The sequence below is a fragment of the Hyphomicrobiales bacterium genome (assembly GCA_016710435.1).
Classification (GTDB): Bacteria; Pseudomonadota; Alphaproteobacteria; order Rhizobiales; family Aestuariivirgaceae; genus Aestuariivirga.
This window is the reverse complement of the sequence record JADJVV010000001.1, coordinates 2,936,124-3,050,012: the sequence shown is the minus strand read 5'-3', so window position 1 is coordinate 3,050,012 and position 113,889 is coordinate 2,936,124. Positions and strand designations below refer to the sequence as shown.

The 113,889-nt window shown below is 62.6% G+C and carries 107 protein-coding genes, 3 tRNA genes and 2 pseudogenes (1 of these 112 cut by a window edge); 57 read left to right on the top strand and 55 right to left on the bottom strand.

Annotation, left to right across the window (positions count from 1 at the left end; translation table 11 throughout):
• Positions 1-363, top strand: the 3' portion of a protein-coding gene (gene xth, locus IPM06_14850) for an exodeoxyribonuclease III (protein MBK8771700.1). The gene continues 417 nt to the left of window position 1, outside the view; only the last 363 of its 780 coding nucleotides appear in the window; the start codon falls outside the window, past its left edge; it ends in the stop codon at positions 361-363.
• 55 nt (positions 364-418) lie between these two features.
• Here the strand turns inward: xth and IPM06_14845 are convergent, their stop codons facing one another.
• Positions 419-763, bottom strand: a complete 345-nt coding sequence (locus tag IPM06_14845) for a phasin family protein (GenBank protein ID MBK8771699.1) — start codon at positions 761-763, stop codon at positions 419-421.
• Positions 764-1,063: 300 nt separating this feature from the next.
• On the opposite strand from IPM06_14845, the gene IPM06_14840 reads away from it, so the two are divergent.
• Entirely contained in the window at positions 1,064-2,479 is a 1,416-nt protein-coding gene (locus tag IPM06_14840) for an SPOR domain-containing protein (protein MBK8771698.1), read from the top strand.
• On the opposite strand, the gene IPM06_14835 is transcribed toward IPM06_14840, so the two are convergent.
• The 3 genes from IPM06_14835 to IPM06_14825 form a co-directional block, all read right to left on the bottom strand.
• Positions 2,480-3,178, bottom strand: a complete 699-nt coding sequence (locus tag IPM06_14835) for a DnaJ domain-containing protein (GenBank protein ID MBK8771697.1) — start codon at positions 3,176-3,178, stop codon at positions 2,480-2,482.
• Between the two features lie 20 nt (positions 3,179-3,198).
• Positions 3,199-3,900 carry a VWA domain-containing protein gene (locus IPM06_14830; GenBank protein MBK8771696.1) on the bottom strand — a complete coding sequence of 234 codons (702 nt, stop codon included), beginning with the start codon at positions 3,898-3,900 and terminating at the stop codon, positions 3,199-3,201.
• An 87-nt stretch (positions 3,901-3,987) separates the two neighbouring features.
• A complete protein-coding gene (locus IPM06_14825) occupies positions 3,988-4,794 on the bottom strand; it encodes a DUF1849 family protein (protein ID MBK8771695.1) in 807 nt (268 codons plus the stop codon).
• A gap of 39 nt (positions 4,795-4,833) precedes the next feature.
• Here IPM06_14825 and IPM06_14820 point away from each other — a divergent pair, with 39 nt between their 5' ends.
• Genes IPM06_14820 through IPM06_14805 form a run of 4 tightly spaced genes read left to right on the top strand, consistent with a single transcriptional unit; the run spans position 4,834 to position 8,185 of the window.
• On the top strand, positions 4,834-5,808 hold the full coding sequence (locus tag IPM06_14820; GenBank protein ID MBK8771694.1) for a D-glycerate dehydrogenase: 975 nt from the start codon (positions 4,834-4,836) through the stop codon (positions 5,806-5,808).
• A gap of 9 nt (positions 5,809-5,817) precedes the next feature.
• Positions 5,818-6,282, top strand: coding sequence for a RidA family protein (locus IPM06_14815; protein ID MBK8771693.1), 465 nt, complete (start codon positions 5,818-5,820; stop codon positions 6,280-6,282).
• Entirely contained in the window at positions 6,279-7,040 is a 762-nt protein-coding gene (locus IPM06_14810) for a glycerophosphodiester phosphodiesterase (GenBank protein ID MBK8771692.1), read from the top strand. Before IPM06_14815 ends, IPM06_14810 begins: the two co-directional genes overlap by 4 nt.
• Complete coding sequence (locus IPM06_14805) at positions 7,040-8,185, top strand: N-acetyltransferase (GenBank protein MBK8771691.1); 1,146 nt, start codon at positions 7,040-7,042, stop codon at positions 8,183-8,185. The genes IPM06_14810 and IPM06_14805 overlap by 1 nt, the downstream gene beginning before the upstream one ends.
• A 30-nt stretch (positions 8,186-8,215) precedes the next feature.
• On the opposite strand, the gene metZ is transcribed toward IPM06_14805, so the two are convergent.
• Together metZ and IPM06_14795 are read right to left on the bottom strand one after the other, a co-directional pair.
• Complete coding sequence (gene metZ, locus IPM06_14800; GenBank protein MBK8771690.1) at positions 8,216-9,415, bottom strand: O-succinylhomoserine sulfhydrylase; 1,200 nt, start codon at positions 9,413-9,415, stop codon at positions 8,216-8,218.
• A 10-nt stretch (positions 9,416-9,425) separates the two neighbouring features.
• Entirely contained in the window at positions 9,426-9,827 is a 402-nt protein-coding gene (locus IPM06_14795) for a rhodanese-like domain-containing protein (GenBank protein ID MBK8771689.1), read from the bottom strand.
• A 169-nt stretch (positions 9,828-9,996) separates the two neighbouring features.
• On the opposite strand from IPM06_14795, the gene IPM06_14790 reads away from it, so the two are divergent.
• Positions 9,997-12,465 carry a GcvT family protein gene (locus IPM06_14790; protein ID MBK8771688.1) on the top strand — a complete coding sequence of 823 codons (2,469 nt, stop codon included), beginning with the start codon at positions 9,997-9,999 and terminating at the stop codon, positions 12,463-12,465.
• A gap of 261 nt (positions 12,466-12,726) precedes the next feature.
• A complete protein-coding gene (locus IPM06_14785; protein ID MBK8771687.1) occupies positions 12,727-13,383 on the top strand; it encodes a peroxiredoxin in 657 nt (218 codons plus the stop codon).
• Positions 13,384-13,452: 69 nt separating this feature from the next.
• Here the strand turns inward: IPM06_14785 and gatA are convergent, their stop codons facing one another.
• The 3 genes and pseudogenes from gatA to IPM06_14770 all read right to left on the bottom strand — a co-directional run bounded on the left by gatA (position 13,453) and on the right by IPM06_14770 (position 16,488).
• Positions 13,453-14,919 (bottom strand): Asp-tRNA(Asn)/Glu-tRNA(Gln) amidotransferase subunit GatA, encoded by a 1,467-nt coding sequence (gatA, locus tag IPM06_14780; protein ID MBK8771686.1) that lies wholly within the window; start codon positions 14,917-14,919, stop codon positions 13,453-13,455.
• Between the two features lie 2 nt (positions 14,920-14,921).
• Entirely contained in the window at positions 14,922-15,209 is a 288-nt protein-coding gene (gene gatC, locus IPM06_14775; GenBank protein ID MBK8771685.1) for an Asp-tRNA(Asn)/Glu-tRNA(Gln) amidotransferase subunit GatC, read from the bottom strand.
• A gap of 571 nt (positions 15,210-15,780) precedes the next feature.
• Positions 15,781-16,488, bottom strand: a pseudogene (locus IPM06_14770) (GNAT family N-acetyltransferase).
• On the opposite strand from IPM06_14770, the gene ruvX reads away from it, so the two are divergent.
• The 5 genes from ruvX to dprA are packed head-to-tail and all read left to right on the top strand — an operon-like array spanning position 16,487 to position 21,043.
• Positions 16,487-16,978 carry a Holliday junction resolvase RuvX gene (ruvX, locus tag IPM06_14765; GenBank protein MBK8771684.1) on the top strand — a complete coding sequence of 164 codons (492 nt, stop codon included), beginning with the start codon at positions 16,487-16,489 and terminating at the stop codon, positions 16,976-16,978. The pseudogene IPM06_14770 and the gene ruvX overlap by 2 nt on opposite strands.
• Positions 16,979-17,030: 52 nt before the next feature.
• Positions 17,031-17,993, top strand: coding sequence for an aspartate carbamoyltransferase catalytic subunit (locus IPM06_14760; GenBank protein MBK8771683.1), 963 nt, complete (start codon positions 17,031-17,033; stop codon positions 17,991-17,993).
• Positions 17,990-19,300: a dihydroorotase gene (gene pyrC, locus IPM06_14755; protein MBK8771682.1), complete on the top strand. Its 1,311-nt coding sequence runs from the start codon at positions 17,990-17,992 to the stop codon at positions 19,298-19,300. Before IPM06_14760 ends, pyrC begins: the two co-directional genes overlap by 4 nt.
• 24 nt (positions 19,301-19,324) lie before the next feature.
• Positions 19,325-19,930, top strand: coding sequence for a glycerol-3-phosphate 1-O-acyltransferase PlsY (gene plsY / locus IPM06_14750; protein MBK8771681.1), 606 nt, complete (start codon positions 19,325-19,327; stop codon positions 19,928-19,930).
• A gap of 9 nt (positions 19,931-19,939) precedes the next feature.
• The gene (gene dprA, locus IPM06_14745; protein ID MBK8771680.1) at positions 19,940-21,043 is read left to right on the top strand and encodes a DNA-protecting protein DprA; all 1,104 of its coding nucleotides are present in this window, start codon (positions 19,940-19,942) and stop codon (positions 21,041-21,043) included.
• On the opposite strand, the gene IPM06_14740 is transcribed toward dprA, so the two are convergent.
• Together IPM06_14740 and IPM06_14735 are read right to left on the bottom strand one after the other, a co-directional pair.
• Positions 21,044-21,718: a glutathione S-transferase family protein gene (locus tag IPM06_14740; protein MBK8771679.1), complete on the bottom strand. Its 675-nt coding sequence runs from the start codon at positions 21,716-21,718 to the stop codon at positions 21,044-21,046.
• 15 nt (positions 21,719-21,733) lie between these two features.
• Positions 21,734-22,930, bottom strand: a complete 1,197-nt coding sequence (locus IPM06_14735; GenBank protein MBK8771678.1) for an MFS transporter — start codon at positions 22,928-22,930, stop codon at positions 21,734-21,736.
• A gap of 181 nt (positions 22,931-23,111) precedes the next feature.
• Between IPM06_14735 and topA the strand changes: the two genes are divergently transcribed.
• From topA to rpmG, 4 genes are all read left to right on the top strand, one after another.
• On the top strand, positions 23,112-25,766 hold the full coding sequence (gene topA / locus IPM06_14730; GenBank protein ID MBK8771677.1) for a type I DNA topoisomerase: 2,655 nt from the start codon (positions 23,112-23,114) through the stop codon (positions 25,764-25,766).
• Positions 25,763-28,042, top strand: coding sequence for a ribonuclease R (gene rnr, locus IPM06_14725; protein ID MBK8771676.1), 2,280 nt, complete (start codon positions 25,763-25,765; stop codon positions 28,040-28,042). The genes topA and rnr overlap by 4 nt, the downstream gene beginning before the upstream one ends.
• Positions 28,043-28,103: 61 nt before the next feature.
• The gene (locus IPM06_14720; protein ID MBK8771675.1) at positions 28,104-28,550 is read left to right on the top strand and encodes a DUF983 domain-containing protein; all 447 of its coding nucleotides are present in this window, start codon (positions 28,104-28,106) and stop codon (positions 28,548-28,550) included.
• A gap of 54 nt (positions 28,551-28,604) precedes the next feature.
• Complete coding sequence (gene rpmG, locus IPM06_14715) at positions 28,605-28,772, top strand: 50S ribosomal protein L33 (GenBank protein ID MBK8771674.1); 168 nt, start codon at positions 28,605-28,607, stop codon at positions 28,770-28,772.
• Positions 28,773-29,170: 398 nt separating this feature from the next.
• On the opposite strand, the gene hslU is transcribed toward rpmG, so the two are convergent.
• From hslU to hslV, 3 genes are read right to left on the bottom strand one after another with little or no spacing between them, the layout of a single operon-like run.
• Positions 29,171-30,475 carry an ATP-dependent protease ATPase subunit HslU gene (hslU, locus tag IPM06_14710; protein ID MBK8771673.1) on the bottom strand — a complete coding sequence of 435 codons (1,305 nt, stop codon included), beginning with the start codon at positions 30,473-30,475 and terminating at the stop codon, positions 29,171-29,173.
• A gap of 14 nt (positions 30,476-30,489) precedes the next feature.
• Entirely contained in the window at positions 30,490-31,533 is a 1,044-nt protein-coding gene (locus tag IPM06_14705; protein MBK8771672.1) for a hypothetical protein, read from the bottom strand.
• Between the two features lie 11 nt (positions 31,534-31,544).
• A complete protein-coding gene (gene hslV, locus IPM06_14700; GenBank protein MBK8771671.1) occupies positions 31,545-32,096 on the bottom strand; it encodes an ATP-dependent protease subunit HslV in 552 nt (183 codons plus the stop codon).
• 181 nt (positions 32,097-32,277) lie between these two features.
• Between hslV and IPM06_14695 the strand changes: the two genes are divergently transcribed.
• A complete protein-coding gene (locus IPM06_14695) occupies positions 32,278-32,565 on the top strand; it encodes a hypothetical protein (GenBank protein ID MBK8771670.1) in 288 nt (95 codons plus the stop codon).
• A gap of 60 nt (positions 32,566-32,625) precedes the next feature.
• Here IPM06_14695 and betA read toward each other — a convergent pair whose 3' ends face one another.
• Positions 32,626-34,281 carry a choline dehydrogenase gene (betA, locus tag IPM06_14690; GenBank protein ID MBK8771669.1) on the bottom strand — a complete coding sequence of 552 codons (1,656 nt, stop codon included), beginning with the start codon at positions 34,279-34,281 and terminating at the stop codon, positions 32,626-32,628.
• Positions 34,281-35,147 carry a MurR/RpiR family transcriptional regulator gene (locus IPM06_14685; GenBank protein MBK8771668.1) on the bottom strand — a complete coding sequence of 289 codons (867 nt, stop codon included), beginning with the start codon at positions 35,145-35,147 and terminating at the stop codon, positions 34,281-34,283. Before IPM06_14685 ends, betA begins: the two co-directional genes overlap by 1 nt.
• Before the next feature lie 69 nt (positions 35,148-35,216).
• Between IPM06_14685 and IPM06_14680 the strand changes: the two genes are divergently transcribed.
• From IPM06_14680 to IPM06_14660, 5 genes are read left to right on the top strand one after another with little or no spacing between them, the layout of a single operon-like run.
• Positions 35,217-35,990, top strand: coding sequence for an N-formylglutamate amidohydrolase (locus IPM06_14680; GenBank protein ID MBK8771667.1), 774 nt, complete (start codon positions 35,217-35,219; stop codon positions 35,988-35,990).
• A gap of 24 nt (positions 35,991-36,014) precedes the next feature.
• Entirely contained in the window at positions 36,015-37,391 is a 1,377-nt protein-coding gene (locus IPM06_14675; protein ID MBK8771666.1) for a glutamine synthetase, read from the top strand.
• Positions 37,392-37,393: 2 nt separating this feature from the next.
• Positions 37,394-38,785 carry an aldehyde dehydrogenase family protein gene (locus tag IPM06_14670; GenBank protein ID MBK8771665.1) on the top strand — a complete coding sequence of 464 codons (1,392 nt, stop codon included), beginning with the start codon at positions 37,394-37,396 and terminating at the stop codon, positions 38,783-38,785.
• Complete coding sequence (locus tag IPM06_14665; protein ID MBK8771664.1) at positions 38,782-39,939, top strand: iron-containing alcohol dehydrogenase; 1,158 nt, start codon at positions 38,782-38,784, stop codon at positions 39,937-39,939. The genes IPM06_14670 and IPM06_14665 overlap by 4 nt, the downstream gene beginning before the upstream one ends.
• Before the next feature lie 29 nt (positions 39,940-39,968).
• Positions 39,969-40,997 (top strand): proline racemase family protein, encoded by a 1,029-nt coding sequence (locus IPM06_14660; GenBank protein ID MBK8771663.1) that lies wholly within the window; start codon positions 39,969-39,971, stop codon positions 40,995-40,997.
• Between the two features lie 46 nt (positions 40,998-41,043).
• Here the strand turns inward: IPM06_14660 and IPM06_14655 are convergent, their stop codons facing one another.
• Positions 41,044-42,087: a low specificity L-threonine aldolase gene (locus tag IPM06_14655; GenBank protein MBK8771662.1), complete on the bottom strand. Its 1,044-nt coding sequence runs from the start codon at positions 42,085-42,087 to the stop codon at positions 41,044-41,046.
• 132 nt (positions 42,088-42,219) lie between these two features.
• On the opposite strand from IPM06_14655, the gene IPM06_14650 reads away from it, so the two are divergent.
• Positions 42,220-43,557, top strand: coding sequence for a sorbosone dehydrogenase family protein (locus IPM06_14650; GenBank protein MBK8771661.1), 1,338 nt, complete (start codon positions 42,220-42,222; stop codon positions 43,555-43,557).
• 29 nt (positions 43,558-43,586) lie between these two features.
• The gene (locus IPM06_14645) at positions 43,587-44,000 is read left to right on the top strand and encodes a CHRD domain-containing protein (GenBank protein ID MBK8771660.1); all 414 of its coding nucleotides are present in this window, start codon (positions 43,587-43,589) and stop codon (positions 43,998-44,000) included.
• 20 nt (positions 44,001-44,020) lie between these two features.
• On the opposite strand, the gene IPM06_14640 is transcribed toward IPM06_14645, so the two are convergent.
• Together IPM06_14640 and IPM06_14635 are read right to left on the bottom strand one after the other, a co-directional pair.
• Positions 44,021-44,920 carry a DMT family transporter gene (locus IPM06_14640; protein MBK8771659.1) on the bottom strand — a complete coding sequence of 300 codons (900 nt, stop codon included), beginning with the start codon at positions 44,918-44,920 and terminating at the stop codon, positions 44,021-44,023.
• 65 nt (positions 44,921-44,985) lie between these two features.
• Positions 44,986-45,870 (bottom strand): MBL fold metallo-hydrolase, encoded by an 885-nt coding sequence (locus tag IPM06_14635; GenBank protein ID MBK8771658.1) that lies wholly within the window; start codon positions 45,868-45,870, stop codon positions 44,986-44,988.
• 162 nt (positions 45,871-46,032) lie between these two features.
• On the opposite strand from IPM06_14635, the gene IPM06_14630 reads away from it, so the two are divergent.
• Positions 46,033-46,344 carry a hypothetical protein gene (locus IPM06_14630; GenBank protein ID MBK8771657.1) on the top strand — a complete coding sequence of 104 codons (312 nt, stop codon included), beginning with the start codon at positions 46,033-46,035 and terminating at the stop codon, positions 46,342-46,344.
• A 70-nt stretch (positions 46,345-46,414) separates the two neighbouring features.
• Here IPM06_14630 and IPM06_14625 read toward each other — a convergent pair whose 3' ends face one another.
• Complete coding sequence (locus tag IPM06_14625; GenBank protein MBK8771656.1) at positions 46,415-46,612, bottom strand: hypothetical protein; 198 nt, start codon at positions 46,610-46,612, stop codon at positions 46,415-46,417.
• A 195-nt stretch (positions 46,613-46,807) separates the two neighbouring features.
• Here IPM06_14625 and gltB point away from each other — a divergent pair, with 195 nt between their 5' ends.
• The 3 genes from gltB to IPM06_14610 are packed head-to-tail and all read left to right on the top strand — an operon-like array spanning position 46,808 to position 53,822.
• On the top strand, positions 46,808-51,484 hold the full coding sequence (gene gltB / locus IPM06_14620; GenBank protein ID MBK8771655.1) for a glutamate synthase large subunit: 4,677 nt from the start codon (positions 46,808-46,810) through the stop codon (positions 51,482-51,484).
• 2 nt (positions 51,485-51,486) lie between these two features.
• Positions 51,487-52,905: a glutamate synthase subunit beta gene (locus tag IPM06_14615; protein MBK8771654.1), complete on the top strand. Its 1,419-nt coding sequence runs from the start codon at positions 51,487-51,489 to the stop codon at positions 52,903-52,905.
• Positions 52,906-52,910: 5 nt separating this feature from the next.
• Positions 52,911-53,822 carry a DMT family transporter gene (locus tag IPM06_14610; protein MBK8771653.1) on the top strand — a complete coding sequence of 304 codons (912 nt, stop codon included), beginning with the start codon at positions 52,911-52,913 and terminating at the stop codon, positions 53,820-53,822.
• Between the two features lie 21 nt (positions 53,823-53,843).
• Here the strand turns inward: IPM06_14610 and IPM06_14605 are convergent, their stop codons facing one another.
• Positions 53,844-54,122, bottom strand: coding sequence for a hypothetical protein (locus tag IPM06_14605; protein ID MBK8771652.1), 279 nt, complete (start codon positions 54,120-54,122; stop codon positions 53,844-53,846).
• Positions 54,123-54,268: 146 nt separating this feature from the next.
• On the opposite strand from IPM06_14605, the gene IPM06_14600 reads away from it, so the two are divergent.
• Positions 54,269-55,651 (top strand): cation diffusion facilitator family transporter, encoded by a 1,383-nt coding sequence (locus tag IPM06_14600; GenBank protein ID MBK8771651.1) that lies wholly within the window; start codon positions 54,269-54,271, stop codon positions 55,649-55,651.
• 3 nt (positions 55,652-55,654) lie between these two features.
• On the opposite strand, the gene kdsA is transcribed toward IPM06_14600, so the two are convergent.
• The 7 genes from kdsA to IPM06_14565 form a co-directional block, all read right to left on the bottom strand.
• Entirely contained in the window at positions 55,655-56,482 is an 828-nt protein-coding gene (kdsA, locus tag IPM06_14595; protein MBK8771650.1) for a 3-deoxy-8-phosphooctulonate synthase, read from the bottom strand.
• Positions 56,479-56,934 (bottom strand): PaaI family thioesterase, encoded by a 456-nt coding sequence (locus IPM06_14590; protein ID MBK8771649.1) that lies wholly within the window; start codon positions 56,932-56,934, stop codon positions 56,479-56,481. Before IPM06_14590 ends, kdsA begins: the two co-directional genes overlap by 4 nt.
• Entirely contained in the window at positions 56,931-59,294 is a 2,364-nt protein-coding gene (locus IPM06_14585) for a mechanosensitive ion channel (protein ID MBK8771648.1), read from the bottom strand. The genes IPM06_14590 and IPM06_14585 overlap by 4 nt, the downstream gene beginning before the upstream one ends.
• A gap of 5 nt (positions 59,295-59,299) precedes the next feature.
• The gene (locus IPM06_14580) at positions 59,300-60,928 is read right to left on the bottom strand and encodes a CTP synthase (GenBank protein MBK8771647.1); all 1,629 of its coding nucleotides are present in this window, start codon (positions 60,926-60,928) and stop codon (positions 59,300-59,302) included.
• Between the two features lie 111 nt (positions 60,929-61,039).
• Positions 61,040-61,423, bottom strand: a complete 384-nt coding sequence (gene secG, locus IPM06_14575) for a preprotein translocase subunit SecG (protein MBK8771646.1) — start codon at positions 61,421-61,423, stop codon at positions 61,040-61,042.
• A gap of 79 nt (positions 61,424-61,502) precedes the next feature.
• On the bottom strand, positions 61,503-61,973 hold the full coding sequence (locus IPM06_14570; protein ID MBK8771645.1) for an L-2-amino-thiazoline-4-carboxylic acid hydrolase: 471 nt from the start codon (positions 61,971-61,973) through the stop codon (positions 61,503-61,505).
• Positions 61,974-61,985: 12 nt separating this feature from the next.
• Positions 61,986-62,744 (bottom strand): triose-phosphate isomerase, encoded by a 759-nt coding sequence (locus tag IPM06_14565; GenBank protein MBK8771644.1) that lies wholly within the window; start codon positions 62,742-62,744, stop codon positions 61,986-61,988.
• Positions 62,745-62,888: 144 nt separating this feature from the next.
• Here IPM06_14565 and IPM06_14560 point away from each other — a divergent pair, with 144 nt between their 5' ends.
• The 11 genes and pseudogenes from IPM06_14560 to hspQ all read left to right on the top strand — a co-directional run bounded on the left by IPM06_14560 (position 62,889) and on the right by hspQ (position 73,747).
• Positions 62,889-64,808, top strand: coding sequence for a SurA N-terminal domain-containing protein (locus tag IPM06_14560; protein ID MBK8771643.1), 1,920 nt, complete (start codon positions 62,889-62,891; stop codon positions 64,806-64,808).
• A 19-nt stretch (positions 64,809-64,827) separates the two neighbouring features.
• Positions 64,828-66,345 carry an anthranilate synthase component I gene (locus IPM06_14555; GenBank protein MBK8771642.1) on the top strand — a complete coding sequence of 506 codons (1,518 nt, stop codon included), beginning with the start codon at positions 64,828-64,830 and terminating at the stop codon, positions 66,343-66,345.
• Entirely contained in the window at positions 66,342-66,932 is a 591-nt protein-coding gene (locus tag IPM06_14550; GenBank protein ID MBK8771641.1) for an aminodeoxychorismate/anthranilate synthase component II, read from the top strand. The genes IPM06_14555 and IPM06_14550 overlap by 4 nt, the downstream gene beginning before the upstream one ends.
• On the top strand, positions 66,929-67,942 hold the full coding sequence (trpD, locus tag IPM06_14545; protein ID MBK8771640.1) for an anthranilate phosphoribosyltransferase: 1,014 nt from the start codon (positions 66,929-66,931) through the stop codon (positions 67,940-67,942). Before IPM06_14550 ends, trpD begins: the two co-directional genes overlap by 4 nt.
• Positions 67,942-68,742: an indole-3-glycerol phosphate synthase TrpC gene (gene trpC, locus IPM06_14540; GenBank protein ID MBK8771639.1), complete on the top strand. Its 801-nt coding sequence runs from the start codon at positions 67,942-67,944 to the stop codon at positions 68,740-68,742. The genes trpD and trpC overlap by 1 nt, the downstream gene beginning before the upstream one ends.
• The gene (gene moaC, locus IPM06_14535; GenBank protein MBK8771638.1) at positions 68,742-69,212 is read left to right on the top strand and encodes a cyclic pyranopterin monophosphate synthase MoaC; all 471 of its coding nucleotides are present in this window, start codon (positions 68,742-68,744) and stop codon (positions 69,210-69,212) included. Before trpC ends, moaC begins: the two co-directional genes overlap by 1 nt.
• 3 nt (positions 69,213-69,215) lie before the next feature.
• Positions 69,216-70,417: pseudogene (locus IPM06_14530) on the top strand (molybdopterin molybdotransferase MoeA).
• Between the two features lie 120 nt (positions 70,418-70,537).
• On the top strand, positions 70,538-71,257 hold the full coding sequence (lexA, locus tag IPM06_14525; GenBank protein ID MBK8771637.1) for a transcriptional repressor LexA: 720 nt from the start codon (positions 70,538-70,540) through the stop codon (positions 71,255-71,257).
• Positions 71,258-71,530: 273 nt separating this feature from the next.
• Complete coding sequence (locus IPM06_14520; GenBank protein ID MBK8771636.1) at positions 71,531-72,139, top strand: glutathione S-transferase family protein; 609 nt, start codon at positions 71,531-71,533, stop codon at positions 72,137-72,139.
• An 8-nt stretch (positions 72,140-72,147) separates the two neighbouring features.
• Positions 72,148-73,332 carry an FAD-dependent monooxygenase gene (locus IPM06_14515; protein MBK8771635.1) on the top strand — a complete coding sequence of 395 codons (1,185 nt, stop codon included), beginning with the start codon at positions 72,148-72,150 and terminating at the stop codon, positions 73,330-73,332.
• A 79-nt stretch (positions 73,333-73,411) separates the two neighbouring features.
• Positions 73,412-73,747, top strand: coding sequence for a heat shock protein HspQ (gene hspQ / locus IPM06_14510; protein ID MBK8771634.1), 336 nt, complete (start codon positions 73,412-73,414; stop codon positions 73,745-73,747).
• Between the two features lie 3 nt (positions 73,748-73,750).
• On the opposite strand, the gene IPM06_14505 is transcribed toward hspQ, so the two are convergent.
• From IPM06_14505 to yajC, 5 genes are read right to left on the bottom strand one after another with little or no spacing between them, the layout of a single operon-like run.
• Positions 73,751-74,512 carry a squalene/phytoene synthase family protein gene (locus IPM06_14505; GenBank protein MBK8771633.1) on the bottom strand — a complete coding sequence of 254 codons (762 nt, stop codon included), beginning with the start codon at positions 74,510-74,512 and terminating at the stop codon, positions 73,751-73,753.
• The gene (locus IPM06_14500; protein ID MBK8771632.1) at positions 74,505-74,906 is read right to left on the bottom strand and encodes a hypothetical protein; all 402 of its coding nucleotides are present in this window, start codon (positions 74,904-74,906) and stop codon (positions 74,505-74,507) included. Before IPM06_14500 ends, IPM06_14505 begins: the two co-directional genes overlap by 8 nt.
• Positions 74,903-75,841 (bottom strand): protein translocase subunit SecF, encoded by a 939-nt coding sequence (gene secF / locus IPM06_14495; GenBank protein MBK8771631.1) that lies wholly within the window; start codon positions 75,839-75,841, stop codon positions 74,903-74,905. The genes IPM06_14500 and secF overlap by 4 nt, the downstream gene beginning before the upstream one ends.
• 16 nt (positions 75,842-75,857) lie before the next feature.
• Positions 75,858-77,528 (bottom strand): protein translocase subunit SecD, encoded by a 1,671-nt coding sequence (gene secD, locus IPM06_14490; protein MBK8771630.1) that lies wholly within the window; start codon positions 77,526-77,528, stop codon positions 75,858-75,860.
• Between the two features lie 9 nt (positions 77,529-77,537).
• A complete protein-coding gene (gene yajC, locus IPM06_14485) occupies positions 77,538-77,864 on the bottom strand; it encodes a preprotein translocase subunit YajC (GenBank protein MBK8771629.1) in 327 nt (108 codons plus the stop codon).
• Between the two features lie 125 nt (positions 77,865-77,989).
• Here yajC and IPM06_14480 point away from each other — a divergent pair, with 125 nt between their 5' ends.
• Entirely contained in the window at positions 77,990-78,844 is an 855-nt protein-coding gene (locus IPM06_14480) for an ATP-binding protein (protein ID MBK8771628.1), read from the top strand.
• Between the two features lie 80 nt (positions 78,845-78,924).
• Here the strand turns inward: IPM06_14480 and IPM06_14475 are convergent, their stop codons facing one another.
• From IPM06_14475 to IPM06_14450, 6 genes are all read right to left on the bottom strand, one after another.
• Positions 78,925-80,418, bottom strand: coding sequence for a peptidoglycan DD-metalloendopeptidase family protein (locus tag IPM06_14475; GenBank protein MBK8771627.1), 1,494 nt, complete (start codon positions 80,416-80,418; stop codon positions 78,925-78,927).
• 93 nt (positions 80,419-80,511) lie between these two features.
• Entirely contained in the window at positions 80,512-81,045 is a 534-nt protein-coding gene (locus IPM06_14470; GenBank protein MBK8771626.1) for a L,D-transpeptidase, read from the bottom strand.
• Between the two features lie 146 nt (positions 81,046-81,191).
• Positions 81,192-81,683, bottom strand: a complete 492-nt coding sequence (folK, locus tag IPM06_14465; GenBank protein ID MBK8771625.1) for a 2-amino-4-hydroxy-6-hydroxymethyldihydropteridine diphosphokinase — start codon at positions 81,681-81,683, stop codon at positions 81,192-81,194.
• A complete protein-coding gene (locus IPM06_14460; GenBank protein MBK8771624.1) occupies positions 81,680-82,165 on the bottom strand; it encodes a redoxin family protein in 486 nt (161 codons plus the stop codon). The genes folK and IPM06_14460 overlap by 4 nt, the downstream gene beginning before the upstream one ends.
• A 10-nt stretch (positions 82,166-82,175) precedes the next feature.
• A complete protein-coding gene (gene smpB, locus IPM06_14455) occupies positions 82,176-82,673 on the bottom strand; it encodes an SsrA-binding protein SmpB (GenBank protein ID MBK8771623.1) in 498 nt (165 codons plus the stop codon).
• 1 nt (position 82,674) lies between these two features.
• Positions 82,675-83,517, bottom strand: coding sequence for a 4-hydroxy-tetrahydrodipicolinate synthase (locus IPM06_14450; GenBank protein MBK8771622.1), 843 nt, complete (start codon positions 83,515-83,517; stop codon positions 82,675-82,677).
• A gap of 253 nt (positions 83,518-83,770) precedes the next feature.
• On the opposite strand from IPM06_14450, the gene IPM06_14445 reads away from it, so the two are divergent.
• Both IPM06_14445 and IPM06_14440 read left to right on the top strand, forming a co-directional pair.
• Entirely contained in the window at positions 83,771-85,861 is a 2,091-nt protein-coding gene (locus IPM06_14445) for a lytic transglycosylase domain-containing protein (GenBank protein ID MBK8771621.1), read from the top strand.
• Positions 85,861-86,736 (top strand): alpha/beta hydrolase, encoded by an 876-nt coding sequence (locus IPM06_14440; protein ID MBK8771620.1) that lies wholly within the window; start codon positions 85,861-85,863, stop codon positions 86,734-86,736. Before IPM06_14445 ends, IPM06_14440 begins: the two co-directional genes overlap by 1 nt.
• 35 nt (positions 86,737-86,771) lie before the next feature.
• Here the strand turns inward: IPM06_14440 and IPM06_14435 are convergent, their stop codons facing one another.
• Entirely contained in the window at positions 86,772-87,461 is a 690-nt protein-coding gene (locus IPM06_14435) for a proton-conducting membrane transporter (protein MBK8771619.1), read from the bottom strand.
• A gap of 158 nt (positions 87,462-87,619) precedes the next feature.
• Complete coding sequence (locus IPM06_14430; protein ID MBK8771618.1) at positions 87,620-89,878, bottom strand: OmpA family protein; 2,259 nt, start codon at positions 89,876-89,878, stop codon at positions 87,620-87,622.
• Between the two features lie 411 nt (positions 89,879-90,289).
• Here IPM06_14430 and IPM06_14425 point away from each other — a divergent pair, with 411 nt between their 5' ends.
• The 4 genes from IPM06_14425 to IPM06_14410 all read left to right on the top strand — a co-directional run bounded on the left by IPM06_14425 (position 90,290) and on the right by IPM06_14410 (position 96,213).
• Positions 90,290-91,597 (top strand): hypothetical protein, encoded by a 1,308-nt coding sequence (locus IPM06_14425; GenBank protein ID MBK8771617.1) that lies wholly within the window; start codon positions 90,290-90,292, stop codon positions 91,595-91,597.
• A gap of 723 nt (positions 91,598-92,320) precedes the next feature.
• Complete coding sequence (locus IPM06_14420) at positions 92,321-93,508, top strand: hypothetical protein (protein MBK8771616.1); 1,188 nt, start codon at positions 92,321-92,323, stop codon at positions 93,506-93,508.
• Between the two features lie 233 nt (positions 93,509-93,741).
• Positions 93,742-95,334, top strand: a complete 1,593-nt coding sequence (locus tag IPM06_14415) for a sulfotransferase (GenBank protein MBK8771615.1) — start codon at positions 93,742-93,744, stop codon at positions 95,332-95,334.
• A 15-nt stretch (positions 95,335-95,349) separates the two neighbouring features.
• The gene (locus IPM06_14410) at positions 95,350-96,213 is read left to right on the top strand and encodes a trypsin-like peptidase domain-containing protein (GenBank protein ID MBK8771614.1); all 864 of its coding nucleotides are present in this window, start codon (positions 95,350-95,352) and stop codon (positions 96,211-96,213) included.
• Positions 96,214-96,216: 3 nt separating this feature from the next.
• On the opposite strand, the gene IPM06_14405 is transcribed toward IPM06_14410, so the two are convergent.
• From IPM06_14405 to IPM06_14395, 3 genes are all read right to left on the bottom strand, one after another.
• Positions 96,217-97,797, bottom strand: a complete 1,581-nt coding sequence (locus IPM06_14405; GenBank protein MBK8771613.1) for a sulfotransferase — start codon at positions 97,795-97,797, stop codon at positions 96,217-96,219.
• A 69-nt stretch (positions 97,798-97,866) separates the two neighbouring features.
• Entirely contained in the window at positions 97,867-98,838 is a 972-nt protein-coding gene (locus IPM06_14400) for a quinone oxidoreductase (GenBank protein MBK8771612.1), read from the bottom strand.
• Positions 98,835-99,611, bottom strand: a complete 777-nt coding sequence (locus IPM06_14395; protein MBK8771611.1) for a hypothetical protein — start codon at positions 99,609-99,611, stop codon at positions 98,835-98,837. Before IPM06_14395 ends, IPM06_14400 begins: the two co-directional genes overlap by 4 nt.
• 51 nt (positions 99,612-99,662) lie before the next feature.
• On the opposite strand from IPM06_14395, the gene IPM06_14390 reads away from it, so the two are divergent.
• From IPM06_14390 to IPM06_14380, 3 genes are all read left to right on the top strand, one after another.
• Positions 99,663-100,835, top strand: a complete 1,173-nt coding sequence (locus tag IPM06_14390) for an aminotransferase (GenBank protein MBK8771610.1) — start codon at positions 99,663-99,665, stop codon at positions 100,833-100,835.
• A 126-nt stretch (positions 100,836-100,961) separates the two neighbouring features.
• The gene (locus tag IPM06_14385) at positions 100,962-101,186 is read left to right on the top strand and encodes a hypothetical protein (GenBank protein MBK8771609.1); all 225 of its coding nucleotides are present in this window, start codon (positions 100,962-100,964) and stop codon (positions 101,184-101,186) included.
• 154 nt (positions 101,187-101,340) lie between these two features.
• Positions 101,341-101,625 (top strand): hypothetical protein, encoded by a 285-nt coding sequence (locus IPM06_14380; GenBank protein ID MBK8771608.1) that lies wholly within the window; start codon positions 101,341-101,343, stop codon positions 101,623-101,625.
• Between the two features lie 4 nt (positions 101,626-101,629).
• Here the strand turns inward: IPM06_14380 and IPM06_14375 are convergent.
• Positions 101,630-101,721: transfer RNA gene (locus tag IPM06_14375), tRNA-Ser, on the bottom strand.
• A gap of 205 nt (positions 101,722-101,926) precedes the next feature.
• Here IPM06_14375 and IPM06_14370 point away from each other — a divergent pair.
• Both IPM06_14370 and IPM06_14365 read left to right on the top strand, forming a co-directional pair.
• Positions 101,927-102,952 carry a Fe(3+) ABC transporter substrate-binding protein gene (locus IPM06_14370; protein MBK8771607.1) on the top strand — a complete coding sequence of 342 codons (1,026 nt, stop codon included), beginning with the start codon at positions 101,927-101,929 and terminating at the stop codon, positions 102,950-102,952.
• Positions 102,953-103,040: 88 nt separating this feature from the next.
• Complete coding sequence (locus IPM06_14365; protein MBK8771606.1) at positions 103,041-103,328, top strand: hypothetical protein; 288 nt, start codon at positions 103,041-103,043, stop codon at positions 103,326-103,328.
• A 63-nt stretch (positions 103,329-103,391) separates the two neighbouring features.
• On the opposite strand, the gene IPM06_14360 is transcribed toward IPM06_14365, so the two are convergent.
• From IPM06_14360 to IPM06_14340, 5 genes are all read right to left on the bottom strand, one after another.
• Positions 103,392-103,658: a sel1 repeat family protein gene (locus IPM06_14360; protein MBK8771605.1), complete on the bottom strand. Its 267-nt coding sequence runs from the start codon at positions 103,656-103,658 to the stop codon at positions 103,392-103,394.
• A gap of 265 nt (positions 103,659-103,923) precedes the next feature.
• A complete protein-coding gene (locus tag IPM06_14355) occupies positions 103,924-104,958 on the bottom strand; it encodes an endonuclease/exonuclease/phosphatase family protein (GenBank protein MBK8771604.1) in 1,035 nt (344 codons plus the stop codon).
• A gap of 39 nt (positions 104,959-104,997) precedes the next feature.
• Positions 104,998-105,744, bottom strand: a complete 747-nt coding sequence (locus IPM06_14350) for a glutathione S-transferase family protein (protein ID MBK8771603.1) — start codon at positions 105,742-105,744, stop codon at positions 104,998-105,000.
• A 128-nt stretch (positions 105,745-105,872) separates the two neighbouring features.
• Positions 105,873-107,351: an Asp-tRNA(Asn)/Glu-tRNA(Gln) amidotransferase subunit GatB gene (gene gatB / locus IPM06_14345; protein ID MBK8771602.1), complete on the bottom strand. Its 1,479-nt coding sequence runs from the start codon at positions 107,349-107,351 to the stop codon at positions 105,873-105,875.
• A gap of 81 nt (positions 107,352-107,432) precedes the next feature.
• Positions 107,433-107,675 (bottom strand): hypothetical protein, encoded by a 243-nt coding sequence (locus IPM06_14340; GenBank protein MBK8771601.1) that lies wholly within the window; start codon positions 107,673-107,675, stop codon positions 107,433-107,435.
• A gap of 57 nt (positions 107,676-107,732) precedes the next feature.
• Between IPM06_14340 and metC the strand changes: the two genes are divergently transcribed.
• The 4 genes from metC to IPM06_14320 all read left to right on the top strand — a co-directional run bounded on the left by metC (position 107,733) and on the right by IPM06_14320 (position 111,986).
• Entirely contained in the window at positions 107,733-108,908 is a 1,176-nt protein-coding gene (metC, locus tag IPM06_14335; GenBank protein ID MBK8771600.1) for a cystathionine beta-lyase, read from the top strand.
• A gap of 151 nt (positions 108,909-109,059) precedes the next feature.
• Entirely contained in the window at positions 109,060-110,547 is a 1,488-nt protein-coding gene (locus IPM06_14330) for a trimethylamine methyltransferase family protein (GenBank protein ID MBK8771599.1), read from the top strand.
• Between the two features lie 64 nt (positions 110,548-110,611).
• Positions 110,612-111,124, top strand: coding sequence for a CreA family protein (locus tag IPM06_14325; protein ID MBK8771598.1), 513 nt, complete (start codon positions 110,612-110,614; stop codon positions 111,122-111,124).
• A gap of 211 nt (positions 111,125-111,335) precedes the next feature.
• Positions 111,336-111,986: an OmpW family protein gene (locus tag IPM06_14320; GenBank protein ID MBK8771597.1), complete on the top strand. Its 651-nt coding sequence runs from the start codon at positions 111,336-111,338 to the stop codon at positions 111,984-111,986.
• Positions 111,987-112,114: 128 nt separating this feature from the next.
• On the opposite strand, the gene IPM06_14315 is transcribed toward IPM06_14320, so the two are convergent.
• From IPM06_14315 to IPM06_14295, 5 genes are all read right to left on the bottom strand, one after another.
• A tRNA-Arg gene (locus IPM06_14315) sits at positions 112,115-112,192 on the bottom strand.
• A 21-nt stretch (positions 112,193-112,213) separates the two neighbouring features.
• On the bottom strand, positions 112,214-112,519 hold the full coding sequence (locus tag IPM06_14310; protein ID MBK8771596.1) for an ETC complex I subunit: 306 nt from the start codon (positions 112,517-112,519) through the stop codon (positions 112,214-112,216).
• Positions 112,520-112,564: 45 nt separating this feature from the next.
• Positions 112,565-112,641 (bottom strand) — tRNA-Pro (locus IPM06_14305).
• 58 nt (positions 112,642-112,699) lie between these two features.
• A complete protein-coding gene (locus IPM06_14300) occupies positions 112,700-113,194 on the bottom strand; it encodes a DUF192 domain-containing protein (GenBank protein ID MBK8771595.1) in 495 nt (164 codons plus the stop codon).
• Positions 113,195-113,245: 51 nt separating this feature from the next.
• Positions 113,246-113,827: a CspA family cold shock protein gene (locus IPM06_14295; protein ID MBK8771594.1), complete on the bottom strand. Its 582-nt coding sequence runs from the start codon at positions 113,825-113,827 to the stop codon at positions 113,246-113,248.
• Between the last annotated feature and the right edge of the window lie 62 nt (positions 113,828-113,889).

Sequence of the window (113,889 nt, the reverse complement as noted above, 5' to 3'; positions counted from 1 at the left end):
AACGAGGAACCGCTTGTGCTGGCGGGTGACTACAACGTCATCCCCGATGCCGCCGACGCCCGCTTCCCGCAGAACTGGACGCATGATGCCCTGTTCCTGCCCAAGACGCGCGCCGCTTTTGCGGAGTTGAAGTCCATCGGCCTGACGGAAGCTTATCGCTCCCTCCACCCGCTGAAAACGGATGCCTACAGCTTCTGGGATTATCAAGGCGGGTCATGGCAGAAGAACAATGGCATCCGCATTGATCACCACCTGCTCTCTCCGCAGGCTGCAGATCATCTGGTGGCGGCGGACATTCATTCGCGGGTGCGGGGCTGGGAACGGCCTTCCGACCATGTGCCCGTGGTCATCACCCTGAAATGAAAAAACCCGCCGGCTACTGACGGCGGGTTTTTACTCAATCACCGAAGTGATGTGATTACTTGGCAGCGGTCTTGACGCCGAAGGCGGCGAAAGACGACTCGTAAGGCTTGTAGGCTTCCTTGGCGGCGGCAGAGTACATCTCGCCGAGCTTGTTGGCCTGGGCGACGAAGGACTCATAGGCTTCCTTGGCGAAACCCTGCTGCACTTCGAGAACGCGCTCGAACGAGCGGGCAGCGGTAGCCTTCTCGAAAGCGCCCTGGCCCATTTCCACGGACTTGCGCGAATAGTCGGCAACTTCCTGGGCGATCGCCTGGAAGCCCTTGGTCATGGCGGTGCTGGAGGCAACCATGGCTTCAAAACCTTCCTTGCCGAACACCTGCATGTCTTCAAACGACTTCATTTTGTTGATCTCCTGAGGTACCTGGATGGCAACCTGTTGTGATCGCTATATGTGCACTGCAACATGATTGTCAAGCTGGAATTTTGCATTGCAACATGGCCGACCGTCAATTAAACGCGGGGCCACGAACCGGAGGCTGCTTCGGAGTTTACCCAATGGTAATAGCGTATCCGTAAAATTTTAATCTTTCGCTGCTGCCACCGGGGGCTGGCGGCTCCGCTCCGGCGGATCCCGAAACGGTTTTGGACAGGTGTAGATTTGCGTTTGACGTTGCCCAGCAGGCTCACAGCCCTCTTCTTGATGTTCGCCCTCAGCTTCCTTGCCGTCCTTCCCGGAACGGCCGAGGCGCGTGGCAAGTTTGCCGCCCTGACTGTGGACGCGCGTAACGGAAAGATAATTTTCGACCAGGATTCCAATGGCTTGCGCCATCCTGCTTCGCTCACGAAAATGATGACGCTTTATCTCGTGTTCGAGGACCTGAAGAACAAGCGCATCACCATGTCGACGCCGTTGCGCGTCTCGGCGCGGGCAGCCGGAATGGCGCCCTCGAAGATGGGACTCAAGCCCGGATCGACCATCACGGTACAGCAGGCGATCTTCGCCCTCATCATCAAGTCAGCCAATGACGTGGCTGCCACGGTTGCCGAAAACCTCGGTGGCAGCGAATCCGCCTTTGCGGCCCGTATGACCAAGACGGCGCGGCGAATCGGCATGAGCCGGACCACCTACGTGAACGCCTCGGGCCTGCCCAATCCGCGGCAGATCACCTCGGCGCGCGACCAGGCAACACTGGGCCTTCGCCTCATGCGCGACTTCCCGCAGTACTATCCCTATTTCCGGTCCACCCAGTTCGTGTTCAAGGGGCGGGTGATCAAGACCCACAACCGGCTGGTGACGCGCTATCCCGGCACGGATGGCATCAAGACCGGCTACATCAACGCGTCCGGCTTCAACCTCGTTTCGTCGGTGCGCCGGGGCAACAAGCGTCTCGTGGGCGTGGTGCTGGGCGGCCGTACCGCCGGTAGCCGTGACACCTACATGATGGGCATGCTGACGCGCGCCTTCCCCAAGGCCGTGGACGGCAAGATGGTCGCGGCGAAAGCGGGAAGTGCAGCGGGCATCGCCGACCCGCTGAAGGCCCTCAAGGGCAAGGATGTCGAACAGGCCGAGGCGCAGGATGAACAACAGCAGCCCGATACCGCTGCTCTCGCCGCCGCTGCTGACAGTGCTTCGGCTGACGCAGGCGATACCGATGAGGATGCCGCCGAAGGCCAAAACCAGGGCGGCCCCAAGGTGATTGAAGCCGAACTTGCAGGCTCGATGGACGGCAGCGATGACGCGCCCGCCGCTGAGCAACCCTCGCAAGTTGCCTCTGTCCAACCTCCCGCGCAGAAGGCCCTTCCCTTCCAGGTGAAGAAGCCCGCGACACAGGCTGATGTGGACGCCATAGCGGTGGGCACTCTGCCTGCCGTCTGGGCGGTTGAGATCGGCGACTTCAAGACCCGCAAGAGCGCTTCCGATGTGGTGGCGAAGCTGAAGGCCAAGGACGGGGCACGCCTTGCCGGCAAGGACCCGAAAACGATCGCCGTGCAACGCAATGGCAAGACGCTCTATCGCCTGCTGGTCACGGGCTATGATGAAATGTCGGCCAAGAAATCCTGCGCGCAGGTCGCGCGCCTCGGCAAGGACTGCGCCGTGCTTTCGCCGAACGGCTGATCAGGTTCCCAGCAGCACATCCTTCGCGGCGTTGATCTTTGCCGCGAGATAATCCGTTCCGCCCTTGTCCGGGTGGAATTCTTTCATCAATCGGCGGTGCGCGGCACGCACCTCGTCGGCGCTGGCGCCGGACTTCAGGCCAAGCACGGCGTAGGCTTCGTCCTTGCTCATGCGGCCCGCGGCGGACGGCGCCGCCCCTGCTCCGCCACCCCAGGCCTGACGCCATTCGGGACGGTTGCGGTCCAGCCATGCTTCCAGGAGCGCGCGGCTCTGGTCACCGCTGCCGCCGCAGAGGCCGTGGAAGTTCATGAGTTCGGTATCGGTGAGGCGTGAGAGCCGCTTGCCCTTGCTGGGGCCCGCCAGCACGTCGCCATCCATGCTGCCAGAGTCGTGATCTAGCTCCATGGAAAGATAAGCGGTGGCCACGCGGCTTTTCTGCCCAGCCGACTTCTGGCCGCCCCACGGAAAGCCGTTGGGAAAGACCGCCGTCTTGCCGACGAGGCCCAGGCCGAAGAGGAAGACTCCGATGGCGAGGTTCATCTGCCCGCGCAGGGCCAGCAACCCGGCGAAGGCCATGATGCCGCTGCCCGCAAGTTTCTGCACGAAGCCGCGCGCAGCCTGCGGCGGCATGCGGGCCGACTTGCGGATGAGCCATAGTCCGCCCACGACAATGATGAGGGCGATCAGGAATTGCGGCATCTTCTGAGTTTCCGTCCCGGCTACTTCAGCTGCTTCAGCAGCGCCTGGCTTGCATTGCTGGATTTGGCGCGGGTTTCAAGCGCCTTGCGGCCACCCGCTGCATAGGCCGCCACGGCACCCAGCAATTCAGCGAGCACGCCGGGGCTCGCCGCATCCAGCTTCAAATACGCGCCGTGGGTCAGGCGGGCCACTTCGCGGAAGGCGCGCTCCGCCGTGGCGTCGTTCCCTTCCTGGAACATGAAAAGGCGCGTGCCGAGAAGGCCCACTTCGCCCGCCGTCTGGCAGATGGCGTCGACGTTCTCCTCAAAGGCATCGCCGACAAAAACGACGGCGCTGACGCCGCTGCGGGCTGATTCCGCCTTCACGTGGGTGAGCACCCGGGCAAGCTGCGTGTTGCCGCCGCGGCACTCCACCGCCGTCATCAGCCGGGAGAGCGCATCGGGGTCGGCCACCCATTTCGATGCCTTGCATTCATTGAAGCCGCGGAAATAGACAAGCTGAACCTGCAACTGGCCAACTTTCTTCGTCTCCGAAAACATCCGGGACTGGATCGTCAGTGCGGCATCCCAGGTGGGCTGACGGCTCATGGTGGCGTCCATGGCGAAGATGAGGCGGCCCTCGCCACTGGCGTCCGCGACCGCCATGGTTTTCACCCTGTCGAGAAAGGCCGACACATCGCCACCGTCGGATGGCGCGGCGGCATTCTTGCGGATCTGGTTCATCGTCACCCCTCACCCGGCACTGGAACCGGTCGCGCGTAGAGATAGGAAGCGGCGGCGCAATTTAAAGGCGTTTCTTGCAGCGCGCCGCTAAGGGCACGTGCTGTCCTTGAGCAGTTCAAGTTTGGTCAGCTTGCCGTCAAGGACATAGGTGCCGTAGTCGAGGACGAGATCCGTGGTGATGCCGTTTTCGAGCATCAGGAAACTGGCCTGATAGACGGGCTGCGCATCGGATTTCGCTTCATCCAGGTAGTAGCTCACCGACATGGGCCAGACCGGGGCCTTTGACATTTCGCCGCCTATCTTTTCGGGAATGCCGCTTTCCGGGCGCTTGCTGCCGATGAAGCTGATGACGCGCAAGGGCTTCTCTTCTTCCGATCCCTCATACACCAGCGAGACATCGCGGCTCTCGCCCTTGCTTGCGGCCTCGATCAGCTTCTCCTGGAAGCGGGTGGGAAAGATGGCTGCGCCCGGGATGGTGAATTGCCTCGGCTTGCCGGTGGTGATCTCGCCCTGTCCCGGAAGCGTCTCGGTGTCTTTCGTGACCTTGATGCGGCTCTCGCTGCTCAGCTTGGAATCGATGAATTGCTTCTGCGTCAGGTTGAATTCGAGCCCGTCGCCCGATTCCCATGTGGTGAGCTGCGTATCACTCACCTGCGGGCCGCCCTCGGTGAAAACGATGCGGTTGGCGACGCGATAGCTTACGGCATAGCCCTCGCAGGTGGAACCCGTGATCTCGTAGGCCAGCTTGCCGCTGACAGTGGTGATGTTGTTGCCGGCTTCGATACTTTTCGCGGTCAGGTCGTAATACGCGCGGTGGGCCTGGAGAGCCGCGGCATCAACAGGGAGGGAAAACAGCACCGCGAAACTGGCACTGGAAAAAGCGAGGCGATTCATGGTCAAAGACTTCATCCGATCAATTGAGACAATGATAGCATGGACCGTGGCGAAAAGAGGCCAAAAATACTCGTCACCCGCAAGCTGCCCGATGCGGCGGAGGATGCATTTTCGCGGCGCTTCGACTGCCGCCTCAACCCCACCGATACGGCGCTTTCGGGGGCCGATATCTGCGCGCTCGCCGATGGCGCCTCCGGCATTGCCCTGACCTCCATGGACAAGTTCGACGCGGACCTGATCTACCGCCTGCCGCTGTCGGTGAAGATCATCTCCACGGTTTCGGCTGGTTATGAGCACATCGACCTGCGGGCCGCCGCCACGCGTGGCCTCGTGGTCACGAACACGCCGGGTGTACTGACGGATGCCACCGCCGACATCGCGCTCTTGCTCATGCTGGGAGCAGCGCGGGGTGCGTCGTGGGGTGAAGGCATGGTGCGCAACAACCGCTGGCCGGGTGCCTCCATGGTGGCGCCGCTGGGTCACGACATGTCGGGACAGCGGCTGGGTATCCTGGGCATGGGGCGGATCGGTCAGGCCGTGGCGCACCGGGCGCGGGCCTTCGGCATGACGATCCACTATCACAACCGGAAGCCCGTGGCCGAGGGCGAGGCACAGGGCGCGACCTATCACGCCGACCTCGCTGCGATGCTGCCGCACTGCGATTTCCTGTCCATCAACTGTGCCCTCACCGCCGATACGCGGAACCTGATCAATGCGCAGACGCTGGCGCTGCTGCCCAAAGGTGCCATCGTGGTCAACACGGCGCGCGGCGGAATCGTGGACGACAATGCGTTGATCGATGCCCTGTCGCGCGGACATATCGCGGCTGCGGGGCTTGATGTCTTTGCCAACGAGCCCAACATCGATCCGCGTTACCGTATCCTTCAGAACGTGTTCCTGCTGCCGCATCTTGGCAGCGCCACGCTGCGCACGCGCACGAACATGGCGCTGAAGGCGCTGGAAAACCTCACCGCCTTCGCTGAAGGCAAAACCCCACCCGACAAACTGACCTGAGTGACACACATGGCCTCTCCTGAACGCCGCCTCAAAGACCTCGGCATCACGCTCCCGAAACCCGCCAAGCCGGTGGCGAGTTACGAAGGCTTTGTGAGGAGCGGAAACCTCATCTTCGTCTCGGGCCAGGTGCCATTCGTGGATGGCAAGATCGCTGTTGCGGGAAAGCTGGGTGCGGAGGTTTCGCTCGAAGATGGCCAGAAGGCCGCGCGCATCTGTGCCATCAACATTCTCGCGCAACTCAGCGAGGCCACGGGCCACGACCTCACCAAGGTGGCGCGCGTGGTGAAACTTGTGGGCTTCATCAATGCGACGCCGGATTTCGTCGATGTTCCAAAGGTGATGAACGGTGCATCCGACCTGTTTGCCGAGGTGTTCGGCGACCGGGGCAAGCATGCACGCTCCACGGTTGGCGTTGCCGTGCTACCGCTCAACTGCGCAGTTGAAGTGGAAGCCATCGTCGAGATCGAATGATGCGTTTCACCCCGCAGATGCGAGACCTTTCCTGGCTGGTGGCACGGCCCATCGCGCACCGGGGACTGCATGATGTGAAGGCTGGTATTCTCGAGAATACCGAAGACGCCTTTGCCGCCGCGATAGCGGGTGACTATGCCATCGAGTGTGACCTGCAACTGACCCGGGATGGCGAGGCTGTGGTGTTCCACGACGAAACCTTGCAGCGCGTGATGGAAGCTCAGGGACTGGTCAAGGAATACACGGTCAAGGAACTGAAATCATTCAGTTATCGTATCTCCAAAAACCGCTTGCAGACACTTGGAGAAATGCTGGATCAGGTCGATGGCAAGGTGCCGCTGGTGATCGAGTTGAAGTCCCACTGGGATGGCGATGAGGCCCTGGCGAAGCGGGCGTTGCAGGTGCTCGAACGCTACGATGGCCCCTATTGCATCATGTCGTTCGATCCCGATGCCGTGGCGGCTGTCGCGGCCTACTCGCCGCAGACGGTGCGCGGAATCACGGCGGACCGCACGGTTGATTCCTACTACAGCGGCCTCTCGGTGGACCGGCGGCTGGAGATGCGGACGTTCTCGCACCTCAACCGTACGCGCCCCCATTTCGTTTCGTTCTATTTCCGCGATTTGCCGTTTGCGCCGGTGCAGCGCATCCGGGCCGCGGGACACCCCATCATCACGTGGACGATCCGTTCGGAAGAGCAGGCAAGGATGGCGCGGCGCTATTCCGACCAGATCACCTTCGAGGGCTATAGCGCCTGATGGCCCCCCGCCTGAGGGTGGTGGAGACGATTGCGGACATTGCCGCCGCGGATTGGGATGGGATTGCGGCGCAAGGCGGTGCGGACCGCAATCCCACGGTATCGCACGCCTTCCTTCTGGCGATGGAACAATCCGGCTGCGTCGGCGGAAAATCGGGATGGCTGCCACGGCATCTGGTGCTGGAGGACGAAGGCAGGATCGTGGGTGCGGTGCCCGCCTATCTCAAATCGCATTCCATGGGCGAGTATGTCTTTGATCATGGTTTTGCAGATGCCTTCCAGCGTGCGGGCGGGCGCTACTATCCGAAGCTCCAGGTCTCGGTACCGTTCACGCCGGTGCCCGGTCCCCGCCTCCTCGCGGCCACACCGGAGCTGCGCGTGGCTCTGGCCGAGGGATTGAAACAGGAAGCGCGTGAGTTGGGCGCATCCTCTGTGCACATCACCTTCCAGCCGGAAAAGGATTGGCGTTTGCTGGCGGGGCATGGGTTCCTGCAGCGCGAGGACCTGCAATTCCACTGGAACAACGCCGAATATGGCAATTTCGCGGATTTCCTCGCCACGCTGGCCTCATCGAAACGCAAGAACATCCGCAAGGAGCGGGAGGCCGTGTTGGCGCGTGGTATCACCTTCGCGCATGTGACCGGCGATGACCTGACGGTCCGGCACTGGGACGCCTTCTTCCGCTTCTACATGGACACGGGTTCCCGCAAATGGGGACGGCCCTATCTCAACCGGGACTTCTTCGCGCGCATTCATGACACGATGCGGAACGACATCCTGCTGGTGCTGGCGATGCGGGACGGGCGGATCATCGCCGGGGCCCTGAACCTCATCGGTTCCGAACGGCTCTATGGCCGCAATTGGGGATGCAGCGAGGATCATCCCTTCCTGCATTTCGAGACCTGCTACTATCAGGCCATCGACTTCGCCATTGCACGTGGCCTGAAGGTGGTGGAGGCGGGCGCGCAGGGCGAGCACAAGCTGGCGCGGGGCTATCTGCCGGTGAAGACGTTCAGTTCACACCACTTCGCCCATGCGGGATTGTCGCGCGCCGTGGCCGATTATCTCGAAAGTGAACGGGCCGCTGTCGATGAGAACCAGCAGGTGCTGTCCGAACATTCGCCGTTCCGGGTGGAACGGGAGTGAGGTGCGAGCGGCGGGGCCCCTCGCATGGCATCACGAGGCGATGGCCTGCGTCACGTCGTCGAGAATATCCTTCACGTCCTCAAGGCCAACCGACAGGCGCAGCATTCCGTCGGTGATGCCCATCATGGCACGGGCTTCCTCACCGATGTTGCGGTGCGTGGTGGAGGCCGGATGCGTCATCAACGACTTGGCGTCGCCGAGGTTGTTCGAAATATCCACGAGGCGGAGATTGCGCAGAACGTCGAAGGCCTTCTTCTTGCCGCCCGTCACCTCGAACGTCACCATGGTGCCGCCCTTGGTCATCTGCTTCTTTGCGAGCGCATATTGCGGATGGCTGTCGAGGTGCGGATAGATCACGCGGCTGACGCCCTTGATGGCCGAGAGATGCTCGGCCACCGCATGGGCGCTTTCGCTCTGGGCTTCGACGCGGAGCTTCAGTGTTTCCATGCCCTTGAGCAGCACCCAGGCATTGAATGGCGAGAGCGACGGCCCGGTATGGCGGAGGAAGGGCTTCAGCAATTCTTCCTTGAAGGCCTTGGTGGAGACGATGGCGCCACCGAGCACACGGCCCTGCCCGTCCATGTGCTTGGTACCGGAATAGACGATCACATCAGCGCCCATCTCCAGCGGCTTCTGCAGCACGGGGGTGGCGAAAATATTGTCGACGACGAAGCAGGCGCCGGCGTCCTTGGCGATCTTGCCCACTGCGGCGATGTCGATGATTTCTAGTGTCGGATTGGAGGGCGTTTCCAGGAACACGGCCTTGGTGGCAGGCGTCATGGCCTTGGCCCAGGCGGCCATGTCATTGCCGTCCACCAGCGTGTGGCTGATGCCGAAACGCGGCAGGATGTTGGTGATGATCTGGTAACAGGACCCGAAGAGCGCCTTGGAGGCGACGATGTGATCCCCCGCCTTCAACTGGCAGGCGAGTGCACCGTAGACCGCAGCCATGCCAGAGGCGACGCCGTAACAGGCCTCCGCCCCTTCCAGCAGCGCCAGGCGCTCCTCGAACATGGTGACGGTGGGGTTGCCGTAGCGGCCGTAGACGTAACCGTCGTCCTTGTTGGCAAAGCGGTTCTCCGCCGTCTCGGGCGCGTCGTAGACGAAGCCGGAGTTCAGGTAGAGCGCTTCCGCCGTCTCGCCATAGTGCGACCGGTCGAGGCCACCGCGGACGAGTTTCGTGGCATCGCCCCAGTGGGGTGCGTTCTTGGTGCGTGTCTTCTTGGTCATTGCTCTGTGATCAGCTTTGCACCCAGGGCAACCCGTGTGACTTCCAGCCATTGGTCTTGCCACGCTGGCCTTTTGCATCCTTGTCGCCTTCGAACCCTTCGGCGACGTTCCAGACATTGGTGAAGCCCGCCTTGCTCAACGCAGAGGCGGCCGAGGCCGAACGCGCGCCGGAACGGCAAAGGCAGAGAATTTCCGCATCCTGCGGCAGCTTCATGCCTTCGACTTCCTCCACGAAACGGGCGTTGATTTCCATCTGGGGGTAAACCTGCCACGACAGACGGACCAGCCGGTCCACCTGGGGGACGCCGACAAAGGTCCATTCCGGTTGCGTGCGGACGTCGATCAGCACGGCATTGGCATTCTTCTTGAGCCGTTCTTGGGCCTCGGCTGGGGTGATATCGCCCTTGTACATCAGTGCACCATCAGTATTGCTTTGCGAGGCCTCTTAACCCGTTTGCACCGCCTGACGCAAATGCCGTGGGACGGATTGGTGAGAATTTTCGGAAAGGCCGCGCGGCGTTCTGGCTCTTGGTGCGGCTGCATCCTCTGGTATTGTCCCGATTGTCTCCAGAGGATTTCCCATGACCACTGCCAAATTGCCTGCCCGCGCCGACGTCGTCATCATCGGTGGCGGCATCGTCGGATGTTCCATTGCCTATCACCTCACCAAGATCGGCATCACCAATGTGGTGGTCCTCGAGAGGAAGCAACTGACCTCCGGCACGACTTGGCATGCGGCAGGTCTGGTCACCCAGTTGCGGTCCACGCGCAACCTTACCGAATTGGCCAAGTATACGACCAAGCTCTTTGAAGGACTCGAGCAAGAGACGGGCCAGGCCATCGGCTTCAAGCAGAACGGCTCCATTTCCCTGGCACTGACCGACGGCCGATTGGAAGAAATCCTCCGTGGTGCCTCCATGGCCCGGAACTTCGGACTGGAGCTTGACGTCCTGTCCCCCGGCGAGGTGAGAGAACGTATCCCGGCCTACAACATGGAGAGCGTCAAGGGAGCCGTGTTCCTGCCGAGGGATGGACAGTTGAACCCGATCGACGTGACGCAGGCGTTGGCATCCGGGGCACGCACCCACGGCGCCAAATTCTTTGAAAACGTAAAGGTCACCCGTATCCTCACAGACAAAGGCAGTGCCAAAGGCGTTGAAACCACCAGTGGTACGATCCACGCCGACAAAGTCGTCATGGCAACCGGCATGTGGAGCCGCGAATTGGGCCGCAGCGTCGGCGTCAACATTCCCCTGCACGCCTGTGAACATTTCTATATCGTTTCGGAACCCATCGAAAAATTGCCACGCAACATGCCCGTGGTTCGCATCGTGGACGAATGCACCTACTACAAGGAAGATGCCGGCAAGCTGATGATCGGCGCCTTTGAACCAAAGGCCAAGCCCTGGCCCCCCAAGGGAAGCATTGGCATTGATGATGAGCACGCGTTCGTCACACTTCCCGAGGACATGGATCACTTTGAGCCCATCCTCGCCGCCGCCATCAACCGCGTGCCGTTGTTGGAAACAGCGGGAATCCAGCTGTTCTTCAACGGGCCCGAGAGCTTCACGCCGGACAACCGCTACTATCTGGGCGAGGCCCCGGAATTGCGCGATCTCTTTGTGGCTACGGGCTTCAACTCCATCGGCATCCAGTCCTCTGGCGGGGCAGGCCTCGTGCTGGCGCATTGGATCAAGAACGGCCACCCGCCCATGGACGTCAACGGCATCGATATCCGCCGCATCCATCCATTCCAGTCGGTGCACAGCTATGTACGCGAACGCGTCACCGAATCTCTCGGCCTGCTTTACGCCATGCACTGGCCTTACCGGCAGGCCGAAACGGCGCGCGGCGTGCGGCGCTCACCCATCCATCAGTACACGGACAAGCTGGGCGCTGTTTATGGCGAAGTGAATGGTTGGGAACGCCCCAACTGGTATGCCCGTGACGGCGTGAAACGCGACTACGAATACAGCTACGGCCGCCAGAACTGGTTCCCCTGCGCGCAATACGAGGCCGACCGCCTGAAGAACGACGTGGTGTTCTTCGATCAGGCCTCATTCGCCAAGTATCATGTAGAAGGCAAGGATGCGCTCCCGGTGTTGAACCGGTTGTCGGCCAACAATGTTGACGTTCCCGAAGGCAAGATCGTCTATACGCAGTGGCTCAATGAGAGAGGCGGCATTGAAGCCGACCTCACCGTGACTCGTCTTGGCGAACAGAAATTCCTCGTGGTCACCGGCGCGGTGCCGCAGACGCGCGACATGGCCTGGCTGAAGCGCCAGACCGGCGACAAGAACTGTGTCGCCGTCGATGTGACGTCCGGCCTGCCAATGATCGCCATCATGGGTCCGAAGTCACGCGCGTTGCTGGAGAAGGTGTCGGGCGCGGACCTCTCCAATGCCGCCTTCCCCTTTGGCACATCGCAGGAAATCGAGATTGGCTACGCGCGCGTCCGGGCCTCGCGGCTGACCTATGTGGGCGAGTTGGGCTGGGAACTCTACATCCCCGCCGAATTTGCCGCGCATGTGATGGAGACGCTGCTGGCTGCCGGCCCTGAATTCAATCTCACGCCGGCGGGCATGCATTCCATGAACAACGCCCGCATGGAGAAGGGATACCGCCACTGGGGCCACGACATGTCGGATGAGGAGACACCTCTGGAAGCGGGCCTTGGTTTTGGCGTGGCCTGGGACAAGCCGGGTGGCTTCATCGGCCGTGAGGCCCTGCTCAAGCAGCGCGAGATCAAGGTGCTGCCGAAGCGCATGGTGACGATTGCACTTGAGGATACCAGCGACGCCTGCCCCATGATGTATCACGAGGAGCCGGTCTACCGGAATGGCGTGATCGTCGGTTCAACGACGTCCGGCGCCTTCGGGCATCGCGTGGGACGCTCTCTGGCGCTGGCCTACGTGAAGAACGCGGAAGGTGTCTCGACCGACTGGCTGTCGTCCGGCACTTGGGAAGTGGAACTGGCGTGGAAGAAGTATGGCGCGAAGGTACAGTTCGCGCCGTTCTATGATCCGAAGGGTGAGCGCATCAAGGCATAGGGACAAGGCGGAGCGCGTGACATTCACACGCCACGAAGTGGACATGGCGATGTCGCGGGATTGTTGCAGTGCAGGCGCAGCCGGGACATTCCCGCCGATCTGGTGTTCACCAGTTTTGCAACTGGTGATCCCTTGATCGGGCTCAGCGTCTGATGCGCAAATCTGCCGCGAAGAGCCGTTCGCCACTGCTGCAATATTGTTCTTTATTCCGAACGACCGGGCTACTATATTTCTATCGACAACAACAAGGAGGCTCCTGCCATGGCATTGCAACTCGGTGATATCGCTCCTGATTTTGAAGCGGACACAACGGAGGGCCGGATCAAGTTCCATGATTTCATCGACGGTTCCTGGGTCGTGATGGTGTCGCATCCCAAGGATTTTACGCCCGTCTGCACCACCGAATTGGGTGCCATGGCGCTGAAGTCCGGCGAGTTCCAGAAGCGCGGCGTGAAGCTGATCGGCATCTCGGTCGACAGCGTTGACGATCATCTGCGCTGGAAGCAGGACATCAAGGACGTGACGGGGGGTGACGTGAGCTACCCCATGATCGGCGACAGCGAGATGACCGTGGCCAAGCTCTACGGGATGATTCACCCAAACGCATCGGGCAACGCCAAGAGCCGGACTGCTGCCGACAACCAGACCGTCCGGAACGTGTTCATCATCGGGCCAGACAAGAAGATCAAGCTGATCCTCACCTATCCCATGAGCACGGGCCGCAACTTCGATGAGGTGCTGCGTGTGATCGACTCGCTGCAACTCACGGCGACGAAATCCGTGGCGACGCCGGCCGACTGGAAGCCGGGCGACAAGGCAATCATTCTCGCCTCACTCTCTGACGAAGCGGCGAAAGAGAAGTTCCCGCAGGGCTGGCAGACGAAAAAGCCTTACCTGCGTCTCGTCGATGTGAAGTGATTTCCGGCTTCTGAAAAAAGAATGGCCGGGCTGCAGGGCAGTCCGGCCTTCTTGCTGTTCAAGCGTGGATTACCACCACTTTGGAGCGGTGAATTTTCCGGCGGCCTGTTCCAGCGCGTAGGCGGTCTGGAACAGGGTTTCTTCGTCGAAAGGTTTGCCGATCAACTGCAGGCCCAGTGGCAAGCCCTGCTCCGACAGTCCCGCCGGCACGGCAATGCCGGGCAATCCCGCCATGTTCACGGTGACGGTGAACACGTCGTTCAGGTACATCTGCACGGGGTCGGTGATCTCGCCGGGAGCGAAGGCGGCGGAGGGCGTTGCGGGCGTCAGCACCACGTCCACCTTCTCCCAGGCCTTGTCAAAATCCTGCTTGATCAGTGTACGGACCTTCTGGGCGCGCACGTAGTAGGCATCATAATAGCCGGCCGAGAGCACGTATGTGCCGATCATGATGCGGCGCTGCACTTCGGGGCCGAAGCCGGCGGCGCGGGTATTCTCATAGGTATCAATCAGGTCGTTGCCCGGCACGCGCAGTCCGTAACGCACCCCGTCATAGCGGGCGAGATTGGACGAGGCTTCCGCAGGTGCAACAATGTAATAGGCCGGCAACGCATATTTCGTGTGCGGCAGGGAAATCTCGACGACCTCCGCGCCTTGCGCCTTCAGCCATTCCGCACCCTTGTTCCACAGGGCGTCGATCTCGGCGGGCAGTCCGTCGGGGCGGTATTCGCGCGGGATGCCAATGCGGAGGCCCTTCACGGACTTGCCCAGCACCGCTTCGTAATCCGGCACGGGGCGGTCGACGCTGGTGGTGTCCTTGGGATCGGCACTTGCCATCACCTTGAGCATGATCGCAGCGTCGCGCACGTCGCGGGCGATGGGGCCGGCCTGGTCCAGCGACGAGGCGAAGGCCACGATGCCCCAGCGCGAGCAGCGGCCATAGGTGGGCTTGATGCCCACGGTACCGGTGAAGGCGGCGGGCTGGCGGATGGAGCCGCCCGTATCGGTCGCCGTGGCGGCGGCGCAGATGTGGGCGGCGACGGCTGACGCCGATCCGCCTGATGAGCCACCGGGAACGAGAGCCGCATTGGAATTCTTGCGCCGCCAGGGGTTGGTGACGGGACCGTAGTAGCTTGTCTCGTTGGACGAGCCCATGGCGAACTCGTCCATGTTCAGCTTGCCCAGCATCACCGCGCCCTCGCGGAAGAGGTTCGCCGTCACGGTTGACTCATAGGTCGGCTGAAACTTGTCGAGGATGTGGCTGCAGGCCTGGGTGTGCACGCCACAGGTCGCGAAGAGATCCTTGATGCCGAGCGGAATGCCTTCCAGTTCGCCCGCCGTTCCGGCCTGGAGGCGGAGATCGGAGGCCTTGGCGGAGGCGCGGGCCTGCTCCGGTGTCTCCACGATGTAGGCGTTGAGTCCCCGGGCCGCTTCCACGGCCTTGATGTAGTCCTCGGTCAGTTCGGTTGCGGAGATGTCGCGTGCCTTCAGCTTGGCGCGGGCTTCGGCAATGGTGAGCGTCGTAAGGCTGGTCATGATTATTCCACCACCTTCGGCACCATGAAGAAATCATCTTCCGTGGCGGGTGCGTTCTTGGTCACGTCCTTGGGGATGCTGCCGTCGGTCACGACATCGTCGCGCATCTTCATTTTCATGGCGACGACCGAGGTGAGCGGTTCGACGCCCGAGACGTCGACCTCGTTCAACTGTTCGACGAAGGCCAGGATTGCGTTGAGTTCGCCCGCGAGGCGAGGCACGTCCTCGTCCTTCACCTTGATGCGTGCGAGGCGTGCCACACGTTTCACCGTGGCCTGATCAACCGACATGAGTGGATTCCCGAAATTTCAGATTGGTCGGGGTGTTAGCAAAGGGTCAGGTGGCCTGCAACGTTGCTCTGAGGCCCCCGCCAGCCCCCCCCAGCTTTGCCCCGCCCCCCCCCCGCCGGGGGAGGCCCCCCCCCCGGGGGGGGCCCCCCCCCCCCCCCCCCCCCCCCCCCCCCCCCCCCCCCCCCCCCCCGCGCCCCCCCCCCCCCCCCCCCCGGGCCGCCGCCCGGGCCCAACGATGGCGTATCGCACAACACCATCCTGAAACCCGCCGAACAACGAACCCCCCCCCCCCCCCCCCCCCGGCCCCCCCCCCCCCCCGCGGGGGGGGGGCCCCGCCCCCCCCCCCCCGCCCCCCCCCCCCCCCCCCCCCCCCCGGCCCGCCGGGGGGCCCTTCCCCCCCCCCGCCCGCGGCGCCCCCCCCCGGCGGCGGGGGCCCCCCCCCCCCCCCCCCCCGCGCGGAAGTCACCCCCCCCCCCCCCCGGCACCCCAAACCCTGGGGGGGGAAAAAAAAAGGGGCCCCCCCCCCGGCTCCCCGGCGGAAAAAATCCCCCCGGGGGGGGAGGGAGGATTTTTTTCCTCTTTCGTCGGCCAGCCAGCGCTCGAAGCCCTCGCGGATGCGTGGCCATTCGCTGTCAATGATGGAAAACCAGGCGGTATCGCGGTTCCGGCCCTTGACGATGAAGTGCTGGCGGAAAATGCCTTCAAAGGTGAAGCCGAAACGCAGGGCGGCGGCCCGCGAAGGGGCGTTGAGGGAGTCGCATTTCCATTCGAGGCGGCGCACACCGAGGTCGTCGAAGGCGTGGCGCATCATCAGGAAGATGGTCTCGGTGGAAAGCCTGGTGCGCTGCATGGCGGGCGACATCCAGATATGGCCGATCTCGATCACGCCATTGGCAGGGTCGGCGCGCATGAACGAGCCCATGCCGAGTGCCTCGCCCGTTGCCCGGTCCACGAAGGCATAGAACCACGGATCGCGCGAGGCTTCCCGCTCCTTCAGCCATTCGGCGAAGGTATCGAAGTCCTGCCATGGTCCGTAACCGAGGTAGGTCCAGATATCGCCCTCGGGGTCCTTGCCATCGAAGGAGGCATAGAGGGACTGGGCGTGACGGGCGACGCTCACGGGATCGAGGCGCACCCAGCGGCCGTGCAGCGGCCTGAGATCAGGCTTGGAGCCGGGTGGCAGCGGGTCGACGACGGGGCCAACGGGACGGGCGGCTTTGGACTTGGCGGGGGATTTGCTCATTGACCCCTTTTCCCTGCCCGCTATGGCTCTGTCCATGACCAGTTTTGCCTCAGAGGCCCGGACCGCTGCCCACGCCTTGCCCAAGGGCAAGCGCATGCTGGGGCTGGACCTCGGCACCAAGACCATCGGCATGGCGACCAGCGACTTCACCGGGCAGTTCGCCACGCCGCGCGATACGATCCGCCGGACCAAGTTCACCGAGGATGCCAAGTTGCTGCTCGCCTTCGCGGAGAAAGAGCATATCGGCCTGTTGTTGCTGGGCATGCCCCTCAACATGGACGGGAGCGAGGGACCGCGGGCGCAGGCCACGCGCGCCTTTGCCCGAAACCTGTCGCGGCTCACGCCCCTCCCCATCGTCTACTGGGACGAGCGCCTCTCCACTGCCGCCGTGACGCGCACCATGATTGAGGCGGACATGTCGCGCGCCAAGCGGGCCGAAATCGTGGACAAGCTGGCGGCGGCGCACATCCTCCAGTCGTTCCTGGACGCCGTACGTTCACCACCAGCGGACTTTCCCACAACATGAAGGCCGGGCGGGCTTGCCAGCCGGGCGTCCCTCCCCTAAAGCCCCGGCTTTAATGACATCGACAGCCCAACGGCCCGCCCTGTTCAAGGCCCAGCACCTGCTGGCCATCTCCGATCTTTCTCCGCTCGACATCATCGCCGTCCTCGACCTGGCGCAGCACTATGCCGAAAGCGGCAAGTCGCTCTCCGAGTCTGGCCGCGTGCTGGCGGGACAGACGCAGGTGAACCTGTTCTTCGAGAACTCCACGCGCACGCAAAGCTCCTTCGAGATCGCGGGAAAGCGGCTGGGGGCGGATGTGATGAACATGGCGGTTGCCACCTCATCCCTGTCCAAGGGCGAGACGCTGCTCGATACGGCCATGACCATCAATGCCATGCACCCGGATTTCCTTGTGGTGCGGCACCAGTCATCCGGGGCCGTGGAGTTGCTCTCCCAGAAGGTTTCCTGTGCGGTCATCAATGCGGGCGACGGGCAGCATGAGCACCCGACACAGGCCCTGCTCGACGCATTGACCATTCGCCGCCACTTCGGACGGCTTGAAGGTCTCACCGTGGCCATCTGCGGCGACATCCTGCATTCGCGGGTGGCGCGCTCCAACATTCACCTCCTCACCAAGATGGGGGCGCGCGTACGCTGCGTAGCGCCTTCGACGCTGCTGCCTTCGGGTATCGCCAATTTCGGTGTCGAGGTGTTCCGCGACATGGACAAGGGGCTGGCCGGGGCCGACGTCGTGATGATGCTCCGTCTGCAGGTGGAGCGCATGAGCGGCGCCTTTGTGCCGAGCCTGCGGGAATACTACCAGTTCTACGGCCTCACGGTGTCCAAGCTGGCGGCTGCCCGGCCCCACGCGCTTGTGATGCATCCCGGTCCCATGAACCGGGGCGTCGAGATCGACTCTGATGTGGCCGATGGCGCGCAATCGGTCATCCGCGAGCAGGTGGAAATGGGGGTCGCCGTGCGCATGGCAATCCTGGATGGGCTGGACCGCTCACGCCGCGCAGGAGACAGGTCATGATCGGGTCTCCATCGCGCAACCGCCGCGCCTATGTGAACGCCAAGGTGTTGGCCCCCATGCAGGGGCTGAATGGTCCCGGTGGCATTCTGGTGGAGGACGGCTGGATCCTCGCCGTGGGCAAGGACGTGACGCGGGACAGTGTCGGTGCCTCCGCGACGGTCGTCGATTGCAAGGGCCGCCTGCTCGTTCCAGGCCTTGTGGACATGCGCGTCTTCACCGGCGAACCCGGATCGGAATACCGCGAGACGTTGGCCAGTGCATCGGATGCGGCGGCGGCGGGCGGTGTCACCACGATCATCGTCATGCCGAATACGCAACCGGTGATCGATGACGCGGCGATCGTGGACTACGTCCTGCGGCGCGCGCGCGACACGGCCAAGGTGCGGGTGGCGCCCATGGCGGCCATCACCAAGGGATTGGCGGGTGAACAGATGGCAGAGATCGGCCTCCTGCGCCGCGCCGGTGCTGTGGCCGTGACCGATGCGGTCAAGGCGGTCGGCAATGCAAACCTGTTCCGTCGCGCGCTCATGTATGCCCGCGACTTCGACATGTTGGTCGTTGGACATGCGGAAGAGCCCTCGCTCTCCGGCGGGGTGATGAATGCGGGTGAGGCGGCCTCGCGGCTTGGCCTCTCTGGCAATCCCGCCATGAGTGAAGTGATCATGCTGGAGCGTGACCTTCGGATCGTCGAGATGACGGGCGCGCGCTATCATGTGGCACAGGTGTCGTCGGCACTGTCGCTGGAGGTGATCCGCCGTGCCAAGGACAAGGGACTTCCCGTGACCTGCGGCGTCTCCATCCACCATCTCGTGCTGAACGAAACGGACATCGGAGCCTATCGCACCTTCTTCAAGCTGGCGCCGCCCTTGCGCAGCGAAGACGACCGCCGTTCCCTCGTCGCTGCCGTGGCCGATGGAACGATCGACGTGATCGTCTCGTCGCATGATCCGCAAAGCGATGACACCAAGCGTCTGCCCTTCGCGGAAGCCGCCTTCGGGGCCGTTGGCCTGGAGACCATGCTGTCCTCGGCGCTGTCGCTTTCAGCCAATGAATACATTGGTTTGCCGCGCCTTGTTGAAGCCTTGTCGCAACGGCCTGCGGCGATACTCGGGCTGGAACAGGGGCGCTTGCAGGCGGGGGCGCCGGCGGATTTCACGGTTGTCGATCCGCAACTGAGTTGGAAGGTCGAAGACGTCTCGCTCCGTTCGCGCTCGAAGAACTCGCCCTATGAGCATCGGACCCTGGAAGGCCGCGCGGTTGAAACCGTCGTTGCGGGACGCACTGTTTATGAATACGCTGCCTCGTGATGTGACTTCGGGTGGGGCTTTGACGTGAACGACTTTCTCTTTGCGGTGATCGGCTATCTCGCCGGAAGCATCCCTTTCGGCCTCCTGCTCACGCGGGCAGCGGGCATGGGCGATGTGCGCTCCATCGGTTCCGGCAACATCGGCGCAACCAACGTACTGCGGACGGGCAACAAGAAGATCGCCGCCCTCACCCTGATCTGTGACGGCTTGAAGGGTTATTTTCCCGTTCTCGCTGCAAGCCTGTGGGGTGGCGAGTTCGCGCCGCTTTTCGCAGGCTTCGGGGCACTTGCGGGGCACATCTTTCCGGTGTGGCTGAAATTCAAGGGCGGCAAGGGTGTCGCCACAGGCATTGGCGTGCTGTTCGGCTGGGCATGGATCCTGGGTCTCGTGTTCATCGTCGCCTGGATCGCCACGTTCTTCATCACGCGCATCTCGTCGGCCTCCGCGCTGACGGCGGCGCTTCTCGCCGTGCCCGCTTCCTTCGTGCTGGCCAAGACCATGGGAGGCAACACTCTGATGGCCGTTTGGCCGGTGGCGCTTCTCGCCCTCATCGTGTGGTTGACGCATCACGCCAACATCCGGCGGCTGCTCAAGGGCGAGGAACCAAAATCCTCGTTCAAGAAAGCCTGACGGCGTGCCATGGGGGCGGCGCGCCAACTGACCGACGAGGAACGGATTGCCTGGGTGCGGCTGGCCCGCACCGACAGCATCGGCGCAATCACCTTCCATGATCTTCTCTCGCGCTTCGGCACAGCCTCGGCGGCCATTGATGCCCTGCCCGATCTTGCGCGCCGTGGTGGCCGCGCGCGTGCTCTCTCGGTCTATCCGCGCGCCAAGGCGGAAGATGAGCTCTCGGCAGCACTCCGCCTGAAGGCGCATTTGGTGGCGGCAGGAGAACGGGGCTATCCGCCGTTCCTGCGCCATGTCCACGGCGCGCCGCCGCTTCTGTGCGTGGCGGGCAATCTCGACCTTGCGGACATGGATGCGATCGGCGTGGTGGGCGCACGCAACGCCTCGGCGCTGGGGCTCAAGTTCACCCGCATGATCGCGCGGGCATTGGCGGACAATCACATCCTCGTCGCCTCCGGGCTGGCACGCGGCATTGATACGGCGGCGCATGAAGCCTCGGTTCAACATGCGACTGCGGCCGTGCTCGCGGGCGGGATCGACCACATCTATCCGCCGGAAAATGAGCGCCTGCACCGGGAGATCGGTGAACGCGGATTGCTGATCACGGAAATGCCGCCGGGCACCGCGCCCAAGGCCGAACATTTTCCGCGCCGCAACCGCATCATTTCCGGCATGTCGCGGGCCGTGATCGTGGTGGAGGCGGCGTTGCGCTCGGGCTCGCTCATCACCGCGCGCTTCGCTGCCGAACAGGGCCGCGATGTCTTTGCGGTTCCAGGCTCACCGCTCGATCCGCGCGCCGAAGGCTGCAACCGGCTGATCCGCGACGGAGCGCAAATCCTCACGTCTGTCGACGATGTGCTGGAGGTACTGCGCATGGTTCCACGGCCGCAGGCGGACCTGTTCCTCGAACCGCCCGCCCCGGAACCTCACCCCGACACCAGCGCGAGCGACCGGGAACACCTGTTTTCATTTCTCTCCCCCAGCGAGACGCACGTGGATGATCTCATCCGCGAGAGCAGGCTCTCTGCCGACATCGTGACCGCCCTGCTCCTGGAACTTGAACTGGCAGGCCGGGTGGTGCGCAGCAAGGGCGGGCGCGTGGCTCTGGCCTGATTACTCCGCCTCGTCCACGGGAACGACCCACGGCTCCTGGAGGGCCGCGGCGAGCCATGCCTTGAAGCCGGACGTATTCATCACCGCATCCATATAGGCGCGCGTCTCCTTCTTCACGGGAATGGCATAGCTGTCGAGACGGGTGACGACAGGCGCGTACATGGCATCTGCCGCGGAGAACTTGCCGAACAGGAAAGGCCCGCCCTTGCCATGGGCCTTGCGGCATTGCGACCACAGCAACTCGAGCCGCTTTACATCGGCCAGGACTGCGTTGCTGAAGCCGGCCTTCAGCGCCACCTTGGGGCGGCGCAGGTTCATCGGGCAGTCGTTGCGCAGTCCGCCAAAGCCGGAATGGATTTCCGCTGATGCCGACCTTGCAATGGCACGGGCCGCGGCTGTCTTTGGCCAAACCGGGGCCTTGGGCCATGTCTCGGCGGCGTATTCGATGATGGCGAGCGAGTCCCAGATGGTCTGGCCCTTGTGCACCAGCACGGGGACCAATCCCGCACCGGAAATCTTGCGCACTTCCCTGCTGAAGCGGGGCTCACCGAAGCGGACGAGTCTTTCCTCGAACGGAATGCCTGCCATGGTCAGTGCCATCCATGGCCGCAGCGACCATGAGGAATAGTTCTTGTTGCCGATCACGAGGATGGGTTTGCTCGCTGCTGCCGCCATGTTTCACTCCCTGAATCAGAGCGATTTTGGCAGATGCCTCCAGGTGATGAAAGACATGAGTGCCGCGAGAAGGCCGACGAGGACGTAGACAGCCTGCGTCGGCAGGATGCTCAGCACCAGCGCGAAGATGATTCCCGGCACGATGTCGCTGATTTCGATGAAGGTGCGGTAGACGCTTGTCATCTCCCTTCGTTCGCGGGGTTTGACGGCGCGCATGTAGGGAATGGCGCCGACGCCATCCAGCGCAGTGGCGCCGAGAGAGCCGATGAGCAGGAATACAATGGTGACAATCGGGAAATGCGAGCCACTGAGCCCGGCGGCGATGCTGGCGAGGCAGATGATGCCGAAGGCGCTTGTGATGACCATGCGCACGCTGGTGCGGCGCGCCACATAACCGGAGAGCAGCGCCAGTGGCAGCAGCAACTGGCTCACGGAGATCACATAACCGCCCTGGGTCTTGCTCAGTCCGGCTTCGATGAGAAGGATGGGCCCGTAGATGAACAGCGACGACCAGAACACGGAGCGCGCAAAAGCAATCGCCCAGGCAAGGCGCAGGCGCGGCTGTTCGATGAAGCGGCCCACATTCTTGAGGGGGTTGAAGGGCTGCAGTGTACCCGACGGCAATGTCGCGGGGTCGCCTAACCGGATGATCCAGAAGAAGGTGAGGAGCGACAATCCCGCCACCAGCACCGCTGCCTGCGCCGCCATCGGACCATAATGCGTGTAGAGCCAGAGGCCGACTGTCGGACCGATGGTCCAGGACAGCGTGGAGAACGACAGCCGCATGGGTTCCACGCGGGCATAATCCGACTTGTGGATATGATCGAGGATATAGAGCGCCAGCGTCACGTTCATCATCGAGGCGCCAGCGTTGCGCAAGTAGGTGCCTGCCGCCTGCCCCGGAACGGTGTGGCTGGCGAGGAACAGTGCTGCGGCCATGGAGAAGGCAATGCCCAGCGTGTAGGCCCAGCGGCGCTTTGCCCGGCGCAACAGGAACGGCAGCATGAGCGTTGTCACAAGGACGCCGAACGATGCCATGGTCATGAGAATGGAGACGTTGCGGCTGGAGCCGAGCAGTTCGTAGGCCTGCACCGACAGCACGCCCGCGTTCAGCGAGCGCACGAGACTCTCCATGGTGAAGAGCATGGAGAACGTCAGGGCCCCGGCCTTCCGGCCGGAATAGGGCATTGCGGCGCTGGTATCTGAGGGCATGGAGTGGCGAATCCGGGTCCCTGTGGATAGCGGTTTTGGGCGGCGAAAAGCAGGCTCCAAAAGCTCACCCTCAGGCCTGCCAAGGGCGCATGGCTTGTTTTTCCGGGGGAGTACCTATATGAGCGCGGCCCATTTGCGGTGCACAATCGCCCCGCAGGGATCAGTGTCAGGACACCCTTGAATGACCGTTGTCGTCGTTGAATCACCCGGCAAGGCAAAGACCATAAACAAGTATTTGGGCAAAGATTACAAGGTCTTGGCCTCGTATGGTCATATCCGGGATTTGCCGCCGAAGGATGGCTCGGTGCGTCCTGACGAGGATTTCGCCATGTCGTGGGAAGTGGACGGCAAGGCCGCCAAGCGGGTGTCGGACATCGTCGTCGCGCTCAAGGACCATGACCGCCTCGTCCTCGCAACCGACCCTGATCGCGAGGGCGAAGCCATCTCCTGGCACCTTCTGGAGGTACTGAACAAGAAGGGCGCGCTCAAGGGCAAGCAGGTGCAGCGCGTGGCCTTCAACGCCATCACCAAGTCTGCGGTGCAGGATGCCATTGCCAATCCGCGCGATGTCGACATGGCGCTGGTCGACGCCTATCTCGCGCGCCGCGCACTGGATTATCTCGTGGGCTTCACGCTCTCGCCGGTGCTGTGGCGCAAACTGCCGGGGGCACGTTCGGCGGGACGTGTGCAGTCGGTGGCGCTGCGCCTCGTCTGTGACCGCGAATTGGAAATCGAGGCCTTCCGCGCCCAGGAATACTGGTCGATCGACGGCACCTTCGTCACGCCGCAGGGCGCAACGTTCGAGGCCGCGCTGTCCGCGATTGACGGCAAGCGGTTGGAGAAGTTGTCGCTCGGCACGGGAGATACCGCCAATGAGATTCTGGCGGCCGTGAAGGGCCAGCCGTTTGCTGTTGACCTTGTCGAGAGCAAGCCGGCAAAGCGCCACCCCTTCCCGCCGTTCCGCACTTCGACGCTGCAACAGGAAGCCTCGCGCAAGCTCGGTTTCTCGGCATCTCGTACCATGCAGATCGCCCAGCGCCTGTATGAAGGCGTTGATCTCAAAGGCGAGACGGTGGGTCTTATCACCTACATGCGTACCGATGGTGCCGACATGGCGCCTGAAGCGATTGCGGCGGCGCGCAATGCCATCCTGAAACAATTCGGCGAGCCTTACCTTCCCTCGGTTCCGCGCAAGTACACCACCAAGGCGAAGAACGCGCAGGAAGCGCACGAAGCCATTCGCCCGACCGACCCGACGCGCACGCCCGACATGGTCCGCAAGGTGCTGGAGCCAGAACAGTTCGCGCTCTACGACCTGATCTGGAAGCGCACGATTGCCAGCCAGATGGAGAGCGCTGAACTGGAGCGCACCACTGCCGACATCGGCACGCAGGGCACTGACGGCAAGCACTACAATTTCCGCGCCACGGGCTCGGTCGTGAAGTTCGACGGCTTCCTGCGCATCTACAATGAAGACCTCGATGACGGTGAGGACGAAGACTCGCGCCGCCTGCCGGCCATGGCCAAGGGCGACCGCATCGGCGTCAAGGACATCGCCGCCAACCAGCACTTCACTGAACCGCCGCCGCGCTATTCGGAAGCATCGCTGACGAAGAAGCTCGAAGAGCTGGGTATTGGCCGTCCCTCGACCTACGTCAGCATCATGTCGACGCTGCGCGACCGTGGTTATGTTCGCCTCGACAAGAAGCGCCTCATCCCAGAAGACAAGGGCCGCATCGTCACGGCGTTCCTCGAGTCCTTCTTCATGCGTTACGTGGAGTATGACTTCACGGCCGATCTCGAAGAGCAGCTCGACCAGGTGTCGGCCGGCGACCGCCAGTACAAGGACGTGCTGCGCGATTTCTGGACGAAGTTCATGGCTTCCATCGGAGACGTGAAAGACTTGCGCGTCTCGGAAGTCATCGATGCACTGAATGATCTGCTTGCGCCGCACATCTTCCCCGAGAAGGCGGAAGGCGGGGATGCGCGCGCCTGTCCGGTGTGTGGCACGGGGCAATTGTCTCTGAAGCTGTCAAAATATGGCACCTTCGTCGGCTGCACGAATTATCCCGAGTGCAAGTATACGCGTCAGATGTCGGTGCCGGTTGATGGCGTCACCGATTTTGTTCCGGCGGAAGGCATCCCGCTCGGCACCGATCCCGAAACGGGCGCTGCAGTGACGCGGCGCATCGGGCGCTTCGGCCCTTATATCCAGCTTGGTGAAGCGGTCGAGGACGGCGAAAAGCCCCGGCGCGCCTCCATCCCCAAGGGCAAGGACCCCGCCTCGGTGACGTTTGAAGAAGCGATGCGCTATCTCTCGCTGCCGCGCGAGGTGGGCCTGCATCCCGAGACCAAGACGCCCATCGTCGCCAATGTCGGCCGCTTTGGCCCCTACCTCCTGCATGACGGAGTGTACGCCAACCTGAAGGATGATGACGTCTACACGATCGGTCTCAACCGTGCGGTGGACCTGCTGCACGAGAAGCGGTCGCGCGGGCCATCGAACCGGGCGCGGCCCGGCGCCATCAAGAATCTTGGTGCCCATCCGGCGGGCGGCGGCAACGTGGAAATCATGGGCGGTCGCTATGGTGCTTACGTCAAATACGGCAAGCTCAACGCCACGCTGCCGAAGGACAAGGCCCCGGAAGAGTTGACCATGGACGAGGCTGTTGCCCTGCTCGCGGCGCGTGCCGAACAGACCGGCGTCAAGCCTCCGGCGAAAAAGGCGGCCAAGAAGGCTGCCAAGAAACCATCAAAGCCTGCGGCCACCAAGGCAGCGGCGAAGAAGCCAGCCGCACGGAAGGTTCCGGCCAAGAAGGTTGCACCCGCGGCGTGACGAGCAAGCGCCCCAGCCCGCAAAAGACGCGCAAGCTCGCCGCGCACCAGGGCTTGCCTTCCGAGGCGGACCTGCTCGAATTCATCGCCACGTCGCCCGGCGTTGTCGGCAAGCGTGACATTGCCCGGGCCTTCGGGCTTTCGGGCACCGCCAAGATCGGCCTCAAGGCGCTGCTCAAGGACCTGGAGCAGAAGGGCAAGCTCGACAAGCGGGGCAAGCGTATCTCCGGCACGGGCAGCCTGCCGCCCGTCACCGTGATCGAGATCACAGCCGTCGATGATGAAGGCCACGCCTATGCGACACCAGTGGAATGGAACGCCGCGAATGGCGATCCGCCGACCATTCTCGTGGGCGAAAACCGGCGCGCCGGACAGCCGGCGCCCGGTGTAGGCGACCGTGTGCTGGCCCGCATCGAGGCCCTGCCCGCCGGCAAGAAATCCATTCTCGGCCATGCCTATCAGGCGGAGGTCATGCGGCCCCTGTCACGCGAAGCGCTGCGTGTTGTCGGCATCTACCGCGCCGGACCGGGTGCGCACGGGCGCATCATTCCGTCAGGCAAGAAGGATCGCTACGATTATCACGTGCCGCACGGCGAAGATGGCGGGGCGGAGGATGGCGAGCTTGTGTCTGCCGAGGTGACGAAGCCTGCTGCCCGGGGCCTTCCGCAGGCTCGGGTGCGGGCGCGGCTCGGCAATGCGCTTGACCCGCGCAACACCTCTCTCATCGCCATTCACGGCCACGGCATTCCGGACCAGTTCCCGCAAGCGGTGCTGGACGAGGTGACGCAACTTCGTCCCTTCAGCATCGAGGGACGGGAGGACCTGCGGGCGATCCCGCTGCTCACCATCGATCCCGTTGACGCCCGCGACCACGACGATGCGGTGTGGGCTGCTCCAGATGACGCTGCGGACAATCCGGGCGGCTACAGGGTGATCGTCGCCATTGCCGATGTCTCGGCCTATGTGCGGCCGCAGACAGCGCTGGACCGCGAGGCACGGCGGCGCGGCAACTCCACCTATTTCCCCGACCGCGTGGTGCCCATGCTGCCGGAGAGGATTTCCAACGACCTCTGTTCATTGCGCGAGGGCGAAGACCGCCCGGCGCTTGCCTGCCACATGGTTTTCGATGCCAAGGGCAAGAAGCGCTCGCACCGCTTCACCCGCGCCATCATGCGCTCTGCGGCCAAGCTCGCATATGAAGATGCACAGGCCGCGATTGACGGGCGCGGCAATGCCAAGGCCAATGCAATGCTGGAGGGCGCGTTGCGTCCGTTGTGGGCGGCCTATGCCGTGCTCTCCGCCGCGCGTGACCAGCGGGGCCCGCTGGAACTCGACCTGCCGGAACGCAAGATCATTCTGGACAAGGCGGGCAACATCGACCGGATCGTGGTGCCGGAGCGGCTGGATGCGCACCGGCTGATCGAGGAATTCATGATCCAGGCCAATGTGGCCGCCGCCGAGGAACTGAAGAAGCGGCGCACGCCGCTCCTGTTCCGCGTGCACGAGGAACCGTCGCAGGATAAACTGCGGACACTGACGGACTTCCTGAAGACGGTGAACATTCCCTTCGCCCTTGGGCAGGTGGTGCGCTCCAAGCATTTCAACCGCATCCTGCAGCAGGCGAAGGACACGCCGCATGAACGGCTGGTGCATGAGGTCGTCTTGCGGTCGCAGTCGCAGGCGCAGTACCGGCACGAGAATGCAGGGCACTTCGGCCTGTCACTGGCGGACTATGCCCATTTCACCTCTCCCATCCGGCGCTATGCCGACCTGATCGTGCACCGCGCCCTCATCACCGCCTGCAAGCTCGGGCCGGATGGACTTTCGGGGCAGGACATTGCCAGCCTCGCCGAAACGGCCGACCTCATTTCCGCCGCCGAACGCCGCTCCATGATGGCCGAGCGCGAGACGGTGGACCGCATGGTGGCTGGACATCTCGCGGGCAAGCTGGGGGCGCAGTTCAAGGCGCGGATCAGCGGCGTGGTCGGTGCGGGACTGTTCGTGACGCTGGCCGACACCGGCGCGGACGGCTTTGTGCCTGTCTCTACGCTCGGACGTGGATACTTCGTGCTGGACGATGTGCGCCACGCGCTCGTTTCCAGTGATACGGGCGAGACCTTCCAGCTGGGCGATGTGGTGGAGGTGAAACTGACGGAGGTTGCCCCCGTCAAGGGTGGCCTCAAGTTCGACATGGCTTCGGACGGGAAGCGCGGCGCAAAGCCGGCGCGGGTCGGGGGGCATCGGGTGCGGCGGCCAGATCGTCCGCGCCGCAGGTAAGGTGATCAAACCTGACATTGTGTCAGATTGCCGCTGCGGCCCATCGCGTGTTTGCGGATCAATGCAGGACACGCCATTTTTCCGTACCATGGATACGCCTGCTTTCCCCACACCCCGACCCTGGAAGACTGCTGTGCTACGCGGTTTCCGCCGCTGCTGCCCGGCTTGCGGACAGGGCAAGCTGTTTTCCGGCTATCTCTCCGTTGCGCCCGCCTGCAGCGTGTGCGGACTGGAATTGCACCACCAGCGCGCCGACGATGCTCCGCCCTACCTCACGATCTTCGTGGTCGGGCACATCATCATTCCGCTGATGCTGTTCGTGGAGAAGATGTGGCATCCGGATTTGTGGATTCATTTCATCCTGTGGCTGCCACTGACCACTTTCCTCTCGCTGTGGCTGCTGCCCCGCATCAAGGGCGTGGTGATCGGTCTGCAATGGGCCTTCCGGATGCACGGCTTCGCGGACGATACAAGTGCCGCGGAAGACGGCCTTTCGCCCGCACCTTGACTTCCCCGGGCAATTGAGGTCTATGCGGCCCAAATCCCGCTTTCGGAGAGAATTATGGCCAAGGGCACCGTTATCAAGATCAAGTTGGCTTCCACGGCCGACACCGGTTACTTCTACGTGACCAAGAAGAATTCCCGTACCAAGACCGACAAGATGTCGATGAAGAAGTACGATCCCGTTGCCCGCAAGCACGTGGAATTCAAGGAAACCAAGATCAAGTAATTTCCGTTCCTGAAAGAACGCGAAACGCCGCCAAGCCTTGCTTGACGGCGTTTTTCCATTTGGGGAAAAGGTGCCGGTCCGGACTCATTTGGAATCGAGGAGGCCACTCAATTCGGGGCCCGGACCGGCGGACCCATGGAATCAGGAGATGCGGCGGGCCTGATTCCGGGGTCATTGCGTGCAGCAAAGCTGCCGGATGGTGCATGAGGAGCATTGGGGCGGGTGCAGCCGCGCCCTGCTCCTCTTGCGCGAATTCCCGGCGGGTTGGAGAGCGCCGGAGATCCAAAAGCATTGAATAAAACTGTATGGAGTTGGCGCGCGCAAATCCAGCTTAACCGTGACCTATGCTCAACGGTTAAGCTGAATCGACAAGGTGAATCGCTGGCGCGATAACAGCGTTAAAGGATGAACTTCGAGAGGTCGGCGTTCCGGGCCAGGTTGCCGAGGTTCTTTTCCACGAAGCCTGCATCAATCACGATGGTCTGGCCGGAGCGGTCCGGCGCCGTGAAGCTGATGTCATCGAGCACGCGTTCCATCACGGTCTGCAGGCGCCGGGCGCCGATATTTTCCACCGATGCGTTGATGTCGGCTGCGATGCTGGCGAGTGCAGCCACGCCGTCTTCGGTCACGTCGAGCGTCACGCCTTCGGTGAGGAGAAGTGCCGTGTACTGCTTGATGAGCGAGGCCTCCGGTTCGGTGAGGATGCGGCGAAAATCGTCCTGCGTGAGGGCCTTCAACTCCACCCGGATGGGAAGCCGGCCCTGCAGCTCGGGAAGGAGGTCGGAGGGCTTGGCGATGTGGAAGGCACCCGAGGCGATGAAGAGGATGTGATCCGTCTTCACCGGGCCATGCTTGGTGGAGACCGTGGTGCCCTCGATGAGCGGCAGCAGGTCGCGCTGCACGCCCTCGCGGGAGACGTCGGCCCCTCCCCGTTCGCTGCGGGCGCAGATCTTGTCCACCTCATCGAGAAACACGATGCCGTTGTTCTCCACCACATCGATCGCCTCGGCGATGATCTTTTCCTGGTCCAGCAGCTTGTCGCTTTCCTCGGCAAGAAGCACGTCGTGGGCATCCGACACGCTCATGCGCCGCGTCCTCGTCCGCTGGCCAAAGGCCTTGCCCATGATGTCGCCCAGGTTGATGACTGAAGCGGAGCCACCGGGCATGCCGGGAATATCGAAGCTCGGGACGCCACCCGTATCCGCCACCTGGATGTCGATCTCCTTGTCGTTCAACTGGTCGGCACGGAGTTTCTTGCGGAAAGACTCGCGGGTGGACTCGCTGGCATTGACGCCGACCAACGCATCAAGCACGCGCGTTTCTGCATTGATGTGGGCCTGGGCCTCCACGTCCTTGCGGCGGGCAGCCTTGACCATGCCGATGCCGGCTTCGAGGAGATCGCGGATCATCTGGTCCACGTCACGGCCCACGTAACCCACCTCGGTGAATTTCGTCGCTTCGACCTTGATGAAGGGCGCATTGGCAAGGCGCGCAAGGCGGCGGGCGATCTCGGTCTTGCCCACGCCCGTGGGGCCGATCATCAGGATGTTCTTGGGGCTCACCTCCTCGCGCATCTGCCCGGAGAGTTGCTGCCGGCGCCAGCGGTTGCGGAGAGCAATGGCAACAGCGCGCTTCGCCTCGTGCTGGCCGATGATGTAGCGGTCGAGTTCAGAAACGATTTCGCGGGGTGAGAAATTGGTCATGTGAGGACTTCGGTTCAGCCGGATTTGGCATTGGAGAGATGGGGTGGAGGCACGCGCGCTGCAATCCCGGCGGGGAGCGCCTTGAGCAGCGCCGCCCGCAGCGGCCTCCAGGCGAGCGACAGGCCAAGGACCACGGCACCGACCAGCAGCACGACGACCGATGTCGAGGGCACGGCATCGCCGGAGCGCAGCATGGAGTAGATGGCGTAGCCCAGGTAGATGAGCGAGGACACCAGCAGGGCGCGGCGGTCCACGGTGAGGGCAACGAGACTGAGAAGCGCGAAGACCGCAAACGTCAACACGGCCGCCACGGGACCCGCCGTATCGCCTTGCATGATGTTCTGCATCACGGGATGAACGATCATGGGCGCCGCAAGCGCATGGAGCCAGAAGGCGATGTCGGTGTTGCGGCTGCGGCGGTAGCGGTCGGAGGTATCGAAGTGCATGGCGAGGGCGAAGACCACGAGGCCGATGGGGAGGAAGATCAACCCGGCAAGGCCTGTGACGATGTCGGGAAAGATGCTCGAAACGAGGCCGACCACAAGTGCGGTCGCGGCAGCACAGCCAGCGGCGACTGTCACCGGCACCCGGAAACGCCACCAGTGGAGCGCAACGGCAAGGGAGGTGACAAGCCCTCCGCCTGCCATGGTCATGGCATCGCCGAAGCCACTGGAGACGGCGACGGAACCGGTCCCATCCAGCAGCTTCACCGTGCCGACGAAAACGGCACCAGCGAAGGCAATCAGCAGCAGGATGCTGGGTAGCGCCTGACGGCGCATGCGGGTGAAGAGTTCGGCAAGACCCCAGGCCGCAACGGCAACGGCCAGTGACGGCAAAAGCAGCGTGTCGCTCAGGGTGAGGAAAGCCAAGGCGCCGAGGAACAGCACAAGTCCGATGGCGACGAAGATGTCGCCGAAGCCTGAGACCAGGCGGAGGTGTTCATCTTCGCTGTCGCCCGCCTCCGGTGCTCCAGCGGCGAGAAAGTCTTGCAGGCGGTCGGCGGCTGCCTGATCAATGACGCCCGCCGCAACGGCGCGGGCGAGATCGTCTCCGGACATCTTTGGGGCTATCATTTGGTGGCTTCGAGCTTTTCAACGGTCAGGTTGCTGTTGGTGTAAACGCAAATCTCGGCCGCGATCTTCATGGCCTTGCGGGCAATGGCTTCGGCGTCCATGTCGGTGTCCATGAGGGCGCGGGCGGCGGCCAGCGCATAGTTGCCCCCCGAACCGATGGCAGTCACGCCGTTCTCCGGTTCCAGCACATCGCCAGTGCCGGTGAGCACCAGGGAGACCTTGGAGTCGGCGACGATCATCATGGCTTCGAGACGGCGGAGGTAGCGATCGGTGCGCCAGTCCTTGGCCATCTCCACGCAGGCGCGGGTCAGTTGGCTCGGAAACTGTTCCAGCTTGCCTTCGAGTCGTTCGAACAGCGTCATGGCATCAGCGGTGGCGCCCGCGAATCCGGCGATCACCTGCCCCGTTCCGAGGGGGCGCACTTTGCGGGCGTTGCCCTTGATGATGGTCTGTCCGAGACTCACCTGCCCGTCGCCCGCAATCACGACGTGCCCACCCTTCCGCACCGTGAGGATGGTGGTGCCGTGCCAAACCGGAATCTCTGCCATTTCAAACGTCCTTTTGCGCAGATCATGTAGGAGCGGGCCGGAAAAATAGCAAACCGGGGCACCGGTGCCGGCTTCGCTTCGCTGACAGATCGCTGACGCCATCTGCCAGTCCTGCGTCAGGCTGTCTCAGGCACATGTTGGTTCGACGGCACGGAAAACTGGAACCAACCGGAGACACACCATGAAAAAGATCCTTCTCGCCTCTGCCGCCCTCTTCGCCCTGTGGAGCGGCGTTGCCGCTGCATCTGCACTGATCGATCCCCACCCCGCTGCCTTCACCGCGGGACCGGCCCACGACGTGCAGCTTGCCCGCAACGGCTCCGACGATGGCGCGGGTCATGATGCGAACGATGATCATGGCGGTGCCTCGGGCAGCGATGATGACAGCGACGACGATTCGGGTTCCTCGACGAATTCGGGATGCGACAGCGCCCACGACACAGCCGAGCACGCGGAGTGCAACGGCTAACGTTCCGACAGAACTGGGGGTATGGCGGGACCGGAAACGGTTCCGCCATTTCTTTTTGGGCTAACGCTGACTGGTCTGCCAGCGCGGATTGATCCAGGGCTCGAGGTTGGATGGCGGCAGAGGCTCGCGGCCAAGGATGTGATCGGAGGCCTTCTCCCCGATCATCAGTGTCGGGCCATTCAGGTTTCCGTTGGTCACTTGCGGCATGATGGAGGAATCCGCCACACGCAAGTTGTCGATGCCGATGACGCGGCAGGTTGGATCCACAACCGCCATCGGGTCGTCGGCGGAACCCATCTTGCAGGTGCCCGTGGGATGGTAGGCGCTCTCGCAGTGCTGGCGGATGAAGGCGTCGATCTCGTCGTCGGTCTCGACCTTCGGACCCGGCTGGATTTCCTCGGCGCGAAATGGCTCCAGGGCCTTCTGCTGCATGACCTCGCGGGTGAGGCGCACGCAGGCCCGGAATTCGGTCCAGTCATCCGGGTGGGACATGTAGTTGAAGAGGATGCGCGGGTTTTCGCGCGAGTCAGCGCTGCGCACGCGGATGAAGCCGCGGGACTTGGTGCGCATGGGGCCGACATGCACCTGGAAGCCGTGGCCCGAAAACGCGGCGCGGCCATCATAGCGCATGGCGGCAGGCAGGAAGTGGTACTGGATGTCGGGGTATTCGATACCGGCGCGTGAGCGGATGAAGCCGCAGGATTCGAAATGGTTGGTGGACCCGAGGCCCGATTGGAACATCAACCATTCCGCGCCAATCATGCCCTTCGACAAGACGTTGAGCTTGCCGTTGAGCGTGATGGGTTGCTTGCACTTCACCTGGAAATAGACTTCCAGATGATCGTGCAGGTTCTCGCCGACGCCAGGCAGATTGTGCACCACACGAATGCCGGCGTCCTTGAGCACCTGGGCGGGCCCGATGCCTGAGTGCTGCAGCAGCTTCGGGGAATTGATGCTGGAGGCCGCAATCACCACTTCGCGGTTGGCGCGGGCCTCATGCAAGGTTTCGCCCCGGCGGTAGGAAACTCCAACGGCCTTGCGGCCTTCGAGGATGATGCGTTCGGCATAGGCGTATGTGACGAGCTTGACGCGCTTGGTGGCGCGGGCGGGGCGCAGATAGGCATTTGCGGCGGACCAGCGGAAGCCGTTGTGCACGGTCATTTCCATGGGGCCGAAGCCTTCCTGCTGGTGGCCGTTGTAATCTTCGGTCACGGGATAACCTGCTTGCTTCCCGGCATCGATGAAGGCCTGGTAGAGCGGGTTGAGACGCGAGCCGCGCTTCATGTGCATGGGGCCGCTGGTGCCACGCCAGCCATCCTCGCCGCCGTGGGCGTTCTCCATGCGCTTGAAATAAGGCTGCACATTGCGGAAAGCCCAACCCTTGGCGCCCATCTCCTCCCAGGTATCGAAGTCCTTGGCGTGGCCGCGCACATAGACCATGCCGTTGATGGAAGATGAACCGCCTACCACCTTGCCGCGCGGCGTTGCGAGCTTGCGGTTGTCGAGGTGCGGCTCCGGTTCCGTCTCGAAGCCCCAGTTATAGCGTTTCATGTTCATGGGGATCGAGAGCGCCGATGGCATCTGGATCAACGGACCGCGGTCTGTGCCGCCGTACTCCAGCACAAGCACGCTGTGGCCGGCTTCCGACAGGCGATAGGCCATCACTGAGCCCGCCGAGCCCGATCCCACGATGATATAGTCAAACTGTTCAGCCATCAGCGTCCGCGCCGCCCGCCTTCAAAATACAAGTCGATCTCACGGATGCGCTCCCGCGTCGCTTTCCAGTTCTGGTTCACGACGGCGGCAACGATCGCCTCCGCCACGAACATGGTCACGACGTTTGAATCCCAACCGGACGGAACATCCATCCGGAGCGCCAGCGTTTGTGAGGCGAGGCGCGACACGGGGCTCATCCACTGGTCTGTAATGAGCACGATCCTGGCCCCGCGCTGTCTTGCGGAAGCGGCAAACTCCTGCACGCGCGCGTCATAACGGCGAACATCAAAGACCACGAGAACGTCTTCCTCGCCCATGTCGAGCAGGTGTTGGGGCCAGTGGCTGGCGGGACCGGGCACCAGGCGTACCCCTGCCCGCGCCATCTGCAGGTGGGTGTGGAGATATCCCGCCAGGTGGCCGGTGATGCGGCCACCAACAATGTGAACCGTGCGCTGGCGGTCGCTGATGAGGCGGCAGACGTCATCGAAAGTGTGGTGATCAATGTGGCGGAGGCTGTTGCCGAGGTTTTCCATGGCGGCACTGGCCAAGGTGTTCAGGATGTGGCCGCGCGGCGCTTTGGAAGACCACTGCTCCGGCTTCTCAATGGGGTTCTGCAACTGGGCCGAAACCTCGCCCCGCAGCGCTTGCTGAAAGGCGGGAAAGCCGGTGAAGCCAAGCTTCTTTGCAAACCGCAATACCGATGGCGTGCTCACCCCTGCCACGCGGGCGAAATCCGAAATGCTGGCAAGGCCCGCCACGGGGTAATCTGCCATCAGGGCCGAGGACAGCTTGCGGTCTGCGGCCGTGAGGCGAAGGCGGCCGCCGTTCAGCTGCTCTGCAATGGTTGATGATTTCGCCCGGGCCATGACGGAGTTTGTAACGAATTTGACAAGCCAAAGTCCATCTGAAATGATCGTTACAAAGCGGGAAGGTGAATGATCAGGATTATCCAGGACGGCGAACCGCATCCGGCGGAGGTCATCAATGCGGGCGGCAGCTCACCCTATGTGCTGGTCTGCGAACATGCCTCGAACCGCATGCCGCTTTCCCTGGGGACTCTTGGCCTGCCCGATGCCGACCTGCAACGTCACATCGCCTGGGACATCGGGGCGGAGGGGACAGCGCGTATCCTGTCGCGGCTCCTTGATGCGCCGCTGGTGCTGCAGCGCTATTCACGCCTTGTCTATGATTGCAACCGCCCGCCAGAGTCCGATGGTGCCTACCCGGATGTGAGCGAGGTTTTCGACATTCCCGGTAACCGCAACCTCACGCCTTCAGCCCGGCTGGCGCGCACGCGCGAGATTGCGCGGCCCTTCCACGCCACGCTCGAAGGCCTGCTCGACCAGCGCGCCGTGGAGCGCCGCCAGACGCTTGTGGTATCCCTCCATTCCTTCACGTCCGTCTACAAGGGCAAGACCCGCGACCTCGACGTGGGCTTCCTCTTTGACCGCGATGCGGCGCTGGCCAATTTCCTCATCAAGGTGTTTCCGCCCGACAAGGCGCGGCTCAACGAGCCCTATGGCCCCAAGGACGGCGTGCTGCATCTTCTCAACCTGCATGCGGCACCCCGCGGGCTTCATCACGTCATGATCGAAATCCGCAACGACCTCATCAGCGACCACGCCGGGCAGAACGCCTGGGCGAACTATCTTGTGGTGCCGCTGGCGCAGGCCGCCGTCAAACTCGCGCAACCGAAAGTCCGGAATTAAACAGGACAACATGGAGGAAACATCATGGCCAACGGAAAGCTGAGCTTCGAGCAGCTGAAAAAAGAGGTGAAGGCGGGCAATATCGACACCGTCATCGCCAGCTTCCCAGACATGCAGGGCCGCCTGATGGGCAAGCGTTTCGAGGCGAACTACTTCGTCGACGGCGCCTATGAGGAAACGCACGGCTGCAACTATCTCCTCGCCGTGGACGTGGATATGGAGCCGGTGCCCGGCTACAAATCGGCGTCGTGGGAAAAGGGTTACGGCGACTACGTGATCAAGCCGGACCTGGATACGATCCGCCTGTGTCCGTGGCTGCCGAAGACGGCGCTGTTGCTGTCGGACCTTCTCGATCATCACACGCATGAACTGGTGCCGTATGCGCCGCGCAGCATCCTGAAGAAGCAGATGGCGCGTCTCGCGGACATGAAGATGAAGGCGTATTTCGCGTCCGAACTGGAATTCTATGTTTTCGACCAGAGTTTCAAGGACGCCTACAACGGCGGTTACCGTACGCTGTCGACGCCGTCCCACCTCAACGAGGACTACAACCTCCTGCAGACCACCAAGGACGAGAACCTGATGCGGGCCATCCGCAACGGCCTCTATGGCGCGGGCGTGACGGTGGAGAACTCCAAGGGCGAGGCCTGGGCCGGACAGGAAGAGATCAACGTCAAGTATGATGCTGTCCTGCCCATGGCGGATACGCATGTGTTCCTGAAACATGCGTGCAAGGAAATCGCGCAGGTGATGGGCCAGTCGCTGACGTTCATGGCGAAACCGAACTACAGCTGGGCTGGCAGTTCTTCCCACGTCCATCAATCGCTGTGGACGGCCGATGGCAAGACACCGCTGTTTCATGACAAGGCGGGCAACCACGGCATGTCGGCGATGATGGAGCAGTATCTCGCAGGGCAACTCACCCATGCGGGCGAGATCACCTATTTCCTCGCGCCCTTCATCAACTCCTACAAGCGCTACATGGCGGGCACCTTCGCTCCCACACGCGCGGTGTGGAGTTTCGACAACCGCACGGCGGGCTATCGCATCTGCGGCGTCGACACAAAGGCAATCCGCGTAGAGTGCCGTGTGGGCGGTGCCGACCTCAACCCCTACCTCGCCTTCGCCGCACTGCTCGCGGCGGGTCTTGATGGCATCGAGAACAAGATGAAGCTGGAACCGGCCTTCGCTGGTGACGCCTACGACAAGTCCAAGAAGCTCCGTGAAATCCCCAAAACGTTGCGCGAGGCGACGGAGATGCTCGACGGCTCGAAGCTGTTGCGCAAGGCATTGGGCGATGACGTGGTGGACCATTACGTCCACACCGCCAAGTGGGAGCAGTTTGAATACGACCGGCGCGTGACCGACTGGGAAGTGCGCCGCGGCTTCGAGAACTACTGACCATGGCCGACAGCATTTCATCCGTCTCACCGGTGGACGGCAGCGTCGTCGCCAAGCGGACCGTGGCATCGAAGAAGCAGGTGGCGGCAACCTTTGCCGCTGCCCGTGCCGCCCAGAAGGACTGGGCAGCGCTGACCGTGGCGGAGCGTGCCGCCTATTGCGGCAAGGCTGTCGATGCCATGCTGGCGATGAAGGATGAGATCATCCCCGAACTGGCGTGGTCCATGGGCCGGCCCGTGCGCTACGGCGCGGGCGAATTGCGCGGTTTCGAGGAGCGCGCACGGCACATGATCGCCATCGCACCGCAGGCCCTGGCCAACCTTACGCCTGCTCCCAAAGATGGATTCGAGCGTTTCATGACGCGCGAACCCGTCGGCGTGGTGTTCACCATTGCGCCGTGGAACTATCCCTATCTCACCACGGTCAACTCCGTGATCCCGGCCCTGATGGCCGGGAACAGCGTGGTGCTGAAACACGCCAGCCATACGCTTCTGGTGGCGGAGCGTTTCCAGAAGGCCTTCGAGAAAGCGGGACTGCCGAAGGGCGTGTTCCAGCATCTCGTGCTGAACCATGAGCAGACGGGGCAAATCCTCTCTTCCGGACTGGTGAACATGGTCTGCTTCACCGGGTCCGTGGAAGGTGGCCGGGTGATCGAACGGGCTGCGGCTGGGCGTTTTCTGCATGTCGGCCTGGAACTTGGCGGAAAGGACCCGGCCTATGTGCGGGCCGATGCCAATCTCGCCCATGCGGTTGAAAACCTGGTGGATGGTTCCTTCTTCAATTCCGGGCAGAGTTGCTGCGGCATCGAGCGCATCTACGTGCACAAGGATTTGTGGAAGCCGTTCATCGACGGTTTCATCGATCTCACTAAGACATACGTCCTCGGCAATCCGCTGGAAGAGTCCACGACGCTTGGTCCCATGATCAAGGCCGATGCCGCGGCCTTCGTCCGCAAGCAGGTGGCAGGTGCGGTGCGCGCGGGCGCAAAGGCTCATATCGATCCCGCCCTCTTCCCCAAGGACAAGAAGGGCACGCCCTACATGGCGCCGCAAGTGCTCACGGGCGTCAATCACCAGATGAGCGTGATGCGGGATGAAAGCTTCGGCCCTGTCGTCGGCATCATGAAGGTGTCATCGGACGATGAGGCCGTGACGCTGATGAACGACAGTCCCTACGGCCTCACCGCCGCGCTGTGGACGGAGGACGTCTCCGCTGCCAAATCCATCGGTGCGCGGATTGAAACCGGCACCGTTTTCATGAACCGCTGCGATTATCTCGATCCCGCGCTGGCCTGGACCGGCGTCAAGGACACGGGCCGCGGCGCCACCCTTTCCACCGTGGGCTATGACATGCTCACCCGACCCAAGAGCTTCCACCTGAGGACGAAGACATGATCCCCAATCGCAATTTCAACTTTCCCAATCCGATGCGCTTCGGCAATGGCCGGGTGAAGGACCTTCCGCAGTTCTGCACCGAAGCCGGCATGAAGAAGCCGCTGTTCGTGACCGACAGGGGCCTTGCCGGCACGGACATGGTGAAGGACATCCTCGCCAACCTCGAGAAGTCGGGCCTGGGCCGCGCCATGTTTTCCGACGTGGTTCCGAACCCGACGGAAGCCAACGTGCTCGACGGCTGCAAGGTCTATCGCGACGGCGGCCATGACGGCGTGATCTGCTTTGGCGGGGGCTCGGCACTCGACACGGGCAAGATGATCGCGCTGATGCATTCGCAGAAAGTCTCGATCTTCGACCTGGAAGACGTGGATGACTGGTGGACGCGCGCCGATGCCAGCACGATCGCGCCCAACATCTGCATTCCGACAACGGCGGGCACCGGTTCCGAAGTGGGCCGCGCCGCCGTCATCACCAACACCAAGACACACGAGAAGAAGATCATCTTCCACCCGGGCGTGATGCCAAGATTTGCCGTACTCGACCCGGAACTGACGGTCGGGCTTCCGGCGAAGCTGACGGCCGCGACGGGTTTCGATGCTTTCGCCCATTGTCTCGAAGCCCTGTGTTCGCCGTTCTATCATCCGGCAGCGGAAGGCATTGCCATCGAAGGCATGCGGCTCGTGAAGGAGAACCTCGCCAAGGCCGTGAAGAAGGGCAAGGACCTGGATGCGCGCGGCAACATGCTGGTGGCGTCGTCGATGGGCGCCACGGCTTTCCAGAAGGGCCTGGGGGCGATCCATTCGCTGTCCCACCCGTTCGGCGGCCTCTACAATGCCCATCACGGCACGCTGAATGGCATAATCATGCCGTATGTGCTGAAAGCCAACCGCAAGAAGGTGGAGGCGAAGATCGAACGCGCCGCGGCCTATCTGGGCATCAAGGGCGGTTTCAACGGTTTCATGAAGTGGGTGCTGGCACTCCGCAAGGAATGCGGCATTCCCCACACGCTGGCGGATATCGGCATCGACACGAAGCAGCTGGACACGGTGGCGGAAATGGCCCGCCGCGACCCGTCCCACGGCGGCAACCCGGTTGATTTCTCCGTGAAGCAGTATAAGGCGCTGGCAAAGAAATGCGTCGTGGGGGATCTCTGACCCTCTGCACGGCCTGACGGGGGAATGACATGCGCTCCACGAAATCCATCCACATCATCAATTGCCATGCCGAAGGCGAGGTCGGTGATGTGATCGTGGGGGGCGTGGCCCCTCCTCCCGGTAATACGGTGTGGGAGCAGTCCCGTTACATTGCCAATGACGGAAAGCTCCGGGCTTTCGTGCTGAACGAGCCGCGCGGCGGCGTGTTCCGTCATGTGAACATGCTGGTGCCGCCCAAAAATCCCAAGGCGCAGATGGGCTTCATCATCATGGAGCCGGAAGACACGCCGCCCATGTCGGGATCGAACTGCATCTGCGTGGCGACCGTGCTGCTGGATGCAGGCATCATTCCCATGCTGGAGCCGTTGACGCACCTCACACTGGAAGCGCCTGCCGGACTGATCGAAGTGTCCGCCTCGTGCCGCAACGGCAAGGCCGAGAGCATCACGCTCACCAACGTGCCCTCCTTCGCGCCGCACCTGGAGGCGACGCTGGAGGTTGAAGGCGTGGGCAAGGTGAAGGTGGATACGGCCTTCGGCGGCGACAGCTTCGTGATGGCCGACGTGGCGGACTTCGGCCTCTCGATCACGCCGCAGAACGCCCACGTCATTGCCGCGCTGGGCCGGAAGCTGGTGAAGGCCGCCAACGAGCAACTGCCCTTCCACCACCCGGACCTGCCGGACTGGAAGCATTATGCCTTCTGCTTCATGCGTGAACCGCTGGAACGGAAAGACGGCGTGCTGACGTCACGCAATTCCTGTGTGGTCAATCCCGGCAAGCTGGACCGTTCACCCACGGGTACGGGCTGCTCGGCCCTCATGGCGGTACTGCATGCCAAGGGCCTGATGAAGGTGGGTGATACCTACATCGGCCGGAGCGTGATCGACTCGCAATTCATCGGCACGATCTCGGGTGAGACCACGGTGGGCAACCACAAGGCCATCATCCCCCAGATCACGGGCCGCGCCTGGATCAGCGGGCAGACGACACTGCTGCTCGATCCGGATGATCCGTACCCGGACGGTTACAAGGTCAGCGACACCTGGCCGAATGGGTGATGGCGGAGAAATCCAACTCAGCGGCCAAGACGGGAATGGGAACGTATTACGCGCACGCCCGCATCATCGCGAGGAACTCCGTGACGTGGGCTTCTGGCGTGGCGAAGGATGTGACGAAGCGGCAGTGGATTTCGTCCGGCGCCAGGCCGTCCCACGGCCAGTCATAGAAGCGGGCGCCCCTGGCCTGGAGCGTGTCGAACATCGGCTTCGGCATCACAGCGAAGACTTCGTTGGCCTCGACGGGATTGGTAAGCCTGACGCGGTTCGATTCCTGCATGCCCTTGGCCAGTGTATGCGCCAACCCGTTGGCCCGGCGGGCGTTGGCCAGCCAGACGTCGTCCTGCAGATAGGCGAGCATCTGGGCGGAGAGGAAGCGTCCCTTGGAGATGAGTTGCCCCGTGCGCTTGCGGCGGTAGAGGAAATCCTCGGCGAGTGCCGTGTCGAAAAACACCACGGCCTCCAGGATCATGCCGCCGTTCTTGGTGCCGCCAAACGAGAGCACGTCAACGCCGGCCTTCCACGTCATCTCGGCGGGTGTGCATCCCAGTGAGACGAGCGCGTTGGCAAAGCGTGCGCCGTCCATGTGCACCTTCATGCCGCGCGGGGCAGCAACGGCGGACAGGGCTGCGATCTCCGCAGGCGTATATACGGTACCGAGTTCGGTGGTGTTTGTGATCGAAAGCGCACAGGGCTTGGCGCCGTGCTCGCCATGCCCGAATTGCGAGAGCTTCTCAGCAAATGCGGCAGGCGCGAGCTTGGCACCTGCCCCCGGCATGGTGATCAGTTTGCCACCCCCCATGAACAATTCCGGGCAATTGCATTCGTCCGTGTTGATATGGCTCATCTCGTGGCAGAAGACGCCGCCGTAGGTGGGGCACATGGCGGAGAGTGCGAGCGAGTTGGCGCCCGTCCCGTTCACCACCAGAAACGCCCGAACCTCGCGATCAAAGATTCGTGAAAGGCGTGCGTCGACTTCCTTCGCGCCGTCGTCGTGGCAGTACGACACATCGGTCAAACGGCTGTTTGCCTCCACCATGGCTTGCATTATGCGCGGATCGACGCCGTAGACGTTGTCGGAGGCGAAATTCATGAGTGGCTTTTTCCCTTTCCAGATGAGCCACCTCATAACTGCATCGGGTCTGCAGGAAAACCGCAAAGTGGAACGTTCGCCACTCGCCCGCGTTGAGACTCGATTGTTTCCCTGAACAAGCGGAGAGATGCCATGGGCCTGCGTACTGCAACGCTGTTGTTTGCCCTCACCCTGGCCGCACCGGCCCTCGCGGTCGAGACGGTCAAGACCGGAAAGGCCGCATTCGGAAGCTGGAAGGATGACGCTCCGGGCGTCACCCGCAAGATCACCGCCAAGGACATGCCGGAGGCTGCCCCCAATCCGGAGGAGTCCGCCTTCGCACAGCCGGTTCCAATGCCGGATGGCGCAAAGCCCAAATTGCCACCGGGTTATTCCGCCGAAATGATCGCCGACAAGGTCGAGAACCCGCGGGCGCTGCGGGTGGCGCCGAACGGGGACCTGTTCGTGGCCGACAGCAAGGCCAACCAGGTCCGGGTCTATCGCTTGGGCAAGTCCGGCAAGGTGGAGAAAGCATCCGTATTTGTGAAAGATCTGCACCAGCCTTACGGCATTGCGTTCTATCCGCCGGGGGCCAAGCCTACGCATGTCTATATCGCCAACAGCAACAGCGTGGTGCGCTTCCCCTATGCCGATGGTGACATGGAGACGGCGGCAAAGCCGGAGGTGATCGTCGACTACATTCCGGCGGCGCATCACTGGACGCGCGACATCCAGTTCTCTCCGGACGGCAAGCGCTTCTACCTGAGCGTCGGGTCGGGTTCCAACGTGGCACTCGACATGGCGCCGCAACCTTTCGAAGAAGGCGGTATCAAGGGCTGGGAAAAGAAGAACGGACTTGGGGCGACGTGGGATACCGAAGCCGACCGCGCGCAGGTGCTCACCTTCGATCCGATGGGCAAGGATAAGAAGACTTTCGCCACCGGCTTGCGCAACTGTGCAGGCCTCACCATTCAGCCCAACACGGGTGAGCCGTGGTGCGTGGTGAATGAGCGTGATGGCCTTGGTCCCGATACGCCGCTGGAATATGCGACGCGGGTGAAGAGCGGCGCGTTCTATGGCTGGCCTTGGTATTACATCGGCAAGCATGAGGACGACCGTCCCCCCAGCAAGCGCCCCGATCTCGCGGACAAGGTCACGGTGCCGGACGTGCTGATGCAGGCGCATTCCGCGCCGCTCGGCATTGCCTTCTACACCGGCAAGAACTTCCCGGCGGAAGTTCGCGGTGATGCGTTTGTCACCCTGCACGGCTCGTGGAACCGGGGCAGCCGGACGGGCTACAAGGTGGTTCGCCTGCCCTTCAAGGATGGCAAGCCCACCGGCGATTATGTGGACTTCATGACAGGCTTCGTGCTGGCTGACGACAAGGTCTGGGGCCGGCCCGTGGGTGTTGCCGTCGCAAAGGACGGTGCACTGCTGGTGAGCGAGGATGGCAACGGCACCATCTGGCGCATCACCTATTCCAAACCCTGATCAACCGAACCCCAACAGGAGATACTCCGATGAAACTGTTTGCTCTGACCGTCGCCACCCTCATGGTGGCAGGTGCCAGCTTTGCTCAGGCCGAGATGCTCACCTTCAAGGCCGATCTGACCGCCGCTTCCGAAGTACCGCCAGCAACCGACAGCAAGGGCAGCGGCATGGCCACCGTCACCGTTGATACCGATACCAAGAAGGTGAGTTGGGAAGTGACCTCGAAGGATCTCACGGGTGACGCCACGGCTGCCCACATTCACGGGCCGGCCGCTGCCGGTGAAAACGCACCGCCGATGATCGACATCAGCGCCAATATTGCAAAAGGATCGGGGGACATCACTGACGCGCAGCTGGCCGACCTGCAGGCGGGCCGCACCTATCTCAACATCCACACGATGAAATATCCGGACGGTGAAATCCGCGGCCAGCTGATGAAGTGAGGTTCCCTCTCAGCGGCGCCTCACAACCCTTCGAAACTCTCCGGTCCACGGATCGGAGAGTTCTTGCGTTCGAAGGCGAGCACGCCAAGTCCGCAGGCGATGATGAGCACCATGCCGGCCACCGCCAGCGTGTTGAGCCATTCGCCGAAGAAGACCGCGCCATAGACCGCAGCCGCCAATGTCGAGCAGTAGTAGAACGGTGCAACGGCCCGGGCCGTGGCGTGGCGGAAGGATGAGAAGACGAAGTAGTGGCCGAGCATGACGAAGAAGCCAGACCCGATGGAATAGGCCCAGGTTCGGGCGGGCACCGGGGCCCAGCCCTCAAACAGCTGGTTGTTGACAAAGGACGCCACCATCACGGCGATGATGACGCCAAAGGCAACAACAAATCCCGGAATGTCTGCGGGTGCCTTGCGCGAGAGGAGATCGCGCAAGGCCGCGGCCACAGCGGTCACAAAGCCCAGCAAGGCGTAGGGCGACGCGCTGGCGCTGCCGGGTTGAGCCACCAGAAGCGCGCCTGCGAGGCCGAGCCCGATCAAGACCCAGCGGACGGGCCCCACGTGTTCACCCCACATCAGGCTGGCGCCCGCCAGCACGAAGAGCGGTGCCACCTGATAGATGGCGGTGATATCCGCCAGCGGCACCTTGGCGAGGCCGAGAATGAAGGCCGACACGGCGACCACTTCCGCCAGTGTTCGCATGAAGGTCCAGAATTCCAACAGCTTCGGCAGGTCCTTCAGTTGGCGCATGACCACCAGCAGGGCAAAGCACCAAACCGTGGCGGACACGCCGCGCAGGACGAGCGATTGGAGCGGCGGTACATCGGCCAGCATCAATTTCAGGAAGCTGTCGCAGCTCACGAAGCTGAGGCCGGCCAGCACCATGTAAATGATGCCACGCACGTTTGAAGAATGAGTCATGGGTCCGCCGGAATGAAAAATCCGGACGACTCATAGAGAGCTTTGCCTGGCGGCACAAATGCAGGCTACGCGGGAACACCCTGCGGCAGGCTCACGGGTACCTTGATGTAATGGATGCCGTTGCTATCGGCGGGGGGCAGCTTTCCGGCCCGCATGTTGATCTGGATGGAGGGCAGCAGCAGGGCCGGCGCAGAGAGCGTCTTGTCGCGGGCGGTGCGCATGGCCACGAAATCATCCTCGCTTACCGTGCCATTCACATGGATGTTGCGGTCCAGTTCCTCTCCCACCGTCGTCTCCCAGGCGAAGGACGTGCGGCCTTCCTTGGGCAGGTAGTCGTGGCACATGAAAAGGCGTGTCTCGCGCGGGAGCGCCAGCAGTCGGCGGATGGAACGGTAAAGCGTGCGGGCATCACCTCCGGGGAAATCTGCCCGCGCCGTTCCATAGTCGGGCATGAACATCGTATCGCCGACGAAAACTGCGTTGCCGATCCGGAAAGACACGCAGGCGGGCGTGTGGCCGGGCGTTGCTATGACTTCGCAGGCGAGGTTGCCGATTGCGATTGTGTCGCCCTCCTTCACCAAGCGATCGAACTCGGCCCCGGAGCCCGAGACATCCATGGCGTTGAAGATGGGCCGGAAGATCTGCTGCACCTCCCGGATGTTCTCTCCGATGGCCACTTTCGCGCCGGTCTTCAGCTTGATGTAGGGCGCGCCTGACAGGTGGTCGGCATGGACATGGGTTTCGAGAACCCAGTCGATTGCGTACCCCTCCTCCCCTGCCTTGGTCAGCACGGCCTCAACCGAGGTGACGTCGGCCTTGCCGGACTTGTGGTCGTAGTCGAACACAGGATCGATCACGGCGGCCCGTTTCGTTTCGGGGTCCGCCACTAGATAGGTGACGGTATTGGTGGGGGCATCGAACCACGCGTGAATATGAGGTTTGGCGGCCATCGTCATCGATCAACTCCGTAGCAAGGGTTGACATATATTCATCAGAGCGCATATTAGAAACACCTAATATGCAGTGGCCGGACACCCCTCGGCCTTTCCCAGATTGTGATCATGAACCCCTTCCGCAATATTCTCAAATCCCTTCTCCCGGAGAAAAAGTCCATGAAGATCGCCAGCATCACCCCGCAGGAGGCCAAGGCGCTGATCGACCAGGGAGCGGTGCTTGTCGATGTACGGGAACCCGGCGAGCGTGGTTCCGGGCACATTGCGAACGACCGCAACCTTCCCCTCTCCCGCCTCACGCCGGTGCCGGTTGAGTCGAACGGCAAGCCGGTGATCTTCTACTGCGCCAGCGGAGCGCGTACCCGCATGAACGCAAGCGCGCTGGATGCCATCGGTGGAGTGGAACCCCGTATCCTCGCAGGCGGCATCATGGGCTGGGTACAGGCCGGCTATTCCATCGTCCGGGGCTGAGGACTGACATGAAGAAATCTCCCCGCACCATGGCGCGGGGAGACTGAAGCACAACGCCAATCACTTGTGGCTAATTGGTGAAGTGCTTGTTGCAGAGGTCTTCGGCCGAGGCATAGGTGCCGCCGGTCACCAGCGGATCCTTGCTGTAGTCAAACACGCGGAGCGTGCTGGGGTCCTTGCTGGCCTGGGCTTCAGCAGCCTTGCGGGGCAACCACTTGGTCCCCGACACATCAGCATCGTTGAAGCTGTTCGGGGTCTTGCTGGTCACGAGGCAAACGCGGTCCTGACGGTCTAGCCAACCCCCCCCCCGCCTCCGTAGGCTCCGATAGTCGGGCGCAATAATGTTTCGTTTTCCCGGCTGGTTTGAATTTTAACTTGCGTGTATCGTCAACCTCTGAAATTTAAGGACAGAGATACTGTCCTTTCTGACGCCGCGAGGCGGATTACTTGAGGAGCGCCGATCATGACCATCCAACACTTCCACCCGGAAGGTCTGCCGGAAGCCCACGGGCTTTACGACCCGCGCAACGAACACGACGCCTGCGGCATCGGTCTTCTCGCAAATATCCACAACATCAAGAGCCACAAGACGGTTGAGGATGGGCTTCGCATCCTCAAGAACCTGGAACATCGTGGCGCAGTTGGTGCCGACCCCAAGGCTGGCGACGGCGCGGGCATCCTGATCCAGATCCCCCATGAGTTCTTTGCCGCCGAAGCAGGGCGAATCGGTTTCGACCTTCCGGCCGCCGGACAATACGGCGTGGGCTTCCTGTTCATGCCGCGCGATCCGGTCTACCGCCAGGACATCGAGCGCATCTGGTGGGAAACGGCGCGCGAGGAAGGCCTGAAGGTCCTGGGCTGGCGCGATGTTGCGGTGGACCGGTCGGTGCTGGGGTATTCTGTCATTGATACCGAGCCCATGCACCGCCAGGTGTTCATCGGCCGCGGCCCCACGATCCGCGATGAGGCGCATTTCGAGCGCAAGCTGTTCGTCTGCCGCAAGGTCGTGTCCAACCGCATCGTCGAGGTGCTGGGCAAGAAGGCGCGCGCCTATTATCCGGTGTCGGTCTCGTGCCGCACCATCGTCTACAAGGGACTGGTGCTCGGCGCCGAAGTGCCGAACTACTATCTCGATCTCAAGGACCCGCGGGTGACGTCGGCCTTTGCACTGGTGCACCAGCGCTTCTCCACCAACACCTTCCCGAGCTGGCCGCTGGCGCATCCCTATCGCTTCATCTGCCACAACGGCGAAATCAACACCGTGCGCGGCAACTTCAACTGGATGGCGGCGCGCCAGGCAAACATGAAGTCGGAAGTGCTGGGCGAAGACCTCTCCAAGCTCTGGCCCATCTCCTATGAGGGCCAGTCCGACACGGCCTGCTTCGACAACGCCCTCGAGCTGCTCTACATGGGTGGATATTCCCTGCCCCATGCCATGATGATGCTGATCCCCGAGGCCTGGGCGGGCAATCCGCTCATGGACGAGGACCGCCGCGCTTTCTACGAGCACCACGCCGCAATGATGGAGCCGTGGGACGGCCCCGCCGCCATGGTGTTCACCGACGGCAAGGTGATCGGCGCCACGCTGGACCGCAACGGCCTTCGCCCGTCACGCTATCTCGTGACCGACGACGGTTTTGTCATGCTCGCATCGGAAATGGGCTGCCTTGAATTCGCCGAGGAGCGCATCACCCGCAAGTGGCGCCTGCAGCCGGGCAAGATGCTGCTCATCGACCTCGACAAGAAGGCGATCATTTCCGACGAGGATCTGAAGAAGGAGCTTTCGACCCAGCATCCCTACAAGGATTGGCTGAAGCGCACGCAGGTGGTTCTGCGCGACCTGCCCAAGGCCAAGACCGCGCGCCCGAAGATTGCCGTGCCGCTTCTCGACCGCCAGCAGGCGTTTGGCTACACGCAGGAAGACCTGAAAATCCTGATGGCGCCCATGGCCTCGACCGGACAGGAAGCCATCGGCTCCATGGGCAATGACTCCCCGCCCTCGGCCCTTTCGGACCGCCCGAAGCTGCTGGACACGTATTTCAAACAGAATTTCGCGCAGGTGACGAACCCGCCCATCGACCCGATCCGCGAGGAACTGGTCATGTCACTGGTGTCCTTCATCGGCCCCCGCCCCAACCTGCTCGACCTCAAGGGCACGTCGAAGCACATGCGCCTTGAAGTGTCGCAGCCCATCCTCACCAACGAGGAACTGGAGCGCATCCGCAACATCGGTGAAGTGCGCGAGAACCCTTTCCGTACGGTGACGATCGACATCACCTACGACGTTGCAAACGGCGCGCGCTACATGGAAGCCGCGCTCGACTCCGTGACGGCACAGGCCGAACGCGCGGTGCGTGATGGTTACAATATCATCATCCTGTCGGACCGTTCTGTCTCCGCCGAACGTGTGCCAATCCCGTCACTGCTGGCGACGTCGGCCACGCACCATCACCTGATCCGCAAGGGCCTGCGAACACTCGTCGGTCTCGTTGTGGAATCCGGCGAGCCGCGCGAGGTGCATCAGTTCTGCGCGCTTGCAGGTTACGGCGCGGAAGCGATCAACCCCTATCTCGCCTTCGAGACCCTGGAAGGCCTGCTGCCGACGCTGGACGAAAAGGTCTCGGCCTATGAAGCGGTGAAGCGCTTCATCAAGGCCGTGGACAAGGGCATCCTCAAGGTCATGTCCAAGATGGGCATCTCGACCTATCAATCCTACTGCGGCGCGCAGATCTTTGACGCTGTCGGCCTCTCGTCCGAGTTCGTGAAGCGCTATTTCACTGGCACCGCCACCACGGTGGAAGGCATTGGCCTGCATGAAGTCGCGGAAGAAGCCTTCCGGCGCCATGTAGATGCTTTCGGCCTCAATCCGGTGTTGACGACGCAACTCGACGTGGGTGGCGACTATGCCCAGCGCATTCGCGGCGAGGCACATGTGTGGACGAGCGAAACCGTCTCCTCGCTCCAGCATGCGGTGCGCGGCAACTCGCTCGACAAGTATCGCGAATATGCAAAACTGATCAACGAGCAGAACGAAAAGCTGCGCACGCTGCGCGGCCTGTTCCGCCTGAAGTCAGCTGAGGAAATGGGGAACACGCCCGTTCCGCTCGAAGAGGTTGAACCCGTCAAGGATATCGTCAGGCGTTTCGCCACGGGTGCGATGTCGTTCGGCTCGATCAGCCGCGAGGCGCATACGACGCTCGCCATTGCCATGAACCGCATCGGCGGCAAGTCCAACACAGGCGAAGGTGGTGAAGAGGCAGACCGTTTCGTGCCGCTGCCGAACGGCGACTCCATGCGCTCCGCCATCAAGCAGGTGGCCTCTGGCCGCTTTGGCGTCACGGCGGAATATCTCGTCAACTCCGACATGATGCAGATCAAGATGGCGCAGGGTGCGAAGCCAGGCGAAGGCGGTCAGCTGCCGGGGCACAAGGTAGATGCCGTCATCGCCAAGGTGCGCCATTCCACGCCGGGGGTGGGCCTCATCTCGCCGCCACCGCACCACGACATCTATTCGATCGAAGACTTGGCACAGCTGATCTATGATCTGAAGAACGTCAACCCGCGCGGACAGGTTTCCGTGAAGCTCGTCTCGGAAGTTGGCGTCGGCACGGTTGCCGCTGGCGTCTCCAAGGCCCATGCCGATCATGTGACCATCTCGGGTTATGAAGGCGGCACGGGTGCTTCGCCGCTCACCTCCATCAAGCACGCAGGCTCTCCGTGGGAGATCGGACTGGCGGAAACGCAGCAGACGCTCGTCGCCAATGACCTGCGCGGCCGCATCTGGGTGCAGGCAGACGGTGGCATCCGCACCGGGCGCGACGTGCTGATTGCCGCACTGCTGGGTGCCGATGAAATCGGCTTCGCAACGGCGCCGCTGATCGCCGCGGGTTGCATCATGATGCGCAAGTGTCACCTCAACACCTGCCCCGTTGGTGTGGCCACGCAAGACCCCGAACTGCGCAAGCGCTTCAAGGGCCAGCCCGAGCATGTCATCAACTTCTTCTTCTTCGTCGCGGGTGAACTCCGCGACTTGATGGCTGCCATGGGCATCCGCAAGTTCGAAGACCTGGTGGGCAAGACCGAATGGCTGGACACCCGCAAGGCCATCTCGCACTGGAAGGCCAAGGGGCTGGACTTCACCAAGCTGTTTGCCAAGGCGGATGTGACAGGCCCCATCGCCACGCGCCGCATCCAGGACCAGGACCATGGCCTTGAAGCCGTACTGGACCGGGAACTGATCGCCAAGGCTGCTCCCGCGCTCGAAAACCGCAAACCCGTGGTGATCGAGGCGCGCATCAAGAACAACAACCGCACGGCGGGCGCCATGCTCTCCGGCGAAGTGGCTTCGCGATTTGGCCATGCGGGCCTTCCCGAGGACACGATCACGGTGAAGCTGAACGGCGTGACCGGCCAGAGCTTTGGCGCCTGGGCTGCCCATGGCGTGACGCTGGACGTGACCGGTGAAGGCAACGACTATGTCGGCAAGGGCCTTTCGGGCGGCAAGATCATCATCAAGCCGCAGGCAAAGACGGGCTTCAAACCGGAAGAGTCGATCATCGTGGGCAACACCGTGCTTTACGGCGCCATCAACGGCGAGGCCTATTTCCGCGGCGTGGCCGGCGAACGTTTCGCCGTGCGCAATTCGGGTGCGGTTGCTGTCGTGGAAGGCACGGGCGACCACGGTTGCGAATACATGACCGGCGGCTGCGTTCTGGTGATCGGACCCACGGGCCGCAACTTCGCGGCCGGCATGTCCGGCGGCGTGGCCTATGTGCTGGATGAGGACAAAACTTTCGAGAAGCGCTGCAACCTCTCCATGGTCGACCTGCAACCTGTGCCGGAAGAGGAAGAACTGCTCGAAAAGCACCAGCATTCGGGCGGCGACATGCAATCCCATGGGCTCGTGGATATCACCTCGAAGATGGATCGCCACGATGCGGCGCGCATCCACGAACTGCTGGTTCGTCATCATCGCTACACGGGTTCGGGCAAGGCGAAGGCCATTCTCGACAACTGGGCAACCTACCTGCCGCGTTTCGTGAAGGTCATGCCGGTGGAATATGCCCGCGCATTGGCGGAACTGGAAAAGGCACAGGAAACAAGTGACGGCCTGACGGTCGGCGTGAAGAGGAGCGCATAATCATGGGCAAGATCACGGGCTTTCTTGAGATCGACCGCCAGGACCGCAAGTATGCGCCTGCCGCTGACCGGGTGCGCAACTACAATGAATTCGTGATCCCGCTGGGTGACGAAGGGACGCGCAGCCAGGCGGCGCGCTGCATGAACTGCGGCATTCCCTACTGTCACAACGGCTGTCCGGTGAACAACCAGATCCCGGACTGGAATGACCTCGTCTACAACGACATGTGGGAAGAAGCCTCGCGCAACCTTCACAGCACCAACAACTTCCCGGAGTTCACGGGCCGCGTCTGCCCTGCCCCGTGCGAAGCGTCCTGCACGCTGAACATCGAGGACACGCCCGTCACCATCAAGACGATTGAATGCGCGATCGTGGACAAGGCATGGGAAAAGGGTTGGCTCAAGCCGCTGGTGGCCGCTGAAAAGACGGGCCACAAGGTGGCGGTCGTAGGCGGCGGACCTTCCGGTCTCGCAGCGGCGCAACAGCTGGCGCGGGCCGGCCACAGCGTCCACCTGTTCGAGAAGAACGCCAAGGCGGGTGGCCTGCTTCGTTACGGCATTCCTGATTTCAAGATGGAGAAGCACCTGATCGACCGCCGCATCGCGCAGATGGAAGCGGAAGGTGTCACGTTCCACTACGGCGCCCACATCGGCGTCACGCAGGATGCGCGGCAGCTGATCGACTCCTTCGATGCGGTGCTGATTTGCGCGGGGTCGGAAAAGTCACGCGATCTCCCCGTGCCGGGGCGCGACCTTGATGGCGTGCACTATGCCATGGAATTCCTGCCCCAGCAGAACCGCCGCGTGGGCCAGGAAACGCCGCTCGACAACAAACCAATCCTTGCCAACGGCAAGCATGTGGTGGTGATTGGCGGCGGTGATACGGGATCGGATTGCATCGGCACGTCCATCCGCCAGGGGGCGCTTTCGGTGACGCAGATCGAGATCATGCCGAAGCCGCCGGAGAAGGAGAACAAGGACCTGACATGGCCGAACTGGCCGATGAAGCTGCGCACCTCCTCCTCGCATCAGGAAGGTGCGGAGCGTGATTTCTCCGTGCTCACCACTGCCTTCCGCGGCGAGGATGGCAAGGTGAAGGCACTCCAGTGCGCCCGCGCCGGGGCCGACATGAAACCCATGCCCGGCACGGAGTTTGAGCTGAAGGCTGATCTGGTGCTGCTCGCCATGGGTTTCGTACATCCCGTGCATGAAGGCATGCTGAAGAGCCTTGGCGTGAAGCTGGACCCCCGCGGCAACGTGGAGGCCAATGTGAAGGACTACAAAACGTCCGTCGACAAGCTCTTTGCCGCCGGTGATACGCGCCGTGGCCAGTCGCTGGTGGTCTGGGCCATCCGCGAGGGGCGGCAGGCGGCACGTTCGGTTGACGAGTTCCTGATGGGCTCCACCACGCTTCCGCGCTGAACGCCATGAACCAGCCCGTTGGAGACGCGAGCGAGAACCGCGTCATCGGAATCGCCTACATGCTGGCGACGATGGTGTGCTTCATCTCGCTCGACACCATCATGAAGTATTCGATGGAGCACTACTCGCTGGTGCAGGTGACTTGGGCGCGCTTCTTCTTCGCCACTGTGTTCGCGGTGCTGCTCTGCGGCAGGCAGTTGCCGGCCCTTGCGCGCAGCACCGTGCCAGGTGTGCAGGTGACGCGCTCGGTCTTGCTGATGACCACAACGGGCCTGTTCAACGCGGGGATCAGCCATCTGCCGCTGGCTACGGCAACCACCATCATGTTTCTCACCCCCATTCTGGTGACAATGCTGTCGATTGCGGTGCTGGGGGAAACGGTGGGCTTGCGCCGTTGGGTGGGCATCGGGCTCGGGTTCATCGGCGCTGTGATCGTGGTGCAGCCGTGGGGATCACTCGACTCGTCGTTCTCGACGGGTGTGCTTTTCCTGCTTGGGGCGGCCTTCACCAATGCTTCGTACCAGATCGCCACGCGGCAGGTACGCTTCGATGATCCGCTGACGAGTCTTCTCTATACGGCGGCGGGTGGGGCCCTCGTCACCAGCGTGCTGCTGCCAACGAACTGGACGACGCCGGATCTTCTCGGCTGGACACTCATGATCGGCAGCGGATTTGCTGGCGCTCTCGGCCACTTCTTCCTGATCCGCGCCTTCCGCTATGCCCCGGCCAGCGTGGTGGCTCCGTTCTCCTACAGTTCGCTGGTTTGGGCCACGGTGTTCGGGTTCCTGATCTGGGGCCAGCTGCCCGACACGGCAACGTGGATCGGCGCGGCCTTCATCGTGTCTGCCGGGCTTTACATCTTCTTCCGTGAACGCCACGTGGCCAATCGGACCAAGGCAGACGACATGGCGGATTGAGGGCCCGGGCTCATTCCTCGTCTATTTCGTCTCCCGTTTCACATCCTGCGCCAGGCTCTCCAGGTATTCCTGTTCGCCCGGCGGCATTTCGACCTTGTGTGCCACCGTAAAGGCTTCGTAATAGGCCAGCTCAAGAAGCCCCTGCAGCGTGCCGAATCCCTCTGATTTGGACATGTTGCGCAACTCCAGCACCATATCCGCGATATATTGGGCGGTCTGGCGGGGATCATGGGGTATGGGTGCGAGGGACTGGAAAGCGGTGACGGTTGGGCGGCTATTGTGGACGATCGTGTGGGTCATTCCGGGCGCTCCGTGAACAAAACATGATTCACCATATACGTGTTTTATGTATTTCAAACATATCCTGAGTTGTATTCAGGCGAGTGAACGGGATTATTTTGATGAATAGTGAAGGCCCGGGCGGAAATGTCTCCCGGTCGGATGCAATGAGCGAGAAGTCCCGGGTTGCAACCTGGTCGCTGGTGGCCAGTTTCACGCTGACGGTGGCCAAGTTTGTTGCTGCCCTGTTCTCTGGGTCACTCGGCCTTCTATCCGAGGCGTTCCACAGCCTGCTCGACTTCGCCGCGACGGGCGTGACCTTGTTTGCGATTCGCTATGCGGAACGTCCGGCGGATGATGATCATCCCTTCGGCCACGCCAAGATGGAGAGCGTGGCGGCCCTCATCGAAACGGGGATGCTGTTCGGAGTAACGGGCTGGATTGTCTACGAGGCGCTGCACCGGCTCACGAGTGGCACCGGCGAAGTCGAGATCAGCTGGTGGGTCCTGGCGGTTGTCGCCGCCTCCATCGTCATTGATTTCAACCGTTCGCGAGCCCTTCAGGCGACAGCCGACAGAACGCAGAGCGAAGCCCTCGCAGCCGATGCGCTGCATTTCCGCGCCGACCTGTGGAGTTCCTGCGCGGTACTCACCGGCCTGCTGCTGAGCCTGGCGGGCTTTGCCTGGGCAGACCCGGCGGCGGCCCTCGTTGTGGCCGTGTTCGTGGCGCATGCCGCGTTCGGCCTTGGCAAGCGGACACTCGCCACCCTGCTCGATGCGGCCCCCGCGGGGCTTTCGGTCAACCTCACCGAGATTGCCACGGCCGTGAATGGCGTCCTCTCGGTGTCGCGCATCCGCTGCCGTCCGGCAGGGCCGACACTGTTCGTGGAGTTGACGGTCGATGTGGCCCGCACGCTCCATGTCTCGCGCATCGTCGACATAAAGCAGGAGGTGGTGCGTGCCATCCGCCGGGCCCATCCGTCGGCGGACGTGAACATCTCGACACATCCGGTGGAGATTGATGATGAGTCGGCCCACGACAAGATCATGCACATCGCGAGGGCGCACGATTCTGCCATTCATCACGTCACCGTTCAGGTGACGGACGGGCGGCTCGCCGTGAGCTTTGACCTGGAAGTGGATGGCGAGACGCCGCTCCTCACCGCCCATGAGCAGGCAACGGCACTGGAAACAGCGATCCGTGATGGCCTCGGCGGCGACGTGGAGGTGGAGAGCCACATCGAACCCAGCCCGCCGGCGCTTCTGCACGGCCGTGAACCCTCAGCCCGCCTTTCCACCACAATCCGCGCGGAACTGGCGCGGCTTGCAAAAAAGGAAAAGCGCTTGAGTGACCTGCACAACATCCGCATCCGGCAAACGGAAGAGGGATTGTTCGTGCATTATCACTGCCGCTTCGCACCAGAGACGAGCGTGCAGGCCGTGCACGATGTGGTGGACCGGATTGAGATCAAGCTCGGCGAGGCGATCAAGAACGTGGCGCGGGTCGTGGCCCATGCCGAGCCCGTCGGCATCGAACGCCACAAGCTTTGAAGCTCAGTGCTTGGCGATTTCGTCGAGCGCCATCAACTTGCGGAGCAGCACTTCCAGCTGATCAAGCGGCACCATGTTGGGGCCGTCGGAGGGCGCGTTGTCCGGGTCCTGGTGCGTCTCGATGAACACGCCCGCCACACCCACGGCCACGGCGGCGCGGGCCAGAACGGGCACCATGCGGCGGTCGCCGCCCGATGATGCTCCCTGCCCGCCCGGTTGCTGTACCGAGTGCGTGGCGTCAAAAATCACGGGCGCACCCGTTTCCGCGAGGATCGGCAGGCTACGCATGTCCGAGACCAGCGTGTTGTAGCCGAAGCTCGCGCCGCGTTCGGTGAGCATGACGTTGGGATTGCCGCTGCCAGTGATCTTGGCGGCCACATTCTTCATGTCCCAGGGTGCCAGGAACTGGCCCTTCTTGACGTTGACCACCTTGCCCGTATTTGCCGCCGCAACCAGCAGGTCGGTCTGGCGGCAGAGGAAGGCCGGGATTTGCAGCACGTCGACCACGGGGGCAACGATGGTGCATTGTTCCTCGGTGTGTACGTCGGTGAGCAAGGGCAGCGACAACTCGCGGCGCAGGTCGGCGAAGATCTCCAGCGATTTCTCCAGCCCCATGCCGCGGCGGCCTGACAGGCTGGTCCGGTTCGCCTTGTCGAAGGACGTCTTGTAGACGAGGCCGATGCCGATGCGGCTGCAGATTTCCAGCAGCCGGCCCGCCATCATGAAGGCGTGTTCGCGGCTTTCGAGTTGGCACGGCCCCGCGATGAGGGCGAGCGGCAAGGCATTGCCGAAACGGACTTTGCCAACAGTAACGACGGAATTCATTGTCATTTGGGATACACCAGAAACGTGCCGGAGCCGTGCGCATAAAGCACGCCCGCCGTGTCGGCAACCTTGGCTTCGGCGGTGAGCATGGTGCGGCCGGCGTGCAGAACCGTGCCGGTGCAGAATAGCGGTCCCGTTTCCACGTCGATCTTGCGGACGAAACTCACCTTCAGCTCAACCGTGCCGTAGCCCACGCCCTTGCCGAGCTTGGTCATGACGGCGCAGCCGAGGCCCGTGTCGATGAGGGATGCTGCAAAACCGCCGTGCATGCGCCGCATGGTGTTGTAGAAGCGCGCATCGGGAATGCCCTGCACCACCGCAAGGCCATCACCCGCCTCGATCACCTTGAGGTTCATGGTTTCGCCCATGGGCGAGGCGTCACCCCTGGCGATAAGTTCACGGAGAAAGTCGATACCCGTCAACTCATTAAAACGGGCGTAGATGTCCTGATCGTTCATTTTGCTGCCTTGGCCCCCTGGCCTGACGGAATGTGCAGCAGTTTCTTGCCGAAACGGCGCACGATTTCCATGCGCAAATCGCTGGAGACGGCGGCGGCGTCAAGGACGTTGCGCACCTGCCCGCCGAGTTCGAATTCCATGGCCTGCGGCGTGAGCTTGACGAGGTTCACGTCCGGCCCCGGATGGCGCATCAGCTTGGGATGGTTTGAGGCAATCTCCAGGAGCATCTTCGCCACCTCGTCGGGATTGCCGTCATAACTCACGGCTACGGGAACGGTGAAATGACCAATGGTGTCGCGGAGCGTCCAGTTGCGCACCGGATTGATGATGAAGTTCGAGTTTGGAATGACGATGGAGCTGCGGTCGAAGGTCTCGATTTCGGTGGCGCGCACGTTGATGCGCTTCACAATCCCCTCGCCCGCCGTCGTCACCACCCAGTCGCCGATGCGGATCGGGCGCTCAGCCAGCAGGATGAGGCCCGAGACGAAATTGGTGACGATCTGCTGCAAGCCGAGACCGACACCAAGGCCAAGCGCACCGGCGATCAGCGCCACACTGGAAAAGCTGACGCCTGCCGCAGACAGGGCCATGCCCGCCGCGAGAGCATATCCCGCATAGCCTGCCGAGGTGCGGATTGAATCCTGGGCGCCCTTGTCGAGCTTGGTTGCCGAGAGCACGCGTCCCTGCAGCCATGAGGTGATATAACGCGTGATGATGATGCCGAGGAGCAGGATCAGCAGTGCCGCCAGAAGCGAACTGGGACTGATGGTGATGTTGCCGATCTGGAACCCGCTCGCGGCCTGGCGCAACAAGGTGGTGAAATCGACCAGAGAGACGGCCCAGAGGGCGGCAAGGCCGAACAGCGCCAGGACCGACGTGCCGATATCAATGACGGTGCGGTAGAGAAGAATGGTGCGGCCCAGGCCCTCCTCCGTGAGGCGCAAGGTGCGCCGGACCAGTTGCCCCGTGCGCGTGCCTTCACTGGCGGCCGCATCTGCCACGGCGTGGGCAAAGGCATGCAACACGCCGAGAATGACGGCGAGCATGGCGCTTTCGAGGATGTTGCCGGCGATGAACAAACCGAGTGCGATGTAGCCAAAGGCCAGCGCAGCAATGGCCAGCACCAGCAACAGCCAGATGATGGGCGTGAACTTCACGAACCAGACCAGCAGATAGCCGGGAGCTCCGCGGGCGATGTCCTTGCCCGCCTCGCGCCTGATGATGACCAGGGCCAGTGAAATCAGCACCACCAGCGTCAGGGCTGAAAGAGCCGATACGCCCACGGCGAAATTGACCGGGATGGAGAGCGACGACGCAATGTCCGTCACTGCCGTTCCGAAGCTGTAGATAAAAGAGGCAACGACGATGATCAGAACCAGATTGCGGGCGGCGAAGCTGTCGATGGCAACAAGCCGCGCCTGCGGCCGCGTCGGCTGGCAGACGAGATAGGCGGCGCCACCGTACAGGACCACCGACATGATGACGTTCATCGCGCCGTTGAACAGCATGGTGAACTGCGACGTTACGAAACCGGCGGCCTCCAGACCAACAATCAAAATGATGAGCGTCAGGATCGTACCGATGGCCCATTGCAGATAGTAGAAGATCACGTGCCAGAGGCGGCGGACCGGGCTTGGCGGATCGGTGGCACCGGGCTCCGACAGCGACGGGGACAACATGCCCCGGAAGAGACCGCGCAGGCGGCTGATGACAAAACCCGCGACCAGTATGAAGAGGCCCGTGACGGCAGCGACGCTGAAGTTCGCCTCCGGCGAGACGACCTTCCACCACTGGCCCATGAGGTTGCCGAGGCGGAGGACGAATGTCTTGGCGGAGGTCAGCGCGCTCCACCACATGCGCGGATCGAGGATCGAGTCCTCATAGGCAAAGACGCGGCTGAGGAACTGGTCGCGCTCGATGCCGCTGAGCCGCGACAGTTGCTGGTCCGCCTCCACGGAAACCAGTTCAAGCTGCTTGCGCAGGCCGAGAAGCATGGCCGCGCGGTCGTTCAGTTGCTTGCGCTGCTGGGCGATTTCCGGCGGCTCGATGGTGGGGTCTTCCGGCAGCGGTCCCAGTTGCGTGATTTGCGCTGCGACATCGGCTTGCGGCAGGTCGAGGACCTTGGCCGTGCCGTCTGCATCCGCTTTCAGCTTGATGAGGGCGTTCCGGTTCTGCGAGATCGTATCCGCACTAATCGTGTCCGGGTCAGTGGAGGCCAGGATGCTGGCCAGGGCGGCGCGCGACGATTTGATGCTGGAATCAATCCGCGCAACATCCGTCTCGTCGAAAGCGCGCGCCGGCAGTGCGGCTGCAAGCACCAGCAGCAGGGCCGCCAGAAAAGCTGACAGCGCGCTGCGCATTTGCCCTACACCAGTCGGCTTTGCACCACTGCTGCCGCGATGAACGACTTGAACAGCGGGTGCGGATCGAACGGCTTGGACTTGAGTTCGGGATGATACTGCACGCCGATGAACCAGGGGTGGTCCGGATACTCGACGGTTTCAGGCAGCAGGCCATCGGGCGACATGCCGGCGAAGCTCAGGCCTGCATCCTCCAGCCGCTTGCGATAGGCAGTGTTGACCTCGTAGCGGTGGCGGTGGCGTTCCGAAATGTGGTTGCTGCCGTAGATGTCGGCGATGTGGCTGTCCTTGGAGAGCGTGGCATCGAAGGCCCCGAGTCGCATGGTACCGCCAAGGTCGCCGCCCGCCTTGCGGATTTCAAGCTCGTTGCCCTTCATCCACTCCGTCATGGTGCCGACGACGGGTTCCTTCGTCTCGCCAAATTCGGTGGAGCTGGCATTCTTGATGCCGCACAGGTTTCGCGCGGCTTCGATGCAGGCCATCTGCATGCCGAAGCAGATGCCGAAATAGGGAATCTTGCGGGTGCGGGCCCAGGTGACGGCGTGGATCTTGCCCTCCGAGCCGCGCTCGCCAAAGCCGCCGGGCACGAGAATGCCGTCCACGTCTTCGAGATATGGAGCCGGGTCTTCCTTTTCGAAGACCTCGCTCTCGATCCACTCCAGGTTCACCTTCACACGGTTGGCGATGCCGCCGTGGACGAGCGCTTCCTTCAGCGACTTGTAGGCATCCAGCAGGCCTGTGTACTTCCCAACCACGGCAATCGTCACCTCTCCTTCCGGATGGGTGATGCGGTCCATGATGTCGGTCCACTGCGACAGGTCGGGCTTGGCGGCATCTGTGATGCCGAAGGCATCCAGCACTTCCTGGTCAAGACCTTCGGCGTGGTAGGCGCGCGGCACGTCATAGATGTTGCCCACGTCGAGAGCCTGAATGACGGCCGAAGGGCGCACGTTGCAGAACAGCGCGATCTTGCGGCGTTCATTGACGGGGATTTCCCGGTCGGCGCGGCAGAGCAGAATATCCGGCTGGATACCGATCGAGCGAAGCTCCTTCACGGAATGCTGCGTCGGCTTGGTCTTGAGTTCGCCGGCGGTCGGAATCCATGGCAGCAGTGTGAGGTGGATATAGATGCAGGAGCCGCGCGGGCTTTCCTGGCCGAATTGGCGGATGGCTTCGAAGAACGGCAAGCCTTCGATGTCACCCACCGTGCCGCCCACTTCGACCAGCACGAAATCGAAGCCCTCGCTTTCGCCACGGACGAAATCCTTGATGGCATCGGTCACGTGGGGAATCACCTGCACCGTGCCGCCGAGATAATCGCCGCGGCGTTCCTTTGTGATGATGTCCTGGTAGATCTTGCCGGTGGTGATGTTGTCGCCCTTGTTGGCGTGGCGCCCGGTGAAACGCTCGTAGTGGCCAAGATCGAGGTCCGTCTCGGCGCCATCGTCGGTGACGAAGACCTCGCCGTGCTGATACGGGCTCATGGTGCCCGGATCGACGTTCAGATAGGGGTCAAGTTTGCGCAGCCTGACCTTGAAACCACGGGCCTGGAGCAGCGCGCCAAGTGCCGCTGAAGCAAGACCTTTTCCAAGGGATGAGACCACGCCGCCGGTGATGAAAATATATCGCGCCATGGGACTCAATCCTACCCCGCCGCCCTTCCGATTCGAAGCGCGGAATTCTGTTGTTTCACTTTGGATGTGGACGGCTGTGAAACACGCAAGTGTTTCACGCCGCGCGCCGTTTTACTGTCCCGTCGGAACGGCCGGCTGCTGCGGTTGTCCGCCCAGGTTGGGCAGCGCCGGAGCATCGCCGCCCGTGGCGGGTGCGGCCGGAGCATTTCCGTTCTGCTGGGCAGCGGGGGCGACCTTTTCAAATGCCGATCCACCGCCCACGCCGCCGCGGGTGGCCAGAACCGTGAGCGCAATCGAGGTGAAGAAGAATGCAATCGCCAGGAAGGCCGTGGCCCGGGTGAGCGCATTGCCCACGCCGCGCGCGGAGAAGATGCTGCCCGCGCCGCCATTGCCGCCACCGATGCCGAGGGCGCCCCCCTCCGACCGCTGCAGCAAGATCACGCCCACGAGCGCGAGGGCGACAAAGAGGTGGATGACGAGAAGAACGGTTTGCATCGGCGAAATCCGGAAAGTTGTGAAGTTGGCGGCGGCTTTAGCCCCTAATTGGGGGCGAGGCAACCCGGCGGCAAGGGCCTCACTTTTCCACGCTGTAGCGGAAGGTGCAGCACTTGGCGCCGCCCATGATCGTCTGGGCGCGGTCGAGTTTCAGTTTGGGGTCATAGCCTTCGCAGAAGCTGCCGTCGCGGTTGCAGGACAGGAGATGGCCGATCTTCTCCAGGCCCATCTCCCTGTAGGTCTCGGCGTAGCGGCAGCGGGTGACGTTGAAGTCGAACTGCGTGTCGCTGGCCGCGAGCACGTCGATTTCAAGCGAGCCGCCCGTCGTCCAGAGTTCAAAGAGCTTGATGAAGTCCGCCATGGATGGCTTGCCGCCGGGGGCACGGGCGGCAAAGGCCCTGCCCTCGTTGATGGCTGCCTTGCGGATGGCCCGGTCAAGAATCTCCGACGCCTTTTCCTCACCGATCTCCGCCACCATCTCGGCAAAGATCGGACCGATCACCTCGGCCTGGAGCTTGCGCTTGGTGAGCGTGGGAAGGTCGGTGGTCATGCGCCGCGTTCCTCACATATACGTCTTGATGATGCCGATGAAGTCCGACGCCTTGAGCGAGGCTCCGCCGACAAGGGCGCCGTTGACATTGGCTGCACCCATGAGTTCGGCGGCATTCGAAGGCTTGACCGAGCCGCCGTAGAGAATGCGGGTCTTGGTCCCTTCCGTTCCCATGATCTTGCCGATGTCGGCACGGATGTGGGAATGGGCTTCCGCCACCTCGGCCGTGGAGGCCGTGAGGCCCGTGCCGATGGCCCAGACGGGTTCGTAGGCAATGACAGTGTTGGTGGAGTTGGCGCCTTCCGGAATGGAGCCCTTGAGTTGCCGCGACAAGACCTCGAGCGTCTTGCCGCCCTTGCGCTCGTCCAGCGTCTCGCCGATGCAGACGATGGCGACGAGGCCTGCACGGTGGGCGGCCTTGGCCTTGGCGGCCACCTGCTCATCGGTTTCCTTGTGGTTGGTGCGGCGCTCGGAGTGGCCGACGATCACCATGGCGGCGCCTGCGTCCTTCAGCATCTCGGCCGAAATGTCACCGGTGTGGGCGCCTGCGGCGGCGGCGTGGCAATCCTGTCCGCCGACCTTGATCTTGCCGCCCTTCATCACCGCCTTGGCGCGGCGGAGGATGGTGGCGGGCGGACAGACGAGGACGTCGCACTTGAGCTTTACGCCTTTCAGCATCGCGCCCAGAAGGCGCGGTTCGCGCAGGGCGGCGGTCGTTCCGTTCATCTTCCAGTTTCCGGCCACCAGCGGGCGGATCGCAGTTTCGGACATCGTCTTCCCCATCAATGTGTTAGGCGGTTCCTAGCACCGCAATCTCGCGCTTGCGAGAGCAAAGATGGCTACCTATGATACAGCATTCCCGATCTGGTCCCGTCCGTGGTGCGGGACCTTTGCAATCCGAAGGACTGGAAGACGATGCTTGAGACGTTCCGCAACGCTGCCCAAAGCTGGGTGGCCAAGGTACTGATGGCCTTCCTCGTGGCGAGCTTCGCCATCTGGGGCATCAAGGACGTGGGCAATGGCGTGGGCGAAAGTTTCGCGCGCTGGACAGGTTTCGGCCCGCAGGACCTCGTCAAGATCGGCGATGTGGTCGTTTCGAGCGAGCAGTTCCGCCGCGACCTCAACAATGACCTGCAGCGGCTCGCGGCCCAGACCGGCAATGCGCTGACACTGGATGACGCCCGCAAGTTCGGCATCGACCGCCAGGTGCTGGACCGTATCATCGACACAGCCGTCACCGACGCCAAGGCCGAGGACCTGAAGCTCGCCGTCTCGAATGAGTCGATCGTAGCCGACGTGGCCGCCAACAAGACCTTCCAGGACAGCAAGGGCAATTTCGATCCGGGCCGCTTCCGCCAATTGCTGCAGCAGAACGGCCTCGATGAAGCGCGCTTCCTGATGACGGAGCGGCAGAACCGCCTGCGCCGCACCATCACCGATGTGGGCAACACCGGGTTGGTGCTGCCCCGCACGCTCACCGAAGCCATGTCGCGCTATCGCGATGAGACACGGGACGCGCGCTATTTCTCCTTCACTGTGAGCGAGGCTGATGTGCCCCCGCCCACGGATGCCGACCTCAAGAAGCAGTATGAGACAACGCCCGCCGCCTACACGGCGCCCGAGTTCCGCAGCATCGCCGCCATCAAGGTGGAGCCCGCCGACGTGGCGGCCAAACTGACGATCAGCGAGGAAGAAGTGACCGCCGCTTTCGACCGCTACAAGCAGGACTACTTCACGCCCGAAAGGCGCACGGTGCTGCAATTGTCGTTCCCTGATGTGGCCAAGGCCGAAGCGGCCAAGAAGCGTCTGGATGCAGGCGAAGACTTCATGAAGCTCGCCACCGAGGCTGGCGCCAAGGAGAGCGACGTGACCTTCGCCGACCGCACGAAGGCCGACTTCCTCGACGCCAAGATTGCGGACGCGGCCTTCAGCCTTGCCGAGGGCGCCGTGAGTGCACCTGTGTCGGGTGATCTCACCACCGCCCTCCTCAAGGTGACGAAAGTCACGCCCGAGGTGCAGAAGACTCTGGGCGACGTGCGAGACGAACTGGTGAAGCGCCTGCAGCTTGAAAAAGCCAAGGAAGAAATCCAGTCGATCTACGACGCGGTGGAAGATGCCCGGGCGCAGCAGACGAAGTTCGAGGACATTGCCTCCAAGGCCGGCATTCCTTTCACGCTGGCCGCTGCCGTGAATGCCGCAGGAGTGGACCGTGACGGCAAGGACGTGGCGCTTCCCGCCAAGGCCGAACTGCTCAAGGCCGCCTTCGCAAGTGACGTCGGTGTGGAGAACGACGCGCTTTCGCTGCAGGACGGCTATGTCTGGTACGAAGTGCGCGAGGTGATTCCCTCTGCCCTGAAGCCGCTCGACGAGGTGAAGGAGCAGGTGAAGAAGGACTACGTCGCGGGCAAGCTTCGTGACCTCGCCGCCGAGAAGGCAAAAGCCATCGTCGCCAAGGCAGGCTCGGCCACCAAGATCGATACGCTGGCGACGGAAGCCAACGCGGAGATCAAGACCGTCATCAACATAAAGCGCAACGATGTGTCCGAAACCTTCGACGGCATGGCGGCGCTGGCCCTGTTCGCCGCGCCTGCCAACAGCCTGACATGGTCGCTTGAGGGCGATGGCAAGACGGCCCGCATCATCGAGGTCAGCAAGGTCAACACGCCACCGTTCAACGCCGCCAGCAATGAGACGAAGGCGCTCGCCGACGATCTCAAGCTGGGCATGGGCGAAGATGCCCTGGCCGCCTTCATGAAGGCGGCACGCACGGGCGTCTCGGTCAGCATCAACGAACCGTTGTGGGACAACATCCGCGGCAACGCGGCCCAGCAGTAGAAGCAGGTCGCCCCGTGCCATGATCGTCTCCCCCGAATACGACCATTTTGCCCAGGCCTATGAACGGGGCGAGAACCAGATCGTCTCCACGCGTCTGGTGGCGGACCTGGAAACGCCCGTCTCGGCCATGCTCAAGCTGGGCCGCAACGCGCGCTACTCGTTCCTGCTTGAATCGGTGGAAGGCGGATCCGTGCGCGGGCGCTATTCCATCATCGGCCTCAACCCCGATGTCATCTGGAAGGCCCGCGGCGACAAGGCTTTCATCAACCGCAAGGCGCTGACCGATCCCAACGGGTCTTTCGAAGAACAGTCGCTGGAGCCCCTGGCCTCGCTTCGGACACTCAATGCGGAAAGCCAGATCAGGCTGCCCGAAGATGCCCCGCCCATGGCGGCGGGCGTGTTCGGCTATCTCGGCTATGATTCCGTCCGGCTGATGGAGCATCTCCCCGACACGCCACAGGATGTGCTGGGGCTGCCCGACGGCATCATGATCCGCCCCACCGTCATGGCGATCTTCGACAGCGTGAAGGATGAGGTCACCGTCACGGCACCCGTTTATGTGTCGAAGGGACTCTCTCCCCGTGCGGCCTATGCCCGGGCCACCGAGCGGCTCTCAGAGGTCGTCGATGCGCTGGACCGGCCGCTCGACATGCAGTTGCGCGACAACGACGCACCGCCGATGAAGCCGCAAGTCTCCAACACGACGCCCGAAGAATACAAGGCGATGGTACTCAAGGCGAAGGAATACATCGCGGCGGGCGACATCTTCCAGGTGGTGCTGTCGCAGCGCTTCGAAACGGAATTCACGCTGCCGCCCTTTTCGCTCTATCGCAGCTTGCGGCGCGTCAATCCCTCACCGTTCCTCGTCTACCTCAACTTCGACAGCTTCGCCGTGGTCTGCTCGTCGCCGGAGATTCTGGTACGGGTGCGTGATGGCAAGGTGACGATCCGGCCCATTGCCGGCACCCGCCCCCGCGGCGCAACGCCCACCCGCGACAGGGAACTCGCCGCCGAATTGCTGGCGGACCCGAAGGAACTGGCCGAGCACCTGATGCTGCTGGACCTTGGCCGCAACGATGTGGGCCGCGTTGCAGACATCGGTTCCATCAGGGTGACGGACAAGTTCATCCTCGAATACTACAGCCAGGTGATGCACATCGTCTCCAACGTCGAAGGACGGCTGGGCAAGAACCATGACGTGATCGACGCGCTGGTTGCCGGATTTCCGGCGGGCACGGTGTCGGGTGCGCCAAAAGTGCGTGCCATGGAAATCATCGACGAACTGGAAAAGCACAAGCGCGGCGTTTACGCCGGCTGCGTGGGCTATTTCTCCGCGGATGGCGAGATGGACACCTGCATTGTGCTGCGCACGGCGATCGTCAAGGACGGCAGGATGTATGTGCAGGCGGGTGCAGGCGTTGTGGCGGATTCCATTCCGGAGAACGAACACCAGGAGTGCGTGAACAAGGCCAAGGCCCTGTTCCGCGCCGCTGAAGAGGCCGTGCGCTTTGCAGGCCGTGCCGGGAGGGGACAATGATCATCCTCATCGACAACTACGACAGCTTCACCTGGAACCTCTATCATTTCCTCGGCGACCTCGGGGCAGAGACGGTGGTTCACCGCAATGACAAGATCAGTGTGGGCCAGGTAATGTCGGCGCGGCCCGAAGCCATCGTCATTTCACCCGGACCCGGCACGCCTTCGCAGGCGGGCATCATCATCGACCTCATCAAGGCCGCGTCAGGCAACATTCCGGTGTTCGGCGTGTGTCTGGGCCTGCAGGCCATCGGCGAAGCCTTCGGCGGTGACGTGGTGCGCGCGCCCTCGCAGATGCACGGCAAACTTTCCAAGGTGCATCACGCCGACAAGGGTGTGTTCAAGGGCCTGCCACAGGATTTTGATGCCACGCGCTATCATTCGCTCGTTGTCGATAAGGCAACCCTGCCTGCCGACCTCGAGATCACGGCGGAGACCGACGGCATCATCATGGGGCTGCAGCACAAGAGCAAGAATGTGCATGGCGTGCAGTTCCACCCCGAGAGCATCGCCTCGCAGCACGGTCATGACATCCTCCGCAATTTCCTCGACATGGCGCGTGTGAGCCGAAGCGGTGGCGCGTCATGAGCGAGTTGAAGCCCCTCCTCGCCAAGGTGGCCGACGGCACGCCGCTGACGCGTGCAGAAGCCCGCATAGCCTTCAACGTGCTCATGTCCGGCGAGGCCACGCCTTCGCAGATCGCCGGCCTGCTGATGGCGCTGCGGGTGCGTGGCGAGACGGTGGATGAAATCACCGGTGCTGTGGAAGTGATGCGCGAGAAGATGCTGCGCGTCGACGCGCCCGCCCATGCCATCGACATCGTCGGAACGGGCGGTGACGCGTCGGGGTCGTACAACATCTCCACCTGCGCGGCCTTCGTGGCGGCGGGTGCAGGCCTTACCGTTGCCAAGCATGGCAACCGCGCGCTCTCCTCCAAGTCCGGCTCGGCCGACGTGCTGATGGCGCTGGGGGTGAAACTGGATACGGGGCCGGAGAAGATCAGCGCCTGCATCCGGGAAGCAGGCGTCGGCTTCATGTTCGCGCCGCAGCATCATTCCTCCATGAAGCATGTGGGCCCGACGCGGGTGGAACTGGGCACGCGGACGATCTTCAACCTCCTCGGCCCCCTGTCCAATCCGGCGGGGGTGAAGCGTCAAGTTACTGGCGTTTTTTCAAAGGCTTGGGTGGAGCCGCTCGCGCAGGTTCTGAAGAACCTCGGAAGCGAGGCCTCCTGGATCTGCCATGGCGAAGGCGGCATGGACGAAATTGTCCCCTCAGGCACCACCCTGATTTCCGAATTGAAGGGCGGCGTGGTGCGCACGTTTGAAATCACGCCGGAGGCGGCGGGTGTGACCCGCAGCACGTTTGAAGACCTCAAGGGTGGCGATGCCCAGCACAATGCGGAGGCACTCCGCCACGTGCTCTCGGGCAAGCCCTCCGCCTTTGCCGATGCCGCCGTGCTTACCACGGCCGCCGCCCTGATCGTGGCGGGCAAGGCGGCGGACCTCACGTCCGGCGTTGCCGTAGCGCGGGAGTCGCTGGCCTCGGGTTCTGCCGCCAAGGCATTGGCGCGCCTCGTCGAGGTTTCGAACGACTGATGGCCACCATCCTTGACAAGATTGCCGCCTACAAGCGCGAGGAAGTGGCCGCCGCCAAGGCCGCACGGCCCTTCGAAGCCGTGGAAGCAGAGGCGCAGGCGCAGGGCGGCGTGCGTGGCTTTATGCAAGCCCTGCGTGCCAAGCATGCGCGGGGCGACTGGGCGCTGATTGCCGAGATCAAGAAGGCATCTCCCTCAAAGGGCCTGATCCGGCCGGACTTCGATCCGCCATCGCTGGCGCGGGATTACGAGGCGGGCGGTGCTGCCTGTCTTTCGGTGCTGACCGACACGCCGAGCTTTCAGGGCGCGCCAGCGTTCCTGGGTGGGGCGCGGGCTGCCTGCACACTTCCTGCCTTGCGCAAGGATTTCATGCTCGATGTTTACCAGGTGGCCGAAGCGCGCGCCCTGGGGGCGGACTGCATCCTCCTCATCATGGCGATGATCGGGGACAGTCTCGCCGCGGAACTTGAAGCCGCAGCGCAGGCGTTCGGCATGGATGTGCTGATTGAGGTGCACGACGAGGCCGAACTGGAGCGGGCGCTGAAGCTTTCCTCGCCGATGATCGGTGTCAACAACCGCAATCTCCACACCTTCGAGGTGACGCTGAAGACGACCGAACGCCTTGCGCCCCTCATTCCGCCGGACCGTATGATCGTAGCGGAGAGCGGGTTGTTTGCGCCACCTGATCTTGCACGGCTGGAGAAGGTTGGGGCGCGGACATTCCTGATCGGCGAGAGCCTGATGCGCCAGGACGATGTTGCCGCGGCGACTCGCACCATCCTGTCACGCGGGGGGCTGTAATGGCGAAGCTCAGCCACCTTGATGACAAGGGCCAGGCACACATGGTGGACGTGTCTGCCAAGGATGTGACGGTGCGCAGCGCCACAGCGCGGGCCCGCGTGCTGGCCGATGCGGCGACCATTGCGCTCATCACCTCCGGCAGCGCCAAAAAAGGCGACGTGCTGGCCACGGCGCGTATCGCCGGCATCATGGCAGCGAAGAAGACGAGCGACCTCATTCCCCTGTGCCACCCTTTGATGATCAGCAAGGTGAACGTGGATTTCTTCATTGATACCAATTACATAGACGTGGAAGCAACCGTGAAGGTTGAAGGCAAGACGGGTGTCGAGATGGAAGCCCTGACGGCCTGTTCCGTGGCCTGCCTGACAATTTACGATATGCTCAAAGCCGTGGACCGGGGGATGCGCATCACTGACATGCGGCTTGCGGAAAAGACGGGTGGCAAGTCCGGCACCTTCCGGGCGGAGTGAGAGATGGCGCTTCTTCCCGTCGCAGACGCCCTCGCCAGAATCCTTGAAGGCGTGACGCCACTCCCGGCGGAAACGATTGCGCTTGGCGCTGGTGCGGGCCGCGTGCTGGCGGGCCCCGTGACGGCGGGGCGGGACCAGCCGCCCTTCGCGGCCTCGGCCATGGATGGCTATGGGCTGCACCATGCCGACCTCGGCACCCTGCCCGCCACGTTGCGCATCGCCGGCATCTCAGCCGCGGGGCATGGCTATCGCAAGATGGTGAAGCGCGGCGAGGCCGTGCGCATTCTCACCGGTGCGCCGCTGCCCCCGGTGCCGATACCGTCATCATCCAGGAAAACACCAGCCGCGCCGGCGACAGCCTGACGGTGCACTACGGCGCGGACAAGGGCCGGAACATCCGGCGCGCCGCATTGGATTTTGGCCGGGGTGACACGCTTCTGCACGTGGGGCAGCGGCTCCGCCCCCGCGACATCGGACTTGCTGCCGCTGCCAACGCGGGGAAAATCCGTGTGCGGAGGAAACCGCACATCATCCTGTTCGCCACGGGCGATGAACTGGTGCAACCCGGAGAGCGCGCCAGGCCGGACCAGATCTATTCCTCCAATTCCCATGCGCTTGCCGCCATGGCCGAAGCGTTGGGCGCGCGGGTGACAAATCTCGGCATTGTTCCGGACACGCTTGCCGCCACGAAGGCTGCCGTGCGCAAGGGCATGAAGGGTGACATCCTGCTGACCACCGGGGGCGCTTCGGTCGGCGACCACGACTATGTGCAGGCGGCGTTCAAGGCCTGCGGGATTCGCATCGGCTTCTGGAAGATCGCCATGCGGCCGGGAAAACCATTCATGCATGGCCGCAAGGGCAAGCTGCACGTCATGGGGTTGCCCGGAAATCCGGTCTCGGCCCTGGTGACGGCACGGCTCTTCCTCAAGCCCCTGATCGACGCGCTGCAGGGATTGCCCCCCGAGGGCGAAGCGCCACGCGCGATCCTGACCGCACCGCTGCATGCCAACGACGACCGGCAGGATTACATCCGCGCCACGCTCACCTGCGCTCCGGACGGACGGCGTAGCGTGACGCCGTTCTCCATCCAGGATTCGTCGATGCAGCGGTCGATGCAATCCGCCCACTGCCTCATCATCCGGACGGCCCATGCCGCTGCGGCGGCGGCGGGGGATGACGTTCCCATTCTGCTGCTCGATTTCTAGCGCTTTTCGCCCAGACTTCGCCAAATCCGGCTCAGAACGCAAACAGTTTGCGAACAGGTGCGGAACATGGTACTTATGTTGCGGAAATGTTCCGAATCTGCCTGACCTGGAGGGCGCAAAATGCTCACCCGCAAACAACTTGAGCTTCTTTTGTTCATCAACGAGCGCATGAAGGAAGAAGGGGTTCCCCCGTCCTTCGAGGAAATGAAGGAGGCGCTCGACCTGCAATCCAAGTCTGGTGTTCACCGCCTCATCGTGGCGCTGGAGGAGCGCGGCTTCATTCGCCGCATGCCGAACCGGGCCCGCGCGCTGGAAGTGCTCAAGCTGCCGGATGCCTTCAATCCTGCCGTTGCCAAGAAGGGCACGTTCAAGCCCAATGTCATTGATGGAACGCTGGGCAAGGTGCGTACCCTGCCTTCCGCCAACGACCGCCAACCTGCCCCAGCGGCGGCCAATGCCAATGTGGTCGTGCCGATGATGGGCCGGATCGCGGCCGGTGTTCCCATTGCCGCCATCCAGGATCATTCCGCCAACATCCCGATCCCGCCCGACATGCTGGGCAATGGCGAGCACTATGCGCTCGAGGTCAAGGGTGACTCCATGATCGATGCCGGCATTTTTGACGGTGATACGGTTTTGATCCGCAAGGGCGAAACGGCCATGAACGGCGATATCGTGGTCGCTCTCGTGGATGATGAGGAAGCCACGTTGAAGCGCCTGCGCAAGAAGGGCGATTCCGTGGCGCTGGAAGCGGCCAATCCCGCCTATGAGACCCGCATCTTCGGACCGGACCGGGTGCGCGTGCAAGGCAAGCTCGTGGGACTGCTGCGAAAGTACTGAAACGCGGCGTTCCACGTCGGGGTTCTGATATCCACAGCCGTGTTCTCCTGACGCTTCACGTTGCGGTTGCGATCGTGTGACTTCATGCCGGGCGTCATTGCGGCCTCCCATCATGGCACCCAGAATGGTGGCAATCCCAGTGGGGCGATGCTTAGTGGGTCCCTGACGTCTGCAGCTACGTAACGGGTGCGGTCCTGCATTTTTCTTTGACAAGGGCCAAGGGCTGACCTTCAATTCAGGGGAAGCGCAACTCCAGCATGATGGCGATTACGAATGAAGATCTACGGCGACATCAACTCCCCGTTTGTGCGCATGTGCCTTGTGACGGCGCATGAGGCGGGCCTCAAGGACAAGGTCGAATACGTCAAGACCAGCGTGAAACCGCAGGAGGTGAACGCGGACCTGCGGCGGCTCTCCCCCATCGCGAAGGTACCGGTGCTTGAGACGGACCACGGTGCAGGAATTCATGATAGCCGCGTGATCATGGAATACCTTGTGCATGTGAGTGGGCGCACCGAACTCTTGCCGCATGAGGGTGTGAAGCGGTTCCGCATCCTGACCCTGCAGGCGACGGCGCAAGGTGCCGCGGACGCTGCCGTGAGCCTCCGCTATGAGCAGGCGGTGCGGCCTGAAGACAAGCGCTGGCCAGAATTCCACGACCGCCAGCGGCAGCGCGTGCTCGACACTCTCGCCGACCTGGAGCAGAACTGGCCGGACACGCTGGCTGCTGTGACAGTGGGCAGCATCTGCACGGCCTGCATGCTGGGCTATGTTGATTTCCGCCACGGCGCGCTGGCGTGGCGCACACATTTTCCAAGGCTCGCCGAATTCGAGGCGCGCTTTGCACCGCGCGACAGCATGAAGGCCTGGGCGCTGGCCTGAGGGAAGACATGAGTGAAGAACTGACTGCGCGTGTGATTGTTGTCGGCGGAGGCCCTGCCGGTCTCGCCGCCGCCACGCTCTCGGCCCGGGAGGGCATTCCCACGCTGCTCATCGCGCCTGAGGCGGGACCGGACCCGCGCACCGTGGCGCTGATGGAACCCTCGCTGCGCCTGCTGAACCGCATCGGTGTGTGGCCCGGTTCGCTCTCGTTCGTATCCTCGCCCCTTCTCCATCTCGACATCATCGATGACATGGGCAACCTCGTCAGTGCGCCGCGGCTCACCTTCTCCGCCGCCGAGGTAGGGCTGGAGGCTTTCGGCTGGAACATCCCGCTGGGGGCGCTCACTGTCGAACTCCGCAACGCGGCGCAGCAGGCGGGCGTGGAGATCATCGCCGATACCGTGACCGCGGCCGAGAACCTCGGAGCCGTGGCCGCCGTCGATACGGCTTCCGGCGCGCGCTACTACGGCGAGGTGCTGATTGCGGCGGATGGCATCGAGTCGCTGCTGCGCAAGGCTGCCGGCATCAATGTGGACCGCTGGGCGTTCGACCAGTCCGCTCTTGTCACGACATTCCAGCATTCAGGTCCCCATCACGGTGTCTCGACCGAGCGGCACCGGCCGGGCGGTGCCTTCACCACCGTGCCGCTGCCGGGCAATGCCTCCAGCCTCGTATGGATGGGCGCTCCGCAAATCATTGAAAGCCTCCTGTTCCGAACGGGGCAGGAACTCGCCATGGAAATCCAGTTGGTGACGCGGGGCACGCTCGGGCTTATCAGTGGTGTGACGCCACCCAAGGCGTTTCCCATGCGGGGCTTGCGCGCCCGGCAGTTCGCGGCGAACCGCACGATGCTCACGGGCGAAACGGCCCATGCCTTCCCGCCTGTCGGGGCACAGGGTCTCAACATGTCATTGCGCGACGTTGGCCACGCAATCGATGTGGTGCTGGGCCACGATGATGCCGGCTCGGGGGCCGCGATGACCGAATATCACGCCCGCCGCACCCGCGACGTGACCGAACGGCAGGCCATCATCTCAGCCATGAACACATCCATGCTGGCGGAATTCCTGCCGCTGGACCTGATGCGTGTCGGTGCACTGTCGATGATCTCGGCCTTCCCGCCGCTGCGGCAACTGGTGATGCGCCAAGGCCTTGCGCCCTCCAGCAACCTGCCCTACGCCATGCGCGGATAGCGCCGCCGGTTCCCCGGCCACAATGCGTTTCACTTTTGTGCCTCTTGCCATCCCGCGGCGTCCTTGGCAATCAGGGCGCATGGAACTCCCGACGGCAAAGTTCGGAATTGGACAGATCGTCAAGCATCGCCTCTTTGATTTTCGTGGCGTCATCTTCGACGTGGATCCGACCTTCAACAACACTGAGGAATGGTACAACGCCATTCCGGTGGACGCGCGGCCGCGCAAGGACCAGCCCTTCTATCACCTGTTGGCCGAGAACGAAGATTCGGAATACGTGGCTTATGTGTCCGAGCAGAATCTGCAGGCCGACGAGACGCAGGTTCCGGTGCGTCACCCGCAGGTTCAGGATTATTTCCAGAGCTACGACAAGTCGCGCGGCCTCTATCGCCTGCGGGATAGCCGCGCCAACTGATTTCTAGATCATCTCCGACCGCGCCGAGCGCCAGATACGCCATTGGCGGCGCCATTGCGGAACGTCGCGACGTCCGGCCCGGGCTGCATCACGGTAGAGCGGCGTGACCGCTGCGGGCAGGAAGGCGGGCAGCAATTGCTTCGGCACGTCCCTCAATGCCGTGCGCGCCTCTTCGAAACGCGCGGTGGCAAGCGCCAGCATGTCGTCGCGGTTTTTCCCCGGCGGCTGCCAGCGTTCGCTGTGGGGCGAGAGAGCAAGCGCGCGTGCGAGACCGAGTGCCACGCCGGCGAACCCTGCCGCGCTGGCAGCCTTCGGAGCGGCCGTCTGATCTATCACCATGCACGACAGTTGAATGAGCGCCGATTGCGTTTCGCCGAAATAGGCCTCCACGCTTGCGACATCCGGCATCACGTCGGCGTAGAGATCGAAGCGCCGGGCCTCCACCATGGCGCTCAAGGGTACCAGTGGAAGCGCGCTGGTGGCCACGGTCTCCGCCATGGCCTGCGCCACCGGATGCGAGCCGCCCTCCCCGCTCTCCATCGCTGCCAGCGTATCGGCCCACCATTGCAGGCGAATTTCACCGATGGGTGACTCGCTCACCAGTGAGGGTATGCGCGCCAGTTCCGTGGCGAAAGCCGCCAGCGCGAAGAGTGGCGGTTGCAGCACCTCCGGGGCGAAAAGCAGCGCAAGATAGTTGTCCTTGTCCCCGAGGCGCACGGTTTCGCGGCAAGCGGCGAAAGCATCCTGTGGGGCGGGATCAGGCATTGGCTTCACCCACGGCGAGGAGCACTGCGGCGACGCGGCGGCGCTCGGCCACAACGACATTGTAGACATGCACGGCCGACGACGTCGCCATCACCTCAAACGCGATGCCCCAGCCTTTCAGCAGCACCTCCACGGCGGGCGGCAAGCGCTGCAAGGTCTGGCCCGTTCCGATGATGAGGAAATCAATGTCCTGCCGCTCGGCATTCACCGCAGCGAAATCCTCCGCCGAAATGTCAGCCGTGAGGACGGGACGCCAGGCGCGCATGCCACTGGGCAATACCATCAGCGCGCCCTGGTGGGACATGCCGGCGAAGCGGAAGCCGCCCGCGCCGAATTGTTCGATCGGCGCGACCTGCGGCAGGAATTTGCCGGCGTTCTCCGCCGCCCCGGTCACGGCCGCGCGCTGGCGGCCTGCTTTGCCACGTCAGTGGTCCAGTCGCGCTTGGAGCCGAGCAGGATCATCACGGGCGAGGCCACGAAGATCGACGAATAGGTGCCGACCACGACACCCCAGATCATCGTAAAGGTGAAGTTGGAGAGCACTTCGCCGCCGAACGTGTAGAGCGCGATCAGGGCAAGCATGGTGGTGACGGAGGTGAGGATCGTGCGCGGCAGCACCGAGTTCATGGAGAAGTCGATGAGGTCGGCCAGACCCATGGCCTTGTACTTGCGCAGATACTCGCGGATGCGGTCGAACACCACGACGGTGTCGTTCAGCGAATAGCCGATGATCGTGAGAATGGCGGCGATGGTGGAGAGGTTGAACTCGATGCGCAGCAAGCAGAAGAGCCCGATGGTCAGCAGCACGTCGTGGAGCAGCGAGACCACGGCGCCGACGGCGAATTGCCATTCGAAGCGCAGCCACACATAACCGAGGATGAACAGGATGGCGACGACCACGGCGAGGATGCCCTGCTGGGTGAGTTCGCCCGAGACCTTGGGGCCGACCGAGTCGACCGAGAGGTATTCGATGCCGCTGCCCAATCCGGCCTTCAGTTGTTCCACGGCGTCATGCTGGGCCTTGTCGCCGCCTTCCACGATGGGGAGGCGGATCAGGATGTCGCCCTGGGCGCCGAAGTTCTGCAACTCCGCGCCCTGGAAGCCGAGTTCCTCCACTTTGGTGCGCAAGGTGTTGATTTCGGTGGCGGCCGGCGGGCGCACGATCACGTTCGTGCCGCCTTTGAAATCGACGCCGAAGTTCAGCCCGACGAAGATGAAGAGCAGCACCGAGGCGAGGCAGAGAAGTCCGGACACAAAGAAGCCGAAGCGGCTGAGCCGCATGAAGTGGATCTTGGTGTCGTCGGGGATGAAACGGATTGGTCTGTACATGGCGTGATCCCCGCTCTCAGAGCGGAACCTCTTTCGGTTTGGCCCAGCGCACCCACAGCGCCACGATGAGGCGCGTCACGGTGTAGGCCGTAAACATTGTTGTCATGATGCCGATGGCATGGCTGATGGCAAAGCCGCGCACGGGGCCCGAGCCCACGCCCAACAACACAAGCGCTGCGATGAGGGCCGTGAAGTTGGAGTCGATGATGGTGCCGAATGCCGACTTGAAGCCCGTCTCGATCGAGTTGATGGCGCTTCTGCCGTTGCGCCATTCTTCGCGCTGGCGCTCGAAGATGATGACGTTGGAGTCGACCGCCATGCCCATGGTGAGCACGATACCGGCGATGCCGGGGAGTGTCAGCGTGAAGCCCATGAAGGACATCACTGCCACCAGCATCACCAGGTTGATGATGAGCGCCAGGTTGGCGAAGACGCCGAACAGCCCATAGGCGATGATCATGAAGACGATGACGAGTGCGAGGCCCACAGCCGAGGCGATGAGGCCGGCGCGGATCGAGTCCGAACCGAGGCTCGGGCCGACGGTGCGCTGTTCCACCACCACCAGCTTGGCCGGCAGTGCGCCGGAGCGCAGGACGACGGCGAGGTTTGCCGTTTCCTCAGAGGTGAATTGGCCGGAAATCTGGCCGGAGCCGCCGAGGATCGGCTCGTTGATCACGGGCGAGCTTTGCACCACGCCGTCGAGCACGATGGCGAAGGGCTTGTTGACGTTCTCCGCCGTCAGCTTGCCGAAGCGCACCGCGCCCTTCTGGTTGAAGCGAAAGGTCACGACGGGACGGTTGTTCTGGTCGAAGGACGGCTGGGCGTCGGTGAGGTCAGCGCCATCCACGGTGGCGCGGCTGCCGGACTGTACCCAAAGCTGGGGCAAGGCCGCCAGTTCGTCAGCCGTCGGATCGGTCTTGTCGTTCTTGGCGAGCTTGGACTTGGTCAGCGCGTCCACGTCACCCTTGTTGGGATAGGATTGGCAATCCAAGGGCGGGCGCTGCGTGGGCGCGCTCGGCTGTTCTGCACAGACAAGCTGGAACTTGAGGGCGCCGGTCTTGCCGACGAGGTCCAGCACCTTCTTGGGGTCGCCGATGCCGGGCAACTGCAACACGATGCGGTCGCGGCCCTGCTGCTGCACCACGGCTTCGCTGGTGCCGGAGGCGTCCACGCGGTTCTTCACGATCTTGAGGACCTGCGTCAGGGCCGTGGCGATCTTGGAATCGAGACCCGCTTCCTGCACCTCGAAGCTGAAGGTGTTGTTCTGCTGCTTCATGGCGTAGAGCGCGGTCTGCGTCGCCTGGCCGAACAGGCCGCCGCCCGCAGGCTGCACGATCTTGTTCAGAACGGCCTTGGCGTTTTCCAAGTCTTCCGGCTTGGTGATGGTGACGGTCACGCCGCTGCCGACACGCTGGATGCCGCCGTAGCCGATCTTGGCTTCACGCAACCCTGCACGCACGTCGCTGGCCAGTTGCTGCTGCAACTGCGCCACCATGTCCTTGCGGTCCACTTCCAGCAACAGGTTCGAACCGCCCTGAAGGTCGAGGCCCAGCGTCATGGGCCGCATGCCGTAAGGGGCAACGGCCTCCTGCTGTGCAGGCGTCATGATGTTGGGAAGGGCAAAGATGATGGCGAGCAGGACTGCGCCCGTGATCGCGATGATTTTCCAGCGGGAGAAATAGAGCACGGGGAACCCTTACTTTGCCGGTTCGCTCTTGGTGCGCACGTCGCTGAGGCCTGACTTCAGCACGCGCACCTTGATGTTCTCTCCAACTTCCACCAGCAGTTCGTTGTCATCCACCACGCGGACAACCTTGCCGATGAGGCCGCCTTGCGTCACCACGGTGTCGCCCTTCGTCACCTTCGAAAGCATCGCCTGATGTTCCTTGAGCTTGCGCTGCTGGGGGCGGATGAGGAAGAAATAGAACACGCCCATGATGAGCACGAGCGGCAGCACCATGCCGACAAAGTCAATCGCGGGAGCCCCTGTCGTCGTCTGGGCAAAGGCTTGGGAAATGAACATCGGGCCGGTCTCCGCTCTGGGCCGAAGCGGCCCGGGTTTCAAAAAGTTGCGCTAGATATAACGATGCACTAGGCCATTGCAAGGTTGCCCGGGTGGAGTTCCGGGCTTTCTTTCGGGAGCTATCGATGGGTGAAAAACGAGAGATTCTGGAGCGAATCGCCGAGGCATTGGAGCGTCTGGCACCCTCGCCGCCGCCCCCGGCGGATGTTGCCGCCCACGAAGCCTTCGTCTGGCGCGCCCACCCGCCAGGGCTTGATGCCGTGGCAAAGGTCAACCGGGTCGATCTGCCGCTGCTGCGCGGCATCGACCTCACCCGCGACCAACTGCTGGAAAACACCCGCCGTTTCGCCAAGGGCTATCCCGCCAACAACGCCCTTCTGTGGGGCGCGCGGGGCATGGGCAAGTCGTCGCTGGTCAAGGCGGCGCACAAAACGGTGAACACTGAAGTGGGCGGCCTCCTCAAGGTGATCGAAATCCACCGCGAGGACATTGCCAGCCTCCCGGCCCTGATGGCGCTGCTGCGCGCCCACCCCAAATACCGTTTCATTGTATTCTGTGATGATCTCTCCTTCGATGCGCAGGATACGTCCTACAAGTCGCTGAAGGCCGCTCTGGATGGCGGACTCGAAGGCCGCCCCGGCAATGTGATCTTCTATGCCACCAGCAACCGCCGCCACCTGCTGCCGCGAGACATGATCGAGAACGAGCGCTCGACGGCGATCAATCCGTCGGAGGCGGTGCAGGAGAAAGTGTCGCTGTCAGATCGCTTCGGCCTGTGGCTTGGCTTTCACAACTGTTCGCAGGATGAGTTCTTCGCGATGCTGGAAGGCTATGCCGCGCACTACAAGCTCAAGATCAGCGCCGAGGATTTGCGCGCTGCTGCCGTCGAGTGGTCGGTCACACGCGGTTCGCGTTCGGGGCGCGTGGCCTGGCAACTGATCCAGGATATTGCCGGGCGTCTTGGCCAACCGCTGGAATGAAGCGTTTTCCAAAAAGACAAAACCCGGGGAAAACCCGGGCCTTGCCTTGCAGGGGACTCTCATCCAACTGTTGATGCAACTCAGTTCATGGCGGTTGCAGAAGACAGGTGTTTCAGCGGGTCGAGGGCGGTTGCGCCCTTGCGCACTTCGAAGTGAAGCTGCGGGCTCGACACCGCGCCGGTCTGGCCGGCCTTGGCGATGACATCGCCGCGCTTCACCGTGTCGCCGCGCTTCACCAGCAGTTCCTTGGCGTGGGCGTAGGCCGTGACGTATCCGCCTGCATGCCGGATCAGCACGAGGTTGCCGTAGCCCTTGAGTTCGTTGCCGGCATAGGCGACGACGCCGCCTTCCGCCGCACGCACGCTCGTGCCTTCCGGCACGGCGATGTTGATGCCTTCATTCTTCAGGCCGTTTGACTTCGGACCGAATTCCGAAATCACCTTTCCCTTCAGCGGCCAGCGGAGATTGAGCGCGCCGTTTGTGGCGGCCTGCGTCATTGCCGGCGGTTCAGCAATGGGCGCTTCCGCTGCGGGTTCCGCCTTCTTCTTGATCTTCAGGTTGGCCGTCTGGACGGGCGCTTCATCGGATGTGGCATCGGCTGCGGCTGTGTCCGTGTTGTCTGTCTCATCTTCGGCGAGCGACAGCACGGCCCTCTTCTTCCTGGCAGGCTTCACGGCCGGAGCCGCGGTGTCGTCGGTGTTCACGTCAGCAGAGGCCTGATGCGAGGAACCGCCGGGGATCTTTACCTTCTGGCCGATGTGCAGGCTTGCATCATGTGACAGGCCATTGGCGTCGGCGATCACGAAGGGCGAGACGCCATATTTGCGGCCCAGCGAAAAGAGGGTTTCGCCGCCACCCACTGTGTGCGTGTTTCCGGACTTCATGGGCTTGGCGGGCACGATTTCGGTTTCACCGGAGTCGGCCACGGCGAGCTTGCGCGGCTTCGGGGCCGGCATGGTGTCGCCTGCGTCGGCGGTATCACCGGTGGGAATGCGCAGCTTCTGGCCGCTCCACACCTGATACGGCGCCTTCATCTTGTTGTAGGAGGCAAGCTCCATCGGGTCCACATGGTTGGCGCGGGCGATCGACGTGAGCGTCATGCCCTGCCCCACCGTCACAACACCATTGCGGGCCGTGGCGGACTTCTGGACGGGCGTCACGTCCTGTTCACCAGCCTGGGCGACGTCGGCGTCGTCATAGCTCGGCGCGTTGAACTTGGGCTTGGGGGCAGCGGGCTGCTTGTAGGTCTTCTTGTAGTTCTCTGTGTAGTCGTACTGCGGCGCAGCAGGTGCGCGCGGCAGCGGGGCGCGGGCCACGGGGCTCTCGGTGATGGTTTCGTCGTCATCCGCCGCCGGCGGCATCTCGATGACCTTGCGCTTGCGGTAGACGGGCTGCTGCACCGACTTCGGCACGGAAGCGGTGTAAACCGGATCGGCATCTGAGGGATTGTTGTAAGCGTTCTGGAAGCGCTCGATGGAGTTGGAGCAGCCCGCCAAAAGGGCCGCCGCTGCCACCGTCATCATGGCCTTTGCAAACAGGCGGACAGACAGGTGCTTGGACACACTGATACGCATTCTTGGTACTCCGAAACTCACAAACTCACGTGAGATCAAAATGACGCGTTAAAGTTAAGGGAGCGTTTATGGTGAATGGCTTGCTGATGTTTTTCATTCGACGACGACGCGCGCGCCCACCTGCACCTGATCATAGAGGTCGATCACATGGGCATTGAGCATGCGGATGCAGCCGGAAGAAACGGCGTGGCCGATGCTCCAGGGCTGCGTCGTGCCGTGGATGCGGAATTCGGTTGAACCGATATAGAGTGCGCGCGCGCCGAGCGGATTCTGTGGACCGCCCGGCATGTGGGCGGGAATGAAATGGCCGCGTTCCGCCTCGCGGCGGATCATGTTTGGTGGCGGAGTCCAGCCCGGCCATTCGGCCTTGCGGGTGATGGTGTTGGCCCCGTTCCAGGTATAGCCTTCGCGGCCTACACCAATCGGATACATGAGGGCCTTGCCATCCGGCAGCACGTAATAGAGCTTGCGCTCGCCTGTGCGCACGAGAATGGAGCCGGGCTCCATGTTACGGTCGAAGGCGACGATCTTCTTTTCCAGTTGTCCTGCTGCCGGTGCGGCGAAGATGGTGGCGCTGGCGACCTGCGATCCGGAACCCCAGCCTTCGACGGTGCTGCCGTCGCCCATGCCGCCAATGATCTGGAAGCTGCCTTCCGCCCGCACGGGAAGCACCAGCAGCGTGCATGCCAGCACGGCGCATGTAAACGATTTGAGCATGATCCACCTGCGCCCGGCAAGGATACCGGACTGCCCCGCATGGTGAAGGAGCGCCCTTAAGCGCCGTTTAAGCGGCGTAGTTTGCGAATGGTGAACGCGGCGGTTTCTTTGGTTAAGGGGTGGCGCCAGCGTGGCGCCACCTGCTCAAGCGGTTCCAGAACGAACAGCCGTTCGCCGATGCCGGGATGCGGCAGAACCAATGGGCGGATGGATTGTGTTCGCTTGTGACGGACGAGACCGTGGTAGTCCAGCAGATCAAGATCGAGGGTGCGCGGTCCCCAGCGCTGGCGGCGTTGCCGGCCAGCCGTGCGCTCGATCATGTGCAGCCGCCGCATCAGGGCATCCGGCGAGAGATGCGTGTCGATCAACGCCCCAGCATTGACGAACGGCGGCTGGTTGGTGACGCCGAAGGGTGCCGTGACCAGCAGCGGCGAGGCTTTCACCAAACGAATGGGCCCGTGGTTCAGGGCTGCCAGCGCGCGTTCAACCGTCTGCCGGGGCGTGCCCCAGGGACCTGACATGTTGCTGCCAAGCGCCACCAGGATCATGACCAGCGCCGCACGGCTTCGGCGAGGAGAACACGGGCGTCCTCCTCAGGTGGCATCACATGCTGGCGGTCGAAGAGGACTTCGCCATTCTCCACCAGGAAGCTGCGCCGCACATAATAGGCCTGTTCGCCAGCGCGGAAGGTGGCCAAGGGCACCGCGCCGGCAAAATCTCCCGCCTGATCTGACAGCAGCGGAAAGCTGAGATGATTGCGGGTGACGAAATCCTTCTGCCAGGCCGTATCCTGATTGCTCAGCCCGTACAGCTTCACGGAAAGCTTCCGGAATTCCGGATAGATCATTGAATAAGCGAGAGATTGAGGTGTCGAGCCGTGCGCGCCGAAGATGCTGTCCCAGCCCGGCGGATCGGGAACGCCGGGTTTGCCGGTGTAGGGATAGACGTAGATCACTGCCCTGCCCCGGATGAGGCCGGGGTTGACGCGCGTATCGTCCGTGGACGGAAGATCGACGTCGGGAAGGCGCATGGCGCGCGCCTCAGCCGCGGTCGCGCAGCAGGCGCGACTTCTCGCGGTTCCAATCGCGCGCCTTGATGGTCTCGCGCTTGTCGGTGAGCTTCTTGCCGCGAGCGAGCGCGATATCGATCTTCACCCGGCCGCGCGGATTGAAAAAGATCTTGAGCGGCACGATGGTGAGACCCTCGCGCAGGATGCCCACGGACAGACGGTCGATCTGCTTGCGGTGCAACAGCAGGCGGCGCGGGCGTTTCGGCTCATGGTTGAAGCGGTTCGCCTCGCGATACTCCGGGATGTTGGAGTTGATGAGGAACAGCTCGTTGCCCTTCATCGCAGCATAGGCCTCGCCGAGGTTGACGTGGCCTGTGCGCAACGACTTCACCTCCGAGCCTTTCAGTTCGATTCCGGCTTCGAATTTCTCGATGAGCTCGTAATCGTACCGGGCGCGGCGGTTGTCACCCTTGACGGTAATGCCTGGCTGGGCGCGCGACGTCTTCGCGCCACCACTCTTGGACGACATCTCAGTTCAGCAAGCCGGCGTGCACCATGGCATCACGGACCATCTGCTTGGTTGAGTCCGAGACGGGCACCATGGGCAGGCGGGCTTCCGGCGTGCAGTGGCCGAGCAGGCTCACGGCATACTTGATCGGGCCCGGATTGGTTTCCACGAAGAGCGCGTGATGCAGCGGCATGAGCCGGTCCTGCAAGGCAATCGCCTTCCTGTAATCACCGGCGAGCGTTGCCTCCTGCAGCTGCGCGCAAAGGCTGGGCGCCACATTGGCCGTGACTGAAATGCAGCCCACGCCACCATGGGCGTTGAAGCCCAAAGCCGTGCCATCTTCGCCCGAAAGCTGGATGAAGTTCTCGCCCGTCATCAGGCGCTGGCGCGAGGGGCGCGTGAGATCGGCGGAGGCATCCTTCGTGCCGATGATGTTCTTGCAGTCCTTGGCGAGGCGGTCGAGTGTTTCGACCGAGCAGTTGGCGACGGTGCGGCCCGGCACGTTGTAGACAAAGATCGGAATGTCCACGGCCTTCGCGATGGCACGATAGTGCTGGTAGATGCCCTCTTGCGTCGGCTTGTTGTAATACGGAACGACAATCAGAGCGGCATCGGCACCGGCCTTCTTGGCATGGGCGGCATATTCAATGGCTTCGGCCGTGTTGTTGGAGCCGGCACCTGCAATCACCGGAACTTTGCCGCGGGCTTCTTCCACGCAGATTTCGATGAGGCGCTTGTGTTCGGCCGGCGTGACCGTGGGGCTCTCTCCGGTTGTGCCAACGGGAACGAGGCCGTGGCTGCCTTCCTTGATGTGCCACGCCACGAATTTGCGGTAAGCCGCCTCGTCAACGGCACCATTCTTCATCGGCGTAATCAAGGCTGGGAAAGATCCCTGGAACTTCACGGCAAACCCCTATGGTTAACAGATTGGAAACCAGCCCCTCGCTAATCTGCCTCTTGGCCGCTGCGGATTCCGGTTCGCGCGGCACCATAGTCGTTCGCCAGAGTTGCGGCAAGCAAAGGCGGATGGGTGTTGGCTGGTGCCCAAAACCCGTCGCAATTGGTCTTTACCCGCCACCAATCCGGTGTACGAACGCCATTTGAAGGAGCAACCCCGCGTGACGCCAGATGTCAGCCGCCGCCATTTCCTGAAAGGCCTCATGGCCGCCTCCGCCGCTGTCGCGCTGCCCTTCAGCGCCCTGCCCGCGGTTGCCGCGCCTGCCGTGGATGCCGTGCGCGCTGCCCTGAAGGACGACTACGTGACGGCCGGCAACCTGGCCCGCCAATCCGGCGACCCTGCCGCGGTAAAGCTGGTGGAACTCCTGTTCCTTCGCGACAAGGGCGCGAAGGCCGGTTACAGCCGCATCATGAATTTCCTCGAGGCAGCGCCGAAGTGGCCGCTGACCGAGACGCTTCTCAAGCGCGCCGAGCAGGCCCTGTTCGAAAGCGGCGCAAATGGGCCGGAAGTGATGGCCCATTTCGCCCAGCGCAAGCCCTTTACGTCCTACGGCCACATGGCCCTTTGCCGCGCGGCCTATGCGGCTGGCGACCAGCAGACGGCCCGCGGGGCCCTGATGCGTGCCTGGGTCAACCCGGACATGGACGATGCGGTGGAAGCCGCCGCCATCCGTGAATTTGGTTCAGCACTCTCGGAAGCGGATTACCGCCGCCGCCTGTGGCAGCTCATCTACGCGCAGAATTCCGCCGCTGCCGTCTCCCATGCCAAACGCATGGGTTCGGGCTACGTCAATATCGCCAAGGTGGCGCAGGGATTGCTGCGCGGCACAGGTGGCGCTGACAAGCAGTATGCCGCGTTGTCCTCGGGCAACCGCAGCATCCCGGCCTTGCGGTATGCATTGGCGCGCTATTACCGGCGCATGGAGAAGTTCGGCAAGGCGCGCGCGATTCTCGCTGCTGCCCCGACGACTGCTGCCGACATGGGTGATCCCGAGGCGTGGTGGACGGAACGCCGTATCCTGGCGCGCCGCTCCGTTGGCCCGACGCACCGTGACACATGGACGACCGGCTACCAGATTGCCGCCCAGCATGGCCTCACCAGTGGCGATGCCGCCGTGGAAGCCGAATTCCTCTCGGGCTGGATTGCACTGCGCTATCTGAACAAGCCGGACACGGCGATGCGCCATTTCACCAACCTGCAGCAGATCGCACCAACCCGCACGGAAAAGGCGCGCGCCGCCTACTGGATCGGGCGCACCCATGAAGCCGCAGGCGACAAGGGCAATGCCCGCAGCGCCTACAAGGTCGCGTCGCAGTTTTCCACGATCTATTACGGCCAGCTGGCGCGTGAGAAAATCGGCATGGGCAATGTGCCGGAGAGCATTGAGAGCGGTGACACAACATCCGGTGCCCGCGCCGCTGTGGACCGTGACGAAGTCATGCGCGCCTTCCGCATCATGGCGCAGGCCGCTGACAAGTCGCAGCTCAACATGTTCCTGTGGTCAATCTCCAGCCGCTTCGGTTCGCTGCCGGAGATGAATGCGGCAGCCTCCGTGGTCCACCAGTTCGGCGGCACCACCATGGCGCTCCGCCTTGCCAAGGCCGCGGGCCAACGCAACCTTGACATCGACAGCTACTCCTATCCGGTCCGCGGTCTTCCCGACTGGAAGCAGATGGGCAAGCCAGTGGAAAAGGCGCTGGTGTTCGGTCTCTCCCGCCAGGAAAGCGAATTCGATCCGAATGCAGGCAGCAAGGTGGGCGCACAAGGCCTCATGCAGTTGATGCCCGGTACGGCAAAGCTGATCGCGCGCCAGTACGGCGTGGCCTTCGCGCCCGGCAAGCTGAAGGGTGATCCCGCCTACAACGTGAAGCTTGGCGCGGCACATCTCGGCGACCTCATCGACGATTTTGGCGGCAGCTATGTGCTGACGCTCGTGGCCTACAACGCCGGCCCGCGGCGCGCCCGCGAGTGGGTCGCTGAATTCGGCGACCTGCGCTCGGGCCAGGTTGATCCGATCGACTGGGTTGAATCGATTCCGTTCCAGGAAACACGCCAATACGTTCAGAAGGTGCTGCAGAATCTCCACGTCTACCGTTCGCGCCTGGCGCCAAAGACGGTGCGGCCGATGACGGCGGACCTGATGCGTGGCACGCCCGGCGAAATGACGGTGGCCTCCACCTCGCCCACCACCGCCGAGAACACCGGGTGCAGCGGCGGCTCGATCAAGGCGCTGATCACCGGCTGCGATTGATGCCCGTGGCCCGCAGGCATGTCCCTGCCGCTGATGGCACACGCATTTACGTGGCGCAGCATGGCGGCGGCAGTGGCGTTCCCCTGCTCTGCCTTCCCGGACTCACACGCAATGGCCGCGACTTCGACCCTGTCGTCTCGCGCTTTGCCCCTGACCGCTCAGTGATAACGGTTGATTTCCGGGGCCGCGGTCTCTCGGACGCTGCTGCCGACGCCACCACCTATGCGCCGCAGGTGGAACTTGCCGATACGCTGGAGGTGCTGAGAGCCCTCGGTGTTGGGCGCGTGGCCCTGCTGGGCACTTCGCGGGGTGGCATTGTCGGCATGCTCATGGCCGCTGTTGCTCCAGCCACGCTCGCGGGCCTGTGTCTCAACGACATCGGGCCACACATCGAGCCTGCCAGCCTGATCCGCATGGCGGGTTACGTTGGACGGGACGTGGCCTTCGCGGATTGGGATTCGGCCGCACGGGCTTATGCCGCGACCGCACCAGGATTTGCCAACGTCACGCATGAGCAATGGCTGGCGGCGGTGCAGCGTGCCTATGTGCTCAGGCGTGACGGACGAATTGCGCCACACTACGACATACGGCTTGCGGCCATATTGCCATCGCGGGCAGATATCGACGCCGGCAAAGTGCCGGATCTCTGGGACCTGTTGCCAGCCCTCGCCGACAAGCCGGTGACGTGTTTGCGCGGGGCCGGATCGGACTTGTTGTCGCGTTCAACGGTCAAGCGCCTGTGCGAAATGCTTCCGCAAAGCGAAGCCGTCGACATTCCCGACCGGGGCCACGTGCCGTTTCTCGACGAAGCGGAAAGTGTTGCGGCCCTGGCGCGCTGGCTCGACCGTGTGGATGAAAAGGAAAAGGGCCGGTAAAACCGGCCCTTCCTTTATCCGTGAACGGATGATGTTCAGGTGCGGCGCGTGCGGCTGCCTGACAGCTTGTCGCCTTCGCGATTCTTGAGGCCACCCGTACCGTAAAGCCTGGTGAACTCTGCGTCCTTGCCATCGGCGAGCAGGCGGGCCTGCTTGATCCACTCTTCGCGGGCGATGCGGCCGTTGAAACGGAGATGGTCGTCCACCCACGCCACCTGCTCGCGGGTCCACGCGCCGATCTGGTCGAAGTGGAAGAAGCCAAGACTGTGCAGGATCTTCTCGTTCTTCGGGCCGATGCCGCTGATGCGCTGAAGATTGTCCGCCTTGCCACCACGGGCGGCTGCGATTCCCTTCGGACGTTCCATCTTGCCCGTTGCGGCGAGCGGCGCAGGTACTGCGCTGTGTTGCACGGGAGCGGGAGCGGGTGCTGCCGCGACCGGCGGCGGAGGTGGCGGTGGTGGCGCAACACGTTCCACCTGTGCTGCGACCGGAGCCGCCGGCGCGGGTGCCGGGCGCTCTGCCATGGTTACTGCCGCTGCCACGGCGGGTGCTGCGGCAAGGGTGGCGGCAACGGGTGCAACGGGTTCATCCACCGCTGCCTCCGTCACCGTTGCGTCTGCGCTTGCCTCAGAGCCGAAGAGTTTGCGCAGGAGGCAACCCACGCAGGCGCCGGCGATGTAGGCTGCCAGCAGCAGGAGGGCGAGTTCGATCAGATAATGCAACATGATTCAGTCTCCCCTGCTCAGGCGTTCCGGTCCGGAACCTGCTCGCAGGTTTTCCAGCCGATGAAAATGCCGATGGCGAATGCCACAAGCAGCCAAATCCAGTGATTGTCGATGATGGTCCAGAAGCCGTTGCTGTACAGGTCAAACATGGCGTTTTCCTATTTCAAGATCTTGATTTCGACGCGGCGGTTGGTGGACCACGCTTCTTCGTCGTGGCCGGCATTGAGGGGCTGCGATTCGCCGTAGCTGGAAACGGAGAGCCGTTCCCTGGCCACGCCCGCCTCGAGCAACATGTCGCGCACGCGCGCGGCACGGCGTTCGGCGAGGTCCTCGTTGTAGGAGTCGGAGCCGCGCTCGTCGGCGTGGCCGCCCACTTCAACATTGAGGCTGCTGCAGCGCAAGTCCTTCAGCAGCGCCGCATACTGATTGACCGAAAGGCCGAAGCGCTCCTGGAAATCGGTGCGGGCAAAGATGAAGCGCATCGGGAAGACGGTGTTGATGCGCGTCATCACGGCGGCGCAATCGAACTGCGCGTCCGTCTTCGGCGCGGGTTCGTTGGCCGCAGAGATGACGATCTCTCCTGCCCCCGCATCCTCGACGTTGCGGCCGCGCTTGTCGGTTGCCGTCACCACGACATCATAGGTGCCGGGCGCGATGCTCTTGGGCAGCGCAAGGGTCCATGCGCCTTCGCCATCTGCCGTGAGTGCGCTGCCCTCCGCGCCGAGGTCGGCGGAGAGGTTGAGCTGCGGGACGGCGACTTTGAGTGCAGTGGAACGCTTGGCATCATAAGTGCCAGCGAGTGTTCCCGGAGCGGCATCGGAGGCGTGGACCGTTACTGTCGGCGCATCCGGCAGCGTGGCGTCCACTTCGATTTCTGCGAGCGTCTGGTCCCTCGACTCGGCATCACCGTTGCGGGCGGTGACGACCACGTCATAAACGCCATCCTTCAGCGCCGCCGAGGGGAAGAGCTTCCACTTGCCTGCGCCATCACGCGAGAGATTGGCGCTGGTGCCAAGCTCATAGGTCTTGCCCGCGAGTCCGATCGTGAGGGAAGTACCTTCGCCCTCCGGCCAGGTGCCGCGGAGAATCGGTGCACCTGTCAGATCAAGCTGCTTGTCCACCGTGGGCGGTGCAAGCGAGGCTGGTGAAGGTGCGGGTTCCGGTGCCGGGGCCGGAGTCAGCTCGGGGGCCGGTGCGGGCGCCGCCGCCGGAATCACGATCGCCTTCTCTGCAACCACCTTGGCCGTATTGCCCACGGCATCGCTGGTGGCGATTTCGACCGGATATGCACCGGGAGCAAGACCCGCCGTATCCGGCGTGAAGGTGAAGGTTCCCGCCTGGTTGCCGGTGCGCGTGAGCTGCGAATCGGTGTCGAGAACATAGGTCCGTCCCTGCAGCGTGGCGGCGAGGCGCGTTGCATCGCCTTCCGGCCATGTGCCCGTCAGGGTGCGGACGTCCGTTGCCGCTGCGTCGGCCAGCGTGATGGCGGCGGCTGCGGGTGCAGCGGTATCCGCAACGGGTGCGGGCGCGGGCGCCGGTGCCGGTTCGGGCGCTGGTGCCGCGGCCGGCACGATGATCGCCTTTTCCGCCGTCACACTGGTGGCGTGGCCGGACTTGTCGGTCTGGCTGAAAGTCACATCATAATTGCCCGGCGCGAAGGCCTGGGACGGGGCAAAGCTGAAGGTGCCCTTGCCATCTGACGTCAGGTCCGGGCCTCCACCCAGGACATACTCATGGCCGTCCACGGTGGCGGCGAATCGGCTGACGTCAGCTTCGGGGAAGCTTCCCGTGATGGCATAGGGCCATGTGGCACCCACCGGCGCTGCCGCAACGGCGGGAGGCGGAACGGGATCGGGCAAATCCACCACGACCCTGGCCGGCGACGGGGCGGCCTGGGTGACGGTTGCGCCGTCGCTGTCGGCACTGGCGCTGGCCATCACATCATAGGAGCCTTCCGCCAATGGAGCGGGCAGCTTCAACAGCCAGTTGCCGCTGCTTGTGGTCAATTCCGGGCTGCCGGGCAGCGTATAGGCGGTTTCACCCACGGTGACGGTGAGCTTCTGGGCAGCCTCTTCCGGCCATGTGCCCTTGATCTCGGCCACGGGTGCGGTTGCGTTCAGTGATTCGATTGTGGGCGCCACCAGCGAAAGCGGTTCCACTGTCGTGGCATTGATAACCTTGCGGACGCCGTAGGTCCCCGCCACCAGTTTCACGACCTCTTCAGGAGCGGCAGCATTGGTGGTCTTGCCCTTGATGGTGGCAATACGGCCATCCAGCTCGATTTCGGCCCATTTTGTGAGGTCGCTTCCCGCCAGCGTCTGCTTGGCCCTGTCCACAACGTCTGATTTCAGCGATTTGTCCGTGATCAGGGCTGCACACAGAAGTGGCAGGCCGACGCCCACGACTGCCCAAGGCACCCATTTTGACGGGCGGCATTTCCTCATTGTGATTCACTCCCCCAGCGACGGGCACACGATTTTGAGCAAGTCCGGACCATTCCGGCTGCATTCGGAGTGCACCCAATCCTTAACAAGTGTTAGCATTACAGGCCCGACTTGCCTACACCCCCGTTGCACGCAGAAGGCGATTTCCACTGTAATACAAGTGTTTTTCGCCTCAGCATGGCCAGATTCCGGGTTGTAGTGGGCGGTGTGGCTCTCCTGCAACATGTACCGCATTTCTACGCAGGATTGAGGAATGAACGTTGACGTTAACGTGCACGGGCGTAACAAGTGCAGCGTGTGCGAACGTTCGTATGCACGCCTTCCCAATTTTCTTGCAGGGGATCGGGGGGCAACACTCAACTCCAAAAGTTTGGGAGAAACCAAATGAAAGTTATGAAGCTCGCTCTTCTCGGTACGGCTGCTCTCGCTGCTGTGTCGGTCAGCGCTCGCGCCGACAACCTGTCGGATCTCAAGTCCCAGATCGAAGCCCTCCAGGCTGACGTCGCCGCCCTCCAGGCTGCCCCGTCGGTTCCGGCTGGCTACTCGCTCCTCACGATGTCGGAAGCTCCGGCCATCGTCGTTCCGGGCCTCGAAGTCCGTGACAGCAATGCCAAGTCCGCAACGGTCACGACCATTGGCGTTCTGCCGACGGCTGACGTTCCGGCCTCCACGGTCATCCAGTGGTCGGGCAGCGTCCGCGCCGCCATCGCCTACACGGACCATGACTTCGACGTTGGGGCTCCCGGCGGTTATGTCGACTATGATGAACTGCACCTGAAGGCCCGCGGCCGTCTTGACGTGACGGGCACGACCGACACGGCTGTCGGCGAAGTGGGTGCCGCCATCTCGTTCTACGGCGACTTCGACAACAACATGACGGGCAGCACGGGCTTCACCACGAACTCGACCTCGGTCATGATGGACTACGCCTGGGGCTGGTGGAAGATGACGCCGGAACTGACGTTCGCTGGCGGCTACAACGGCTCGCTCGCCACGATCGGCTACGGCATCCGCAAGATCAACGACGCCTACATCTCTCGTGGCGGCGTTGGCGTTGAAGGCGGCGACTTCACGCAGCTGCGCGTCTCCTACAACTCGGGTCCGGTGGGCGTTGCCCTCGCTCTCGAGCACACGGACGAAGGTGGCAATGTCGCTTCGTACTCGGGTGGTCCGTTCGGCGTCGCTGCCGAAGTGACCTACTCGGGCGACATGTTCAATGCTGAGATCGCTGGCTTCGCCCGTGATGGCGACCGCGACCTCGGTGCTGCTGCTGGCGGCAAGGTCACCCAGACGCAGATCGGCCTCGGCCTCGGCGCCAAGCTGTCGGACATGTTCGACGTGTCGGTGGCTGGCAGCATCGGCAACAACGTCTACTTCTCTGACAACCTCGGCTGGACCTACGTTGGCGATGGCTGGGAAGTCAGCGGCGCGATCGTTGCCTCCCTGTCCGACTCGGTCAGCGCCGAACTCGGTGCTGGCATGTCGTCGTATGACGCTGACTGGAACGGCTCGACCAACGCTGCTTCGACCGACCAGGTTGATCGCACGGCGGTGGCCGGTGGCGTGTACTGGTCGCCGGTGTCCCAGCTCAAGATGGGTGCTCAGGCGAGCTGGGTTGAAGTTGACTCGAGCGTCGCTCTCCGCGACGAAACCGAGCTCAAGGCAGCCTTCGTCACCTGGTGGAACTTCTAATCCATTACGGATTGGTTCTGATGTACGGCCCGCTTCGGCGGGCCGTATTTTTTTGTGCGAGCGCTGAAGGTGGTCCCCGGTCGTGTTCGAAAGGCATACAGAATTCCTGGTGACGGCATCATCCTTGATTCTCGCCCATGAACCTGCCCGAAACCGGAATTTTCCTCCGTGTACGGATTTCGTGCGTCATTCTTTCGCCGTCACATATGTCTCTGTCGATGATGTAGCCCTGCTGCGGTGAATCACTTTCTCAAGGATGGGCGCGACACAACCCCAGTGAGGTGCTTCCAACGAGAGGCGAACCGTGAATTGATCGCCCAGAGCGCGCATTGTCCGGGAAATGGCACATTGGTTTCAATTTAAAACATTCACTACCTTTGCGCGCTGTCTCCTTTTAGGCGATCGAACAAAGTCACACTCTCCTTTTGATTGTTCGAAATACAATTTGCGATTGCTATCATGTGTATCGAGTTTCTTTTGGTTGAACCTCAACGGTATCAAGAGACCCATTTTTCGGTTCATCCGTGCACGGCACAACTTTATCGCGCTGTTACGTGTCTGCCACAGGTGGGTGAATTCAGGGTTCGGGGAACCCTTGTGCGTTGACGTTAACGGGGGGCCAGAGGACAAGCAGCTTGTGCGAACACTCGTGCAACGCCTTCCCAATTTTCTTGCAGGGGATCGGGGGGCAACACTCAACTCCAAAAGTTTGGGAGAAACCAAATGAAAGTTATGAAGCTCGCTCTTCTCGGTACGGCTGCTCTCGCTGCTGTGTCGGTTAGCGCCCGCGCTGACGACCTGACGGACCTCAAGGCCCAGATCGAAGCCCTCCAGGCTGACGTCGCCGCCCTCCAGGCCGCTCCTTCGGTTCCGGCTGGCTACTCGCTCCTCACGATGTCGGAAGCTCCGGCCATCGTCGTTCCGGGCCTCGAAATCCGTGACAGCAATGCCAAGTCCGCAACGGTCAACACCATCGGCGTTCTGCCGACGGCTGACGTTCCGGCTTCCACGGTCATCCAGTGGTCGGGCAGCGTTCGCGCCGCCATCGCCTACACGGACGTGGACTACAGCTACGCCAGCTACACCGACTACAACGAGCTGCACCTGAAGGCTCGTGGCCGTCTTGACGTGACGGGCACGACCGACACGGCTGTCGGCGAAGTGGGTGCCAGCATGTCGTTCTACGGCGACTTCGACAACAACATGACGGGCGGCACGGGCTTCACCACGAACTCGGCCTCGGTCTATATGGACTATGCCTGGGGCTGGTGGAAGATGACACCGGAACTGACGTTCGCTGGCGGCTACAATGGCTCGCTCGCCACGATCGGTTACGGCATCCGCAAGATCAACGACGCCTACATCTCTCGTGGCGGCTTGGACGTGAACGGCGGCGACTTCACGCAGCTGCGTCTGTCCTACAACTCGGGCCCGATCGGCGTTGCCGTCGCTCTCGAGCACACGGATGAAAACGGCAACTTCGATGGCGCACCTGGCGATGCCGGTGGTCCGTTCGGCGTCGCTGCCGAAGTGACCTACTCGGGCGACGTGTTCAACGCTGAAATCGCCGGCTTCCTGCGCGATGCCGACACGAACTACGCCGCGGCGCTGGTGGCAAGGTCACGCAGTCGCAGATCGGCCTCGGCATCGGTGCCAAGCTGTCGGACATGTTCGACATCTCGGCTGCCGGCAGCTTCGGCAACAACATCTGGTACGCGGACTCGACGGGCTGGGCTGAAACCGGCGACGGCTGGGAAGTCAGCGCCGCTGTTGTGGCCACGCTGTCTGACTCGGTCTCGGCCGAATTGGGCGCTGGCTGGTCGAGCTATGACTCCGACGCTCCGGACAACGACTCGACCGACACGTTTGGTCTTGCCGGCGGTGTGTACTGGTCGCCCGTGTCTCAGCTGAAGACCGGTGTGCAGGCCAGCTGGACTTCGAAGGATGACGCTGACGAAACCGACTCTGACACGCTCAAGGCCGCTTTCGTGACCTGGTGGAACTTCTAATCCATCACGGATTGGTTGTGATGTACGGCCCGCTTCGGCGGGCCGTATTTTTTTGTGCCACTCAGCATCTTTTCTCCATGCCAGCCGCGGGACTTGCTGCTTGTCAGTCCCCTGTTTCTCGGATACCCACCCGCCATGGACGTCAAAACCGAGATGCAAAAGGCGAACAACCTGATCAGCCAGGGGAACGCCGACGCCGCACTTCCAATCGTGAAGCGCCTCCTGCAAGCCGAGCCGAAACTGGCTGGCCCGCATTTCCTCATGGGCCGCATCCACCTCGTGAAGGACAACAAGGAAGCGGGCCTGGCCTCGGCGACGCGGGCCTATGAGCTGGACCCAAAGGCCGCCTACACCAAGATCCTGCTGGGGCAGATCTACGTCGATCTGCGGCTCCCGGAATTTGCGCTGAATCTCCTGCAGCGGGCGCAGCAGCAGGTGCCGGAGGACCACACGGTGAACCTGAGCCTGGGGCGTTGCTATCTCATCATGGAAAAGGGCCATCGCGCGCGGCCGCATCTGGAGACGGCTGTGAGGACGGGGCGGTTGCCGCTGGAGAAATACAGCGCGACCCTGCGGCTTTGCGAGTGCCTCTCGGCCATCGGCGAAGGTGCGGAGGCTGACCGGATCCTCGACAAGGCCATCACCGATTATCCGCAAATGCCGGAAGCGCTCTACATGCGCGGCCAGAGCGTGAGCAAGCCAGTGCCGGCGTGGCTGGTGGAGAAACTGCAAGCGATCATCGACGATCCGCACCTCAGCAAGGAGGATCACGCGCAGGCGTTGCTGGCGCTGGGCCGTTGCCGGGATGTGGAGGGACAGCACGAGCTTGCCTTCGACACATGGAGCAAGTCGCGCGCGCTTCTTGGACTCGAAAAGCACGACGCGGGCACACTCGCCGACCGGAATGCGAAGACACGCAAGCTCTACACCAAGGCGTTTCTCGACGAACTGGAACCGCTGGGCAATCAGGCCGACAGCCCGATCTTCATCGTCGGCATGCCGCGCTCGGGAACAACGCTGACGGCGCAGGTGATCGGCGCGCATCCGGTCTGCATCAACATCGGCGAGACCGACCGGATCGCGCAATACGACCGCCTGTTTCGTGACGCAAATGCCAGCGACAGCGCACATGAGAATGTGCGCAAGGACGCGGAAGGTGGCACGTTGCGGCAGATCGCAGGCGAGTTCACGCGCTTCTTCTCAGTGTTCAACGAGGGCGAAAAGACACGCGTGGTCGAGAAGTCGCCGACCAATTATGATTGCGTGGGCTTCATTCACATGATTTTTCCGAAGGCGCGCATCGTGCATTGCCGCCGGCATCCGGCCGACAATTTCGTGTCATGTTTCCAACACAATATGAACAGAGGCCATGACTATGCCTACGACCAGACGGCGTTCGTGGAACGTTATCTCGCGCAGGAAGAATTGATGTCGTACTGGAAGTCCTGCTTCCCGAACCAGATTTTCGAGATGCCCTACGAAGACATGATTGCGGACCAGGAAGGCATGACCCGGAAACTCATCGCGTTCTGCGGCTTGCCGTGGGATGATGCCTGCCTCAACTTCCACACCCAGAAGAGCACCGTCCGCACCTTCAGCCGTGACCAGGTGCGCAAACCGCTTTATTCGTCCTCCGTGGAACGCTGGCGGCGCTATGGCAACCGTCTCGATCCCCTCTTTGCAACGCTCGCGCGCCACGGCTATGAGTACACAACCCGACGCGCTTAGGATTCTCCCGCTCCCATGTTCTTCCTCCGGGCCGACCACCCACTGACGAAGAGCCTTCGCGCCAGCGCGATTGCCAGCCTGCTGCTGGCCGTCGCCGGTTGCGCCTCGACCAACCCCGTTGATCTCGAGAATCGCTCCATCGCGGTGGAGCAGAACGCCATCCCGGCATCGGGCGGCACCGATACGGTTTCGCATCTGCTGCCTGCAACTGGCCCCACCTACGTCACGCTCAACGTCAAGGAACTGTCCAAGTCGGAGCGCCTGCCCGATGTGGGCAACCGGGCGATCACGTCCGGCAGCGGATACATCGTGGATGGCTCGGGCCTCGTGATGACGGCGGCGCATGTGGCCGTGGCCCAGGGCAACGAAATCCAGGCGCGGGCCGGCAACGGGCGGATCTATTCCGGCAAGGTGATTGCCATCAACCCGTCGAACGACATGGCAATCATCAAGCTGCGCGGCTTCACCGGTCCTGCCGTTCATCCCGCCATGCCGGGCTGCGTGGCGCCCAATGAACTGGTGTTCACGCTGGGCCGCCCGCATGACCAGAGCGACACGGCCCGCATCGGTGAATTGCAGGGCCGCCACTTCGGCCGGGCGGTGGCTTATGGCAAGTTCGGCTACCCGGATGCCCTGGTGCTGAAGATGGGCACGCAGAAAGGCGAATCCGGCGGCCCCCTGTTCGACCGCAACGGAAACCTGATCGGCATGGTGGTGAGCACGCTCACGGATGCCAACGGCAACCTCATCAACCTCGCCCATGCCATTCCGGCCACGGCGCTGGCGAAGTACCTGTGCTCGCAAACGCGTTGCCCCGCACCGTGGGCGACGCTGGCGCAGGCCTCTGTCGACAGTTGTGACAGACTGGCGAGCCAGTAACGCTCACGCGGCCGGGAAAAGCCCCTCGCCCAAGCGATCCTGAATGACCTGAAGATGCGACTGGTAGCGCTTCCAGTTTCCAACCGATTTGGCATTGATGGGGTTGCGCGCCTGCACGAGGCTCGCCGTCGCGATGCGCTGTTCGCCCCTCTCGGGATAGAGGCAGTCCTCTTCCCACTCCAATCCGCAGAATGACAGGAGTCCAGCGATGGTGCCTCTCGGCTCCGTCACCAGCTTCTCGTAGTGCAGCGGATGGATGCGGTTGGGAATGACCTTGTACCAGTGTTCCATCAGGCGGCGGTATTCGGCGAAGTACGGCAGGAAGCGTTCCGGGCTGTCGAAGTAGCTGTGCGCCGCCAGGAGCCGCGCCTTGTAACCCGAAAGGAAATTGTCCGCGGGGTTGCGAAACACGTGGATGATGTGCGCGCCCGGAAAGAAGGCAGCGATGGCGCCGCAATGCAGGAAGTTATGCGGCAGCTTGTCCACCACGCGGTCCTTGCCCGGGCAGAGAAAGGCCATGGTGGCTTCGATGTCGTGCAGGCGCTCGCGCAGAACCTTGCTGCCCACCTGCTTCGCGACGGCGAGAAAATCGCTGAAGGACCGGTTGTTCATCAGCCCGAACTGCAGGTGCCCGAGGATGCTCAATTCGCCCGCACCGCCCACCTTGCTGTGGGAAGACAGGATCTTCTCGGTGAGTGTCGTGCCTGAGCGCGGCAGGCCCACGACGTAGATCGGACGGAAATTTTCAACCTCCGCCAGTTCACCAAGCTCGGCGATGGTCTGCGGCGTGAAGCCTGCAATCATGCCATCCACGACGTAACGGAAGGACGGAACCATGTCGCGCCCGGCGCGGGCGGCGTTGCTTTCAGCGATCAGGGCGTATTCGCCTTCGTAATCCTTCATGGCGGCACGGCAGCGTGCCTTGGCGCTCAGCAGGACGAACCGTTTCTCGCCATCATTGGCGTGACGGCGGATTTCGTCATCCAGCAAGGCGTATTCCGTGCTTCCTTCAGGAAAGGCGGCGAAAGCCGAAAGGCGACCGAGGGCCGCGGCGCGGGCCTTGTCGTCGTTCAGAAGCGGACGGAGAATCGTCTCGGCCTCTTCGGTGCGGCCCACTTCCACCAGGGCCTGCGCCCAATCCAGCCGCACGCCATTGGCGACGGGCTCAGGCAAGCCGATCTTCATCACCTCCTCGAAGTGCCGGACGGCCTTGTCGAAACGGTTGATCGAAGAATAGAAGACAGCCAGCGTCCACGGAATGATCGAGAGCTTGGGATTGATGTCCCTCGCCCGCATGAGATTCGATTCCGCCTCGCGGATGTGGCCGGTGTCCAGCAACGCCCTGCTGTAGCGGATGAGGAAATCGGCGTTGCGCGGTTCGATCTGCACGGCCTTGCGGAGGAACGGCAGGGCCTCGTGCTGGCGGTTCGTCGCGCCCAGCCCGTGCCCCACGCAATAGTTCGTGGCGGCCAGGCGGGGCTCTGCCCGGTGCAGCGCTATGGCACGGTCCAGGCCCTCCTTGAAGCGGGCCTCCGAATAGAGCCGCATGATGGCCCGGGCTTCCGCCTCGACGTTCACTGGCATTTCACACTGATCCTTCGGCCCCGTCTCTGTTGGCGGGGCGATGGGCGGGGCTTACCGGAGGTTCGTGGTTCAGGGCAACAGGACGGTGGAACCCGTCGTCTTGCGGGATTCGAGGTCACGGTGGGCCTGGGCGGCGTCGGCCAGCGCATAGCGCTGATTCACGGGGATTTTCACCTTGCCCGACTTCACGATATCCACCAGATCATCAGCCGTCTCGCGGAAATCTTCGTCGGTGGCCGTGTAGGATACGAGCGTGGGCCGCGTGACATAGAGCGAGCCCCGCGCCGCGAGGAGGCCGAGGTCGAAAGCCTTCACCGGACCCGAGGCGTTGCCGAAACTCACCAAAAGGCCGCGCGGCCTGAGGCTGTCCAGCGAAGACATGAGCGTCGCCTGGCCGACCCCGTCATAAACCACAGGCACACCTGCGCCTCCTGTGATTTCGCGGACTCGCTTGGCAACGTCTTCCGTGGTGGAATTGATGACGTATGTGCAGCCATGAGCCTTGGCAATCTCCGCCTTGGCGTCGCTGCCCACCGTGCCGATGACCTTCACGCCGAGGGCATGGGCCCATTGCGACAGGATGAGTCCGACACCCCCGGCCGCGGCGTGCAGGAGGATCGTCTCGCCGCGCTTCACCTTGTAGGTGGCGCGCAGCAGATAGCGCACGGTCATACCCTTGAGCATCATGGCCGCTGCCGTTTCGTCGCTGATGGCCTTGGGCAGCTTCACCAGGCGGTTGGCGGGATAGTTGCGGGCCTGGGCATAGGCGCCCAGCGCGCCCGTGCCATAGGCCACACGGTCCCCCACCTTCAGGCCCTTCACGCCGGATCCAAGGGCCTCAACGACACCCGCCGCTTCCAGGCCGATGCCGCTGGGCAAGGGAACGGAGTAAAGCCCGCTCCGGTGATAGGTGTCGATGTAGTTGAGGCCTATGGCGGTATGGCGCAGCCGCACCTCGCCCGCGGCGGGGGGCGCAAGCGTCACGTCAACGAAGCGGAGAACCTCTGGTCCTCCGGTCTGCTCAAAGCGAATGGCTTTCATGCTGTCTCCGTGCGGTGTTCGGTCTGGATCAGATTGGCGAGGGCATCGCGCAGTTTGTCGAAGCCCATCTCCTCAAGAGGAATGACCCGGACGTCAAGGACGGCGGCCTTGCCCATGAGGCTGTTGTAGCGGGCCACGCCCCTCACCTCATCAAACAGATCGGTGGAGACGAGGATTGCCACTTTGTCGCCGGCTCGGCCAAAATGATCAATCAGGTTGTCGGCTTCATGCACGGCGTCCATCAGGCGGTTACGGTGCTTGCGGTCCTGCATGTCGAGTTGGGAGCGAAGCGCCTTGCAAGACACAAAGCCAAGCCGGTCGCCTTCGCGCATGATGAGGTCAATCTCGTTTTCGCCGCTGTAGCCCTTGACCGACCAGCCCACCACCTGACCGAAGAGCGCTTCGTCTGCGCCGGCGGCAATGGCGGCGAGCCATGCCAATTCCTCAAGCCAGCCACCCGAAAGATAGCGCCGGCCCTGGGCCTCGCAGACTTCATGGCCGCGGTCCTCGCGCAGGATGATGCCGTGGCTCAGCAATTCGTTCACGAGGGCATGACCTTCCGGAGACAGCGTTTCCGGGATGATTTCGACATGACGCAGGAACGAATCGGTATTGCGCAGGATCCGGTCGCGCACTTCTTCGAAGACGCGGTAGTTGGACGAAATGATCTGAGTCATGTCGCCACGTTCGCGAACCGCCTGCAATTCCGGCGGCTGGCCTTTGAGCCACGCATTGCGGCCTTTCAAAATGCTTTCAATCGTCGGCCCGGTCATGGCAAACTCATGCCCGAAATCACGGCAATTTCCTAGTGACAGGTTGCAACAATGACTTACCCCATCTCTGAACTTGTGGCGCGCGTGGAAGCGCCGCCCATCGCCGAAGCCATGAGCTGGGTCCGTCAGGGCCCGCGCAACCGCGACCTGATCAACCTGTGCCAGGCGGTGCCAAGCTATCCCCCGGCGGAAGAGCTGCAGGCGGAATTCGGCCGCATCGCCCGCGAACCCGGCACGGGCGGCTACACCGACATCTACGGCCTTGCAGCTTTGCGTGCGGCCTATGCGGCCCATCTGGGTGCGGACTATGGGGCGGTGGTTCCCGCAGATCATGTGGCGATCACGACCGGCTGCAACCAGGCCTTCGCGGCCGCCGTAATGGCGGTGGCGCGTGCCGGTGACGAGGTGGTCATTCCGGTGCCCTATTATTTCAACCACCAAATGTGGCTCACGATGTTGGGAATCGGCATGAAGACGATTCCGGCCTTCGCGGAAAATCGAAGTCACCCTTCAGTGGAGGATGCGGCGGCTGCGATCGGGCCGCGCACCAAGGCCATCGTGCTGTGCTCGCCCAACAACCCGACGGGGGCGATCTATCCGGCAGAGGTGATCCGGCAGTTCTTCGAACTGGCGAAGTCGCACGGCATCGCCCTCATCCTCGATGAAACCTACAAGGACTTCCGGCCCCATGCCGAGCCGGCCCACGGCCTGTTCCAGCGCGCGGATTGGCAGGACACGCTGATCCAGCTCTACAGCTTCTCGAAGGTCTATGCCCTGGCGGGTTACAGGCTTGGTGCCATGACCGCGGGCCCCGGGCTTCTCTTCGAGGCGGCCAAGGTTCTCGATTGCATGACCATCTGTCCGCCGCAGATCACCCAACACGGCGTGATCTATGCGCTGCGTGAACTCAACGCGTGGAAACGCGGCAAGCTGGAGATGATGGCGGGGCGGCTGGCGGCCATCCGGGAAGCCTTCGGCTCTGCAGGCCTTTCATACAAGCTGCTGAGCAGCGGTGCCTATTTCGCCTATGTCCGGCATCCGTTCCGCGGCGAGGCCTCGAAGTCCGTCGCCATGCGATTGGCGCAGGAACACGATGTCCTGTGCCTCCCTGGCTCTATGTTCGGGCCGGGCCAGGAGGATTATCTGCGCCTCGCCTTCGCCAATGTTGATGCGAAGCTGATGGCTCCGCTGGTGGAGCGCCTCCTCGCCACGCAACCGCGCTAAACCTCCGATTTTGAAGCAAGGATTTCACCAGTTGGGGGTGCAGCCTTTCGTGCTGCCTGAGTACACTGCTCATTTGGGGAACTGTGAGTAGCTCTCAGGCGTTGGGTGGTCGTTGGAGGGCTTCAAATGGCACGGGATCGGATCATCCGCTTGCAGATCATGCTCGATGACGAGGAAATGCAGGCTATTGAGAATTGGCGATTCAAGACACGGATGCCCAGCCGTGCTTCAGCTGTGCGGGAATTGCTGCGCAGAGGGCTGGCATCAGAAGGTTTCAGGCTTGCCAATCCGGGTGGGCCATCAGACGCCTATGGCGTCGTCACCACCCCTGTTCCGGACGAGAGTGCGTGAGCTACCGCGCTCACTGTTAGTCATGTGTGGACAGGGTACAAAACACTCCCTGTGCGTGTTCACCGCAATGGCCGTCATTACCTCACGTTGATTACTGTGCGGATTGTTTCCTTCGGCGGGAAGCGCATGGTGACCGCTCACAGAGAGGTTCGCGATGAAAATCACACTCAGCCACGATATGCTATCGTCCATCGCCCAGGCCGTTCAGAAGACCCGCGACTGCGGTGCCGTTCTGGAAGTGGAAAGGGTCGCCGACGACATTCGCCGCCAGCACATCGACGACAACGTCGCCCTGGAAGACGTGATCGAAGCCCTCGTCTCACTCGCGGGCTCCGCGATGCCGATCAAATTCGGCGCGGACTCGGCCGTCACGCCGAAAGAACCGCGCTTCCTCCGACACGCACAATCGTGCGAGTGCAGCGCGCTTGCGAGTGAATGAACGATGGCGGAGACGGAGGGATTCGAACCCTCGATACGCCTTACAGCGTATGACGATTTAGCAAACCGTTGCCTTCAGCCACTCGGCCACGTCTCCGGTGCGCGGGCTTTTGCCGTGATTTGATTGTATGCGCAAGCGCTTCATCGCAACTGCGTGGCAATCGACAGTTCGTCGCACTGGACCGACGCAAAACGGGCCATTCTAGAGAGCTTCTAATTTCCGAGTATTTTACTCGGACTTATTGACAGAGGCTGATTCAGCGTTCATGGAATGCCCGCAACACTTCGCGGAGACGACCCCCATGTTCAGGACCCTCGCCTTTTCCTTTCTTGCGCTTTGCAGTGCCGCACTCGCCACTTCCGATGCGTCTGCGGAAGGTGTGGTGAATGTCTATTCGTATCGGCAGCCGCAGTTGGTCGAGCCCTTGTTCAAGGCCTTCCAGGACAAGACGGGGATTGAGGTGAAGATGGTCTTCGCCGAGAAGGGCCTCATCGAGCGCATGGAACAGGAAGGCGAATTGAGCCCCGTGGACGTGCTCCTGACCGCAGACGTCGGCCGTCTGGTGGAAGCAGCGGACAAAGGTCTGGCGCAGGCCGTGACCTCGGATCTGATCTCCGGCAAGGTGCCGGCGGCGTTGCGGGATCCGGCAAACCAGTGGTTCGGCCTCACCATGCGCGCCCGTGTCGTTTATGCATCCCGCGAACGGGTGAAACAGGATGCGATTTCCTACGAAGAACTGGCGGATCCGAAGTGGAAGGGCAAGCTGTGCACGCGGCCCGGCGACCACCCGTATAATCTTGGTCTCGTGGCCGCCATGATTGCGGAGCGCGGTGAAGCCGCCACGAAGACGTGGTTGGAAGGGGTGAAAGCCAACCTCGCCGTCAAACCCAATGGCAATGACCGCTCGCAGGCGCGGAGCGTTGCCGCCGGCGAATGCGACCTCGCAATCGCCAACACCTATTACATGGGCCTGATGATGACCAACGAGAAGGAGCCCGAACAGAAGGACTGGGCTGCCGCATCCCGCATCATCTTCCCCTCCTCTCCCGAAATGGGCACCCACGTGAATATCTCCGGCATGCTGATGGCGAAGCACGCACCTGACCGGGAGAATGCGCTGAAGCTGATGGAATTCCTGGCCAGCGACGAATCACAGGCGCTCTACGCCAGCCAGAACTTCGAATACCCGGTCAACCAGTCCATCAAGCCTTCGGACATCGTGGCAGGCTGGGGCAGTTTCATGCCGGGCAGCGTGAACCTGCTGGATGTGGCGCGGAACCAAAAAGCCGCGGCAAAGTTGATCAATGAGGTTCATTTCAACGATTGAGCACGGCCTCAACCTGTCCGGCAGGGTTAACCAAATCTTCTGGCATGGCGGGCAAGATCGTGCGAAACAGTGCTTGAGGAGTGCCATCATGCGCACGTTTGTAAAGTCGGGTCTTGTGTTGGCTGTTCTGGCAGGTTTTGCTGCAGTGCCTGCTGCTGCCTATGAGAACTTCATTCCCATGGGCACGGGCTATTCGTCTGATGTCGACAGCGTTCCGGCTTTTGGCTCCGAACGTGGCCAGGTGAGCGTCACCACGGATGTGCTGGAGACCGAGGTCTACCGCAAGAACCACGAGAACGCCGAACTGGATAGCCAGCGACGGGTGTTCCAGTCGGGCAATGAAATCCAGGAAGACCCGAACTTCATCGATTACTGAGGCATCCCTGCCCCATCCCCTGCAAGCCCGCGGACGTTTCTCGCGGGCTTATTATTTTGCAGATCAGTGGAGGGTCATCCAGGCGCGGGCCTGGCGCTGGGCTTCGGCAACTTCACCGGCCGACATTTCACGGGCGAGTTCGCAACGGTATGACTTCGCGTTCTCATTGCCCTTGAGCGCCGCGAGGTTGAACCACTTGTGGGCTTCCACATAGTTCTGCGCGACGCCCCGGCCGAAGCAGTACTTGAGGCCCATGGCCAACAGTTCCTCGGCAGAAGCCGAATGCGGTACCGCGTTGTTGAAAACGGTTTCGATTGAATCCCAAATCATGTTCTGTCCCTCTGTTTGACGCGCAGGCCCTGTTTTTTTTGGATCCTGCCGAGTGCCACCCACCGTGGCGCCTCATGACCATGACTTTGCCGTGCCCGCAAAAACGCGGGCTTAAGCGGTGTGTTTAAGGAAACTTGAAGCGGGTCGCTGGTGCGCGTGGTAAAGGTAAGATGAATCCAATGCGATTCAATAGCTTGCCACTGGATTCAAGAAGCGTTCACCACCATTCCTTGACGGCTTGTTCACCACAGACAGAGGAACGGCCTTACTGCACGTCCACGCCCAGCGTCATCACGATGGGATAGTGGTCCGAACCGGCAGGCTTGCCGATCTGTTGCTTCGCCAGCACACGAATGCCCTGGGTGGCAAAGATGTGGTCGATTGCGAGTTGTGGCAATTCCACCGCGGATGGCCAGGTGGGCAGCTCGGTGAGGCGGTTCATTCCCAACCCCTGCTCGACGATCCCTGTCACCCGCGAGAACGGCGTGGCGTTGAAGTCGCCCATCATGATCATCTTGCCGGAGGCCGATTCGAGGTGGCGCACCAGCGCATCAACCTGATGCAGTTGGGCGCGGGAATGGGGGAAGCGCGTGGTGTGAACACCGTAGATCGTGAGGCCCTGCAGCGGGCCTCCCATGCGTGCACTGATCATCGGTGGGCCTTCCCAGTTGCCCTTTGCTTCCAGCTGCGTCAGCGGGAACTTGGACAGGATGGCGAGGTGGCAGTTCCACTCCGTCGCGCAATCCACCTGATAGGGATAGAGCGACTGCAGGCGCGGCAGCAGCACCTTTTTCTCTTCGGTGAATTCGATCAGCGTGATGACATCTGCATCCAGGCGCCGGATCTCGGCCTCCATGGCATCGAAGTCCTGGTTGCGGAAGAAGAGATTGAAATGGGCGACGCGCAGGGCCTTTTCGCCGGGATTGAGCGTCCAGGGTCCTGCGGCGATGGCGCCGACGCTGGATTGCGCCCACACGCCGTAACCCACGCACAGGAGGATCGTCAGCACCATGCCGGCGAAGGCCTTCCGCTTGGGGAGGAAGGTGGCAAAGACGAAGGCGCCCGTCATGAAGAAGGCTTGCATGGTGAACTGGGCAAAGACGTCGAAGGCTGGCCAGATCTGCCCCAGACGACCCGCGAGCACGGCCATGACGCCAAGCGCCAACCCGATCAGCGCCCCGCTCCACTCGACGTGGCGGTTGCGCTTTTTCGGGGGTTTGACCGGTTCCGGCTTCACCAGAACCAGATCTGGATCCAGTTCGGAAATTTCGGCGAAAAGATCGTCACTCTTGCTGTTCAATGCCACGCACCTGAAATCGGCCCCCGATTCCAGACGGTCTTACACCAAACGGCTCTCCAAGGGCAAAAGCTGTTCGGGCGTGGCAAAGCCGGGCATGGCCTCGATCCGCTTTTTCCAGGCCGAGACGTGGGGATAGTGGTTGAGGTCGACATTGGCGTCCGGACAGAAGCGAACGACGGAGTAGATGCCGACGTCAGCGGCCGTGGGCTTCTTGCCCGAGATCCATTCTGACTTGGTAAGCTCCCCTTCGAGCACGGCAAGCGCTGCCTTGGCCTCGGTGTCGTACATCACGCGCACTTCATCACCGAACTGGCGGAAGCCGCGGTTGCGGGCGCGGAGGCGATAGACCGGCACGGCGAGCTTGTCCCATTGCCAGAACAGCCATTCGCGAATGCGCGCCCGTTCAACCGGCGTCTTGCCATCGAGTTTTCCGAGGGTCTCCGAGAGATGCAGAAGGATTGCCGCCGACTGCACGAGGAACATCTGGCCGTCGCGCAATGCGGGCACCTGACCGTAGCGATTCTTCACGAGATAGTCCGCGAGCTTGTGGGCACCGTCGCGCAGGCTGACGTGGATATAGGAGAACGGGTGGCGGCAGAGCGACAACATCAGGGCGACCGTGTAGGTGCTCGTCGAACCTGCAAAACCATAGAGCGTGAAGCGGTTCTTTTCGGCGGTGCTGGGGCCCTTGGTCTTGGCTGCTTTTGCCGGGGCGGCTGTTTTTGCCGTCTTTGAAGGCTTGGACACAGCCTTGCCCTTGGCCGCCTTCTTGGCTGGCTTTGCCATCGTGCTCCCACTCCCCTGATTGTTCGTAGGCTGAAATTCAGCATACGGACTATAGCGGAAGCCGCGCAACATGCCAATGGTAAACAACCATATGTAATTTAATGGTTATTTTGAACCTTTGAGGAGGTTCAAATTCCCAGCTTGGCCTTCAGGATGTCATTGACGGCCTGAGGATTGGCCTTTCCGCCGGTGGATTTCATGACCTGGCCGACGAACCAGCCCAGCATATTGGGCTTGGCGCGGACCGCTTCGACCTTGTCCGGGTTGGCGGCCACGATCTCATCCACCGCCTTTTCGATGGCCCCGGTATCCGTCACCTGCTTCAGGCCGCGGGCCTCCACCAAGGCCGCGGGGTCGCCGCCTTCCGTCCACACGATCTCGAACAGGTCCTTTGCAATCTTGCCCGAAATGGTTCCGGCCGAGATCAGGTCCACGATGCCGCCGATCTGGGCTGCGCTCACCGGCGAGGTCTCCACGGACTTACCTTCCTTGTTCAGGCGGCCAAACAGTTCGTTGATGACCCAATTGGCGGCGAGCTTGCCATCCCTGCCCCGCGCCACGCTCTCGAAGTAGTCGGCCGAGGCGCGCTCCGAAATCAGCACGGTGGCGTCATAGGCGGACAATCCATAGTCCTTCACAAAGCGGGCCTTCTTCTCGTCCGGCAATTCGGGAAGCGAGGCGGCAATGCCATCAACCCAGGCCTGATCCAGTTCCAGCGGCAGCAGGTCCGGGTCGGGGAAATAGCGGTAGTCGTGGGCTTCTTCCTTGGAGCGCATGGAACGCGTCTCGCCCTTGCGGGCATCGAACAGTCGCGTTTCCTGATCAATCGCACCGCCGTCCTCCAGGATGCCGATCTGGCGGCGCGCCTCGTATTCGATGGCCTGACCCATGAAACGGATGGAGTTCACGTTCTTGATTTCGCAGCGCGTGCCGAAGTCCGCCCCCGGACGGCGCACAGACACGTTCACGTCGGCGCGCATGGAGCCCTGCTCCATGTTGCCGTCGCAGGTGCCGAGGTAGCGCATGATCTGGCGCAACTTGGTGACATAGGCCTTGGCCTCGTCGGCCGAGCGCATGTCGGGGCGCGAGACGATTTCCATCAGTGCGCAGCCTGAACGGTTCAGGTCGACGAAACTCATGTTGGGGTGCTGGTCGTGCAGCGACTTGCCGGCGTCCTGTTCGAGATGCAGGCGTTCGATTCCGACTTCGACCGTCTTGCCGTCATCAAGATCCACGCTGACGCGGCCTTCACCAACGACGGGCTGCTTGTACTGCGAAATCTGGTAGCCCTGTGGCAGGTCGGGGTAGAAATAGTTCTTTCGGTCGAAGACCGAGTAATTGTTGATCGCCGCCTTGATGCCGAGGCCGGTACGGACCGCCTGCTCCACGCAGTATTTGTTGATCACCGGCAGCATGCCGGGCATGGCCGCATCCACGGTCGAAACATGGGCGTTGGGTTCGCCGCCGAATTCTGCACTGGCGCCGGAGAAGAGCTTGGCCTTGGACAGAACCTGCGCGTGGACTTCCAGGCCGATGATGACCTCCCAGTCGCCCGTGGCGCCCTTGATCCAATCCTTCTTGTCGGCAATGCGTTTGGCGGAATCCATGGTCAGTCCCAATGCAAATCTTTGCGGCGTGGTGTTGCGGGGGTCGTAACGTCTCGGCGGGTTTCGATCAACCCCTTCGGGCTATTTGCCGCCCGGATGGGTGAGTTCCCGGCGGATGCCCCAAACGAGGTAGAGGGCAAGCAGCAGCAGGAGCCCGATGACGGCCAGAAATCCCTTGTCGCCGGATTCGAATACCAAGCCTTGCGGTGTCCAGCGCTGCCACAGCATCAGACCTGCAATAGCCACCAGCAGAACAGCGGAAATAGCCGCCCCCCTGTGCAGGATCGTGATCAGAACGCGGGCCAGAGGCGACATTTCGGACATGGGACAATTGCATCCGGGTTATTGATTTCGCTGCCAGAATAGTCTCTCGTCGCGGGTATGGCAAAAGACATCAAGACACGTTCCACACTGAAACCCCAGACCAGACTTGTGACCGCCTCGCGCGAATATGCCGAGCATGGCATGGTCAATCCCGCTGTCTATCGTGCGTCCACCATCACGTTTCCCGACGTGGCGACGCTGCACAACCGCAACCAGCCCTATCTCTACGGGCGTCGTGGCACGCCCACCTCCCGCGCCTTCGAGACAGCCGTGGCGGAACTGGAGGGAGGACACAACAGCAAGGCCACACCCAGCGGACTCGCTGCCGTTTCTTCCGCCCTCATGGCGTTTCTCGGTTCGGGGGATCATCTGCTGATGGTGGACACGGTCTATCATCCGGCCCGGCTGTTCTGTGATTCCGTCCTCAAGCGCATGGGGGTCGAAACAACCTACTACGATCCCGCCATTGGCAAGGGCATCTCCTCGCTCATCCGCAGCAACACGCGCGTGGTCTATTGCGAGAGTCCGGGATCGCAAACCATGGACGTGCAGGACGTGCCGGCCATCGCCGATGCCGCGCACCGGGCCGGCGCCATTGCCATGATGGACAACACGTGGAGCGGCGGCCATTACTTCAAGGCCTTTGCCATGGGATGCGATGTCTCCATCCAGGCAGCGACCAAGTATTTGGTGGGGCACTCCGATGCGATGCTGGGGACCGTCACCTGCAGTGCTGCCACGTGGGAGCGGTTCCGCGACTACTACGAGACCGTCGGCTTGTTCGCCGGACCTGATGACATGTACCTCGCCCTTCGCGGCCTCCGCACGCTGGATGTGCGCCTGGAGCGGCACATGCGCTCGGCGCTGACGGTGGCGGAATGGCTGCGCGGGCGGCCGGAGGTGGAGACGGTGCTCTATCCTGCCCTCAGCAACGCGCCGGGGCATTCCCTGTGGAAGCGGGACTTCACCGGGGCTTCGGGACTGTTCTCGGTCGTGCTGAAGCCTGCTTCGCCCAAGGCCGTGGCTTCGATGCTCGACAACATGCAATTGTTCAGCATGGGCTACTCGTGGGGCGGCTTTGAGAGCCTCATCGTGCCTTTCACGCCTCATCGGACAGCGACCACGTGGCAATCGGAGGGACCGTGCATGCGGCTTCATATTGGTCTTGAACACACAGACGACCTGATCGCCGATCTCACGGACGGCTTTGCCCGCTTGAAAGCGGCGGAATAAGAGTACGGCCCCGGTTCCCGAGATATGCCAAATATCAATGTGATTCCAGTAGTTTGATGGGCCACGGCGATTTGACTTGCGAACTGTAGTCCGCTTGAGGCAGAATATTGACTGAACAGTCAATCAATATTCTGCCCGACAGGAGGCCGACATGCGCCGTGGTGCCGTCCGCAAGTCCCAGCAAGCCGTTCCGCCGCCCGTGCAGCCGCGCGGCCTCCACATCGGGCGTACGCTGCCCTACGATCCCCTGCCGCGCGAAGATGCCGACGCCATCATCGAGGCGACCTATGAACTGCTGGAAGACATCGGCGTGCGCTTCGAGTCCGGTACCGATGCGGATGCCCTGCTCGCTGGTGTCGGCTGCACCATCGTGGGCGACAGCACGGTGCGCATTCCCCGCGCTGTCGTGCAATCCGCCCTCGCCTCCATGGCGCGTTCGGTGAAGCTGTGGAACCGAGATGGCAGCGCGGCCCTCGATATCGACAGGCATCACACCTGGTTCATGCCGGGAATGACCTGCATCAAGATTTTCGATCTCCGGACCGGAGAGGCGCGCGACAGCACCCGCGACGATCTGGCGATGGTGACGCGCATTGCCGACGGATTGCCCAACATCGATGCGGTCTGCGTCTCGTGCAAGGATGTGGCCAACTCCACCATGGCGGGCGAGATCGGCGAATTTGCCTGCATGGCCGAGAACACCACAAAGCCGCTGGAGTATCTCTGCGAGTTTTCGGAATCGCTGCGCGCCGCCATCGACATGGCGGCGGCGATCCGCGGCGGGCGTGAGCAACTCGCGGCCAAGCCGTATTTCCTGCACATCATCACGCCGCTCCCCCTCTTCTACGCGGCGACGCATGTGGAACAAATCATTGACGCGGCGCGCGCGGGCGTGCCCACCAGCGTCGGCACGCTGGCCATCGGCGGCGCCTCGGTACCCATCACCACGGCGGGATGCCTGGTGCAGTGCCTCGCAACCGATTTCGCTGGCATGGTGCTGGGTCAGGCCGTGCAGCCCGGCTGCTTCTGCATCGGCAGCACCAACCCCTACTTCATGGAGCCCGCGACAGGAGGCATCGGCAACATGCCGCAAACGATGCTGGGCGAGCAGATCATCTGCCAGATCAGGCGGCAGCTCGATCTTCCCTCCTTCACTGGACTGGGCGGCGAAGCCAAGTCGCGGCGCTTCAACCAGGATGCGGTTTTTGAGATCGCCACCATGATGAGCCAGATCTTCCACACCAGGCCCGCCACGTGCGACTATCTGGGTTCGCTCGACCAGGGCATCACCTTCTCGCTGCATGCGCTGCTTCTTTGCGATGACTACGCCGGGATGTTGCGCAGCATGTGGAACGGCACGGTCGTTGACACAGATACGCTGGCGCTGGGTCCATTGCGCGAGGTGGGGCTGTTCGGCTCCGTCCTCGGCCACGAACACACCGCCCGCCATTGCCGTACGGGACAATGGGGCAGCCGCTATTTCGGCGGCAACGAGCCGCTGAGCACCACCGGCAAGGCGGAACGGGACCTGGCGCTCCGCATTGATGATGACCTTCGCGTTCGCTTGGCGGCACCGGCTCCGGCAGCACTTGCGCAAATGGTGCAGGATGAAATCGCGGCCGTGCTGGCGCGTTATTGAGACGCGCGAACCTTGCAATGCCGCCTGCAAACCTTATCTGTGGGGCTCGAGCGGAGAACCCATCATGCGCAAACTTGCGACCAGCCTCATTGCCCTCTTCTGCCTTGCCCTGCCCGCCGTGGCGCAGGAGCAGGACGATCCGGAACTGATTTTCAAGAAGACAACGGTATGGCGGCTGCTTTCGCCGGATGCGAAGCTTGCGACCTACACCATCAATGATCCCGGCGTCGAAGGCGTTGCGTGCTATTTCACCGTGCCGGAAATCGGGGGTTGGTCGGGCTGGGCCGGTTTCGCCGAGGAGGTTTCGGACGTTTCCATCGCCTGCCGCCAGGTGGGGCCGATCGTCATCAAGGAAAAATTCGAGCAAGGCCACGAGATGTATCGCCAGCGCCGCTCTCTGTTCTTCAAGAAGATGCAGATCGTGCGCGGCTGCGACGTGAAGAACAATGTGCTGGTCTATCTATCGTACACGGACAAGCTGATCGAAGGCAGCCCCAAGAACTCGACGTCGGCCGTGCCGATCATGCCATGGGGCAATTCCGCCGCGCCCAAGTGCGGAGACTTCATGACAAACTGACAGGACAATCTGGCAGCAATCTTGCTGTTCAGTGACTTGTTCAGTTGCGAAATCGTTGCGCAATTACAACAGTTTGCAGAAGCTCTGCGTGCTGAGCATAACTGTCGCAGCCTCATTTGATCCAGATCAAATCCACTCCTTCCCGCGCGATTAACCCGGTCGCGGGGGCGAACGCGAGGTTCAGCGTGAGTCCGAATGAAGGAGAATACTGATGAACAAGAAGACTTTGAGCCTTGTGGCTCTCGGACTGGCCGCTGGCTTTGCTGCATTCGCCGGAACAGCTTCCGCTGCTGACGTGACGGCCGATTCCGGCCTCAGCCCCTGGATGTTCCGCCTGCGTGGCATCTACGTGATGCCCGACGAAAAGGCTCACCTCACGGTTCCGGGCAACGTCGATGTGGGTGATGCGATCGTCCCCGAACTCGACATCAGCTATTTCTTCACGGAAAACCTGGCCGCCGAACTCATCCTCGGCACCACCAAACATGACGTCGATGGCGCCACGGGCGGCCTCGCCGGTCTCAACCTCGGCGACGTGATGCTGCTGCCGCCGACACTGACGGCCCAGTATCACTTCAACGTCACCGACGCGATCAAGCCGTACATCGGTGCCGGCGTGAACTACACCATTTTCTACAACGAGAATGACGGCCAGTTCGCCAGCGTGGACTACAAGAATGCCTTCGGCTGGGCACTGCAGGCGGGCGTGGACATCGCCGCCGGCGACAACTGGGGCGTCAACCTCGACGTCAAGAAACTCTTCCTCGACACCAAGGTCAGCGTGAACAACGGCGCTGTGACGTCCGGCAAGGTCGAACTCGATCCGTGGATCTTCGGCGCGGGCTTCTACTACCGCTACTGATCCCCTGCCCAATCTCGGGACGGCAAAACCGGCGCTTCGCGGCGCCGGTTTCTTTTTGCGCAATAGTCAAACACGCGCGACGAAGTGCAAACCGCGAACGCGGAACGTGGCGGACGATTTTTCAGGAATGGCGACCCCGGCTGGATTCGAACCAGCGACCTAGTGCTTAGAAGGCACTTGCTCTAGTCCAGCTGAGCTACGGGGTCCGGGCTGGACGCTGTGGATGTTCAGTGCGTCCAGTTTTCGGTGCGGCCGAAACGGAAGTTGTCGGAATAGGATTTCTTCTGGGTGCGCACGGGCGGCGGGGCCTGCACCACATAGGCCAGCCCTTTGCGGCGGGCGTAGGTCTCGGCTTCTTCCAAGGTATCAAATGTCAGCTTCACCTGGGTGACCGTGTCAGCGGTCGACGTCCAGCCCATCAGCGGGTCGGCGACACGCCTGGTTTCCTGTTCGTGCTCCAGTACCCAATGATCCGTCTTGCCCTTGCCGGACTGCATGGCGTTGCGGGAGGGCTTGTAGATGCGCGCGGACATTTTCAACCTCATCAATATCGTTCCGCCCGGGGGCGGCGTGAAGGCTGGTCGGGGCGGCGGGATTCGAACTCGCGACCCCCTGCGCCCAAGGCAGGTGCGCTACCAGACTGCGCTACGCCCCGACGTGACCTTCGACGGCTGGCAATAACGGGTTCACCCCCGCTCCGCAAGCCTTGAGCATCAGGGCTGCGGCGCCACGGCCTGATCTTCCTCTTCCTTGAAGATCGAGTGGAAGACCTTGTCTTCGCGCTGGATGCCGAGGCGCTTCACGGTGCCGGCGGCGACCTCCAACACGGCCTTCACAGGTTCCTGCACGCTGATGGTCTGCAGGGACAAAGGCTCGGTGTTTTCGGCCACGGCGGCGATGGAACCGTCGGCGCGGATGAACAGCATGTCGAGGGAGATGTAGGTGTTCTTCATCCACATGGCGGCAGGGCGCGGATCGCCGAAATCGAACAGCATGGCGCGGTCTTCCGGCAGCTTGTGGCGGAACATGAGGCCACGGGCGCGCAAGTCATCCGTGTCGGCCACCTCTGCATCGAAAATCCGCGCCTGTGTAGCTGTCACAACAGTCACGGCTTCAATGCGTGGCGGCTCCTGGGAAAGTGCATAACCCGGCAGCACGGACAACGCGCACAATACGACCAGACAGAATACAGTACGAAGCAGCCTCATGGGCACCCGTGTCGATGGGGATTGCAGCGAAAATGCGGCTGACGCCGAAAATCAGTTGGTGTGCGCCGGTCCGGTTTCAAGCGAGAGGCGCACTTCCGTCGCCATCTTGCCCTTGGGACTGTCGCCGTAGCGGACATAGATCCACTGGTCGGGCATCAGTTCGGCAACGGCCGTCTTGCGCATCACTTCCATGTGCACAAAAATATCGCCGAGCCCCTCACCTTCCGAGGCAAAGCCGAAACCACGGGCGCGGTTGAACCACTTCACGCGGGCGCGGACCCAGCCTGTTGAGGCCGACACTTCCGAATGCGTGCGCGCCTTGCGTTCGACGGGATGAATGGCCGTGGAATGATCGACCGAAAGCACCTTGAGGCACTGGTAGCCCTTCTGGCGGGCCACCACTTCGCAGGCGATGCGCGTGCCTTCCAGCGGCGCGTCAAAGCCGTCGCGCTTCAGGCACGACAAGTGAAGCAGAATGTCGGGAAATCCATTGTCAGGGATGATGAAGCCGTAACCACGGCCCACATCAAACCACTTCACGAGTCCATCAACACGAATGATGTTGACGACCGGCTCCGCAGTCACCTGCCCCATGTGCCCGGCAACCGCCGCGCTTTCTTCTTTTGCCGCCATTACATACCAACCCCTGCGGGCTTTAGCCCCAGCCCCGCCCGGAAACTTTGAACAAATATTTA

Coding starts and splice junctions, on each gene's coding strand:
- IPM06_14845 (MBK8771699.1), bottom strand. CDS start 763: ATGAAGTCGTTTGAAGACATGCAGGTGTTCGGCAAGGAAGGTTTTGAA.
- IPM06_14840 (MBK8771698.1), top strand. CDS start 1,064: ATGTTCGCCCTCAGCTTCCTTGCCGTCCTTCCCGGAACGGCCGAGGCG.
- IPM06_14835 (MBK8771697.1), bottom strand. CDS start 3,178: ATGCCGCAATTCCTGATCGCCCTCATCATTGTCGTGGGCGGACTATGG.
- IPM06_14830 (MBK8771696.1), bottom strand. CDS start 3,900: ATGAACCAGATCCGCAAGAATGCCGCCGCGCCATCCGACGGTGGCGAT.
- IPM06_14825 (MBK8771695.1), bottom strand. CDS start 4,794: ATGAATCGCCTCGCTTTTTCCAGTGCCAGTTTCGCGGTGCTGTTTTCC.
- IPM06_14820 (MBK8771694.1), top strand. CDS start 4,834: ATGGACCGTGGCGAAAAGAGGCCAAAAATACTCGTCACCCGCAAGCTG.
- IPM06_14815 (MBK8771693.1), top strand. CDS start 5,818: ATGGCCTCTCCTGAACGCCGCCTCAAAGACCTCGGCATCACGCTCCCG.
- IPM06_14810 (MBK8771692.1), top strand. CDS start 6,279: ATGATGCGTTTCACCCCGCAGATGCGAGACCTTTCCTGGCTGGTGGCA.
- IPM06_14805 (MBK8771691.1), top strand. CDS start 7,040: ATGGCCCCCCGCCTGAGGGTGGTGGAGACGATTGCGGACATTGCCGCC.
- metZ (MBK8771690.1), bottom strand. CDS start 9,415: ATGACCAAGAAGACACGCACCAAGAACGCACCCCACTGGGGCGATGCC.
- IPM06_14795 (MBK8771689.1), bottom strand. CDS start 9,827: ATGTACAAGGGCGATATCACCCCAGCCGAGGCCCAAGAACGGCTCAAG.
- IPM06_14790 (MBK8771688.1), top strand. CDS start 9,997: ATGACCACTGCCAAATTGCCTGCCCGCGCCGACGTCGTCATCATCGGT.
- IPM06_14785 (MBK8771687.1), top strand. CDS start 12,727: ATGGCATTGCAACTCGGTGATATCGCTCCTGATTTTGAAGCGGACACA.
- gatA (MBK8771686.1), bottom strand. CDS start 14,919: ATGACCAGCCTTACGACGCTCACCATTGCCGAAGCCCGCGCCAAGCTG.
- gatC (MBK8771685.1), bottom strand. CDS start 15,209: ATGTCGGTTGATCAGGCCACGGTGAAACGTGTGGCACGCCTCGCACGC.
- ruvX (MBK8771684.1), top strand. CDS start 16,487: ATGACCAGTTTTGCCTCAGAGGCCCGGACCGCTGCCCACGCCTTGCCC.
- IPM06_14760 (MBK8771683.1), top strand. CDS start 17,031: ATGACATCGACAGCCCAACGGCCCGCCCTGTTCAAGGCCCAGCACCTG.
- pyrC (MBK8771682.1), top strand. CDS start 17,990: ATGATCGGGTCTCCATCGCGCAACCGCCGCGCCTATGTGAACGCCAAG.
- dprA (MBK8771680.1), top strand. CDS start 19,940: ATGGGGGCGGCGCGCCAACTGACCGACGAGGAACGGATTGCCTGGGTG.
- IPM06_14740 (MBK8771679.1), bottom strand. CDS start 21,718: ATGGCGGCAGCAGCGAGCAAACCCATCCTCGTGATCGGCAACAAGAAC.
- IPM06_14735 (MBK8771678.1), bottom strand. CDS start 22,930: ATGCCCTCAGATACCAGCGCCGCAATGCCCTATTCCGGCCGGAAGGCC.
- topA (MBK8771677.1), top strand. CDS start 23,112: ATGACCGTTGTCGTCGTTGAATCACCCGGCAAGGCAAAGACCATAAAC.
- IPM06_14720 (MBK8771675.1), top strand. CDS start 28,104: ATGCAGGACACGCCATTTTTCCGTACCATGGATACGCCTGCTTTCCCC.
- rpmG (MBK8771674.1), top strand. CDS start 28,605: ATGGCCAAGGGCACCGTTATCAAGATCAAGTTGGCTTCCACGGCCGAC.
- hslU (MBK8771673.1), bottom strand. CDS start 30,475: ATGACCAATTTCTCACCCCGCGAAATCGTTTCTGAACTCGACCGCTAC.
- IPM06_14705 (MBK8771672.1), bottom strand. CDS start 31,533: ATGTCCGGAGACGATCTCGCCCGCGCCGTTGCGGCGGGCGTCATTGAT.
- hslV (MBK8771671.1), bottom strand. CDS start 32,096: ATGGCAGAGATTCCGGTTTGGCACGGCACCACCATCCTCACGGTGCGG.
- IPM06_14695 (MBK8771670.1), top strand. CDS start 32,278: ATGAAAAAGATCCTTCTCGCCTCTGCCGCCCTCTTCGCCCTGTGGAGC.
- betA (MBK8771669.1), bottom strand. CDS start 34,281: ATGGCTGAACAGTTTGACTATATCATCGTGGGATCGGGCTCGGCGGGC.
- IPM06_14685 (MBK8771668.1), bottom strand. CDS start 35,147: ATGGCCCGGGCGAAATCATCAACCATTGCAGAGCAGCTGAACGGCGGC.
- IPM06_14680 (MBK8771667.1), top strand. CDS start 35,217: ATGATCAGGATTATCCAGGACGGCGAACCGCATCCGGCGGAGGTCATC.
- IPM06_14675 (MBK8771666.1), top strand. CDS start 36,015: ATGGCCAACGGAAAGCTGAGCTTCGAGCAGCTGAAAAAAGAGGTGAAG.
- IPM06_14670 (MBK8771665.1), top strand. CDS start 37,394: ATGGCCGACAGCATTTCATCCGTCTCACCGGTGGACGGCAGCGTCGTC.
- IPM06_14665 (MBK8771664.1), top strand. CDS start 38,782: ATGATCCCCAATCGCAATTTCAACTTTCCCAATCCGATGCGCTTCGGC.
- IPM06_14660 (MBK8771663.1), top strand. CDS start 39,969: ATGCGCTCCACGAAATCCATCCACATCATCAATTGCCATGCCGAAGGC.
- IPM06_14655 (MBK8771662.1), bottom strand. CDS start 42,087: ATGAATTTCGCCTCCGACAACGTCTACGGCGTCGATCCGCGCATAATG.
- IPM06_14650 (MBK8771661.1), top strand. CDS start 42,220: ATGGGCCTGCGTACTGCAACGCTGTTGTTTGCCCTCACCCTGGCCGCA.
- IPM06_14645 (MBK8771660.1), top strand. CDS start 43,587: ATGAAACTGTTTGCTCTGACCGTCGCCACCCTCATGGTGGCAGGTGCC.
- IPM06_14640 (MBK8771659.1), bottom strand. CDS start 44,920: ATGACTCATTCTTCAAACGTGCGTGGCATCATTTACATGGTGCTGGCC.
- IPM06_14635 (MBK8771658.1), bottom strand. CDS start 45,870: ATGGCCGCCAAACCTCATATTCACGCGTGGTTCGATGCCCCCACCAAT.
- IPM06_14630 (MBK8771657.1), top strand. CDS start 46,033: ATGAAGATCGCCAGCATCACCCCGCAGGAGGCCAAGGCGCTGATCGAC.
- gltB (MBK8771655.1), top strand. CDS start 46,808: ATGACCATCCAACACTTCCACCCGGAAGGTCTGCCGGAAGCCCACGGG.
- IPM06_14615 (MBK8771654.1), top strand. CDS start 51,487: ATGGGCAAGATCACGGGCTTTCTTGAGATCGACCGCCAGGACCGCAAG.
- IPM06_14610 (MBK8771653.1), top strand. CDS start 52,911: ATGAACCAGCCCGTTGGAGACGCGAGCGAGAACCGCGTCATCGGAATC.
- IPM06_14605 (MBK8771652.1), bottom strand. CDS start 54,122: ATGACCCACACGATCGTCCACAATAGCCGCCCAACCGTCACCGCTTTC.
- IPM06_14600 (MBK8771651.1), top strand. CDS start 54,269: ATGAGCGAGAAGTCCCGGGTTGCAACCTGGTCGCTGGTGGCCAGTTTC.
- kdsA (MBK8771650.1), bottom strand. CDS start 56,482: ATGACAATGAATTCCGTCGTTACTGTTGGCAAAGTCCGTTTCGGCAAT.
- IPM06_14590 (MBK8771649.1), bottom strand. CDS start 56,934: ATGAACGATCAGGACATCTACGCCCGTTTTAATGAGTTGACGGGTATC.
- IPM06_14585 (MBK8771648.1), bottom strand. CDS start 59,294: ATGCGCAGCGCGCTGTCAGCTTTTCTGGCGGCCCTGCTGCTGGTGCTT.
- IPM06_14580 (MBK8771647.1), bottom strand. CDS start 60,928: ATGGCGCGATATATTTTCATCACCGGCGGCGTGGTCTCATCCCTTGGA.
- secG (MBK8771646.1), bottom strand. CDS start 61,423: ATGCAAACCGTTCTTCTCGTCATCCACCTCTTTGTCGCCCTCGCGCTC.
- IPM06_14570 (MBK8771645.1), bottom strand. CDS start 61,973: ATGACCACCGACCTTCCCACGCTCACCAAGCGCAAGCTCCAGGCCGAG.
- IPM06_14565 (MBK8771644.1), bottom strand. CDS start 62,744: ATGTCCGAAACTGCGATCCGCCCGCTGGTGGCCGGAAACTGGAAGATG.
- IPM06_14560 (MBK8771643.1), top strand. CDS start 62,889: ATGCTTGAGACGTTCCGCAACGCTGCCCAAAGCTGGGTGGCCAAGGTA.
- IPM06_14555 (MBK8771642.1), top strand. CDS start 64,828: ATGATCGTCTCCCCCGAATACGACCATTTTGCCCAGGCCTATGAACGG.
- IPM06_14550 (MBK8771641.1), top strand. CDS start 66,342: ATGATCATCCTCATCGACAACTACGACAGCTTCACCTGGAACCTCTAT.
- trpD (MBK8771640.1), top strand. CDS start 66,929: ATGAGCGAGTTGAAGCCCCTCCTCGCCAAGGTGGCCGACGGCACGCCG.
- trpC (MBK8771639.1), top strand. CDS start 67,942: ATGGCCACCATCCTTGACAAGATTGCCGCCTACAAGCGCGAGGAAGTG.
- moaC (MBK8771638.1), top strand. CDS start 68,742: ATGGCGAAGCTCAGCCACCTTGATGACAAGGGCCAGGCACACATGGTG.
- lexA (MBK8771637.1), top strand. CDS start 70,538: ATGCTCACCCGCAAACAACTTGAGCTTCTTTTGTTCATCAACGAGCGC.
- IPM06_14520 (MBK8771636.1), top strand. CDS start 71,531: ATGAAGATCTACGGCGACATCAACTCCCCGTTTGTGCGCATGTGCCTT.
- IPM06_14515 (MBK8771635.1), top strand. CDS start 72,148: ATGAGTGAAGAACTGACTGCGCGTGTGATTGTTGTCGGCGGAGGCCCT.
- hspQ (MBK8771634.1), top strand. CDS start 73,412: ATGGAACTCCCGACGGCAAAGTTCGGAATTGGACAGATCGTCAAGCAT.
- IPM06_14505 (MBK8771633.1), bottom strand. CDS start 74,512: ATGCCTGATCCCGCCCCACAGGATGCTTTCGCCGCTTGCCGCGAAACC.
- secF (MBK8771631.1), bottom strand. CDS start 75,841: ATGTACAGACCAATCCGTTTCATCCCCGACGACACCAAGATCCACTTC.
- yajC (MBK8771629.1), bottom strand. CDS start 77,864: ATGTTCATTTCCCAAGCCTTTGCCCAGACGACGACAGGGGCTCCCGCG.
- IPM06_14480 (MBK8771628.1), top strand. CDS start 77,990: ATGGGTGAAAAACGAGAGATTCTGGAGCGAATCGCCGAGGCATTGGAG.
- IPM06_14475 (MBK8771627.1), bottom strand. CDS start 80,418: ATGCGTATCAGTGTGTCCAAGCACCTGTCTGTCCGCCTGTTTGCAAAG.
- IPM06_14470 (MBK8771626.1), bottom strand. CDS start 81,045: ATGGGCGACGGCAGCACCGTCGAAGGCTGGGGTTCCGGATCGCAGGTC.
- folK (MBK8771625.1), bottom strand. CDS start 81,683: ATGATCCTGGTGGCGCTTGGCAGCAACATGTCAGGTCCCTGGGGCACG.
- IPM06_14460 (MBK8771624.1), bottom strand. CDS start 82,165: ATGCGCCTTCCCGACGTCGATCTTCCGTCCACGGACGATACGCGCGTC.
- smpB (MBK8771623.1), bottom strand. CDS start 82,673: ATGTCGTCCAAGAGTGGTGGCGCGAAGACGTCGCGCGCCCAGCCAGGC.
- IPM06_14450 (MBK8771622.1), bottom strand. CDS start 83,517: ATGAAGAATGGTGCCGTTGACGAGGCGGCTTACCGCAAATTCGTGGCG.
- IPM06_14440 (MBK8771620.1), top strand. CDS start 85,861: ATGCCCGTGGCCCGCAGGCATGTCCCTGCCGCTGATGGCACACGCATT.
- IPM06_14435 (MBK8771619.1), bottom strand. CDS start 87,461: ATGTTGCATTATCTGATCGAACTCGCCCTCCTGCTGCTGGCAGCCTAC.
- IPM06_14425 (MBK8771617.1), top strand. CDS start 90,290: ATGAAAGTTATGAAGCTCGCTCTTCTCGGTACGGCTGCTCTCGCTGCT.
- IPM06_14420 (MBK8771616.1), top strand. CDS start 92,321: ATGAAAGTTATGAAGCTCGCTCTTCTCGGTACGGCTGCTCTCGCTGCT.
- IPM06_14415 (MBK8771615.1), top strand. CDS start 93,742: ATGGACGTCAAAACCGAGATGCAAAAGGCGAACAACCTGATCAGCCAG.
- IPM06_14410 (MBK8771614.1), top strand. CDS start 95,350: ATGTTCTTCCTCCGGGCCGACCACCCACTGACGAAGAGCCTTCGCGCC.
- IPM06_14405 (MBK8771613.1), bottom strand. CDS start 97,797: ATGCCAGTGAACGTCGAGGCGGAAGCCCGGGCCATCATGCGGCTCTAT.
- IPM06_14400 (MBK8771612.1), bottom strand. CDS start 98,838: ATGAAAGCCATTCGCTTTGAGCAGACCGGAGGACCAGAGGTTCTCCGC.
- IPM06_14395 (MBK8771611.1), bottom strand. CDS start 99,611: ATGACCGGGCCGACGATTGAAAGCATTTTGAAAGGCCGCAATGCGTGG.
- IPM06_14390 (MBK8771610.1), top strand. CDS start 99,663: ATGACTTACCCCATCTCTGAACTTGTGGCGCGCGTGGAAGCGCCGCCC.
- IPM06_14385 (MBK8771609.1), top strand. CDS start 100,962: ATGGCACGGGATCGGATCATCCGCTTGCAGATCATGCTCGATGACGAG.
- IPM06_14380 (MBK8771608.1), top strand. CDS start 101,341: ATGAAAATCACACTCAGCCACGATATGCTATCGTCCATCGCCCAGGCC.
- IPM06_14370 (MBK8771607.1), top strand. CDS start 101,927: ATGTTCAGGACCCTCGCCTTTTCCTTTCTTGCGCTTTGCAGTGCCGCA.
- IPM06_14365 (MBK8771606.1), top strand. CDS start 103,041: ATGCGCACGTTTGTAAAGTCGGGTCTTGTGTTGGCTGTTCTGGCAGGT.
- IPM06_14360 (MBK8771605.1), bottom strand. CDS start 103,658: ATGATTTGGGATTCAATCGAAACCGTTTTCAACAACGCGGTACCGCAT.
- IPM06_14350 (MBK8771603.1), bottom strand. CDS start 105,744: ATGGCAAAGCCAGCCAAGAAGGCGGCCAAGGGCAAGGCTGTGTCCAAG.
- gatB (MBK8771602.1), bottom strand. CDS start 107,351: ATGGATTCCGCCAAACGCATTGCCGACAAGAAGGATTGGATCAAGGGC.
- IPM06_14340 (MBK8771601.1), bottom strand. CDS start 107,675: ATGTCCGAAATGTCGCCTCTGGCCCGCGTTCTGATCACGATCCTGCAC.
- metC (MBK8771600.1), top strand. CDS start 107,733: ATGGCAAAAGACATCAAGACACGTTCCACACTGAAACCCCAGACCAGA.
- IPM06_14330 (MBK8771599.1), top strand. CDS start 109,060: ATGCGCCGTGGTGCCGTCCGCAAGTCCCAGCAAGCCGTTCCGCCGCCC.
- IPM06_14325 (MBK8771598.1), top strand. CDS start 110,612: ATGCGCAAACTTGCGACCAGCCTCATTGCCCTCTTCTGCCTTGCCCTG.
- IPM06_14320 (MBK8771597.1), top strand. CDS start 111,336: ATGAACAAGAAGACTTTGAGCCTTGTGGCTCTCGGACTGGCCGCTGGC.
- IPM06_14310 (MBK8771596.1), bottom strand. CDS start 112,519: ATGTCCGCGCGCATCTACAAGCCCTCCCGCAACGCCATGCAGTCCGGC.
- IPM06_14300 (MBK8771595.1), bottom strand. CDS start 113,194: ATGAGGCTGCTTCGTACTGTATTCTGTCTGGTCGTATTGTGCGCGTTG.
- IPM06_14295 (MBK8771594.1), bottom strand. CDS start 113,827: ATGGCGGCAAAAGAAGAAAGCGCGGCGGTTGCCGGGCACATGGGGCAG.